Here is a 112402-nt window from a genome sequence, read left to right on the forward strand (position 1 = left end):
TCGCCGGCGCCGCCTTGATCGCGCGGGAAGCCGGTGCGGTGGTCACCACCGCCGACGGCGTCCCGTGGACGCCGTCGGCCGGCAGCTTCCTCGCCGCCGCACCGGCTCTGCACCCGCGGGTGCTCGAAATCCTGCGTCAGGCCGAGTAGCCGGGGATCGGGAACGGCGCCAGGAACTCGCGGATCTCCGCGGCGATCGTGTCCAGCGCCGCCTCCTCGGACGCGGCCGCGGCCGTCACCGTGCGGTCGATCCACTCCGCCACCTGGACCTGGTGCTCCGGCTTCAGCCCGCGGGTCGTGATCGCGGACGTGCCGAGCCGGATGCCGGACGGGTCGAACGGCTTGCGCGGGTCGAACGGGACCGTGTTGTAGTTCAGCTCGATGCCCGCGCGGTCGAGGGCCTGCGCCGCCGGCTTGCCCGCGACCGCCTTGTTCGTCAGGTCGATCAGGAGCAGGTGGTTGTCCGTGCCACCGGACACCAGGTCGTAGCCGCGCGCCAGCAGCGCGTCGGCCAGCGCCTTCGCGTTGGCGACGATCGCGTGCGCGTAGTCGGAGAACGAAGGCTGCTGCGCTTCACCGAGCGCGACGGCGATCGCCGCGGTCGTGTGGTTGTGCGGGCCGCCCTGCAGGCCGGGGAAGACGGCCTTGTCGACCGCCTTGGCGTGGTCGGCGTCGGACAGGATCATCGCGCCGCGCGGGCCGCGCAGGGTCTTGTGCGTGGTCGTCGTGATCACCTGCGCGTGCCCGACCGGCGACGGGTGCGCGCCGCCCGCGACCAGGCCGGCGATGTGCGCGATGTCCGCGACGAGCACCGCGTCCACCTCGGCGGCGATCTCGGCGAACACCGGGAAGTCGATCGTGCGCGGGATCGCCGTGCCGCCGGCGAAGATCAGCTTCGGCCGGTGCTGCCGGGCCAGGTCGCGCACCTGGTCGAGGTCGACCCGGCCGGTCTCCTTGGCGACGCCGTAGCGCACCGGGGTGAACCACTTGCCGGTCGCGGACACGCTCCAGCCGTGCGTGAGGTGGCCGCCGTCCGGCAGCGCCATGCCGAGCACGGTGTCACCCGGCTGCGCAAAAGCCAGGTACACGGCCAGGTTCGCCGGCGACCCGGAGTACGGCTGGACGTTCGCGTGGTCGGCGCCGAACACGGCCTTCGCCCGCTCGATCGCCAGCTGCTCGACCTGGTCGATGAACTGCTGGCCCTCGTAGTACCGCTTGCCCGCGTAGCCCTCGGAGTACTTGTTGGTGAGGACGGATCCGGTCGCCTCGAGCACGGCCTGCGAGACGTAGTTCTCCGAGGCGATCAGGCGGATCTTGTCGTGCTGGCGCTTCGCCTCGTCCTCGACGAGCCCGGCGATGGCGGGGTCGGCGGTGGCGAGCGCGTTCAGTGCTGGCTGGTGTGTCATGGCGTACTCCGGCTCTGGAGTGGCCTTCACCCAGGCGCGCGGTGCCGGCCTCGTCGTCGCTTCCCGGTGGTGCTCCACCTCGATGGCGCCAGTCGCTGCTGCGCGGTAAAGCGTAGTCCACGGCGCTCGAAGCGCGGTGCACTCAGCCGACGACCACTCCCATCGACCGGGCCGTGCCCGCGATCGTGCGCATCGCCGCCTCGACGTCGGACGTGTTGAGGTCCGGCAGCTTGCGCTCGGCGATCTCCCGCAGCTGCTCCCGCGTGAGCTTCCCCGCGACCTCGTGTCCCGGCCGCGCCGACCCCTTGTCGCCCAACGCCTTCTTGATGAGGAACGACGTCGGCGGCGTCTTGAGCCGGAGCGCGAACGAGCGGTCCTCGAACACCGAGACGACCACCGGCACGACGTCGCCGCGCTGCGCCGCCGTCGCCGAGTCGTAGGCCTTCTTGATCTCCACCAGGTTGACCCCGGTCTGCCCCAGCATCTTGCCGAGGTCGACGACCGGGGCGTTGCCCGCGCTGAGTTCCAGGGTGACCCGGTGGGTGAGTTTCTTCTTCGGAGCCATGCCCCGAAGCTAGAGTCTCCAGTTACTGGAGGGTCAAACCGGTTTCGTGCCAGCGCGGTGCCGCCGTGCCAGCTCCTGGTAGATCGCCGCGTTGTGCTCGACCCACATCCGCGCCGAGTCGGTCAGCGGGACGAACTTCTTCGCCGGGCTGCCCATCGCGATGACCTCCTCGGGCACCTCCGTCGCCGGCGTGACCGTCGCCCCGGCCGCGACCAGCGCCCGCGCGCCGATCTTCGCCTTGTCGAGCACCGTCGAGCCGTTGCCGATCAGCGCCTGCTCCCCGATCGTGCAGTCGTGCACCAGGCACTGGTGGCCCACGGTGACGTTCTTGCCGACCTCGCAGACGCCGTCGTTGACGTGGATCACCGAGTTGTCCTGGATGTTGGCGCCCTCCCGGATGACGATCCGGCCGAAGTCGGCCCGGATCACCGCGCCGAACCAGATCGAGGCGTCCTTCTCGACGACGACGTCGCCGATGAGGGTGGCGGTGGGCGCGATCCAGGCGTCCGGGTGGACCTGCGGGCTGAGCCCTTCGAACGAGAACAGAGGCATGCCCGCACCCTAAACCGCGCAGGCCGCCTTCCCCGGCCGAGCGGGGAAGGCGGCTGTTCGCGGGCCGCGGCCGGCTGCTGGGGGTCAGCCGGTGATCGCGGCGTTGATCAGGATGTCCACGGCCTGGTCGTTGCGCGTGGTCTGCGGGACGATCTGCGTGTCACGCGGGTAGAAGCCGGGGCTGCTGCCCTTCGGGTACATCTCGAAGGTGAAGCTCCAGATCTTGTGCGTCGCCCACATCCAGTCGTTGACGCTGCCGTCGGTGATGTAGAGGTCGCTGGACTGCTCCGGCGTGTAGCCGTTGGTCGCGGCCATCTGCTTGCCGAGCGTCTGGAACTTCTGCGCCTCGGCCGCGGTCAGGCCCGGCGCGGTGTCGGCGTAGGTGTAGCCGAAGGGCCACAGCACCAGCTCGGAGTAGGTGTGGAAGTCGATGTGCGTCTTGATCTGCTGGACGCCGCCGACCACCCGCGAGTTCACCCAGTTCGAGACGGCGCGCGTCTCGGGCGCGGAGAACGCCGCCGTGCCGCGGTAGGTTTCGCTGGACGTCGAGCCGGACGAGCCGCCGCAGCAGCCCCACTTGTAGCCCCAGTTGCGGTTGGGGTCGGTGCCGGGACCCTGGCGGTTCTTGCGCCAGCTGTGGAACGTGCCGCCGGAGATGTCGTACTCGGAGCCGTCCGGGTTGACGCTGGGGATGACCCAGACCTCGGTGCTGTCGACAAGTCGCTTGATCGCGGGATCGGTGGCGTACCCGCTGGTCAGCCGATCGACGATGTGCAGGCACATCTCGGTGGTGAGGTGCTCGCGCGCGTGCTGGTTGCAGGTGAAGAGCACCTCGGGCTCGTTCTCGTCGGTGGCGGCGTTGTCGCTGATCTTGATCAGCGAGAGCGCCCGGCCTTCGTACGAGGTGCCGGCGCTGCCGAGCTTCGTGAGCGACGGGTGGTTCGCGACGGCTTTCTGCAGCTCGGTCTGCGTTTCGGCGTAGGTGTGGTAGCCGGTGTAGCCGGCCGGGAAGTCCGCGGCAGCCGCCGCGCCCAGCGGCCGGTCGACCTTGCCGAGCGCCTTGACGGCGAAGCCCTGCGCGCGCAGCTGGGCGGCTTCGCCGGGCGTGGCGATGACCGTGGTCGTGCCGTTCGTGCTGTCGAGGATGTCGGCACCGGTCTTCGCGACCTCGGTGCGCTGCTGGGCCGTGCCGGCGCCGGCGATCTCGTAGACCTGCGGGCCGTCGGGCTGGGCGGCACCGGCCGTGCCGCCAACGGTGAGCACCAAGAGGACCGCCGCGGCCGCGGCCGTGCACGTTCGTGTGCGCATCACGTCTCCTGCTCTCGGGGGTTCCCTCGACCTTGGCGGGAGCCGGACGGAGGGCACAATCCGGAGCAGTACGGATCTATTGGCGGTTTCTACCCGTAGTTCGCGAAACAGAGCGCCTCGATGTCGGCACGCAGCGTGGCGAACGGCCGCGGGCGCACCCGCTGCTGGACGACCGTGCCCAGCAGGTAGGACAGCAACGCCCGGGCGCGGGCCCGCGGGTCGTCGACGTCGAGTGGGGCGAGGAGCTCGGCGAGCAGCTCGGTGAGCGAGGTCAGCATGACGTCGATGGCCTGCGGGTGCTGCGCCCGTCCGGCGGCGATCCAGTACTCGAACCAGAGGAAGGCGGCGTTCGGGTTCGCGGCGAAGACGCTCAGGTACTCCTCGAGGACGGCGAAGAGCCGCTCACGGGGTTCGTCGTGCTTCGCGGCGACCTCGCGCAGGCCGGCGGCGAAGGCGGTGATGTGCGCGGCCATCGCCCGATCGATGAGGACGTCGATGTCGGCGAAGTAGTAGTGGATCGCGCTCTTGGTGAGCGGGCCGGCGTCGGCGATGGCCCGGACGGTGCACCCGGCGAGCCCGTCGCGGGCGAGGACGACCCGCGCGGCTTCGACGATCTGTTCCTGCTTGGCCAGCTGGTTCGGCGAGAGCCGCTCGCTGCGGCCGGGGACTGCGCTCACGGTGATTCTCGTTACCTTCTTCCTGGACGCCGGACCCCAAACCCTAGGGCAGACGTCCTGTCGGCGGCTTTCGGGTGAAAAACCGGATTGGCCACCCCGGTCCGCGCAGCGGACAATGCCCGGCATGGTGATCTCAGGGGACAAGGGGCTCAGCCCGGCTGCGCGCAGCCAGCTGGAGAAGGAAATCGCGAACTTGCGCGCGCAGCGGGAAGCCCTCGCGCCGCAACCCGGCGAACAGGAACGCACCGGGGACGCGGCGGACCAGGCGGACGTGATCGACCGGGCCGAGGCCGCGGCCCGCCTCGACCGCCAGATCGCCGACCTCGCGGCCAAGATGGAACACGGCGGCTACGGCAACAGCCAGCTCCCGGACGGCACGGTCGTCACGCTGCGTTTCTCCGACGGAGACGAAGAGACGTTCCAGGTGGTGACGGTCCCGGGCGAGGACGCGGACGCGATCACCTCGGACAGCCCACTGGGCCTGGCCCTGGTCGGAGCATCGGCGGGCGACGAGATCACCTATCGAACCCCCCGCGGCGACGCCAAGGCCACGGTGGTGAAGCTGACCCCGCCGAAGTAGGTTCCGCCGCCGAAGGGCCCCCGCCCGGGGGCCCTTCGGACGGGTGGTTCCCCTCTCGTCTCGTGGAGAAATTCCAGGAGTACCTCAAGTTATGCTCGAAGCATGGCGGTCGATGAGCTAGCGGCTTCGTTGCTGTACCAGGTGACGGCCCTGGCCGGAGAGGTCGCCGGCCGCATGAACGACGGCCTGGAGCGGCTGGAGCTCACCGGGCCGACGGCGAACCTGCTGTGGATCCTCGACCCGGAGGCCGAGCCGCAGCCGCTGCGCAAGCTGGCCGTCCTCATGCGCTGCGACCCTTCCAACATCAGCCTGCTCAGCGCACAGCTGGAGGAACGCGGGCTCGCCGAGCGGCGCCCGCACCCGCGGGACGGCCGCGTCCGGACACTGGTGCTGACCGCCGAAGGCCGGAAGGTGCGCGAGCGGCTCCTCGCCGTCGTCGCCAGGCACTCCCCCTTCGCACACCTCGGCGACGAGGAACAGGTGCTCCTGCAGTCCCTGCTCGCGAAGGCGCTCGACGAAACTAGTTGAGCACTTCCTTGAGATTCTCATGTATCTTTCGGGCATGACGACTACGGCAAGACGGGTGCGGCTGACAGCCACGGGAGGTCCCGAGGTGCTCCGGGTGGAGGCCATGCCGGTGCCGGAACCGGGCCCCGGACAGATCTTGATCACCACGGAGGCCGCGGGCGTGGCGTTCCACGACATCTCGACCCGCAGAGGCCTGACCCCCGGCGCCCTCCCGGAGGTCCAGGGGTTCGACGTCGTCGGCCACGTCGCCCGCGTCGGCCCCGGCGTCACGGAGTTCACGGCAGGCCAGCGCGTCGGAGCCCTGATCGGCGACGGCGGATACGCAACGCACGTCCTGGCGCCGGTGCAGCGGACAGCACCGCTGCCGGAGGGACCGCCCGCCGAGAAGCTGGACGCGCTGATGCTCAACTACCTCACGGCGTGGCAGATGTTCCACCACGTGGCCAGGCCTTCAGCTGGTGAGGCCGTACTGGTGCTCGGAGCCGCCGGAGGAGTGGGATCGGCGTTGTCCCAGATAGCCAGAGCGGCAGGGGTGGAGGTCTACGGCACCTCAAGCCCGGGCCGACGCGGCAGGGTGCTTGCAGGCGGCGCCAGGTGGGTAGCGGACCAGTCCAAGGTACCCACCCCGGTCGCGGCGGTGTTCGACCCGGTGGGAGGCCCATCGCTGGCACGCTCCCGACGTGTCACGAAGCGGTCGGGAGTGGTGGTGTCGTACGGATTCAGTTTCGCCACCGGAGCCGGCTACTCCAAGGCCGGCGCCATGACGCGAACGGTCGGCGCACTCGTGCGGGCGAAGCTGACGCCGGGGCCACGGGTGGTGGTGCACACGGTGGCCCGCGCGGTCGATAAGGACCCGCTCGGCTTTCGGGCGGACATCGCTGCGCTGGTCGGGCAGCTGGCTGTCGGCGCTATCGCGCCTGAGGTTGTCACGCTGCCGCTGGAGCAGGCCGCGGAAGCGCATCGGCGGCTGGAAAACCGTGAGGTCGAAGGCAAACTGGTCCTGGTTCCCTGACCACCACCTGCACCTTGGGACTTTCTCCACCCTGCGGAGCCGTCTGGGGAATCGCCCCCAATTCATTACGAGCGGAATTCTCGCTGACGGCCCAGCCTTCACCTGGTACGGCACCCAGAAACGATCACCGAGTCGGCTACACATCGCCTCAGATCGAGCCACTTGACCAACCGATGATCATTTGTGGTCATCGCACCAGCCAGTTCGTATTTATTCCTCGAACACATAGCCATCGCCGGCGCGGACAGCCATAATCATGCGCCATGCAGCAGCGCGAGGAACCTGACTGGCAAGTGCGCCCTGGCACGAAGTCCAACACTGATCTACTCGGAAAATTGACGGACTGCGCCCCCAAGGACGGCAGCGGAGTGGTCCACTTGCTGGACACGTGGGCGCGGCTCTGCCGAATCGCTCCGGACCCGAACCGCGCAGTGGGCCACATCGCTCTGCACAATGGCCTGCCCTATGAACAAGTTGAGCATATGCGGCAAGCCAGGAATACTTGCGCTCATACGGTCGACGGATGGCCTTCGTCCGACCACCTCACACGAGCGTTCATGACTGCACATGCCCTGAGTGAGCTGACCCGTGATATCCGGTTGACGCCCGTGTCGACATCAGGGACAGGTCCGGCAAGAGACAGCGGTCGTTCCAAGCTCAGTCGCCTCCAAGGATTGACGGACAGTGCACCCAAAGAACCCCAAAAAGGCATGGGAGTGGTACGCGTGATGGATACCTGGGCGCGCCTTCTCCACCTCGCTCCGGACCCGAAACGCGCAGTCGGCCACGTCGTCGAAATAAGTGGCTTACGTTCTGACGACGTCCATCATCTGCGACAGGTTCGATATTGCTGTGCTCACCCAGACGACGGATGGCCTTCGTCCGACGACCTCATCCGAGCGTTCAGAACTGCATATACCCTGGGCGAGGTTACCCTCGGCCGTCGTCTCCGTTTGACGTAGATCGGGTCGCGTGCTTCACCCAGAGGCCGCAACACTGATGTGAGCGCCAGCTTGAATGCACGCATGAGCTCGCGCACGGCATCCTCGCCGGAGGCCACGGAGTGCAAGACACTGATCACTCCAGGTGAGAGCGGCTGAACCTCCCGCCGCCCAGGTCACTCACTCTGTCACCCACCGGACGAGTCAGGCCCCACCCGAGGTGTCTCGGATGGGGCCTGACCTGCGGAGCCGCCTAGGGGAATCGAACCCCTGACCTATTCATTACGAGTGAATCGCTCTGGCCGACTGAGCTAAGGCGGCGTGTCTCCGGCTTCCGCTGGCGACGGTAGCAAGTGTAGCGGAAGCTGTGCGCGTCACTTTCCGGGGGGACCGTCGTTAACGCCCTATGACGCCGGTCTCATCACCGGTCTACCCACTTGGAGGCTCTGGCACATGCGGCGAAGACTGCCCCGCTCGGCGGCGTTGCCGGCGGCTGCTGCGTTGCTCCTGCTCAGCGCGGCGCCTTCCTACGCCGACACCACCTACCCCACGACGCCGATTCCGCAGCCGGCGAATCCGGGGCAGGCGCCCATCTCCGCTCCCATCGGGCCGCAGCCCCTGGGGAAGGCCGTCGGGGATGCCGGGACCGCTCTCGGGATCATCCGGCTTCTGCCCAACGCCGTGCCGACCAAGACCATCCTGCCCGGGTTCGGGGACACGCTGCCCAAGCAGTCCGCGCTCGAGGCCGGGATGGGCCTCTCCAGCGCGTCGGCGAACTCGGATGCCTACCTGAGCTACGAGAAGGCGATCGCGCAGGCGTCTCCCTTCGGGCTGTCCGTCGGCGGGAACGCGCCGCAGACCCCCGGCAGCGTTGTGCAAACCGCCCTGCCGGACAACGCGCAGCCGATCAGCGGGGGCCTCAATGCGCCGTCGAATCCGCTGCTCAACCTGGGATTGCTCAACGGGAGCGCGCACGCTCGGTGGAGTGACTCGCTCGGCCCGTGCGTCGACACCATCGCCGATGCCAGCACGTCGGTGGCGAGCCTGTCGCTGCTGAACGTCGTGCCGTCGATGCCGAACCTCGGCCTCGATGCGCTGAAGCCGAAGCTCGACCCGGGCTCGCTCGCCAGCGGGTTCGACCTGACCAAGGGCCTGCAGAGCCTCGGCGGCCTGCTCCAGGGCGGCGGGCAGACCGCCAAGGACGGCACCGGCTCGCTGCTGAGCCTGCCGAACACGCTGTCCTCGCGGTCGCAGGTCAAGCTGGTCGACATTCCCGGCTCGAAGAACAAGGCCGTGCAGTCGACGTCGACGCTGCAGGCCGCGGACATCGAGATCCTCAAGGGCACGCCGCTGGCGCTGAGCATCAAGGTCGTCAGCCAGCCGACCCTCAAGGTGACCTCCACCGGCGACGCGAAGACGTCCAAGGTCGAGTACACCGCGCCGGTGCTGACCATCGCCGCCGGTGGGAAGACGCTCTACACGCTGGATGCCGCGCACCCCACCAAGGACATCCCGATCGGGCTGCCGCTGAAGGGGCTCAGCGACCAGTTCGGGCAGGTCGACGACATCCCGGTGGTCGGCGGCCTGGTCTCGACCCTCACCAAGGGCCTCCAACAGGTCGGCAACACCGCGGGCACCGTGCTCGACCTCGGCGTGCTGCGGCTGAGCATCGCCGGGCTCGACCAGAAGTCCGCGAACATGACCACGCCGTTCGCCGGGTACCAGCTGGGCGCGTCGGCGCGGATGTTCGACCTGCAGCTGCTGCCGACGACCAAGCTCAAGAGCCTGCTGCCCGACGACCAGGCGAAGAACCTGCCGTCGTCGCTGGCCCAGCTGTCGCTCGGCGAGCAGATCGCCCGGGCGTACGCGCCGACCGGCGGTGTCGTCTGCGGGACGACCACGTCGACGCCGCCGCCCGCGGGCGGGGAGGCGCCGAAGGGCCCGGTCAAGAACCTCGCCTACACCGGTGGCGCGTACGACACCGTGCCGCTGTTCTGGACCGGCACCGCGATGCTGCTGCTCGGCGTGGTCATGGTGGCCGCGATGCCGGGCGGACGGCGGCGCCCGCTGGCCGTGGCCGTCGAGGAGAAGCCGTTCAAGCCCTCGCCGCGTCCGCGCGAATGACCCGAGGGGTGTGAAGGAGCCCGCCAGGCGCGCCTGGCGGGCTCCTTCGTGTTCAGCCCTGGCGCAGCGTGGTGACCATCGCCTCGACGGCGATGCGCGGCTTCACGTTCAGCTCGATCGCCTCGCGGCACTCCAGCACCGCTTCGAGCCGGCGCAGCGTCGACTCGGTCGTCCACGACGCCGCCGCCTCGCGGATCTGGTCGGCGTGGTCCGGGTGGTTGAGGGTCGCGCCGGAGCGGGTCGCCGTCACCAGGACGTCGCGGTAGAAGCCGGCGAGGTCGACCAGCGCGAGGTCGAGCGTGTCGCGCTGGGTTCGGGTCGCGCGGGACTTCTGCTTCTTCTCCAGCTGCTTGACCGCGGCTTCGGCGGCTCGCTTCGCGCCGGCGACGCCCTTGCCGACGCCGTCGCCGCCCATCGCCGTCCGCAGCTCGTTGCGCTCGTCTTCGTCGCGGGCCTTGCTGGCCTCGCCCGCGTCCGCCTCGGCCGCGCTGATCAGCTGGTCGGCGCAGGTGAAGACGTCGCTCATCCGGCGGAGGCCGAGCGGGATCCGCAGCACGGTGGCCCGGCGCTGCCGCGCGGCCTCGTCGGTGGCGAGCCGTCGCGCGCGGCCGACGTGGCCGCCGCACACGGCAGCGGCCCAGTGCGCGCGCTCGGCGTCGACGTGGTCACGGCGCATCAGCACGTCCGCGATCGCCTCCGGCGGCGGCGTCCGGAGCGTCACCAGGCGGCAGCGCGAGCGGATCGTCACCGAGACGTCCTCGGGGTGGTCCGACGGCGCGCAGAGCAGGAAGACCGTGCGGTCCGGCGGCTCCTCGACGGCCTTCAGCAGCGCGTTCGACGCGCCTTCGGTGAGCCTGTCCGCGTCCTCGATGATCACGACCTGCCAGTTGCCGGTCGTCGGGCGGCGCGCGGCGGCCTGGACCAGCGCGCGCATCTCGGCGACCGAGATCGACAGGCCTTCCGGCACCACGAGCCGGACGTCGGCGTGCGTGCCCGCCATCGTCGTGTGGCAGCCGGGGCAGGCGTCGCAGCCGGTGCCGGTGCTGCACTGCAGGGCCGCGGCGAACGTCCGCGCGGCCACCGAACGGCCGGAGCCGGGCGGGCCGGTGAGCAGCCAGGCGTGCGTCATCGCGCCGGGCGGCGCCGGTTCGCCGGCGATGATCTTGGCGGCGGCCGAAGCGGCCGCGCTCAGCGTCTCGACCGCGGGTTCCTGGCCGACCAGCTGGTTCCAGACGCCGATGCGTTCGGTCGTCGTCACTTCGCCTCCACGCGAGGCTCTTCCGGCGTCTCGATGGGCAGGGTGTCCAGCGGGAGCGTCACCGGTTTCTCCGCCGTCGGCGCCAGCGCGGCCAGCCGTCCGACGAACACCGCGCGCAACGCGGTGCGGATGCGCTCGGCGACCTCGTCGTCGGTGCCGTCGGCGTCGATCACCAGGTAGCGATCCGGGTCCGCCGCCGCCATCTCGGAGAGCAGGTGCTGGACGCGCCACTGGTCGTTCATCGCGGCCGACCTGTCGCGCGGGGCGCCGTTCGGGGCGGAGTCGAGCAGGATGGTGAGGTCGGGGCGCAGCCGGCCGGTCGCCCAGTCGGCGAGGCCCTCGAGCTCGTCGCTGTCGAGCCCTGCGACGGCGGACAGGTGGGCCAGCGGCGAGTCGACGAACCGCTCCATGACGACCACCGAACCGGCGTCCAGCGCCGGCTGGACGTGCCGCTCGACGATGTCGGCCCGCACCGCGGCCGCGGCCAGCGCCTGGGCCCGCGCGCCGGTGAGCGAGGCGCCCGAGACGAGCGCGGTGAGCCGCTGGTCGTCGAGCGCCGGGTCCGCGGCGACGACGACCGGACGGGTGCCGCCGCGCATCCAGTCGGCGAGGTTGACGGCCTGGATGGCGGTGTTGATCGCGGTGGTGCCCTCGACGGCGATGAGGTAGCCGTTGACGCGCCGCGGCGTGCGGCGCAGCGCGTTGCGGAGGTCGGCGAGGATCGGCTCGGTGCGCTTGTCGTCCATCTGCCGGTAGGCGAAGAGGCCGGCGACCAGCGCGATCGCGGCGCCGCCGAGCATCACCGGGCGCGTGCCGTCGATGGTGAGCGGGCTGCCCCAGACGGTGATCGTGTTCCGGTGCACCGCGCCGACGAGCAGTGGCACGGTGACCGTGGTGCCGAACAGCACCAGCTTCATCATCAGCTGGTAGATCGCGTTGATCCGGCCGCGGATGGCGTCCTCGACGCGCGAGCCGATGATGGTCACGCCGGTGAGGAACGCGATGCCGGCGCAGACGCCGACCAGCACCACGGCGATCAGTGAGACGGTCAGATGCGGGGACAGCGCCACGAAGCCGAGCGAGATCGCGGCCGCGACGATCGAGAGGCCGAACAGCCGGTCGTGCGGGAGCCGGCGGGCGAGCTTGGGCGCGAAGACCATGCCGGTGGCGAGGCCGAGGAAGACGGCGAGGACGAGCAGGCTGAACGCGGAGTCACCGGCTCCCAAGCTGGAGGAGTACGGCTTGGCCGAGCCGATCACGGCGCCGCCGGCGACGAACGCGCCGAACGCACCCACCAGCAGCCCGCGCACGAGCGGCGTGCTGCGGATGAACCGGAAGCCGTCGGCGATCATCGCGCCGATGCCGAGCTTCTCCTCGTCGGCCGCCTTGACCTTCTGCTCCGGCAGCGCGTGGACGTTGCGCAGCGAGAGCTCGGGGATCCGGGTGGCGATGAGGATGGCGCTGGCCAGGTAGAGCAGGCCGGTGATGATGACGACCAGCTTCGCGATGTTGAGGCTCGGGTCGCCGGGGAACAGGTGGAACGTCGTGTTGACGCCGGTGATGACCGCGTTCGCGCCGGCGGCGGTGATGACGGCGAGGCCGTAGGTCATCACCATGCCGAGCTGGTTGGCCGTCTCGACCTGGTCGGGGCGGCGGAGCAGGTTGGGGACCGCGGCCTCTTTCGAGGGGATCCACATGCTCGACGCGCAGCCGACGAGGAAGTTGCCGGCGAGCAGCCACCAGGGCGCGCTGACGATCGCGATGGACAGCAGGAAGCCGCACCGCAGCAGGTCGGCGACGACCATCACCTTGCGGCGGTCGAACCGGTCGGCGAGCAGCCCGCCGACCGGGGCGAACAGCAGCCCCGGAGCCAGGCCGGTCAGGACGACGCCGACGAAGGCGAAGTTCTGCGCGAAGTAGTTGTCGGTCAGCTTCGTGGCCAGGCCGGTGAGGGCCAGGATGTTCAGCCAGTCGGCCACGCTGCACAGGTACGTGACGCCCCACAGGCGCCGGAACGGTTTGATCGCCAGCACCCGCCGGACCCGGTTGATCGTGGACGCCTCGGCGCCCGACGACGCACCCGGGCCGGCCCCGGGTACCGATCGCACGCCCTCGCTGATACGCCCACCCCACTAGTCACCGCGGTGCCGGACACCCGGGAGGGACCCGACCGTGAAGCCAGGGTAGCCCGATCGGCCCTTGGCACGCGGGACGGCCCCGTGGTGCGAGGCACGCGGTGACCGGCGGGGGAACGCTAGTCGAACAGCCCGGTGACGCTGCTGACCAGGCTCGACACCATCTCGATGGCGACGAATCCGAACACGATCAGCAGAGCGACGGCGAGCATGACCCCCGCCGCACTCGACGACGGCCGGTTGAACGCCGGCATGGACACCGAAGGCACCTTCGGCAGCCTGCGCCGCTTGACGGGCACGAGTTCGACGTCGTCCGCTTCGTCTTCGGCGAGCGGATCCTGCCGCACGGGCCGCATGATCTGCGGCGGCCGGGTCGGCCAGGTGCGCCGCCGGTTCCGCTGCCGCGGAAGCAGGCCAAGCGGCTGCCCCTGGTTCAGGGTGCCGGCCGGCGGAATGGCCTCCGGCGCCTTGACACCCTGGTCCTCGCGGAGCGTCTCCTCGACCATCCGGCGCACGGCCTCTTCGTCCGGCTTCACCGGCCCGGCCACCGGAATGGCGAGGGGCTCGTGGCCATTCGGAATGGCCGTGCGCGGCTCGGGCGACGCGGTGACCAGCCCGGATACCGGGTCCGCGAACATCTCGCCGGGTGCTTCGGACAGAGTGCCGTCGCGCTGAGTGAGCTCGGGGGCATTGAAGAAGGGAGCCTCACCGTTCGCGCTCATGGTGACCACCTCACTACTGAATGTCCTCGCCTTTCCAGGGTAGCGACGCTGGCGGATAACGCATCCGCCCAATGGCTCTGTCTCCAGTGGATGGTCGGTCACGCAGCGCAAGCCTGTGCCCGAACCACCTGAAGTGTCCAGCCCGCCGGTCACCGGGTCGACCGCTGATGGTGACAGATCGTAGTGAAACGGGTCACAGTCGCCGGTTGGGGGCGGTTGGCCAGGGGGTGGCCTTCGGGTGGCCAGTTTGCGGGTGGGGGCTCGGGGTACGGCTGAGGCGGGATGGAGGTTGGCCGGCTCCGCTTCGGCTGGCTTGGGCTGGTTCGGGCGGGAGCGGTTTCGAGTTGCGGCGGCTTGGTTGCGCTCTCGCCGCCGACCGGACTGGCGTTGGGAGTCCGCCGATCGATACGACGCCTCCGGACGCAGCGGCCGGCCGAAGCCGGTGCGCCGCGCCACGCGTTGGGGCGCCCGGCCGGACGTTGGGGCGCCGGAGGAGATTCCCCGCTCCCATCCGATCATCCCCCCGCCCCCCGCCCCCGCCCCCCTCCCCTTGGTCCAACCCTCGTTCCTCCCCCGCTCAGGGCATCTCCTCCTGCCCGAGGTCGATCATCTTGCGGCACCAGTCGCGCAGCATGCCTCGGCTGAACGGGCTCAGCACCAGCTGGCGGCGGCCGTCCCCTCGGTCCAGCGCCGCCAACGCGAAGCGGCCCAGGTCCGTGTCGACCAGGACGAAGCCGTGGTCCGGGAACTCTGCGCACAGGCCACCGAAGGCCAGCATGTCCAGGACCGCCGTTCCCGACCTCGGGCGGGCCAGGAGTTCTCGCATTGCTCCCACGTCGTCGTCCTGGCCGTCGTGGACCAGGCCGTCGTCGTCGACCGAGACCCAGATTGCCCGGGGCGATGCTCCGTACGGGACCTCCGGGAGCTCGGCCACCAGCATCTCCGGGAGCTCCTCGAAGTCGGCCAGGTGGATGGCCGTGCGGCCGGGCAGCGAGCCCATCATGAACGCCCGCTCGCCGTCGGCGTAGCAGCGGATGTCCGCCGTCTCCGGGCCGTCGTCGAACACGCCGCACAGGGCCGCACGGACCGAGCCGCGCAGCATCAGCGAGACCACCTCGAAGCCGAGTTCGTTCAGCTCGCCGTTCTCGCCGAACGGGGTGCCGTCGATCCACGCTGCCCACGCCATGTGCCGCTCGACCTCGGCCACCAGGTCGGCCGGGTCGTCCGACACCGGGCCGTGGACCAGGATGTCGTGGTCGCTGACGTCCGGGTTGTAGAGCCGGTCGACCGGCTCCCGGTCCGGCATCGCCGCCAGCACCGGGCCCGCGGCCAGCTCGAGCAGCTCCCTGGCCGCCGTGCGTTCAGCCATGGCGCCGCCTTTCCTCCGGTTCCGCCCCGGCGTCCGCCGACGCACGCGGGATGGGCACATCGCTGTTCAGCTCCGCCGCCGCAAGGATCGCCTCGCGCACCGTCAGGTCCTTCGAAGCCGCCGCGACCACCCTGTCCACGCCCTCTCCGGCCGTCTTCCGCACCTCCACCTGCTCAGGCATGGCTCTGCACCGCCTCGACGATCCACTGCTCCGCCGTGCTCCGCGAGGCCGGCCCCCAGGTGACCGTCCAGCGCCCGCTCCGGGCCACCGCGGCACTGAACTGGTACCGCCCGAGGTCGTTGTCCACCAGCCCGAACGCGCCGTGCGGGTACTCGGCCAGGATCGCGTTGCGCACCGCGAGGTCGACCAGCACCGTGCCCAGCCGCGGCCGGGCCGCGCACTCCCGGATCAGCTCCACGGCCCGCTCGCACCGCCGCGGGATCAGCCCGCGCTCGTCGGTCTCGATGCGCAGGTGCTCGCCCGGCCCCGGCGGCCGGTCGGGCAGCCCGTCGAACACCCAGCCCGGCAGCTCGCTGAGGAAGCCCGACCGCAGCCGCGCGCGGTTGCCCAGTTTGTGCAGCACCGTGGTGTAGTCCTCGTCGCCGAAGAACCGCACCTCCCACGGCTTGGCCCGGGCCGGGAAGACCCCGGTGACGACCCCGCGGATGAAGCCACCGCGCAGCGCCCGGTACAGCCCGACGGCCTCCGCGGTGACCTCGCCACCCGGGGCGAGGCCGATCGCGGCCATCCCGGCGACGAACCGCGTGTACTGCTCCACTTCGTCCGCGAGGCTCAGCTCGGACGAGCAGGGACGGCCCGGCAGCGGTCCGGTGTCCGCCAGCACCGGCGGGATCTCGAACTCGGGGTCGTAGAACTCCATCACCGAGGGCCGCTCCGGCACCTCGGCCGAGAGCGGGGCGATGACCTCGTCGATGACGTCGAAGACGGCGACTGCGTTGCTCACCCCTCGATTGAACACCCTGGCACCGACAATTTCTCGCACATATGTTCGAGAGGGTGACATCGGTCGTTAAGCGGTCGGCGAACGGCTCAGGCATGCTCCGGCACCCGCCCTTCGACGAACTCCGCGAGCCGCTCCACGGTTCCGGGCAGCCACCAGAGCCGGCGGTGGCCGCCCCTCGGTCTGCTCAGCGCCGCCAGGTGCCGTCCGCGGTCGTCGTCGACGAACGCCAGCACCTCCCACCGCGCGGGCGAGCCATCCCAAGCGATGTCGAACTGGACCGTGCCGTACCGCGGCCGCTGCAGGTCGGCCATCAGGTCGAGGACGAGACACTCCTGCCCGGGCTCGAGCACCCCGCGCTCGTCGGCATCGAGGCACAGCCCCTCGCCCGGCACCGGCGCCAGCGGAGGCAGCCGCGTCAACGCCAGCCGCAGCAGCTCGGCGACACCGCCCGGCGAAGGCCCGGACAGACGCAGCCCTTCCCCGGCGACGCCGAACGCCGACCGGTCGTCGAAGAACGCCGACGTCCACGGTTCACCGGACATCGCCACGGCCACGCCGCAGACTCCGCCGCTCCCGCGGAAGCCCTCGAGCGCCTCCATCAGGTCCGCGGCGGTGGAGGTGCCGGCGGCCGCCGCGCGGACCGGCTTCAGGATCTTGGTGGTCACCGCGTGCACGGTGCGTGGTGTTCTTGTCACGCGTCCATGGAACCCGGCACCACCGACATTTTCCCGAACATCCGTTCGAGGTGTCACCTGAAGGTGTGACGTCGAGGGCCTCCCACCTGCGGGAGGCCCTCGAACCGGCTTACTTGGCCTTCGTCGCGGTCGAGCTCGACCGCTTCGCCGTGGTCGCCTTCTTCGTCGTGCCCGCCTTGACCGTCTTCGCCGTGGTCGCCGCCGGCTTGCGCGCCGGCGCCTTCCGCTTCGGCGCCGGGCCCTTGGCCCGCTTCTCGGCCAGCAGCTCGGCCGCCCGCTCCGCGGTCAGCGACTCGATCTCGTCGCCCTTCCGCAGGGTCGCGTTGTACTCGCCGTCGGTCACGTACGGGCCGAACCGGCCGTCCTTGACCACCATCGGCTTGCCCGACACCGGGTCGTCGCCGAGCTCCTTGAGCGGCGGCTTCGCCGTGGCGGAGCGCCCACGCTGCTTCGGCTCCGAGTAGATCTTCAGCGCCTCTTCGAGCGTGATCGAGAAGAGCTGGTCCTCGGTCGAGAGCGAACGCGAGTCCGTGCCCTTCTTCAGGTACGGCCCGTAGCGCCCGTTCTGCGCGGTGATCTCGTCACCGGACTCCGGGTCCTTGCCGACCACGCGCGGCAGCGAAAGCAGCTTCAGCGCGTCGTCCAGCGTGATGGTCTCGATGTCCATCGACTTGAACAGCGAGCCCGTCCGCGGCTTCGGCGCCTTCGCCTTGAGCGCCTTCTTCTGCGCGGCCGTGGCGTCTTCGGGGATCTCGATCTCCGGCAGCACCTCGGTCACGTACGGCCCGAAGCGGCCTTCCTTCGCGACGATGTCGTGCCCGCTCACCGGGTCGGTGCCCAGCGTGCGGCCCTCCTGCGGGGTCGCGAACAGCTTCTCCGCGATCTCCTGCGTCAGCTCGTCCGGCGGCAGGTCCTCGGGCAGGTTCGCGCGCTGCGACTCGCCGTTGACCTCGCGCTCCAGGTACGGCCCGTAGCGCCCGACGCGGACCACGACCGTGTGCCCGTCGGCGTCGCTGAACAGCGGGATCGAGTTGATCTCCCGCGCGTCGATGTCCTCGACGCTGCCCTCGACCAGCTTCTTGAGCCCGCCCAGACGGCCGATCGAGCCGTCCACGCCCATGTCGCCGCCGAAGTAGAACTTCGACAGCCACTGCGCGCGCTGCTCGTCACCGGCCGCGATGCGGTCGAGCTCGTCCTCCATGCCGGCGGTGAAGTCGTAGTCGACCAGCCGCTCGAAGTGGCGTTCCATCAGGCCGATCACGGCGAACGCGACCCACGACGGAACGAGCGCGGAGCCCTTCTTCCAGACGTACCCGCGGTCCTGGATCGTCTTGATGATCGACGCGTACGTCGACGGGCGGCCGATGCCCAGCTCTTCCAGCTTGCTGACCAGGCTCGGCTCGGAGTACCGGGCCGGCGGCGACGTGGTGTGGCCGTCCGGGCTCAGCTCCGACGCGGTCAGCGCCTGGTCCTTCTCCAGCACCGGGAGGCGGCTCTGCTTGTCGTCGGCCTCGCCACCGGTCTCGGTGTCGACCGCTTCGACGTACGCCTTGAGGAAGCCCGCGAAGGTGATCGTGCGGCCCGAAGCGGCGAAGGTGCACTCCTCGCCCGAGGTCGCGTTGCCGACGATGCGGACGGACATCGTGGTGCCCTTGGCGTCCGCCATCTGCGACGCGATCGTGCGCTGCCAGATCATCTCGTAGAGCCGGAACTCGTCGGTGTCCAGCTCGCCCGCGACCTGGCCCGGCGTGCGGAAGACCTCGCCCGACGGCCGGATCGCCTCGTGGGCCTCCTGCGCGTTCTTGACCTTGCGCGTGTACTGGCGCGGCGTCGGCGAGACGTACTCCTTGCCGTACAGCTGCGTGGCCTGGCTGCGCGCGGCCGAGATCGCCGACTCCGACAGCGTCGTGGAGTCGGTACGCATATAAGTGATGTAGCCGTTCTCGTACAGCTTCTGCGCGATCCGCATGGTGCGCTCCGAGGTGAACCGCATCTTGCGGCCCGCCTCCTGCTGCAGCGTCGACGTCATGAAGGGCGCGTACGGCTTCCGCGTGTACGGCTTCTCCTCGACGCTCGAGACCTTGAAGTCACGCTGCTTCAGCGCTTCGGCCAGGCGCCGCGCGTCGGCTTCCGCGAGCACGCGGACCTCGTTGTTCGAAGCCTTGAGCTGCCCGTCCGAGCCGAAGTCGCGGCCGGTGGCCAGCCGCGCGCCGTCGACGGCGACCAGGCGCGCCGGGAAGTTCCGCGGCGAAGCCTCCTCGCCGGCGTCCATCGTCGCCGAGATGTCCCAGTACGACGCCGACGTGAAGCGCATCCGCTCGCGCTCGCGCTCGACCACGATCCGGGTCGCCACCGACTGCACGCGGCCCGCCGAGAGCTTCGGCATGACCTTCTTCCACAGCACCGGCGAGACCTCGTAGCCGTAGAGGCGGTCGAGGATGCGGCGGGTCTCCTGGGCGTCGACGAGGTCGGCGTCCAGCTCGCGGGTCGAGTCGGCGGCCGCGCGGATGGCCTGCTCGGTGACCTCGTGGAAGACCATCCGGCGGACCGGGACCTTCGGCTTGAGCGTCTCGAGGAGGTGCCACGCGATGGCCTCGCCCTCGCGGTCGGGGTCGGTGGCGAGGTAGAGCTCGTCGACGTCCTTCAGCAGCCCCTTGAGCTCGGTGACCTTGGACTTCTTGTCCGGGGTGACCACGTAGAGGGCCTTGAAGCCGTTGTCGACGTCGACGCCGAGCCGCGCCCACGCCTCGCCCTTGTACTGGGCGGGCACGTCGGCGGCACCACGCGGCAGGTCGCGGATGTGCCCGACGGAGGACTCGACGACGTAACCGCCGCCGAGGTAGGGCGCGATCTTGCGGGCCTTCGTCGGCGACTCGACGATGACCAGCCGCCGGTGCCCGGCGCCGTTGGCCGCCGCGGCTCCGTTCTTCTTGGTCCGTGCTCCTGCCACGCTGTCCTGCTCTCCGCTCATCTCGTCCCGCCGCCGCGGGACTGCACCACGTCCCTGCCAGGGCCCGTGTCCCGACCTGCCAGTGTGCACGCTGTTCCCGGCCGGACGGCGCGGAGGTGGCCCAACACGCCGCCGGTCCTGTGCCCAGCGCATCGCCGCTGACCTCGACGATGTTTCCCCAACGTACCTGCCACGTGATTTCGGCCACGTCCCGCGCAGCCTAGCGCGTGACCGTCCGGATACCCTCCGTTCGACGGTGGTGGGCTCAGGGATGTCACCGCTTCACTGGTTTCCCCGCCCAGCCGAAAGGACCTGCCATGACCCGACGCCTGCTCGGCGCCCTGTTCACCGCCGCGACCGCCACAGTATTGCTGGGGGCCACACCGGCGAACGCGGCCGCCGCGAACTTCGCCGGCACCGTGGCCCTGTCCAACTGCTCGGGGTCGGTGGTCAAGCCCGCCGCGACACCCGACACCGCGCCCGCGCTCGTCATGTCCAACGGGCACTGCCTCGAAACCGGTTTCCCCGGCCCGGGCGAGGTGATCACCAACCGGGCGTCCAGCCGGACGTTCACGTTGCTCACCGCCAGCGGCAGCAACAAGGCCACACTGCGCGCCAAGAAGATCGTGTACGGGACGATGACCGACACCGACGTGTCGCTCTACCAGCTCACCACCACCTACGCGCAGATCAAGTCGAGCTACGGCATCTCGCCGCTGGAGCTGTCGAACGCCCACCCGTCGGCCGGCGCGGCGATCGACGTCGTCTCGGGCTACTGGAAGCGCATCTACTCCTGCAACATCGACGGGTTCGTCTACCGCCTCAAGGAGGGCAGCTGGACCTGGAAGGACTCGATCCGCTACACGTCCGCCTGCCAGACCATCGGCGGTACCTCGGGCTCGCCGATCGTCTCCGGCGGCAAGGTCGTCGGCGTAAACAACACCGGCAACGAGGACGGCGAGCGTTGCACGGAGAACAACCCGTGCGAGGTAGACCAGGCCGGCAACGTCACCGTGCACTACAAGACGAACTACGGTCAGGAGACCTACGGCATTCCCGCCTGCCTGACCTCGGCGAACGAAATCGCGCTCACCCAGGCCGGCTGCACGCTGCCCCGGCCCTGACGCACCCGCCGCACCCGGTCAGGCCGTGCTCGTCGCGGCCTCCGGGTGCGGTTGTGGTTCCGCACCCGGCCACGCCGCTTCGGCGCCCGGCGGCGGCTCCCCGATCAGCTCCAGCAGCGCCTCCAGCCGGCGTTTTCCGGTGACTTTCACGGCCGGGACCTCGGCCTTCGGGCCGGTCAGCTTCGCCGCGACGCCCAACGGCGTCAGCGCTTCGACCAGCCGCTCGTGCATGCCGGGCGCGAGCGGGTCGACACCGAGCAGGTAGCCCTGCGTGCCGGGACGGCCACCGGCCAGCGCCCACATCCGCAGCATCGCCCCGCTCAGCCGGAAGCCGTCCGGCACCGCCTTGCCCGAGTCGTCCTCGACCGGCCCCGTGCAGCCCTCACGCAGCCACCGCAGCGCCAGCGGCAGCAGGTCGACCCGGAACGACGTGCGGACCTGCGGACGGCCGCAGTCGGCCTTCGAGACCTGGGCGTCCGCGCCCCGGCAGCGGAACTCGCGCGCCAGGACGTGTGCCCGCCACGGCTCCTCGACGACCACCGACAGCCGGGCGGCGGTGCGCCCGAACCCGGTGATCTGGCCGTGGCAGCACAACAGGCCGGCCAGGTCGCCCAGGCCCGGCCCGCTGGCCTCGGCGGAGAAGAGCGAGATCGTCCGATCCACCGCGCCATACTAGAACACAAGTTCGATTCGCGGCAGGTCTCGCGCGGATCTTCAGCCGGCAGGCTGATCCAGCCGGCCGCAGGCCGGCGCGCGCTGTTCCGCCGCGGCCAGTGCCGGGACGTCCTTGAGGCCCTTGAGGTAGTCGAGCGCGTCGATGCGGTCGAGGGTCGCCCTGGCCTGGCCGAGGGCTTCCTTCGTCGCCGAGGCGTTCCCGCGGGCGGCTTCGATGCGGTGGCGGGCGGTCTCGGCCTCCGCGCGGATGGCGGCGAACTGCCCGATCACGGCCTGGCGGCCGCCGTCCGCGGACGGCACCGGCGGCGAGCCGAGCGCGTGCAGCCCGGCCAGGCTCTCGTCGAGCCCGTCGACCACCGAAGAAAGAAGGTCACTGGACGTCCTGGACGCCTTCTGCGGCGTGCTGGGATCGACGGCGGGCAACGCCGCGAGCGCACGGACCAGGTGCGTCACCGCGTCGCAGTAGCCGCCCGCCCAGCTCGCCACCGGATCGGCCGGGGGCGCCGGCGTCGTCACCGGGAGATCCTGGTCCCGCGGCGGCGCCTGTACCTCGGCAGGCTGCCCGCACCCGGCGAGAGCCATGGCGACTGTCGTGGTGAGGGCGGCGAAAACGGTCAGCCGCACCCGCGTACCTCCTGCCCGACGACGTCCCGGCAGGGCCGACGGTACCGACTCGGTGGTGCTTCGCAAGTCGCCGGGCCTTTCTGGGACGGCCTGCCCGGGCCCGGCACGCGAAGCCGCGTGCCGGGCCCGGAACGTGTTCTCCGTCAGGCCGTGATCTCGGTCGGGGTGTCCGACAGGACCGTCCCCCGACGCTTCGACACCACGATCGCGGCCACGATCACGGCGACCGCGACCAGCGAGATGATGATGCGCACCGGGGTGTTGGCGCTGTCGCCGACCGTCAGCTGCACGATGGCGGGCGCGATCAGCACCGAAACCAGGTTCATCACCTTGATCAGCGGGTTGATCGCCGGGCCGGCGGTGTCCTTGAACGGGTCGCCCACGGTGTCACCGATGATGGTGGCTTCGTGCGCGTCCGAACCCTTGCCGCCGTGGTTGCCGTCTTCGACCAGCTTCTTGGCGTTGTCCCACGCGCCACCGGAGTTGGCGAGGAAGATCGCCATCAGGGTGCCGCAGGCGATCGCGCCGGCCAGGTAGCCGGCGAGCGCGCTGGTGCCCAGGCCGAAGCCGACCGCGATCGGGGCGAAGACCGCCAGCAGACCCGGCGTGGTCAGCTCGCGCAGCGAGTCGCGGGTGACGATGTCGACGACCTTGCCGTACTCGGGACGGGTGGTGCCCTCCATGATCCCCGGGATGTCGCGGAACTGGCGGCGCACTTCGTAGACGACCGCGCCGGCGGCCCGGGACACCGCGTTGACCGCGAGACCGGAGAACATGAACACGACGGCCGCACCGACGATCACGCCGACGAGGGTCGCCGGGGTCACGATGTTCGCGACGAAGCTGCCGCCGACGCCCACCGCCTTCGTGATCGCGTCCGAATAGGAGCCGAACAGCGCCGTCGCGGCGAGGACCGCCGTGGCGATCGCGATGCCCTTGGTGATCGCCTTCGTGGTGTTGCCGACCGCGTCGAGCTCGGTGAGGATCTGCGCGGCCTTCTCGTCGACGTCACCGGACATCTCGGCGATGCCCTGCGCGTTGTCCGAAACCGGGCCGAAGGTGTCCATCGCGACGATGACACCGACCGTGGTCAGCAGGCCGGTGCCGGCCAGCGCCACGGCGAACAGCGCGACGCCGCCGCCCAGCAGGTAGGCCCCGAAGACGGCCGCACCGATGACGAGCGCGGTGTACACAGCGGACTCGAAGCCGATCGAGATACCGGACAGGATGACCGTCGCCGCACCGGTTTCCGACGTCTGGCCGACGTCCTTGACCGGCTTGTACTCGGTGCCGGTGTAGTAGCCGGTCAGCTTCAGGATGACGGCCGCGAGCACGATGCCGATGATCACCGCGACGGTCGCGATGACCGCCGGGCTGCCCGAGTTCCCGGCGAACTCCGTACCGAACTCGGAGAAGCTGCCCGGCAGGTACACGAACGCCGCGATCGCCGACAGCACCGCGGAAATCACCGCGGAGATGTAGAAGGAGCGGTTGATCGTGACCAGGCCGCCCTCGCCCGCGCGCGCCTTGGTGATGTAGACGCCGATCACGGCGGTGATCACGCCGATGGCCGGCACGATCAGCGGGAAGATCAGGCCATGCACGCCGAAGGCGGTGCTGCCCAGGATCAGCGCGGCGACCAGCATGACGGCGTAGGACTCGAAGAGGTCCGCGGCCATGCCGGCGCAGTCACCGACGTTGTCGCCCACGTTGTCCGCGATGGTGGCGGCGTTGCGGGGGTCGTCCTCCGGGATGCCCTGCTCGACCTTGCCGACCAGGTCCGCACCGACGTCGGCGGCCTTGGTGAAGATACCGCCGCCGACACGCATGAACATCGCGATCAGCGCCGCGCCGAACCCGAAGCCCTCGAGCACCTTCGGGGCCTGCCCGGTGTAGACGAGCACGACGACCGCGGCACCGAACAGGCCGAGGCCGACGGTGATCATGCCGACGACGCCACCGGTGCGGAACGCGACGCGCATCGCCTTCTCGCGGCCGCCCTCCTCACGCGACGCGGCCGCGACGCGCAGGTTCGCCTGCGTCGCCAGCCACATGCCGAGGTAGCCGATCGCGAACGAGAACCCCGCGCCGACCAGGAAGAAGATCGAACGGCCGATCTTCTCGTTCCAGTCGTCCGCGGGGAGGATGAAGAGCAGGAGGAACACGACCACGCCGAAGATGGCGAGGGTGTTCCGCTGCCGCTTGAGGTACGCGGCCGCGCCTTCTTGCACCGCCTTGGCGATGTCCTGCATCTTGGCGGTGCCCTGGCCTGCGGCCAGCACCTCCTTGAGCAGGACGTAGCCGATGACGAGTGCGGCAAGCGCGACCACGGCGACTACACCGACAATCGTGTAGCCACCTCCGGTGAGCGAGAGATTCCCGCCCTCCGCGAGGAACTGCCGTGACATTCGTCCTCCAGGAGACGTCGCCGTGCGCCAGCGTCGACGGCAAGCCGAGGGTTCGACACGGCCGGCGCTGGCATGGACCCTGTACCGAGCGACACGCTAGCCGGGCAGCAATGCACGTCTCACATGACGCTCACCACAGAGGGTGTGGATTGCGGGAGTGTATTGGTATCGCAACCAGCGTCTTCACGCCGTCCCAGTGACGGTACAATCCGTTACCTTGTGAGCCTCCTCACTTGATCGATCACCCTTTCGCCGATCCGTTGCCGCAGCTGGGGACGGACGGAACTGTCGGACCCCTGTGCCAAGCTCGGCGGGTGGACGAATCACGTGGGCAACGGCTGCTGAGGCGGGTGACCGCCGGCACCCCGTCGCGCGAGCACCCGGTCACGCACGTCGCGGACCTGCCGGGGCGTGCCGCGCGCTACACAGAGTGGCCGTCGTGGGCGGATCCCGCGGTTGTCGCTGCGCTGCGTGACTGCGGCGTCTCCGCGCCCTGGGCGCACCAGGCGGAGGCGGCTTCGCACGCGTACGAAGGCCGGCATGTCGTGATTTCGACCGGGACGGCCTCGGGCAAGTCGCTCGCCTACCAGTTGCCGGTGCTGTCCCGGCTGGCCGCGGGCGAGAAGGCGAACGCGCTGTACCTGTCGCCGACGAAGGCGCTGGGTGCGGACCAGCTGCGTTCGGTGTCCTCTTTGGACGTGCCGGGGGTGCGGGCGGCGGCGTTCGACGGGGACACCCCGATGGCGGAGCGCGACTGGGTGCGTGCGCACGCGAACTGGGTGTTCACCAACCCGGACATGCTGCACCGCGGGATCCTCTCGGCACACGGCCGGTGGGCGACGTTCTTCCGCCGGCTCACCTGCGTGGTCGTCGACGAGTGCCACAGCTACCGCGGCGTCTTCGGCTCGCACGTCGCTCTGCTGCTTCGCCGGCTTCGGCGGGTGGCCGAGCACTACGGCGCTTCGCCCGTCTTCGTGCTGGCTTCGGCGACGACGGCTTCGCCTGCTTCGTTCGCTTCGCGGTTGACGGGCGTGCCCTGTGTTGCCGTGACGGAAGACGCTTCGCCGCGCGGCGCGCGGACGGTCGCGTTGTGGGAGCCGCCGCTGCTGGACGAACTGACCGGGGAAAACGGCGCACCGGTCCGGCGTTCGGCCGGGGCGGAGACGTCGCGGATCCTCGCCGACCTGGTGCTGGAGGGGGCGCGGTCGCTGGCGTTCATCCGGTCGCGGCGGGGCGCGGAGCTGGCGGCGCTGGGCGCTCGGCGCATTCTGTCCGAAGTGGACCCGGTTTTGGCGGAAACCGTTGCGGCGTATCGGTCCGGGTACCTGCCGGAAGAGCGTCGCGCGCTGGAGGCCGCGCTGTTGTCGGGCCGGTTGCTGGGGGTCGCGACGACGAACGCGCTGGAGCTCGGCGTCGACATCGCGGGTCTGGACGCGGTGGTGCTGGCCGGCTACCCGGGCACGCTGGCGTCGTTCTGGCAGCAGGCCGGCCGGGCCGGCCGTTCGGGCGATTCGGCGCTGGTGGTGTTCGTCGCGCGGGACGATCCGCTCGACACCTATCTGGTGCACCACCCGGAGGCGTTGCTTTCGCGGCCGGTGGAGACGGCGGTGCTCGACCCGGCGAACCCATATGTGCTGGCTCCGCAGCTCGCTTGCGCGGTGGCCGAGCTGCCGTTGACGCTGCCGGAGCTGGAGGTGTTCGGCGGCGCGGCGGCCCAGGAGGTGCTGGCCGAGCTGGCGGAGCAGAAACTGGTGCGGCGCCGGTCGAGCGGCTGGTACTGGACGTCACGCGACCGGCCGCACGCCGAGGTCGGCATCCGCGGCACCGGCGGGGAGCAGATCGCGGTGGTCGAATCGGACTCCGGCCGGATGCTCGGCACGGTCGACCCGGGGTCGGCGTGCTTCGCCGTGCACCCCGGCGCGGTGTACCTGCACCAGGGCTCGTCGTACGTCGTCGACGAGCTGGATCTGGACACCGGGCTGGCGCTGGTGCACGCGGAGAACCCGGACTGGACGACGACGCCGCGCGAGATCGTGGACATCTCGGTGCTGAGCACCCAGGAGAAGCAGGACTACGGCGGGGTGAGCGTCTGCCTCGGCGAGGTGGCCGTGACGTCGCAGGTGGTGGGGTATCTGAGGCGGCGGCCGTCGGGTGAGGTCATCGACCACACGCCGCTCGACCTGCCGGAGCAGAGCCTGCGGACGCGCGCGGTCTGGTACACGGTGTCCGGTGAGCTGCTCGGTTCCGCCGGCTCGGCTGGTACTGCCGGCTCGGCTGGTGCCGGTGACTCTGCTGGTTCCGCCAGCTCGGTCGGTTCCGCCGGCTCGGTCGGTTCCGCCGGCTCGGTCGGTTCCGCCGGCTCGGGTGGTTCCGATGGCGAGGTGGGGACCGGGGGCCATCGGGTGGGGACCGAATCTGCGGGGCCGGTGGGGACCGGGGAGGAGACCCAGGCGAACGGTCGGGGGCCCGTTCACGAGGGTGGCAGGGCACCGGGGGGTGCCGGATTGGTTCCGGCACGGGTCCCCGGTGCCCTGCATGCCGCCGAGCACGCGGCGATCGGCCTGCTACCGCTGTTCGCTACGTGCGACCGGTGGGACATCGGCGGGGTGAGTACCGCGTGGCACGAAGACACCGGGGAGGCGACGGTGTTCGTGCATGACGGGCATCCCGGGGGTGCGGGATTTGCCGAACGCGGTTATGCCGCGATTGTCCCGTGGCTGGCCGCAACGCGGGAGGCGATCGTCTCCTGCGAGTGCCCGACGGGATGCCCGTCCTGCGTCCAGTCGCCGAAGTGCGGGAACGGCAACGAGCCGCTGGACAAGGCGGGGGCAGTGGCTGTGCTGGGAACCGTGCTCGGGGCGTTGCGTCAACACGGCACCTAGAACGGCCACTTGGTGGTTCATGGAGTTGTGTCCTGCTCCGCCTCGGCCGGGCTGGGACCGGCCGTCGGCGGTGGTCGGGTTGTTTAGGCGGCGCTGGACTGGACCAGCTGCGGGGCGCGCTCGTCGGCCAGGGCCCGCACGAGGACGTCGTGCACCTCGGCGGCGTCCGGCAGCTGCCAGCCGCAGACCTCGGGCTTGACGCGCCAGTGCACGACACCGTGCTGGAACGGCGACGGCGGCAGCGGGATGTAGCTGTCCTTGCCGTGCCACTGGATCGCGGCGCGCTCGGCCAGCTCGGCCGGGATGCGCTCGGCGACGGTGGTCAGGAAGAGCCAGCGGCCGTTCGGCAGCGCGATGATGGGCGCGGGGTGGCCGATGGCGCGCAGGAGGCGGCAGGCGCGCTTGCCGATTTCGTCGTCGACCTCGATGGCGTCGAGCACGGTGCCGGTGGCGACGAGCAGGCTGTGGGTGCGGTCGGAGAACCAGGTGGCGACGTCGTGAGCGTGGGTGCCGCTCTGCTCGCGCCAGGAGTCAATGGCCGGAACCGGGCGCCGCCAGGTGAGGTCGTCGCCGTCGGTGAGCGGAGCGGGGTCGACGCCGGGGAGCACCGGCCAGCCGCGCCAAGCGAGGCCGATCGCCTCCGCCCGCAGTTCGATGCGGAAGGCACCGCGCCAGCTGTCCGGCCAATTCGCGTCCAACATTAGTGTTTCCTGCCTTCAAGTTCCGGTTCTCCGCGACCCGCTAGACCCTGTCGTGGTGTCGCACATCTCACTTAACGGCAAGTTGCACATTGCCCGGAACCCCCGCGCGACAACCGGTGGTTACGAGGCGATGAACGCCCAGTGATCCATACGGCCGGACCGAACCCCCGGGCGCGGATGGACGGCGAACGGCACCCGCACACGGACCGTTCGTCGCGGCAAAACCCCGGGATTCGCGGGCTGTCGGGCGCTGGTCCAGCGGGGTGGACGGGCTGGTTCGGCCCAGGTGAGCAGCTGATTCGACCGCTCGCCGTGCACCAACGACCGCTGCCCGTGACAATCAGCCGCTCATCGCCCGGCTGCGCGGATCAGCCGGTCATCGCCCCATACCGACCGGTCGGCGTCCGCCGGGCCGGACGGGTGGCCTGTCGCGGATGGGCGACAGTCCGGCGGGTGCTCGGCTGCGGTCTTGTGTCGCGAGATCGCGACAGTGCCGCTGAGTGAGACGCCTCGGCGAGCGACGGCAGGTGGCCTTCGCTCACTCGCGGCTCCGCGTTGGTCGGGTACCTCGACCTGCGGTCACGGCCTACCTTCGCGAGTCCGCGGCATCGCCCCGAGGTGAGGCACCTTGGCGGACCGGACGGGTGGTGCTGTCTCGGGTATGCGACAGCACCACCCGGTCGGGCGCCGGCGAGCGGTGGTCCTGTGTCGCGAGCACGCGACACCCGCCACCCGAAAGGCGGGCTTGGCGAGCGGCGGGTCCTGGGAGGCCATTCCCTGTGTCGCGGACTCGCGACAGTGCCGAGGTGATGTGGGCAAGAGGCTCATCCGCGCCGGCACGGGGCTGGCCCGCGCAACAGCGCTGAGAGAGCCGCCCTCAGCAGCGGCCGCCCCGGCCGGGGATGGCTTGCGATGGCCCACCATCCGCCTCGGTCGGGCCGAGCACCGCTGCCCGGTGCGGGCCAGGAGTGGCTCGGCATCGCCTGCGACCGGCCTCGGTTGTGCCTCAGCACCAGCTGCCCGGCGCGGCCGGAGGCTGGCTCGGCATCGCCTGCCACTGGCCTCGGTTGTGCCTCAGCACCGGCTGCCCGGCGCGGCCGGAGGCTGGCTCGGCATCGCCTGCGACCGGCCACGGTTGTGGCTGAGCAGCAGCTGGCTGGCGCGACCGGCGGGATGTCTTGCCGCGGTCGCCGGTTCGTGGGGTTGTGGGCGCCGGTGGGGCTCAGCCTTGGGGTGGGCGGACTGGGGTGTTTCCCAGGTCTGCCGTTGTGGCTGGGTGGGTTGGGCTGGTTGCCGGGCCTGCTCGGGCGTGGGCTGCCGGCTTTGGCCAGCCCGGCAGGGGTGGGGTGGGGGCCTCTACCTCCACCAGAGCGTCCAGGTTTTGCCAGCGGCATGTCACGAGCCTTACCGCCATGCGGTCGGCCACCCATCTTGCGCGCTCGCAGGCCCCGATCGGGCCTTCGCTTGCGTGGGAAGCCGCCGCCAGGGCGCCGAGGTCGGCTGCTGACTCTGCTCGGTGGCGGGCTGTTACTGCTGCTGCCAAGCACACTGCCAGCGTTGCCAGCACCGTCAGGGCCGTCACCGCCAAGGCCGTCCAGATTGTGGCGGCTCCTCGGTCTGAGTGTCCGCTAGCCATTCGTTGTCTCCGTGTCCGGCTCGGCTACTGCGTAGGCCGTTGCTGACAGGTGGATTGCCGGGAGGATCGTCGCCGGGTTGGCCGTTACTTTGGCTGTTATCTGGTCGCCGGTCTGGTTCACCGTCAGGTTTGCGCCTGGTGGGGCTATTGCGTGGACCGCGGCCGCTGCCTCGGTGGGTTGGCCTCTGGCCAGGAGGCGGGCTGCTTCGCGGGCCGCGTCCGTGCAGCGCAGCTGGCTTGTCAGGACCGCCATACCCGCCAGCAGCAGGACCACCACCACCGTCAGGCCGGCCAAGCCGAATGCTGCCTCGACCGTCACCGATCCTTCGTCCTTGTCTCTCACGACGGCACCGACAGAGCCTTCATGACCAAGCTCGTCAGCCACGAGACCACCGAGTCTCCGGTCAGCAGGGAATAGAGGACAGCGGCGAAGGCCGCGACGGCGACCGTCACGATGGCGTACTCGACCGTCGTGGAACCGTCGTCCGGGCGGGGGCGGCGGCGGAATGCTCGCATGGGTGCTTCCCTTCGATGGGTTCGTGGTCAGAAGAGGGGGCTGAGCCGGCCCGCGAGGCCGAGGACGACCGGCAATACGCCCAAGCAGAAGAAGGCCGGTAGGAAACACAGGCCCACCGGCAGGGCCAGCGCCACCCCGGCCCGCTCGGCGCGCTCCTCTGCCTCGGTCGCCAGCTCGTCGCGGAGACGTCCGGCCAGGTCGCCGGCCGCCGTGGCGAAGGCTGCGCCCGATCGGGATGTTCGGATCGCCGTGGCCGCCAGCTCGGTGAAACCGGGGAGGGCTCGCACCGGCGCCCATGCCTCGCCTGGACGGGAGCCCAGGGCGAGCAGGCCGGCCGTCGAGCTCAGCGCCGCCCTTGCCTCCGGGGGTGCGGTGACGGCCACGGCGTCCAGCGCCGAGGGGACCGGCAGGCCGGCCCGCAGGCAGGCGGCCAGGAGGTCGAGCGTTCCCGCCAGCCTCAGCTTGGTGGCGATGTCCGCGGCCGGTGGGCGTGGCCGTCGGGTGCGGCGGATTGCCCACCACCCGGTTGCCGTCACGATCGTGCCCGCCACCACCCCGGCGGCTCCGCCGGCCAGCACGGCTATCGAGACGCCGCCGACGGCCGCCGCGATGGGCGTCAGGGCGCGGTGGCCCTTGCGGACCGGCTTCGGACCGCCGGTCAGGCGGTTGAGACGCCGGGCGATGGTTTCGTCCGGCCAGGTCAGCAAGGCTCCGGCGAAGAACAGGAGCGCGATCGCGGTCACCGGATCCGCACCCGTCCGGTCAGGGCGCGGCACCAGGCCGTGCCCGCCCAGAGGAGGACGCACCCCGCCACCAGCAGCACCTGGCCCGGCGTGCTGCCGGTCAGCACGGGCAGCGGAGCCGCACCCATGGCCTGCCCGAGCAGGACGCAGAGCACCGGCAGGGCGGTGAGCACTGCCGCGCTCGCGCGTGGCCCCGCCAGCTTGGCGCGCATCCGGCGGGCGAACGCCAAGCCTGCTTCGGTGTCGCGGCGGGCCGCGTCGAGGACCTCGGCCATCGGGAGGCCGTGCCGCCGGCCCAGTGTCCACGCCGCGGCCAGACTCGGAAGGGCCGGTGACCGTAGCTCGGTGTCGAGCCGGGCCGCCGTCGCGAGAGCTCGGAGGTCGCCCGCCACGGCCGGGACCACCTCCGCGGCGGCTTCCGCCGCCGTGACCGGGTGGGCGCCGGCTCGGAGCTCGGCCACCATCGTGCGCAACGCCGTCGCGGTGTGTGCGGCCATCGCCAGCTCCGCGGTGGCGCGGCGGTGGGTGCGCCACTCCTGGCGCCATGCCAGCGTCAGCACGCCGGCGGCGATCGCGCCACCCGCTCCGGTGAGCAGGCTGGCGAGGACGGCCGGAAGCAGCCAGCGGGCGACGCGCCACACCTGGGGCATCCGGACAGCGGCCGGCGGCTCGATCATGCGCTGCAGCCGGTTCGGTGGCGCGGGCCAGCACGCCAGGGCCGCTCCCACGCACAGCGGGAACCACGGGGTGATCATCTCCGCCTCCTTCGATGACGTGGGAAAGCGTTCACCAGCAGGGAAATCCGCAGCAGCAAGAGACTCAGCACGCGATCGCCCCCGACCCCGGGAACAGGTGCCTGTCGACCGTCCAGCGGCCCGCGCGCCACACCGGCACGACCCGCGCCCGGCCGTGTTCGGCGCGGAGCACGCCGACCTCGGCGAGGCGGCGGCGGCCGCCTGGCTCACGCCGCATGTGCAGCACCACGCGGATCGCGGCGACGAGCTGGCTGTGCACGGCATCGCGGCCGAGGCCGCCGAGCGCGGCCAGCGCCTCGATGCGCGCGGGCACCTCGGCCGGGGAGTTGGCGTGGACGGTGCAGGCGCCGCCGTCGTGGCCGGTGTTCAGCGCGGTGAGCAGGGCACCGACCTCGGCGCCGCGGACCTCGCCGACCACCAGGCGGTCCGGGCGCATGCGCAGCGCCTGGCGCACGAGCTCGGGCAGGCCGACCGCGCCCGCACCCTCCACATTGGGCGGACGGGCGACGAGGCTGACGAACTGCGGATGCGCGGGCTGCAGTTCGCCGGCGTCTTCGACGCAGACGATCCGCTCGCCCGGGTCGACGGCGCCCAGCAGCGCGGCCAAGAGCGTGGTCTTGCCCGCGCCCGTGCCGCCGGTGACGAGAAAGGCCATCCGCCGCGAGACGACGCTGCGGAGGAGCTTGGCTCCGGCCTCGTCGAACGCGCCGAGTTCGCCGAGCGCGGTGAGGTCGTGCGTTGCCGGGCGCAGGACTCGGAGGGACAAGCAGGTGCCGGCCGCTGCGATCGGCGGGAGGACGGCGTGGACGCGGATGCGGCCGTGCGGACCCGTGCCGGGGAGCCAGCCGTCGACGAAGGGCTGGGCGTCGTCGAGGCGGCGTCCGGCCGCGAGGGCGAGACGCTGGGCCAAGCGGCGGACGGCTTCTTCGCCGCCGTCGAACCGGATGCCGGTGCGGACGAGACCCTGCGGGCCGTCCGTCCAGACCTCGGCCGGACCGGTGACGAGCACGTCGGTGGTCGCCGGATCGTCGAGGAGCGGGGCGAGCGGGCCGGCGCCGACGAACTCGTCGCGGGCCTGGCGAGCCGCGTCGAGCACCGCGTCGTGGCCGAGGGCGCCACCTGCTTCGGCGCGGACGGCGGTGGCGACGGCGACCGGATCGGCCTGGCGACGGTCGCCGGCCAGGCGGTTGCGGACGCGGTCCACGAAGTCGGTGGTCATGCGCCGGCCCGTCTTTCCATGGGGTTCGGGCTGACCGGCGGACGCTCACGCGACGCGGTGACGCGGGTGCCCGGCTGGAGAAGCGTCGAGAAGAACGCCGCGCTTTCGGGGTTTCGGCTCAAGAGGCTGAGCACCGTCGGCAGCAGCAGCTCCGACACCCGGGTCGGAGCGGTGGCCGGGCGGAGGTCGACGGCCGCGGGGGTCATCGGCCGGCCGCCTGGGCTTCGCGGCGGGCCGTTTGCAGGATGCCGGCCGCCGTCGTGGCCAACGGGCCTCGTGACTTCGCCGGGAATTCGGCGTTCTCCAGCGCTCGCGAGACGCCGCGCTCGCGGGGCATCGAGGCCATCAAGGGCGGGCCGACCAGCTCGGCCGCGCGAGCCGGATCCTTCGAATGTCCGCACGCCACCAAGCCGATGCGGGCCGTCAGCTTCGACAGCCGGTTCAGGACTTTCTTCGCCGCCAGACAGGCCTGGAACTCCAGCGGCACCATCAGCACCACCAGGTCGGCTCTCAGCACCACCTCCTCGGCCGCCTCGCCGAGGCTGCGCGGGAGGTCGCACACCACCGTGCGGCCCGCGCGGCGACCGGCGGTCAGGATCGCCGACAACGACTCGACGTCCGGGCCCTGCCCTTCGGGGCCGAAGGCGAGCACGGGGAGGTTGCCGCCGCGGTGGCTCCGCTGGGGCAGCGCCGCGGCCAGTGACGACACCGATGCCCGGCCGCTCAGCCGCACGTCCGGCGAGCGCGTGCCGGGCGCCTTTTCCAGGCCCAGCAACACATCCAGGCCGGCGCTGAGCGGATCGCAGTCCACCAGCAGCGCGCCACCCGGATCGCGGTCGGCCACCAGCGCCAGTGTCGCCGCGAACACCGACGCGCCCGCGCCACCCCGGCCGCCGACCACGCCGAGGACCAGACCGGGTTGCTCCGCCGGCGTCTCGACGACGTCGGCGAACGCGCCGGCCAACGCCGTCTCCTCGTCGGGCAGCGAAATCACGCGCTCGACGCCGCCGCGGAACGCGTGCTCCCACGTCGCCGGGCCCGGACTGCCCTTGCAGACCAGGAGGATCCCGCCGCGCCGAGGCAGGACCGGTGGGTGCCGCACGGCTTCCTCGTCGAGGACGACCAGTGGCGCACGAGCCCAGTGGCTGCTCGCCGCCGTCAGGTCCGGGGCGCGGTCGAGTTCGCAGCCCGCGACCGCGGCCACGCGCAGTATCTCGTCGAGCACGGTCTCGTCCTCGGCGATCACCAGCGGTCGTTCCCCCGTCATGTGTTCCTCCCCCGTCGTCGGTGCGGGCCGTGGGTGGCCCGGTTTCCACGGTCGCGGGCGGGGGCGGGGTGGCACAACGGGGCGGACGGGCAGCTGTGGACAACCGGGGTGTTGTGGACAACTGCCGCTCGTGAGACCACCGACGGCCGGTTCCGTCGGCGGAATGTGGCAGTATCGCGACTGTCCGTGACGCACCTGCGGCGGAAATGGGCACGAACATCCGCACTCGAAGATTGCCGCTCACCAAGCGAGCGACGATTAGCGCAGCGCAGGAGAATTGCCGAAGGTAAGCGGAAGGCAAAACGGCCGAAATCACCGATCCGGCCAAGGCAAAGCAAACCGGGAAAGAGACGAACGGGAGGTAAGAGGGCGGCCCCCGCCAGGGGGGAGGGACGGGGGCCGCCGTGGGTTCAGCCCCGGGGGGTCGGACTGAACCGGCCCGGTTGGACACCGGGCTCCCTCACTGTAACTCCGCCCGGCGCCGGTTCGCGCACCGGATGAGGCACACAGTTCGATAACGGCACAGCGCGCCCGAAGTGCCTGCCTGTCATGGATTTTCCGTCCGGCGCGACGCGCGCGTGGTGGATCAACGGGACGCGCTCCGATCAAGCTCCTATCCTGGGAGGGTGGCCGAACCGAGCAGCGCGCCGTCGCGCATCCGGAAGCCGGGCCCGGAGCACGCGGTGGCCGCGTTCTTCGACCTGGACAAGACGATCATCGCTTCGTCGAGCGCGCTGGCGTTCAGCAAGCCCCTCCTCAAAGAAGGATTGATCAACCGTCGCGCCGCGTTGCGAAGCGCGTACGCGCAGCTGGTGTTCTCGCTCGCGGGTGCCGACGAGAACAAAACGGAGCGGCTGCGCGCCGAGGTTTCCGCGCTGTGCGCCGGCTGGGACGTCGCCCAGGTTTCGGCGATCGTCCGCGAGACCCTGCACGACGTCGTCGACCCGCTCGTGTACGCGGAGGCGGCGGAGCTGATCGCGCGGCACCGCGAGGACGGGCACGACGTGATCGTGCTGTCGGCGACCGGCGAAGAGGTCGTGGCACCGGTGGCGGAGATGCTCGGGGCGACCCGGAGCGTCGCCACGCGGATGCAGATCGTCGACGGCCGCTACTCCGGCGAAGTCGACTTCTACTGCTACGGCGCCAACAAGGCCGTCGCCGCGAAGCAGCTCGCCGCCACGTACGGCTACGACCTCGCCGAGTGCTTCGCCTACACCGACTCGAGCACCGACATCCCGCTGCTCGAGGTCGTCGGGCACCCGCACGCGGTCAACCCGGACAAGCTCCTGCGGCGCGAGGCCCTCGAGCGCGGCTGGCCGATCCTGGCCTTCGACCGGCCGATGTCGCTGCGTACCCGGATCCCGACCCGGTCGGCCGGGATGGTGGCGCTCGGCGTCGGCGCGGTGGCCGCCGGAGCGACCTGGTACGGCCTCAACCGTCGCCGTCGGTCCCGATGACGGAGCACCAGCCACCCACACGGCCGCACAGCGGGCTCTTTGCTTGACCCAGCCCCGAATTGTCCGTCGCGCAGGGTGCCCGTGTCACCCGATCCAGCCTCTGTACCGGTGCACCCGTCCGCGCACTTGAAGTGACCGGGCTCACGGCGTAGAAAGTAGGTGCGGACGTTCGGTCGGCCAGGGAACAGGTAGAAGAGAAGCCTGTTCCACCCCGGCAAACCTCCGTGCGCGGACTCCGGGTACCCACGCGCAGCGCGCCGCGGGAGGCTCGTCGTCTAGGGACTGCGTAGTGGGACGCCACACGCCGAGTCCATGTAGGTACGACCAGAGTTGCACGCTTGGTCGCCCGAGAAGTTCGCGCTTGCAGGCGGCGCCCGTGGCTTCGGCCACGGGCGCCGCCTCGTCTATTTGGGGGGACGTTCCGGGCATCTCGTGTGACTGGCGAGGCCTCACGTGTGATTGGTGGGGCATCACCCGTGATTGGCGGGGCATCACGCGTGATTGGAGAGCCGACTCGCGTGATTGAAGGGTCGACACGCGTGACTGGGAGCGGGACTCGCGTGACTGGAGGCGGGACTCGCGTGATTGGGGGCGGGACTCGGGGTGCGGGGTTTGCTACCGATCCGGGTACGACTGGTGGGTTCGTGCGGTCGGTCGATGGACATCACCGGATTCGGTGAGTAGCTTCCCGATACTGGCGCCTCCAAGTGGATTTCTGACGTCCGACGGCGCCCGCTACTTTCTGGGAGGCTGGTCGTGACGACCCGAAATCGGAGGTTCCATGCGCTCGCCCTGCCCGTCGCGGGGGTGCTCGCCTTCACCGGTGTGGGTGTCTCGGCCGCGGCGAGCGCGCCGCGGGTGAGCGCGGACGCGCAGGCCGAGGCCGCCGCCACGCGGGCGCTGCGGGGGCTGACGCTGGAGCAGAAGGTCGGGCAGCTGTTCGTCACCTGGGTGAACGGCAAGACCGCCGACGAGGTCAACCCGAAGAACCAGACCGACTTCGGTGTCGACACGCCCGCGCAGGTCGTCCAGAAGTACCACCTCGGCGGGGTCATCTACTTCAACAACGACACGCGCGACAACTTCGACGACCCCGTGCAGGTGGCGAAGCTGTCCAACGGCCTCCAGAAAGCGGCCGTGACCAGCGGGGCGCACATCCCGCTGCAGATCGCCGCCGACCAGGAGGGCGGCACCGTCACGCGGATGGGCGCGCCGGCCACCGAGTTCCCGAACGCGATGGCCATCTCCGCCGGCCGGGACACCCGCCGCGCGACGCAGGCCGCCACCATCCTCGGCCGCGAGCTGCGCGCCGTCGGGATCAACCAGGACTTCGCGCCCGATTCGGACGTCAACTCCAACCCCGTCAACCCGGTCATCGGGGTCCGGTCCTTCTCCGGGCAGCCCGGCCTGGCCAGCGACTTCGTCACCGCGGAGGTCAAGGGCTTCCAGAAGTCCGTCGCGGCGACCTCGAAGCACTTCCCCGGCCACGGCGCCGCGCCGACCGACAGCCACACCGGGCTGCCCCGGATCGACAGCACCGAAGCGCAGTGGCGGGCCACCGACGTGCCGCCGTTCAAGGCCGCCATCAAGGCCGGCATCGACTCGATCATGACCGCGCACATCCAGTTCCCCAGCCTCGACCCGTCGCTCGAGCCCGCCACGCTGTCGAAGCCGATCGTCACCGACCGCCTGCGGAAGGAACTCGGCTACGACGGCGTCGTGATCACCGACGCCCTCGAGATGGAAGGCGTGCGCAAGCTGCACAGCGACGCCGAGATCCCGGTGCTCGCGCTCAAGGCGGGCGTCGACCAGCTGCTCATGCCGGTGCACCTCGAACTCGCGATCAACTCGGTGCTCGCCGCCGTCAAATCCGGTGACCTTCCGATGCAGCGGATCGACCAGAGCGTGCTGCGCGTGCTGAAGCTCAAGTTCAAGAGCGGCATCCTCTTCTCGCCGTTCGCCGACCCGGACCGGGTGATGAAGACGGTCGGCACGCCGTCGAACCTCGCCACCGCGCAGGACATCGCCGACCGCGGCATCACGGCCGTCGCGAACGACGCCGGTGTGCTGCCGCTCCGGCAGAAGCCCGCGACCGCGCTGGTCACCGGCTGGGGCGTCTCGACGACGGCCACCCTCGCGCAGAAGCTGACCGCCCACGGCACGGCCGCGACGGCGTACCAGACCGGCCAGGCCCCGACGGACGCCCAGGTCGCGCAGGCCGTCGCCAAGGCGCAGAGCGCCGACCTGGTCGTCGTGCTGACCAACAACATCGGCGGCTTCCCCCTGCAGACCAAGCTCCTGGACGCGCTGCAGGCCACCGGCAAGCCGGTGGTCGCGGTCGCCGCGCAGATCCCGTACGACGCCGGGTACCCGAGCGCCGTCAAGACGTGGCTGGCCACGTACGGCTACATCGGGCCGACCCTGGAGGCGCTGGCCAAGGTCATCCTCGGCGAGACCAAGCCGGTCGGGAAGCTGCCGGTCGACATCCCCGCGGGCACCGACGTGCACACCGTCAAGTACCCCTTCGGCCACGGACTGACCTGGTGACCCTGAACCGGCGCCACTTCCTCGGCGCGGGCGCGCTCGCCGTCCCGGTGCTGGCCGGCGGCTCCGCCGTGGCCGGAGCGCAACCCGAGGCCCAGGGGCGCCCGAACCGGGTCCTGACCGGCGCGGAGCTGCTGGCCGCGCAGGGCTGGCGGCCGCTGCAGGGGCGCAAGCTCGGCGTGCTGTCCAACCCGACCGGCGTGCTGCTGAACGGCGACCACATCGTCGACTCGATGGTGGCCGCCGGGGTGAAACCGGTGGCGGCCTTCGGCCCCGAGCACGGCTTCCGCGGCAGCGCGCAGGCCGGCGGGTCCGAGGGCGACTACACGGACCCGCGCACGGGCGTACCGGTCTATGACGCGTACGGCGTCGACGCGACGAAGCTCGCTTCGCTGTTCACCAAGGCCGGCGTGGACACGGTCGTCTTCGACATCGCCGACGTCGGCGCGCGCTTCTACACCTACATCTGGTCCCTCTACACAGCGATGGTGGCCGCGGCGCAGGTCAAAGCCGCCTTCGTCGTCCTCGACCGGCCGAACCCGCTCGGCGGCCGGGCCGCCGGCCCGGTGCTCGACCCGAAGTTCGCCTCCGGCATCGGGCGGCAGCCGATCGCCCAGCAGCACGGCATGACCGTCGGCGAACTCGCCCGCTTCTTCGCCGGCGAGTTCCTGCCGGAGGAAAACGTGCAGCTCGACGTCGTCCAGGTCCGCGGCTGGCAGCGCGACACACTCTTCGCGCAGACCGGGCTGAACTGGGTGCTGCCGAGCCCGAACATGCCGACGCCGGACACCGCGCTCGTCTACCCGGGCACCGGGATGTTCGAAGGCACGGTGTTTTCCGAGGGCCGCGGCACGACCCGGCCGTTCGAGATCATCGGCGCGCCGGGGCTCGACTGGCGCTGGCGCGAAAAGCTCGAAGACGAGCAGCTGCCCGGAGCGAAGTTCCGCGAGACCTACTTCGTCCCGACGTTCAGCAAGTTCGTCAACCAGACGTGCGGGGGCGTGCAGCTGTCCGTCAGCGACCCACGCGCGTTCGACGCGATCCGCACCGCCGTCGCCATGCTCGTCACGGCCAAGGCCCAGCACCCGGACGTGTTCGCCTGGCGGCCCGACAACTACATCGACAAGCTGTCCGGGTCCGACCGGCTCCGGACCATGGTCGACGCCGGCGCGGGCGTCGACGAGGTCACCGGCGCCTGGCGGGCCGAGCTGGCCGGGTTCGACCGCAGACGCCGCCACTACCTGCTCTACCGCTGAGGGGGAGACTCGTGCGTGCTAGGAAGGTGCTCGTCGCGGCCACCGGAGTGCTGGTCGCACTGACCACGTTGACCTCTGGAGCCAGCGCCATCACCAGCCACGATCCGGCGGCCGGCCGCTTCGACCGGCCGCAGCAGGGGTTCGCCCCGCCGTGGACGACGCTGCGCGACGGACGGCCGCAGGAGGTCAACCTCGACCCCGCGCCGATCAGGGCGGCCGAGGACTTCCTGGCCGGCTGGACCAGGCCGGACACCTCCGGGCACCCGCACTTCTCCGGGGCGGTCGGCCTGCTCGCGCACGACGGCGTGGTCGTGGACCGGTACGCCGTCGGCGCCGCCCTGCGGTACGCCGACGCGAAGGGCACCGAACTGCCCGCCGAGCAGCAGGTCCCGATGAAGAACGACACGATCTTCGACATGGCTTCGATCTCGAAGCTGTTCACCTCGATCGCGGTCATGCAGCTGGTCGAACGCGGTCAGCTCACCATCGACACCCCGGTGAGCCGCTTCTTCCCGGAGTTCGCCACCGGCGACAAGGCCGCCATCACGGTCAAGATGCTGCTCACCCACGTCTCCGGCTTCGACGCCGACCCGATCCCGTCGCTCTGGGCCGGCTACCCGGACATCCCATCGCGCCGGCAGGCCGTCCTCGACAGCCCGCTCAAGAACAAGCCGGGGACGACGTACCTCTACTCCGACATCAACCTGCTGACGCTCGGCTTCATCGTCGAAAAGCTGACCGGCCAGTCCCTCGACAAGGTCGTCCACGACCGGATCACCGCCCCGCTCGGCATGACCGACACCGGGTACAACCCGCCCGCGGCGAAGCTGGACCGGATCGCCGCGACCGAGTTCGAGGCGAACCCGCCGCGCGGGATGGTGCGCGGCAGCGTGCACGACGAGAACGCGTGGTCGCTCGGCGGGGTGGCCGGGCACGCCGGCGTGTTCAGCACGGCCGGCGACATGGCCACCCTCGCCCAGGCGATCGTCAACGGCGGCAGCTACCGCGGGCACCGGATCCTGCGGCAGGAGACCGTCCGGCAGTTGCTGACGAACTACAACCAGCAGTTCCCGGACGACGCGCACGGCCTCGGCTTCGAGCTCGACCAGCCCTGGTACATGGGCGCGCTGGCGTCGCCGGTCACCGCCGGGCACACCGGGTTCACCGGAACGACGCTGGTCATCGACCTCGAGTCGCGGTCGTTCGCGATCCTGCTGACCAACCGGGTGCACCCGAGCCGGAGCTGGGGCTCGATCAACACCGCCCGCCAGGTCTGGGCGACGTCGCTGGCCCGGGCCATGGCGGTGCGGCCGGTGGCCGGGAAGGACGCCTGGACGAGCACGCTGGGTAACGCCGCTGTCGCCACGCTCAGTACTCGGGCATTCACCACGCAAAGTGCCCAAGCCCGCGTCTCGTTCGCCGCTTTCGTGGACACCGAGGGCAGCGGAGATCCACTTCAGCTGCAGGCCAGCACCGACGGCGTTAACTGGCAACCGATCGCCCTATCGGTTTCGGGCCCGGGCGCACCCTCCGGAATCGTGACGTCGCTCTCCGGGCACGGACACCGTGCCTGGTGGAGGGCGGTGGGCACGCTGCCGCAGGCGGCGTCGCTGAGTCTCCGCTGGCGTTACAGCACCGACCCGAGTTACACGGGACGAGGTGTTTCGGTCGACGGTGTGAAAGTCACCGAGAGCGGCCGATCACTCCTCGACGGTGAACGAGACCCCGCTGTTTTCGCCGCGGACGGCTGGCAGTTGACCTCTCGGTGACGAACCGGTCGCCGAATGTCCACCACAAGCCCGAATTTACCGTCCTCTTGCCGCTTGCACCGCGACACTAAGTTGCCAAGTCGTTAGCTTGACCTCGTTAACAAGGTCGACCTGGTTGGCGACTTTCTGGTCAGTGATTAATCGCAAATCCAGATCCGCAGACACGGACGGGTTGCGATCCGACCGAAGGGTGTGGGTAGCCTTGTCGCAGATGCCAACGGTTAGTAACTTTCCGACGGTGAGTGATACCGAATCCGTAATCGGCACGGCACAGTCCGAGCCCGTATCGGTCCAGACGGCCGCACGGGACGCCGACTCCAGCCCGCTGGTGCGCATCCGGTCGCTGCTCCCCGGCCTGGCCCGCGCCGAACAGCGCGTGGCCAAGGTGGTGCTGGACGACCCCGCGTCCGTCGCGCGGCGCAGCATCACCGAGGTGGCCCTGGCCGCCAACACGAGCGAGACCACGGTGACCCGGTTCTGCAAGGCGGTGGGTGTCGGCGGCTACCCGCAGCTGCGCATCGCGCTGGCCGCGGACACCGCGCGCACCGAGGCGCGCACCACGCGCAACCTCGGCGGCGAGATCGGCCCGGAGGACGACCTGGCCGCCGTGATCGGCAAGGTCAGCTTCGCCGACGCCCGTGCCGTCGAGGAGACGGCCGACCAGCTCGAGGTCGCCACCCTCGAGCGGGTGATCGAGGTCGTCGCGAACGCCGGCCGCGTGGACGTCTACGGCGTGGGCGCCAGCGCGTTCGTCGCCGCCGACCTGCAGCAGAAGCTGCACCGCATCGGCCGCGTGTGCTTCGCGTGGTCGGACACGCACATCATGCTCACCTCGGCCGCGGTGCTGAGCCCCGGTGACGTCGCGATCGGCGTCTCGCACACCGGCGCGACCACCGACACCGTGGAGGCGCTGCGCGTGGCGCGGGAGCACGGCGCGATCACCATCGCCGTGACGAACTTCCCGCGCTCGCCGATCACCGAGGTCGCCGATCATGTTTTGACGACCGCGGCCCGGGAAACCACGTTCCGTTCAGGCGCCACGGCGAGCCGGATCGCCCAGCTCACCGTCATCGACTGCCTGTTCATCGGCGTCGCGCAGAGGCACATGGACGCGTCGGTCAGCGCGCTGGACGCGACCAGGGACGCCGTCGGATCGCACCGCTTGGGGGTCAGGCCGGACGGTCGTCGCCGTCCGCGGGAAACCGGCAAGTAATGACCGGAGAAAATGTGAGGCGCATGATGACCGTCCCCGTGCAGGCGGTGCACGTCGATTCGCCGACCGAGACCCGCAATCCCCGCACCCAGGACATCGACCTGATGTCCACCGCGGGGATCCTGGGCGCGATCAACGCCGAGGACCGCACGGTCCCCGGTGCCGTGGCCGCGGTGCTGCCCCAGGTGGCGCGCGCGGTGGACCACGCGGTGGACGCCCTGCGGGCCGGGGGCCGGGTGCACTACGTCGGCGCGGGCACGTCCGGGCGGCTGGCCACCCTGGACGCGGCCGAGCTGGTGCCGACGTTCAACGTGCCGGGCGACTGGTTCATCGCGCACCACGCCGGCGGCGAGCGCGCCCTGCGGCACGCCGTCGAAAACGCGGAGGACGACTCCGCGGCGGGAGCCGCCGAGATGGCCGCGATGGTGCAACCCGGTGACTTCGTGCTCGGGCTGACGGCGTCGGGCAGGACGCCGTACGTGCTGGGCGCGTTGCTGGCCGCGTCGCGTCAGGGCGCCCGGACCGGGCTGGTGTCGGGCAACCCGAAGGCCGCCAAGCCGGCGGGCGTCGACGTGCTCATCGCCGTCGACACCGGGCCGGAGGCGATCGCCGGGTCGACCCGGATGAAGGCGGGCACGGCGCAGAAGATGATCCTCACGTCGTTCTCGACGGCGACGATGATCAAGCTGGGCCGGACCTACTCCAACCTGATGGTCAGCATGCGGGCGACGAACGCGAAGCTGCGCGGCCGGACCATCCGGATCCTGCAGGAAGCCACCGGCATGACGATGGCGGACTGCTCGGACGCGCTCACCGAGGCCGGGGGCGACCTCAAGGTGGCGCTGGTGCACTTGCTGTCCGGTGAGGACGTCAAGAGCGCCGCGAAGGCTCTGCACGCGTCGGGCGGGCACGTGCGGAAGGCGCTGGACCTCGTGCGGGTGCGCGCGAGCTAGCTTCTTATCTGTTCACCTGTCTAATCTCTCAGATGAGAGGGAAGGCGGGTGGCATGGCGGGTACCACGGAGGACTCGCGGCGCGGGCTTTCGCGTCGCGAGTGGGTGTCGATCGGCGCGATGGCCGGCTTCGTCCTGCTGCTGAACGTCGTGGGCTGGGGCGTGCTCACGGCGTTCGTCGCACCGCACCACTACGCGCTGGGCGCGTCCGGCGTGTTCGGCATCGGCCTGGGTGTCACGGCGTTCACGCTCGGCATGCGGCACGCGTTCGACGCCGACCACATCGCCGCGATCGACAACACGACCCGCAAGCTGATGGCCGACGGGCAGCGGCCGCTGTCGGTCGGGTTCTGGTTCTCCCTCGGGCACTCCACGATCGTCTTCGCGCTGTGCCTGCTGCTGTCGCTGGGCGTCCGCGCGCTGGCCGGCCAGGTCGAGGACGACTCGTCGGCGTTGCACCAGGCCACCGGGGTGATCGGGACGTCGGTGTCCGGCGTGTTCCTGTACGTGATCGCCATCCTGAACCTGGTCGTGCTGGTCGGGATCCTGCGGGTCTTCCGGAGGATGCGCCGCGGCGACTTCGACGAAGCCGCGCTGGAGCACCAGCTGGACAACCGCGGGATGATGAACCGGCTGCTGCGCGGCGCGACGAAGGCCGTGCGCAAGCCGTGGCACATCTACCCGGTCGGGCTGCTGTTCGGGCTGGGCTTCGACACCGCGACCGAGGTCGGGCTGCTCGTGCTGGCCGCGGGCGCGGCGACGTTCGCCCTCCCCTGGTACGCGATCCTCGTGCTGCCGATCCTGTTCGCCGCCGGGATGACCCTGTTCGACACCGTGGACGGCTGCTTCATGAACTTCGCCTACGGCTGGGCGTTCGCCAAGCCGGTGCGCAAGATCTTCTACAACATCACAGTGACCGCGCTGTCGGTCGCGGTGGCGCTGCTCATCGGGACCATCGAGCTGGTGTCGATCCTCGCCGAAAAGCTGGACATCAGGTCCGGGCCGCTGGCCGCGATCGCCTCGGTGAACCTGGACTACGTCGGGTTCGGGATCGTCGGGCTGTTCATGCTGACCTGGATCGTCGCGCTGGCGGTGTGGCGGTTCGGGCGGATCGAAGAGAAGTGGTCGGCGAAGCTGTCCGGTTAGGAAGCCGCGTCCGAAATGGACTTCGCCTCGCGCGCACCCGCTTCGAACGCTTCGCAACAGAAGAGCAGCCACGCGCGCACGCCTTCCGGCGTCCCGGCCGCAAAGCCGTCCGCGGCCTCGAGATAACGCGGGACCCGGCGGAAGAACGCGACCTCCGGGACGCTCAGCGACTTCGGGTCCAGACCGGTCGCGACCATCGTCAGCCGGGCCGCCGCGCGGGCGACGACGCCGTCCGCGCTGCCGAACGGCTTGAGCGCCAGCAGTTCCCCGTGGACGACCGCCGTCAGGACCGGGCCGGGCACCGACGTCGCCCCGGTCACCAGCTGGGCCAGCAGCTCCAGGCGGCCGCCGCCGGACTGGGGACGGCCCAGCGCGTCCAGGTCGCCGACGAGGTCCGCCGCGGCGAGGACGTGCAGGCGCGCCAACGCCTGCAGCGGCGCGCGGCGCCACGTCGGCAGCAGCGACTCCAGCGTCTCCGCGACGCGCAGGGCACCCGCGAGGACCGGGTCGGCGACCGCGCCGTCCGCCGGGAGTTCCGGGTTGGCGCCCTCGATGCCGGCGGACGCGCGGGCCGCGCGGACCGACGCTTCCGCCGCCGTCGCCGCGCCGCCGCGGAGGTTGGCCGGCAGGCGGTGGACCGCGAACACCGCGTCCTGCGCCGACTTCGCCGCCGCCGCGACGCCCTCGAGGTCGAGGAGGGGCTTCAGCGGATCAGGCATCGAGCACCTGGCCTTCACGGGAGACCACGGGCGGCAGGACCGACCACGGGAAGTTGATCCAGCGGTCGGTGTGCCGCCAGACGTACTCGCACTTCACCGTCGAGTGCGGCTTCTCGTAGACGACGGCCGAGCGGACCTCGGCGACGTGCTCGAGGCAGAAGTCGCGGACCAGCTTGAGGGTGGCGCCGGTGTCGGCGACGTCGTCGGCGATCAGCACCTTCTTGCTCGTCAGGTCGACGACGTTCGGCACCGGCGGCAGCATCACGGGCAGGTCGAGGCGCTGGTCGACGCCGGTGTAGAACTCGACGTTCATCACGTGCAGGTTCTTCACGTCGAGCGCGTAGCCGAGGGCGCCGGCGACGAACAGGCCGCCGCGGGCGATGGACAGGATCAGGTCCGGCGCGAAGCCGTCTTCGGCAATGGTGTGAGCCAGTTCACGGCTCGCCGTGCCGAACAGCTCCCAGCTCAGCTCTTCCCGCTCTTCGGCCATCGAGCCCGCCCTTCCGTCGTGGTCCGCCGAGCATAGGCAACGCTGAAGTGGCCTGCGGAAATGCTCGGAAACTGGCTATCTTGGACTGCCATTGCCGGCGCCTATGGTGATCCGGTGAGCGACTGGAACACGCGGCCGACCCTGGCCGGCGAGCACGTCCGCCTCGAGCCGCTGGCGGCCGGGCACGCCAAGGGCCTGCTGGAGGCCGGCGCCGACCCGGGCATCTGGGCGTGGCTGAGCATCCGGCAGCCGGGGGATCTTCCGGCGGCGGAGCGGATGGTCGCCCACGCGCTCGCCGACCCCGCCCGCCGGGCGTTCGCGCAGATCGACGTCACCTCCGGCCGGGTCGCCGGCACGACGTCGTACTACCAGGTCGTCGAGCAGCACCGGATCCTGTCGATCGGGCACACCTGGATCGGCGCGGACTGGCAGCGCACCGGGCTGAACACCGAGGCGAAGCTGCTGTTGCTCCAGCACGCGTTCGAAACCCTTGGTGCGCAACGGGTTGCGTGGGAGACCGACATCCGCAACCTCCGCTCGCAACGCGCCATCGAACGGCTCGGCGCGCTTCGCGAGGGCGTCCTGCGCGCGCACCGGATCCGGCCGGACGGCTCGTCGCGCGACACGGTCCTCTACTCGATGCTGGCCCCGGAGTGGCCCGCCGCGAAGGCCCGCCTGAACGAACGCTTAGTCACCGCCGCTCGCCTGGCTCGGTGAAACGACAGGGCAACGTGGGTGCAACCTTTTACAAGGCGGACTAACGTCGCTAGCGTGCCGCTAGCCGTCATGTCGGCGCACTACAGGAGGCCTTGCAACCATGACCGAGCAGTCCCCCGCTCTGGACAACCTGCTCACCGAGAGCCGCACCTTCCCGCCCAGTGACGAATTCGCTGGCCAGGCCAACGCCAAGGCCGATCTCTACGCCGAGGCGGATGCCGATCGCGAAGCGTTCTGGGCGAAGCAGGCGGAGCGGCTGACGTGGGACACGAAGTGGACCACGGTACTGGACTGGACCAATGCGCCCTTCGCGAAGTGGTTCGTCGGCGGCAAGCTGAACGTCGCCTACAACTGCGTCGACCGGCACGTCGAGTCCGGCCACGGTGACCAGGTCGCGATCCACTGGGTCGGCGAGCCGGGCGACACCCGGGACATCACCTACGCCGAGCTGAAGACCGAGGTTTCCAAGGCCGCCAACGCACTCACGTCGCTGGGCGTCACCGCCGGCGACGTCGTGGCGATCCAGCTGCAGATGGTCCCCGAGGCCATCTTCGCGATGCTCGCGTGCGCGCGGATCGGCGCGCTGCACAGCGTGGTCTTCGGCGGCTTCTCCCCGACGGCGCTGCGGGCCCGCGTCGACGACGCCGCCGCGAAGCTCGTGATCACCTCCGACGGCCAGTTCCGCCGCGGCAAGGCCGCGCCGATGAAGGCCAACGTCGACGAAGCGCTCGAAGGCGCCGAGACCGTCGAGAAGGTCATCGTCGTGAAGCGCACCGGCGACCAGCTCGAGGGCGAGGTGCCCTGGACCGACGGCCGCGACCTCTGGTGGCACGAGCTCGTCGACGGACAGTCCGAAGAGCACACTCCCGAGGCCTTCGACAGCGAGCACCCGCTGTTCATCCTCTACACGTCCGGCACGACCGGGAAGCCGAAGGGCATCCTGCACACTTCGGGCGGCTACCTGACGCAGACCGCGTACACGCACCACAACGTCTTCGACCACAAGGCAGGCGAAGACGTCTACTGGTGCACCGCGGACATCGGCTGGATCACCGGCCACAGCTACATCGTCTACGGCCCGCTCGCGAACCGCGTCACGCAGGTCGTCTACGAAGGCACGCCGAACACCCCGCACGAGGGGCGGCACTGGGAGATCATCCAGAAGTACAAGGTCTCCATCTACTACACGGCCCCGACGCTGATCCGCACCTTCATGAAGTGGGGCGCGGAAATCCCCGAGAAGTACGACCTGTCGACGCTGCGCGTGCTGGGTTCGGTCGGCGAGCCGATCAACCCGGAGGCGTGGATCTGGTACCGCGAGAACATCGGCGCGGGCAAGGCCCCGATCGTCGACACGTGGTGGCAGACCGAGACCGGCGCGATCATGATCTCGCCGCTGCCGGGCGTCACGTCGACCAAGCCGGGCTCGGCGCAGAAGGCGCTGCCGGGCGTGTCCGCGAAGGTCGTCGACGACCAGGGCGCCGAGGTCGGGCACGGCGGTGGCGGGTACCTGGTGCTCGACAAGCCGTGGCCGTCGATGCTGCGCGGCATCTGGGGCGACGAGGAGCGCTACAAGGACACCTACTGGTCGCGGTTCAAGGACCAGGGCTTCTACTTCGCCGGCGACGGCGCGAAGTACGACAACGACGGTGACGTCTGGCTGCTCGGCCGCGTCGACGACGTGATGAACGTGTCCGGCCACCGCATCTCGACGACCGAGGTCGAGTCGGCGCTGGTCTCGCACCCGACGGTGGCCGAGGCCGCGGTCGTCGGCGCGACCGACCCGACGACCGGCCAGGGCATCGTGGCGTTCGTGATCCTGCGCGGCAACGCGGTCGACGGCGGCGAGGAGGCCATCCAGGCGCTGCGCAACCACGTCGCGAAGGAGATCGGGCCGATCGCGAAGCCGCGGCAGATCATGGTCGTGCCGGAGCTGCCGAAGACGCGTTCGGGCAAGATCATGCGCCGGCTGCTGCGGGACGTCGCGGAAAACCGGCAGGTCGGCGACGTCACCACGCTGGCCGACTCGTCGGTGATGGACCTGATCTCGTCGGGCCTGCAGTCGGGCAAGTCCGAGGAGTGAGCTAGCGTTCTCCCGTCAGAGCCCTTCCGGCTTCGCGCCGGGAGGGCTCTGTCATGACACCCCGTGTGGCACGAGTCGAACGCATGTTCTACGCTGTGCCGCGAACCACACCCACTTCCCGGGCAAGGAGACGACACGACGATGACCGTGGATGTCCTGACGCACGACGAGGAAACGGCCGAGGCCCCGGTTTCCGCTCCGGCTCCGGCTGCTTCGACCGGCCCGGCTTCGGAGGTTTCCGCCGACGAGGCGGCCGTCACCGAGTCCGCGTCCCCGGCCTCTTCCCCGGAGGCTCCGGCCGCCGAGGAGGAAGCCCCGAAGCCGAAGCGCGGCCGCCCGAAGGGCGCGGCGACGGCGTCGACGGCGAAGAAGACCCGCACGGTCGAGCTGATCCTGACGGTCACCGGCACCGCCGACGGCGAGTGGCAGGCCGAGCTGAAGAACGGCTCGAAGTGGGTCGCGAAGGGCCTGGAGATCCCGGCCGCGGCGGTCTCGCGCGCGGCGAAGGAGCTGCACTCCGACCTGTCCGGCCCGATCGACGAGGTGATCAACCAGGCCCGCGAGGCGCAGGCGGCGAAGGTCGCCGCGCTGGAGGCCGAGCTCGAGAAGGCCAAGCAGGCCCTCGCCGAGCTGGACGCCTGAGCTTCACTCCAGGAGACGCCCGGTCCGCTTCGCGCGGGCCGGGCGTTTCCGCTTTTTCAGGCGGTCGGTTCGCGTACCCGAAGGGTCGGCTCGCGTACCCGAAGGGTCGGCCTGCGTACCCGGAGGGTCGGTTCGCGCACCGGGAGGGTCGGCTCAGGCGATCGGTGGCCGGTTCGGCAGGGGTGACTTGAACTCCACCCACATCGCGTCCGTCAGTGCCTCGACGTGGTGGGCCACCCCGCGCGGGTGGACCACCGAATCACCCGGCTCGAGCACAGCCTCCACGCCGTCGACCGCTCCGCGCAGCCTGCCCGAAAGCACGTAGACGATCGAGTCGTGGTCGTGTGCGTGCGGGGGTGATGACACCCCCGCCGGGTAGTGGATCAAGTAGGCCAGTCCGCTCTCGGCCCGCTCCAGCTGCCGGAACCGGCCTTCGCCGCCGAGGAGGGGCAGGCCCTCCACCGTCACCAGCGGCTGCCACACTTGCTCTTCCATGCCGTCCATCATGACCCCGGACCGCTGAGAGTCCACACAGGACCACTTAGGTAAGGCAGCCGTTATTTAGGCGCACCTGACCGAAAGGGCAGCTCTCGCCACGGTTCCGCTTCCGTGTTTCACTGGTCCGGTGACCGAAACGATCGACGGTGACGCCGTGGAACACGCACACGAACCGCACGAGGGCGTGGGTGGGAAGCTCAACTGGCTGCGGGCCGGGGTGCTGGGGGCGAACGACGGCATCGTGTCCGTCGCCGGCATCGTCGTCGGCGTTGCCGGGGCCACCACGGAAAGCACCACGATTCTCACCGCCGGGATCGCCGGGCTCGTCGCCGGCGCGTTTTCCATGGCCGGTGGGGAATACGTCTCCGTCAGCACCCAGCGCGACACCGAACAGGCCCTGCTCCGGCTCGAGAAGCAGGAACTCAAGACGATGCCCGAAGCCGAGGAGCGCGAACTCGCCGGGATCTACGAGGAAAAGGGTCTCTCGCCGGAGCTGGCCACCCGGGTCGCCCGCGAGCTGACCGAAAAGGACGCCCTGCAGGCGCACGCGGAGGCCGAGCTCGGCATCGATCCCGACAACCTGACCAGCCCGTGGCAGGCCGCGTGGGCGTCGCTGCTCGCCTTCTCAGTCGGCGCGCTGCTGCCGATCCTGTCCATCGCCTGGGCCGGCGTCTCCCTGCGGGTCTGGGCGTGCGCGGCCGCGGTCGTCGTCGGCCTCACGCTGACCGGGTGGGTCAGCGCGAGGCTCGGCGACGCGAACGTGGGGCGCGCGATCCTCCGCAACGTCGGCGTCGGCGCCCTCACGATGGTGGTGACCTACTTCGTCGGGGTGATCTTCGGGGTCACCGTCGGCTAGCTAGTGCACGCCCTTCATCAGCTTGCGGATGAAGGGGATGCCCAGGAACAGCAGGATGCCGACACCGATCGCGACCAGGCCGACCGTGCTGAAGTACGGCGCTTCGTCGTCGACCGAGTAGTACTCGGCGAGCTTGCCGGACATCGCGGTGCCGAACGAGATCGACAGGAAGTTCAGCGCCACCATCTGCGTCCGGAACGCCTCCGGCGCGAGCTTCGTCGACAGCGACAGCCCCACCGGCGAGAGGCACAGCTCGGCGATCGTGAAGACGAACAGGATGCCGACCATCGCCAGGATCGGGCTCGCGTTCTTGCCGCTGCCCACCATCGGCAGGAACAGCAGGAACGCCGCGCCCATCAGCACCGTGCCGAGGACGAACTTCATCGGCGTCGACGGCTGCCGCTCGCCGAGCTTCGTCCACAGCGCCGCCAGCACCGGGGCGAAGACGATGATGAACACCGGGTTGATCGAGTTGACCCACGACACCGGCATCTCCCAGCCGAACAGGGTCCGGTTCAGCCGCTGGTCGGTGTAGGCCGCGACGACCGTGAACTGCTGCTGGTACAGCGAGAAGAACACCGCGCTGGCGATGAACATCGGGATGAAGGAGAACACCCGGCTGCGCTCGACACTCGTGATCTTGCCGCTGGTCAGGATGACCAGGAAGTAGACCACCGAGATCACGCCGACCACCCATACGACGACGTCGGCGAGGTTGCCCGGGTTGACGACACCGGTGACGACCAGCGTCACCACCGCCGCCACCAGCACGACGGCGGCGCCGATCGCCAGCGCGCGCCGGGACGCGGGCAGCGGGTTCGGCACCTCTTTCGCCTTGTCGCCGAGGTTCTTGCGGCCGAACGCGTACTGGGTCAGGCCCAGCGCCATGCCGATCGCGGCGAGGCCGAAGCCGAGGTGGAAGCCGACCTCGGTCTGCGCCAGCCCGGTCAGCAGCGGGCCGACGAAGCCGCCGAGGTTGACGCCCATGTAGAAGATCGTGAAGCCTGCGTCGCGCCGCTCGTCGCCTTCGGCGTAGAGCGTGCCGACGATCGCCGTCGCGTTGGACTTCAGCCCGCCGCTGCCGACCGCGACGCACACGAGGCCGACGCCGATGCCGGCCAGGCCCGGCAGCAGGGCCAGGCTGATGTGGCCGATCATGATGAGCACGGCGCTGTAGAACAACGTCCGTTCGGAGCCGAGGAGGCGGTCGGCCACCCACGCGCCGATGACGGCCGAGAGGTAGACCAGGCCGCCGTACGCGCCGACGATGCCGAGCGCGGACTCCTGCGCCAGGCCCAGACCGCCCTGTTCGACCTTGTAGTAGAGGTAGATCGGCAGGATGCCGAGCATCCCGTAGTAGGAGAACCGCTCCCACATCTCGACGCCGAAGAGGTTCGCCAGTCCTCGTGGGTGCCCGAAGAACCTCGTGTCCTGCTGGACCTCGGTGGAGGTGCTCACAACTCGTCTTCCTTTGTCCGGGGGGACTTCGTTGTCGATTCGCATGCTATGAGCCCGGCTGGTGACCCACCACCGGTACCCGGTGTGGCGGCGGTCATGACAATGCGTGACAAAGGGCTGTTAAAATGGCATCAAGGTGCGCCGGGAAGCCTGGTCGGCAACAGTGATCAGCGACCCCAGGAGCCGCCCCGATGACCCGCCCGTTCAGCGAATTCGCCCGGTACCTGCGCACCGAGACGACCGGCGGCCTGATCCTGCTGGGCGCGACGGCGGTCGCGCTGCTGTGGGCCAACTCGCCGCTGCGGGACAGCTACCACGCGCTGCGCGACTTCCGGCTCGGCCCGGAGTTCCTCCACCTGAACCTGACGATCGGCGACTGGGCGAAGGACGGCCTGCTCGCCCTGTTCTTCTTCGTCGCCGGGCTGGAGCTCAAGCGCGAGCTCGTCATCGGTGAGCTGTCCCGGTTCAAGCAGGCGATCCTGCCGGTCGTCGCCGCGGTCGGTGGGATGGCCGTGCCCGCGCTCGTCGCGCTGGCCGTGGGATGGGGGACGCCGGGGATCGAACGGGCCTGGGCGATCCCGGTCGCCACGGACATCGCGTTCGCGCTCGGCGTGCTCGCGCTGACGGCGTCGAACCTGCCCTCGAGCGCGCGGGTCTTCCTGCTTTCCCTGGCCGTGGTGGACGACCTCGGCGCGATCGTCGTCATCGCCGTGCTGTTCACGACGGGCTTCGACCTGGTCGCGGCGGCGGTCGCGGTCGCCGCGCTCGCCCTCTACGCGTTCCTGCAGCACCGCCGGGTGCGGACGCCGTGGCTGTACGTCCCGCTGGCGCTGGTCACCTGGGTCGCGGTGCACTCGGCCGGCATCCACGCCACGATCGCCGGCGTCGCGCTGGGCCTGCTCACCCGCGTCCGCGCCGACGATGGCGAGGCCGAGGCACCCGCGCTGCGGCTGGAACACCGGCTCCAGCCGTGGTCGGCCGCCGTCGCGGTGCCGGTGTTCGCGCTGTTCGCGGCCGGGATCTCGGTGAACGCCGACGCGCTCGGCGCGGTGTTCACGACGGCGTTGCCGCTCGCGGTGCTCGCCGGGCTGCTCGGCGGCAAGGTCGTCGGGATCCTCGGGGCCAGCCTGCTCGCCGTGAAGCTGCGTCTCGCGGAGAAGCCGCGCGGCATGGGCTGGCGGGACATGGCCGCGTTGTCGGTGCTCGGCGGGGTCGGGTTCACCGTGAGCCTGCTGATCGCGGAGTTGTCGCTGCCCGACGGGACGAGCGAACTGGCGAAGGCCGCGGTGCTGATCGCGTCGGCGATCGCGTCCCTGCTGGCGGCGGCGTTGCTACTCCGTCGTAGCAAGGTTCACGCGCGAATCTCCGACACACTGTGACTCCGCCGCGCCCGCACAAAGGACACATGGCACGATGACCCGGTGAGCAGCCCCAAGCACGAGCGAACCGGCCCCGACGGCGTGGGGGCCGTGCCTTACCTCCCGCTGTCCTCCGCTTCCGACGTCCCCGGCGACCAGTCGATCGGCCGTCTGGTCGGCGACGCGACCCAGCACATCTCCACCCTGGTCAGGGCCGAGATGGAGCTCGCGAAGTCCGAGCTGGTCGGCGAGGTGAAGAAGGGCCTCAAGGGAGCCGTCTTCTTCCTGATCGCGCTGACGGTCTTCCTGTACAGCACGTTCTTCCTGTTCTTCTTCGCGGCCGAGGGGCTGGCCGAGTGGGTGCGGTACCGCTGGATCGCGTTCGGCATCGTGTTCTTCCTGATGCTGGTCGTCGCCGGGGTGGCCGGGTTCCTCGGGTACCGCAAGGTGAAGAAGTTCAAGGCGCCGGAGCGGACCATCGCCAGCGTCAAGGAGACCGCCGCCGCGCTGAAGCCGCAGAAGGCGCCCGAAGCCGGCGTGACCACCACGCGCGACTGAGTTCGTTGCACGCGTCCCCCGACCCGTCGATCGTCCGGCTCGACGGCCCGTGGGTCCACCGCGACGTCTCCGCGAACGGCATCCGCCTGCACGTCGCCGAACTCGGCGACGGGCCGGTCGTGGTGCTGCTGCACGGGTTCGCCGAGTTCTGGTGGACCTGGCACCACCAGCTGCGCGCCCTGGCCGACGCCGGGTTCCGCGCGGTCGCCGTCGACCTGCGCGGCTACGGCGACTCCGACAAGCCGCCCCGCGGCTACGACGCCTGGACGCTCGCCGGTGACGTCGGCGGGCTGATCAAGTCGCTCGGGGCCCGCCGCGCCCACCTCGTCGGGCACGCCTGGGGCGGGATGCTCGCCTGGACGGTCGCGGCCCTGCACCCGCGGCTGGTCTCCTCGGTGACGGCGATCGGCGCGGCCCACCCGCTCGCGCTGCGCTCCGGCGCGGCCCGCCCGTGGCGCGGCCAGGGCCGGGCGACCGGGCACCTCTTCCGGTTCCAATTGCCGATGGCGCCGGAGAAGTGGCTGGTGAAGGCGGACGCGCAGGCCGTCGCGGACCTGTTCGCCGGCTGGGCCGGCCGGCGCTGGCGGTCCACTTCGGACTTCGACGGCAGCGTCGAGGCGTTCCGGCAGGCGATGCTCGTGCCCGGGGTCGCGCACAGCGCGCTCGAGTACTACCGGTGGGCGTTCCGCGCCCAGTTCCGCGGCGAAGGCCGCCGCTTCACCGACGCCGTCAGCACCCGGATCGCGGCGCCGACGCTGCAGCTGCACGGCGCCGAAGACACCTGCATCCTCCCCGAAACGGCGTTGTCGTCGACGCGCTGGGCCGGCCCGCACACCGAGCCGGAGATCTGGCCGGACGTCGGGCACTTCCCCCACCTCGAAGCACCCGACCGCACGTCGGCCGCCTTGGCCGGCTTCCTCAAGCAAGGCTGATGGCGTTCTTCGCCCGCTCGACCGACTCCTCCGACGCCGGCCCTTCGGGGTTCTCCGTCGCGAGCCCTTGGTTCAACGTGACGAACGGCCGCATCCGCGTCTCGTAAGCCGCGAAGGCGTCTTCGTACCCGGCACGGCCGAGCTCCTGCGCGAGGACGTACGCGCCGACCAACGCCAGGCTCGTCCCCTGGCCCGACAGCGCCGAGGCGCAGTAGCCGGCGTCCCCCACCAGCACCACCCGCCCGGCCGACCAGCGGTCCAGGTGGATCTGGGCCATCGCGTCGAAGTAGAAGACGTCCGCCGCCGCCATCGCTTCGAGCAGCTTCGGCACCTCCCAGCCGACCCCGGCGAGCCGCTCGGCGACCAGCCGCTTCTGCTCCGGCACGGTCAGCCGCGGCAGCGGTTCGGAGGCGAACCCGAGCGTGACGCGCAGCTCGGTGTTGTCCCGCACGGGGTACGCGACACCGCCGGTGTGCTCGTGGCGGAACCAGACCTGCCAGTCTTCGAGCCCCAGGAAGTTGGGCGCCGGGAAGATCGCCAGGTACTGGCCGAGGTGGCGGGTGAAGTCCTCCTCCGGTCCGAAGGCCAGCCGCCGCACCACCGAGTGCAGGCCATCGGCCCCGACGACCAGGTCGAACGTCCGGAAGCCACCGCGCTCGAACTCCACGCGCACGCCGTGCGCTTCTTCGGTCAGCGCCGTGATCGCGTCACCGTGGACGTACTCGACGCCGGGAGCGTCCAGCAGGATCGCGACGAGGTCGTCGCGGAGCACCTCGAAGTCGGCGCTGTCCAGCCGGCCGCTGGTGAAGGTGTGCTCTTCCGAGCGGAACAGCTCGGTCCCTTCGCCGTCGACCACTGACATCCCGCGCATCCGGGTGCGCAGTGCGCGCATCCGGTCGCCGAGCCCGAGCTCGTCGACGACGTCGAGCGCGACGCCGCGCACGTCGATCGCCTGGCCGCCGGTGCGCGGGCCGGGCGCCCGGTCCACCACGGTCACCGCCCAGCCCGCGCGGGCCAGGAACCGGGCCAGGGTGCCGCCGGCCACCCCGGCGCCGGAGATCAGGACGTTCTGCATGGTTTCCTCCAGGTTCGTACGCTTGTACGCTCCACTCTGGAGAGTCCGCAGCTGGACGGCTATTTCTGTACTAGTACAGATGGCCTTCTGTACTAAGTCAGGAGACCGCCGTGAAGTACCTCGCCATCGCCGACGAGCTGCGCGGCCGGATCGCCCGCGGGGAGCTGCCGCCGGGCGCGCGGGTGCCGTCCACCCGGCGGCTGGCGGCGGACCACGGCGTCGCGACGGCGACCGCGGCGAAGGCGCTGGAGCTGCTGGGCCAGGAGGGGGTCGTCCGCGCCGAGCCGCGGTCCGGCACGGTCGTCGCCGGCCGGGACCACCGCGGCGGCCGCCGCGGGCTCACCCGCGAGCAGCTCGTGCGGACCGCGATCACCATCGCCGACACCGAGGGCCTCGGCGCGCTGTCGATGCGCGGGGTCGCGGCCCGCCTCGGCGTCGCGGCGATGGCGCCGTACCGGTACGTGCGGAGCCGGGACGAACTGGTGCTGCTCATGGCCGACGCCGCGTTCGGCGAACGCGGCTACCCGGCGAAGCCTTCGGGCGACTGGCGTGACCGGCTGGCCCTCGGCGGCCGCACGCTCTGGTCGCTCTACCGGCGGCACCCGTGGCTGGCCCAGCTGGGCCCGATCACCCGGCCGCTGCCCCTGCGCAACCTCGCCACCCACGGCGAGTGGGCGCTGTCGGCGCTGGCCGAGCTGGGCGTGGACGCGGCGACGCTGTGCGACCTGCACGTCGTGTTCTTCAGCCACGTCCAGGGCCTGGCGATCCACCTGGAACGCGAGCAGAGCGCGCAGGCGTCGTCCGGGCTGACCGAGGACGGCTGGATGGACCACCAGAGCACCGCGGTCGCGGCCATGACGGCCGGGCACCCGACGTTCGCCAAGATGTTCGCCGAGCTCACCGAAACCGGCTACGACCTGGTGCTGGACGACATCTTCGAGTCCGGCATGCGCGCCCTGCTGGACGGCCTCGCGCTGCGGTACCGCCGCTAGGCGGCGCAGGAGCCGGTGGAGACGTTCGTCGTCTGTGTCGGCGCCGCGTCGACCTCGGCGCGCACCTGCTCCGCCGTCAGCGTGAAGCCGGTCTCCGGGTCCTCCACCGCGGCCCCGAAGACGACGCCGATGACCTTGCCGTCCGGGTTCACCATCGGGCCGCCCGAGTTGCCGCTGCGGATCTCGGCGCGGACGGTGAAGACGTCCCGCTGCACGGTGTTGGCCTCGTAGATGTCCGGGCCGCGCAGGTTGATCCGCCCGCGCACGCGCGCCGGCGTCGCCCGGTACGGGCCGTCGAGCGGGTAGCCGAGCACCACCGCGCTGTCGCCCGCCCGCGCCGTCTCCGGCGCGAACTGCAGCGGCTGGGCCCGCAGCCGCGGCACCGCGAGCACCGCGATGTCGACCTCCGGGTCGAAGTAGACGACGCGGGCCGGGTAGTCGCCCTGGGTCGTCTCGATGCCGACGGTGTCGGTGCCCGCCACGACGTGCGCGTTCGTCATCACCCGCTGCGGCGCGATCACGAACCCGCTGCCCTCCAGCGACCGCGAGCACGAGCTGGCCGTGCCGCGGATCTTGACCACGCTGCCGTGCAGCTGCTGGACGATGCCGCTGGTCTGCAGCGCGGGGTCCGGCGGCGAGGTGTCCGCCGTCGGCGCCTTCTGGAACGGGTCCACGATGGACGGGAAGCCGGACGCGTCGAGCAGCTTGCGCAACTGGCTCGGGAGGCCCTGCGCGGCCTCCGGCATCGCGTCGTTGACCTTGCCGAGGACCAGGGAGTTGTTGATCCCCTTGGGCAGCCAGGGCAGGGCGGACACCGTGGTCAGCGGCGTCGCGATCAGCCACGCCACCACGAGCACGACCATGGCCTGCACGATGGCGCCGAGGGTCTTGTCGACCCCGCGCAGCTTGTCCGGGTTGATCTTCTGCCGCAGCCGGCGGCCGACGTAGACACCGATCGCCTCGCCGAGCGCGACCAGGAACACCACGGTCGCGACCGCGATCGCGACCTTCCACACCTGGTCGTCGAAGAACGCGACCACCACCGGTGCGAGCTTGATCCCGGCGACCGCGCCGAGGATCACGCCGACGAGCGACGGCAGGGCGACGAGCACCCCCTGGTACGCGCCGGACACCGCCGCCAGCACCGCCAGCGACAGCACCAGCACATCGACCCAGTTCACGGTGTCACTCCCCGCTCAGCAGCCGCGCTCGGAACGCGGCCAGCGCTTGGTCGAGGTCCCGGACGTCGCCCGAGTCCCACTCGCGCTCCCAGCCTCCCAGGCCCAGGAGGACGGACAGCAACCCGGCGGTGAACCCCCAGACGAACAGGCCGCCGACCTCGAAGGCCGGCCCCTTCCAGGGCATCCCCTTCTTCTGCACGGTGAACCGGTTGGCCGGGTCGACCAGGTCGGCGATGGGCACGCGCGCGACCGACGCCGTCTCGGCCGGGTCGACCGCGTGCACCGGCGACGGCTCGGCCCAGTGCGCCAGCACCGGCGTCACCGCGAAGCCGGACACCGGGACGAACAGCTCCGGCAGCACCGCGACCGGCCGGACGCCGGACGGGACAACGCCGGTCTCTTCTTCGGCTTCGCGCAGCGCGGTGCCGATCGGGCCGCCGTCGCCCTCTTCGGCGCCGCCGCCGGGGAAGGCGACCTGGCCGGCGTGCGAGCCCAGCGTGTCGGCGCGGCGCTGGAGCAGGATGTCCGGCTCGCCGTCGGCTTCCCGCTCACCGAACAGGATGAGCACCGCGGCGGGCCGGGTGAAGGCGTCTTCGGGCGGGCTGAAGCGGGTGAACGTCTTCGAATCGACTTCGCCGCTCACCTTGACCAGCGGCCGGAGCCACTCGGGCACCGACTCGGGTTCGACCAGTGGTCCGATCACGATGCCCCCTCGACTGCCGCGCGCACCTGGTCAGTGTTCACGAAGGTGGGTGGATTCGCGATGAACCGGATGTCGCCGGTCGCGGTGACGAGGTAGGACGCCGGGAGTCTCGGCGGCACTTTCAGCGCGGTCCGGACCGGGCCGGTCTGCCCGTTGCCGTCGTACACCGACGGCAGGTGCACGCCCAGCTTGGCCAGCAGGTCGAGCCCGTCCTTCGCCGGGCTCTGCACCTGGACGCCGAGGACGCGGACCGCGCCCTGCTGCTTCGCGTATTCCTGGAGCACGGGCAGCTCGGTCCGGCACGGCTCGCACCACGAGGCCCACACGTTGACCAGCGCCGGAGCCCCGGCGAGGGCCTTCCCGACGTCGACGCTCCCGCCGTCGCCGAGGCAGTCCGCCGTGACGCCTTCGAGCTGTTTCACCGGCTGGGCCGCGCCCGCGGCCGGGCACGGCCGGAGCGCCGCCGCGGACCGGGCGGTCCCGAGGTCGCCGGACGGCTTCGCGGCCGAGTCGTCACCCCCGCGCGGCAGCAGCGCGACGATCAGCGCGACCGCCAGCACGGCGGCGGCGAGTGCCCACTTGGTGACTCTCGTCACCGGGGCGCCGCCATGGCCAGGATGTGGTCCTTTTCTTCGCCTTTGACCAGCTTCGCGGCCTCTTCGAACCCGGTCGGCCCGGTGCCGTACGACGGGCAGTCCTTGGCCAGCGGGCAGGCACCGCAGGCCGGCTTCTTGGCGTGGCAGACGCGGCGGCCGTGGAAGATCACCCGGTGGGAGAGCATCGTCCACTCCTTGCGGGGGATCAGCTCGCCGACCGCGTGCTCGACCTTGACCGGGTCCTCCTCCGCCGTCCAGCCCCAGCGCCGGACCAGCCTGCCGAAGTGGGTGTCGACGGTGATCCCCGGCACGTCGAAGGCGTTGCCGAGGACGACGTTGGCGGTCTTGCGGCCGACGCCGGGCAGGGTGACCAGGTCTTCGAGCCTGCCCGGCACCTCGCCGCCGAAGCGCTCGACGAGGGCGGCGCCGAGCCCCATCACGGAGTTCGCCTTCGCCCGGTAGAACCCGGTGCTCCGGAGGTACTCCTCCAGCTCGGTGCGGTCGGCACCGGCGTAGTCGGCGGCGGTCCGGTAGCGCTTGAACAGCGCGGGCGTGACGAGGTTCACCCGGACGTCGGTGGTCTGCGCGGACAGCACGACCGCGACCAGCAGTTCCAGTGGTGTGGTGAAGTCGAGCTCGCAGTGGGCGCCGGGATACACGTCGTCCAGGCAACGCTTCATCCGCCTTGCGCGTCTCACCAGAGCCAATCGGCTTTCACCAGCGCCCTCACGGGGGGCGTTCGTGGTGGCAGGTGGCACCCCGATAGCCTACGGGCGCCGTCGGACGAGCCGGTGACTGCACCGGTGGACGACCGACACGCCAGAGCACCACCTCGGCGCGTTTTCCGGCCGCCATGAGCGAGGATCTGGAGTAGATGCTTTTCATCGAGTGTTTCGGGGTCCGGTCATGACTGTCTGGTTCGTCATCCTGGTCCCATTGGTGATCATGTTCTTCGCGCTCTTCATGGAGCGGGTCGAGAGCAGGCTCAAGCACGTCGCGGTGCAGGAGAACGAGGTCGAAGAGTTCCTCGAGCAGGCGCAGCCCAACGAGGTCAGAGCGCTCTACGGGCACGGCATCGGCCGCGCGCTGGAGCTGTTCCGGCTGCGTAGGCTGGGCGGACGGGCAGCCAGGCTACGCGCGCGTCGCGTGCGGAGTTAGGCTCCACGTTCGAACGAGATCGTTTCCGCCGCTCGCGAGTCCGGCGGGCGATCTCGGGAGTACGCCCTAGACTGACGCGCAAGTGATCGGCGTCACGCTCCTCGAGCAACGGGGAGCGTGATCGTTTCTCGACGAGGAGGCACCCGAGGTGGACGAAACCCTGGCCCGTGCGGGCATATTCCAGGGTGTTGAGCCGGCAGCGGCGGAGGCGCTGGCCCAGACCTTGGAGTCCGTGGAGTTCCCCCGCGGCCATGTCATCTTCAACGAGGGTGAACCCGGCGACAAGCTCTACATCATCCAGTCCGGCAAGGTGAAGATCGGCCGCAAGTCCCCGGACGGCCGCGAGAACCTGCTGGGCATCTTCGGCCCGTCCGACATGTTCGGCGAGCTGTCCATCTTCGACCCCGGCCCCCGGACGTCGAGCGCGACCACGGTCACCGAGGTCCGCGCGGTCACCATGGACCGCCCGGCCCTGCGCCAGTGGATCTCGACCCGCCCCGAGATCGCCGAGCAGCTGCTGCGCGTGGTCGCGCGCCGCCTGCGCCGGACGAACAACATGGTCGCGGAACTGATCTTCACCGACGTCCCGGGCCGCGTGGCGCGGGCGCTGCTGCAGCTGGCGCAGCGCTTCGGCAGCCAGGAGGCGGGCCTGCTGCGGGTCACGCACGACCTGACGCAGGAAGAGATCGCCCAGTACGTCGGCGCCTCCCGCGAGACCGTCAACAAGGCGCTCGCCGACTTCGCCCACCGCGGCTGGCTGCGGCTCGAAGGCAAGAGCGTGCTGATCCTGGACCCGGAGCGGCTGGCCCGCCGGGCCCGCTGAGCCCTTAGCGAAAGAAGGCCCCTCGGCGAGCCGAGGGGCCTTCTTCTTGCCTGGCAACAACTGTGCCTTCGAACAACAAAGAGCCGGGCGCCACCCCCGACGTGGCGCACCGGCTCTTCGTTGTTTGCGCGGACCATCCCCCGACGATCCGCGCTCCCCGCCCTCCGGGCCAGGCCCCGACCCGTGTGCCGGAGGGAGCTGGGTTTTTCTGTGCTGTTGTTCAACCATCACGGCCCATACCCACGAATTCAAGGCCATTCACTCTCAAGGACGCCGTCTGAGCCGTTTCGTTGCAGGAGTCCACGGAGAATATCGTGAGTGTTACCTGATCGAGACCTGTCGCACCGGATACAAGATCCACCGCCAGTCTGCCGGTGACCAACCTGACCGTCAAATAACTGGTACCGACGTACCACTCTGCGGCATACTTGTACGCGTGTCCCACTCTGCCTCGAACCACGAAAGCCGCACCACCCTCGCCGACTACCGCACCGCGCTGACGACTCGCGCGGCCCGGTGGCCCGCCGTCGCGTCCGTGCTCGCCCGCCTGCCGATCGCCATGATCGGCATCTCGGCCCTGCTCTACGTCCAGCGTGAGACGGGTTCCTTCGCCACCGCCGGGCTCGTCTCGGCCGGTTCACTCGTCGGGGTGTCGGTCGGCGCGGTGGTGCAGGGCAGGCTGATCGACCGGTTCGGGCCGACGCGGCCGCTGCTCGTCGTCTCGCTGCTGCTGGCGCTGTCGATGAGCGCGCTGGTGGTGGCCATCGAGTCGCACGCTTCGACCGCCGTGCTGGTCGCGTTCGGCGCCCTCACCGGGCTGACCGAGCCGATGGTCGGATCGGCGTCGCGGGCGCTGTGGGGCAGGCTGCTGCCGCCGGGCGGGCCGCGCAACGCGGCGTTCTCGTACGAGGCGATCAGCATGGAGGTCTTCTTCATCCTCGGCCCCGGTGTGGCCGGGCTGCTGGTCATGGCGCCGTGGGCGGGCACCGGCCTGGTGCTGGGGGTCGCGCTGCAGTTCACCGGCGCGGTGCTGTTCGCGCTGAGCCCGGCCGTGCGGGCGTGGGGGCCCGCTTCGGGGTCCTCGGGCTCGCTGCTGGGCGCGCTGGCGAGCCCGGGCATGCGCACGCTGGCCATCGCGGCGCTGGGCTTCGGCGTGGTGATCGGGTTCGTCGAGGTCGCCGTACCGGCCGCGGCCACCGAAGCGGGTTCTCCTTCGGTGGGCGGGTTGCTGCTGTCGGCGTGGTCGCTGAGCTCGGTGGCGTTCGGCGTCGCCTACAGCCTGCGGCCGTGGCCGCGGCAGCTCGGCCTGCGGCTGCCGGTGCTGCTCGGCGGCTTCGGTGCACTGGTCGCGCTGCTCGCGTGGCCGTCTTCGCTGTGGGGCCTGGCGCTGATGATGCTGCTGGCCGGCGCGCTGATCACCCCGCAGTCGACGGCCCACTCGACGACGATCGAACTGGTGGCGCCGTCCGGGACCGCGGCGGAGGCGTTCGGCTGGGTGCTGACGGCGGTGACGCTGGGCCTGGCGGCCGGCCAGTCGATCAGCGGGTACGTCGTCGAGCACGCCGGCCCTGGCGCGGCGTTCCTGGCGGCGAGCGTGGCCGGGGTGGTGCTGGCGCTGGTCGTGTGGCTGCTGCGCGGCACGGTCCGGTCCGCCGCCGCTCCGGTCGAGCCGCGGTCGCTGGTCAACGCGTAGCTCCGCGGTTTTTGTCGGTACCCGCCGCTAGCTTGCGGGCATGGACCTCACCACGCCTGCCCACCGCCTCTCGGCGGCCGTCTCCGCCGCGTCACGCCTGCTGCCGGCCCGCACCGGGCTCCGCCTGCAGGCCGGCGCGGTGGGTTTGACGGTCGCCGGCGGCGCCGCGGACCTCGCGGTCCGGTTCGGCTGCCCGGCGACCACGCACGCGGAGGGGTCGGTGGTCGTCCCGGCCGCCCCGCTGGCGGAGACGCTGAAGGTGCTCGACGCAGAGCGGGTGCGCTTGGTCGTCGAGGGCACGCGCTTGGCGTTGCGGCTGGACAACGCCCGGTTCGCGCTGCCGCTGCTGCCTTCTTCCGGGTCGCTTCCGGACCCACCCGCACAGGTTTCCGAAGTGGCGGGAGAAGCGTTCGCGTCGGCGGTGCGGACGGTCGCGGGAACGGCGGCCAAGGACGACCCGCTCCCGCTGTTCACCGGCGTCCGCCTGCAGGCTGCCGGCAACGTCTTGACGTTGACGGCGTCGGACCGCTACCGGATGGCGGTGGCCCGGCTGCCGCTGCTCGCGCCGGGGTCGCTGGACGTGCTGGTCCCGGCGGCCCTGCTGACGGAGGCGGCCCGGCAGGCGCGCGGCCGGGTGGGCCTGCACGTCGCCGCGGGGCGGTTCGGGGTGAGCTGGGCGGAAGGTCTGGTCGCCACCGCGGTCCTGGACGCGGGCTTCCTGTCCGAGGAGTCGATCCCGTCGGGCGCGGTGGACACCACGGTGACCCTGGAGGCGGACGCCTTGGCGGCGGCGGTCCGCCGGGTGGGGGTGTACGCGGAGGACAGGCGGGTCCTGGCGCTGGAGGTCGGGGACGCGCAGGTCCGGCTGGCGAGCGCCCGGCAGGACACGGGCGAGGCGGAGGAAGTCCTGAAGGCGGACGTCGGCGGCGGCCGGACGTCACCGTCGTTCCAGGCCCGGTACCTGCTCGACGCGCTGGCGGCGTTCGCGGGCGAGCGGGTGGTGCTGTCGATCCAGCCGGGGATGCGGGCTTGCGTCCTGCGCGCGGCCGAGCCCGGGGAGGTGGCGCTGACGTACTACCTGATGCCGATGCTCAGCCGATGATCTCGGTCAGGTCCTGGAGGGCAACTCCGGCCGCCGGGCCGGCGGTGAACTGGCCGACGGTCATGGCGGCAGCGCCGAAGCGCTGCGCGTAGGCCTGCCGCAGGTGCGGTGACGAGCGGCCGAGTGCCCATTCCATGGTCGAGTTGCTGGTGCGCAGGAAGTCGATCGGCATGCGGCCGAGCACGTAGAGCTCCGCGCGGCGCTCATCGCCATCGAGGACCAGGCCGGCCAGGTCCGCGACGAGCATGCGTTTGCGCATGGCATCGCGGCCCTTCCACCGACCGGCCTTGAATTCCGCCAGCCGGAAGTTGGTCTCGAGGTCGAACTTCCGGCTGGGATCGTTCCCGGCGGCCAGCGAAGGACGGCGGACGATCCGCTCGCCGGGCTTGAGGATCTTCGGCAGCGCCCGGACGATCATCGCCGCGTGGATGAGGTCGTTGACCCGCCCGGCGTGCTCCCGGACCAGGAGCGCCGCCTCGAGCAGTTCGCCCGTCAGGCCGCCGTCGCGATCGGCGAGATCCTCGAGGCCGGCGTCGGTCAGCTCGGTTTCCAGCCGGCTGACCCGAGCGGTCAGGTCTTCGGCGGTCAAGAACGCGACCAGGTCGGCGAAGGCCTGCCCGAGGTCGCTCCCGACCGGCGTCGCGGGTTCGTGCGGAAGCGGGCTCGTCGGGAAGCCGAGGCGCCGGAGCTGGCGGATCGCATAGTGGGAGATGAAATCGGTCCGTGGAACGCCGAGCGCACGCTCGAAGATCTGCCGCGGCGGCCACCGCTGCTCGCCGATGGACACCCAGTGCGTGCGGATCTGCTCCGGCCCACCGCGGGCCGCCGCGCTCAGCACCTGGGCGCGGCTCAAGCGGTACGGCTCGCCGTTGAGTACGAAGTCGATCGCGTGCTGGTCGTCCACAGGCTCTGAGTCGCCCGCGCACCTCCACGCGCTACACCGTCCGCACAAAGGACGGGCCGCCTCCCGGAACGGGAAGCGGCCCGGCCACGCTCAGCCGGCCGAAGCTGCCTTGACCGCCGCCTCGACCTCGGCGAACGACGGGTTGACCATCGCCTTCGAACCCACGATCACCGTCGGCACCGTCTCGTTGCCGTTGGCCACCTCGCGCACCCGTGCCGCCGCGGCCGGGTCCTCCCAGATGTTGATCGCGCGGATGGTGAAGCCGCTCTTCGACAGCGGCCTCTCCAGGGCCGCGCAGAAGCCGCAGCCCGGCCTCCAGTAGAACTCGACCTCGACGTTGCTCATCCGTTCTCCTCCGACCGCAAGTAGTCCAGCTGCGCCTGCACGCTCCACTCGGCCGGCGCCCACAGCGCCCGGTCGACGTCGGCGTACACGACCTCGACGACCTGGCGCGGGGTGGCGTCCGGCCCGAGTGTCTTCAGGGCCGAACGCACCTGGTCGAGCCGCTGTTCCCGGTGGGCAAGGTACTCACGGGCGGTCGAGGGCAGATCGAGGAGCTCCGGGCCGTGCCCGGGCAGCCCGACCGTCCCGGCCGGGAGCTCGATCAGCTTCCGCAGCGACCGCAGGTAGTCACCGAGGTCGTGCAGCACCGTCGTGCCGCGGCCGAGGATCGTGTCGCCCGTCAGCACCTGGCCGTCGAGGACCAGGGACACCGAGTCGTCGGTGTGGCCGGGCGTGTGCAGGACGCGGAGGGAGAGCCCGCCCGCCGACAGCACCGAGCCGTCCACAAAGGACGGAGCACCGATGCACAGCGCGGGGTCGAACGCCCGCACCGGAGCGCCGACGCGCTCGGCGAACCACGGCGCGCCCTCGGCGTGGTCGGGGTGGTGGTGCGTCAGCACGATCAGCTCGACCGGCCCGACCGCGGCCAGCAGCTCGAGGTGCTCGAGGTCGCGGTAGCCCGGGTCGACGACCACGGCCGGGCTCGACGGCGTCGCCCGCAGCACCCAGCTGTTGGTGCCCTCCAGCGTCATCGACGACGGGTTGTTCTCCAGCAGCACCGAAGCCGTCTCGGACACCTGGCGCAGCACGCCGTAGGCGGGGGCGCTCATCGCGGCTCCAGGACGACTCGGACGTGGTCGTTCTCGCGGATCAGCGTCGGCGCGATCCGGACGATCTCGCGCGGCGCGTTCAGCACGTCGTCGGCGGTGGCGAACTCCGCCAGCTCGCTCAGCGTCAGCCACGTCGGCGGCATCAGCATCCGGCGGCCTTCGCGCGCGTCCGCGATGGCGTCTTCGGGACGCTGCCAGCCGGAGCTCGACGCCTCCGACGTCGCCCCGTCGGCTTCCTGGCCTTCGGGCAGCTTCGCCACGTAGAACCGGGTGTCGTAGCGACGCGGCTCCTGCTCGGGCGTGATCCAGTGCGCCCACGGGCGCAGGAGATCCGCGCGCAGCGTGAGGCCCGCGTCGGCGAGGAAGCCGGCCAGCGACACCTCCCGCGTTTCGAGGGCCTGGCGGGCCGCCGCGTACGGCGTGACGTCCGTCAGCACCTCGTCCGCGCCGCCCGCGAGCAGCACGCCGGACTCCTCGAACGTCTCGCGCACGGCCGCGCAGGTCAGCGCCCGCGCGAGCGCCTCGTCACAGCCGAACCGCGCGGCCCACCACGACGGCTCGGGACCGGCCCAGGCCACCGACGTGTCCGCGTCGCGCCGGTCGACCCCGCCGCCGGGGAACACGGTCATCCCGCCGGCGAACGGCATGCCCTTGACCCGGTGCTGCAGGAAGACCTCGACGCCGTCGGCGCCGTCCCGGACCAGGATGACGGTGGCCGCGTCCTTCGGCGTCGCCGGCGGGCCGTCGGCGTTCGCGCGGGTGGCCACCCCCGCGCCGACCGGGATGTCGAAGACAAACTCCTTTGGCTGCTCCACCCGGGCAACATACCTCCGGTACCCGACGTCCCGTCGCGCACTTGTGGCACGCCGGACACGGAAAAGGCGGCACCTCCCGGAGGGAAGTGCCGCCTTTCGTGAACGCCAGTCCTACGGAGCGGTCCAGCCGCGCTGGTCGCCGCCGGAGCGGGACGCGCCGTTGAGCCGCATCTTCGCCGCCTCGGCCCGCTCGCGCTCGGCCAGCTCGGCGTGCAGCTCGCGCAGCAGCGCCCGGTCGCGCTCGCTCAGGCTCGGGTCGTCGAGGTCCAGCGCCGGCAGCTCGACGACCTCGTGCATCGACGGCTTGCCCGCGGCGATCTCGCGGCCCTTCTCCGGGTCCTCGGCCAGCGCCTGCCGCAGCTGCGCCACCTCGGCCGGGGTCAGGTCGGCGGTGCGCTCGGCCCGGGTCTCCGACCGCGCCTTGCGGGGCGGCTCGGCGGCGGGCGGCGAGACGATCGGCACCACCGGGGCGACCGGCTCGGCCGGCGCCGTCGTGGTGCTGCTCGAACGCATGCTGTGCCTGCTGCCCGACTCCGCGACCGGCTCCGAGCTCACCGGGGCCGCGGCCGGCTTGACGGGCTCCGACCGGTACGACGACGAGCTCGACGTCGTGCTGCCGGTCACCCACGCCGGTGACGCGGCCGCCGAAGCGGCCTGGTGGTACTCGGAGTGCGCGACGCCGGGGCCGCTGACCTCGACGACCGAGTGGATCCCGGCCCGGCGCAACGCCGTGTCGACGCGGAACGCGACGGCGGGCGGGTTGCCGTCCGGCCCCAGCTCGACGAGCACCACGCGCTGCGGCAGCGCGCCCGGCACGCTGCCGGCCGGGGTGTTGCGCCACACCGCGTGCACCGAGCGGACGTCCGGCAGCACCTGCAGCGTGCGGTCGAGCGCCTCGGCGATGCCGAACTCCGGCGCGTTGTCGCCGGTGAACCGGTGCGTGTTGACCGGCTCGGTCTCGTCGACCAGCAGGTCGTTCGCCAGCGTCGCGTCCGAGCGGCTCATCTCGAGCACCAGCGCGAGCTCGCGCTGCTCGGCGGAGCTGACCGGGATCCGGCCCGCGATGAGCGTGCCGGTGGTCAGCTCGACCGCCTCGTCGATGTGGGCCCGGGCGATCAGCTCACGCGCTTCGGTGAGTGCGCTGTCGTCGATCCGGCCCGCCAGGGCCAGCAACAGGTTGTGCAGGCGCAGGGGCACCGAGAACCCGTCCATGGGCGGGCCGTCGTGGACCTCCACCATTGCCTTGCTCCCTCCCAGCTCGCTGGCGGGCGAGCGTTATGCGGCTACTAGCCGGGTCCCCGCCACGGCGCCCACGCAGACCAGCTCTGAGTCGGCCAGCGCGGCCCGGTGGTACCCCGGCAGGTCGAAGCGCGGCGGGATGACCTCGACGCTGGGCTCTTCGTCGCCCAGGACCCGCAGCACCCGCTGCAGTTCGCCGGTCAACCTCGGCAGCCCCGCCAGTGCGGTGATCAGCAGGACGCGCTTGGCGGTGCCCTGCCCGACCACACCGACGTGTCGCCAGCTCTGCCGCACTTCCCCCACGTCCGGGCGTCCTCGCAACGTTGCGTGGATCAACACGGACACGGAGTCGACCGAGTTAACCCATTCGGGCGCACTCGACGTGAATGTGTACCGGTTCTCGGTGACGTCGTCTACCCCCAGCGTCGAACTGACCTGGTGCCAGTCGGCGCCGTGCGGGATGAGACCGGCCACGAGCAGCCGGTACTCCGTTTGGTCGAGGTCGATCCTGTGCTTAAGCAAAGACCTCGGCAGGGTCCGCGCGAGGGTGCCCATGGCGCCTTCGCCGAGCCAGTCGCGGAACCGCCACAGCAGCTGGTCGGGCAGCCGCCCGGCCAGCCGGATCAGCAGCTCGTGGGTGGACTGCTCGATGTCCGGGTCCATCACTGCACCTCCACGATCAGTTCGACCTCCACCGGCGAGCCGATGGGCAGCTCCGCGACGCCGACGGCCGAGCGGGCGTGGATGCCCGCGTCGCCGAAGACCTCGCCGAGCAGTTCGGACGCGCCGTTGACGACCGCGGGCTGACCGGTGAAGCCCTCCGCGGAAGCCACGAAGCCGACAACCTTGACGATCCGCGCGACGTTGTCAATGCCGACCAGTGCGTGCACGGCCGCGAGCGCGTTGAGCGCCGACGTGCGGGCGTGGCCCTTCGCCTCTTCGGGGCTGATCTCCGCGCCGACCTTGCCGGTCGCGGCGAGCACGCCGTCGACGAAGGGCAGCTGGCCGGAGGTGTAGACGTGCTTCCCGCTCTGGACGGCGGGCACGTACGCGGCCAGCGGGGCCGCGACGCCGGGCAGCTCGATGCCGAGCTCCTTCAGCCGTTCGCTCCAGCTCACCGGGTCAGCCCTTCGCACGCTTCAGGTAGGCGACGTGCTGCTCGCCGGTCGGGTTCGGCAGCACGGTGACCAGCTCCCAGCCGTCCTCGCCCCACTGGTCGAGGATCTGCTTCGTCGCGTGGATCAGCAGAGGGACGGTGGCGTACTCCCACTTGGTGGCGCTCATGAACCGGGAGCGTAGCCAAGCGGGCAAGCGCCTCGTGGAGCGCCGCCGGATTAAGCCTCGCGACGCGCCGGACTGTGGCCCATCTCACGCCGACGCGCGACCGGCCGCGCGCCGCTAGCGTTGACGGGGTGGAGACGTGGCGGGTGCTCGCGACGGCGCTGCTCGCGGCGGCCGGGCTGCCGCTGGTGCTCGTCGTGATGGCGAAGGTGCGCGACCGGACGCAGAGCTCCGGTTCGGTCGCGCTCGGCGGGGTGATCACCTTCACCCTGCTCGCGGTGGTGGGCGTGCTCACCCTGACGGTGCTGCCCGGCGCTGTGAGCTGGGCACTCGTCGCGGCGGTGGCCGCTGCGGTCGGCGTCATGCTGCTGGCCAGTTGAGCGCTGAATTAGGGTGAAGAAGTGACCATTCCCCATGCCGGCTGGACCGACGAGCTCGCCAGGGCCCGGCTGCACTTCGTCACCGGCAAGGGCGGGACGGGCAAGACGACGCTCGCCGCCGCGCTCGGCCTCGCGCTCGCCCGCGAAGGCCGTCGCGTGCTGCTCATCGAGGTCGAGGGCCGTCAGGGCATCGCCCAGCTCTTCGACACCGAGCCGCTGCCCTACGCCGAGCAGCGCATCGCGTCGGTCCCGGGCGGTGGGGAGCTGCGCGCGCTGCACATCGACGTCGAAGCCGCGCTGCTCGAGTACTTCGAGATGTTCTACAACCTGGGCTTCGCCGGCCGGACGCTGCGGCGGATGGGCGCGATCGAGTTCGCGACCACGCTCGCGCCGGGCCTGCGGGACGTCCTGCTCACCGGGAAGATCAAGGAGTGCGTCGGCCGGACCGAGTCCGACGGGCGGCACACGTACGACGCCGTCGTCGTCGACTCGCCGCCGACCGGCCGGGTGGTCAAGTTCCTCGACGTCACCAAGGCGCTGACCGACCTCGCGAAGACCGGCCCGATCCGCGGCCAGGCCGAAGGCGTGGTGCGGCTGCTGCACTCGGGCCAGACCGCGGTGCACCTGGCCACGCTGCTGGAGGAGATGCCGGTCCGCGAGACCGTCGAGGCCGTGGCCGAGCTGGACGGCGCCGACCTGCGCCCGGGCGCGGTGCTGGTCAACCGGGTCCGGCCGCCGCGACTGCCCGCGCGGTCGGTGACCGCCGCCGCGGACGGCCGCGTCGACGCCTCCCGCGTCCGCGACGGGCTCGCCTCGGCCGGGCTGAAGCTGCCGGAGGACACGCTGGAGTCGCTGGTCGAGGAGACCGTCGAGCACGCCGTGCGGGTCGCCGCCGAGCAGCGGGCCCGCGAGCAGCTCGCCGAGGCCGACCTGCCGACGCTGGAGCTGCCGGACCTGACCGACGGCATCGACGTCGCCGCCCTCTACGACCTGGCCGAAGCCCTGACCGACCAGGGGGTGCGGTTGTGACCACCATCGACATCGACGCGCTGCTCGACGCCCCGGAGAGCCGCGTGATCGTCTGCTGCGGCTCCGGCGGCGTCGGCAAGACGACCACCGCCGCGGCGCTGGCCCTGCGCGCGGCCGAGCGCGGCCGCCAGACCGTGGTGCTGACCATCGACCCCGCACGACGGCTGGCACAGGCGCTCGGCCTGCGCGAACTCGGCAACCACCCGAAGCAGGTGCAGGTCGAGGGCTTCGAGCCCAAGGGCGAGCTCTGGGCGATGATGCTCGACATGCGCCGCACCTTCGACGACATGGTGCGCGTGCACGCCGGCCCGGAACGCGCCGAGCAGCTGCTCCAGAACCCCTTCTACCAGACGATTTCCACGTCGTTCTCCGGCACGCAGGAGTACATGGCGATGGAGAAGCTGGGCCAGCTCGCCGCCACCGGCGAGTGGGACCTGATCATCGTCGACACCCCGCCGAGCCGGTCCGCGCTGGACTTCCTCGACGCGCCGACACGGCTGTCGAGCGCGCTGGACGGCCGGATGATCCGCCTGCTCACCGCGCCGGCCAAGGCCGGCGGCTGGGGCCTGCGCAAGGTCGTCAACGCCGGGTTCTCGATGTTCGCCAAGGCCGTGTCGACGATCATCGGCGGCCAGCTGCTGACCGACGCCTCGGCCTTCATGCAGGCCTTCGACAGCATGTTCGGCGGCTTCCGCGAGCGCGCGCGCAAGACGGCGGAGCTGCTGCGCTCGTCCGGGACGTCGTTCCTGGTCGTGGCCGCGCCGGAGCCGGACGCGCTGCGCGAGGCGTCCTACTTCGTGGAGCGGCTGTCGGCCGAGTCGATGCCCCTGGCCGGGCTGATCGCGAACCGGACCCACCCGGTGCTCGCGAAGCTGTCCGGCGCGGAGGCGCTGGCGGCGGCCGAGAGCCTGCAGAACGCGCCGCTGGCCGAGGCCGTGCTGCGGCTGCACGCCGACCGCGTCCAGCTGGCCGCGCGCGAGGAACGCCTGCTGGCCCGGTTCACCAGGGCGCACCCGGAGGTGGCGCTGGCGAAGGTGCCCGCGCTGGCCGGCGACGTGCACGACCTCGGCGGCCTGCGCGACATCGGCTCGAAGCTCGCCGGCTGAGCGGCGCGGGCGGCGCGGCAGCAGGTCCGCGCCGCCCGCGGCCGGTCAGCCGACCTCGACGCGCTCCTGCGCGTCGCGCTTGGCCGCTTCGAGCAGGTCGGCCCAGCTCTCCACGTCCGGGCGGCGGCGCAGCAGTGCGCGCCGCTCGCGTTCGGTCATGCCACCCCAGACGCCGAAGTTGATCCGGCCGTCGAGCGCTTCGGCGAGGCATTCAGTGCGGACCGGGCAGCCCATGCAGACCGCTTTCGCGCGGTTCTGCTCCGCACCCCGGACGAACAGGCCGTCCGGATCGGCGTCCCGGCAGGACGCGTTGATTCGCCAGCTCGACTGGTTGGTTTCCATACCCCCAGCTCCCTACCCTGGTGATCGACGCACCAGCGGGGAAAGGCACTGCGCTCCTTGCCCCCGCGAGCGTGTCTCCCTCAGCTCACGTCGGTTACCCGGGCACCTCCCCGGTGCCGGTGCCGCCGTTCGGCCGACGCGAGCTCCCACCCGCGTTGATCCATCCGTCGGCTTTTCTTCGTGAGACGTTGACGGACTGTAGGGGCCCTCGGTTCCCCCCGTCGAGACCCAGAATGCCTTCCGTTACCAGTTGTCACCGAAGGGGGCCTGTTTTGTCACTGATTTCACACCTTCGGAGACACGGCGTCACCGGCGCCTGATCCGTTCCGGGTAGCCTGGCCCTCGTGCGAAAAGCGGATGGTTTGTTCAAGCTCATCGGCCTCTGTCTGCTCGCGGGGGTGCTCGTCGCCGGCATGCTCTTCCCGGTCGTGGGGGCCGCGGGCGTCATGTCGAACCAGGCCAGCGAGACGGTGGAGAAGACCTCCTCCGACCTCGCGGACATCCCGCCGCCGCTGGTGACGACGGTCACCGACAGCACCGGCAAGCCGATCGCGACCCTGTACGACCAGTACCGGCTGCCGATCACCGAGGACCAGATCAACGAGGCCATGAAGTGGGCGCTGGTCTCGGTCGAGGACAAGCGGTTCTACGAGCACCACGGCGTCGACTGGCAGGGCACGCTGCGCGCGGCCGTCAGCAACAGCACCGGCGCGGACACCCAGGGTGCCTCGACGCTGACCCAGCAGCTGACCAAGAACTACCTGATCAACGTCGTCTACCGGAACGACCCGATCGGCCAGAAGAAGGCCCAGGAGCAGTCGATCTCCCGGAAGCTGAAGGAAGCCCGGATCGCGATCAACCTCGAGACGAAGCTGACCAAGCAGCAGATCCTGGCCAACTACCTCAACATCGTCGAGTTCTCCCGCCAGATCTACGGCATCGGCGCGGCGGCGCACGCGTACTTCGACACCACCCCGGAGAAGCTCACCGTGCCGCAGGCCGCGCTGCTGGCCGGCCTGGTGAACAACCCGATCAACAACGACCCGTGGAAGCACGCGGACAAGGCCACCGCCCGCCGCAACCTGGTGCTCGACCGGATGGTCGACAACCGGAAGCTGGCGAAGGCCGACGCGGACCGCTTCAAGGCCGAGCCGCTCGGCGTGGTCCCGGACGGCCCGAAGAAGCCGCCGGCCAACTGCATCGGCGCCGGCCCGGAGTCCGGGTTCTTCTGCCAGTACGTCGAGGACTACCTGCTCAAGGCGAGCGGGATGACCAAGGACCAGCTCTACACCGGCGGCTACACGATCAAGAGCACGCTGGACGAGCGGGCCAACCACGAGGCGAAGGTCTCGGCGGAGGCGCAGGTCGACAAGACCCAGCCGTACGTCGCGAACACCCTCTCGCTGGTCCGGCCGGGCAAGAACCGGCACGAGGTCGTCGCGCTGGCGGCGAACCGGGACTACGGCCAGAACCAGGACGCGGGCCAGACGACGTACGCGCTGCCCACGGGTGTCTACAACACCGGTGGCGCGGGGTCGACGTACAAGATCTTCACCACCGCGGCGGCGCTGGACAAGGGTGTCGCCGGGATCTACACGCCGGTGCAGGTGCCGGACACCTACATTTCGCACGTGTACTCCGGTGGTGGCAACAACTGCCCGCCGACCGGGCCGCCGCTGCGCTCCCGCTGGTACTGCGTCGGCAACGCCGGTGACTACAGCCGCATCGCCGAGGGCGCGACCGTCCAGACCGCGCTGGCGACCTCGCCGAACACCACGTTCGTCGAGCTCGAAGACCGGCTCGGCAGCACGGCACCGGGTATCGACATGGCCAAGCGGCTCGGCATGCGCGACACGATGGCGAGCAACGTCGGCGGCGGAACGGTCGACCCGAAGGCGGACAAGCCCGAGAAGAGCCAGAGCCAGGCCGAGTACTACGGCCCCAAGGGCAGCTGGCCGGGCTTCGGCGCGTTCACCCTGGGCTTCAGCCCGCTGAGCGGCCTGGAACTGGGCAACGTGGCCGCGACCATCCTGTCCGGCGGCGTCTGGTGCCCGCCGACGCCGATCGCCGGGGTGACCGACCGCAACGGGAAACCGGTGCCGATCAAGGAAGCCGCGTGCGAGCAGGCGGTGCCCGAGGGCCTGGCGAACACCCTCGCCGTCGGGATGAGCAAGGACGACCAGCCGGGCGGCACCTCGGCCCGCGCGGCCGCGGACGTCGGCTGGGACCGCCCGATCATCGGCAAGACGGGCACCACGCAGGGCAACGTCTCGGCGACCTTCGTCGGTGGCACCCCGCAGCTGGCGGGCGCGGCGATGACGTTCAAGTTCGGCGGCGGGCAGGGCGGTATCTGCGACGCCGGCCCCGGCAACGTCCGGGTCTGCCCGAACGGCAACATCTTCGGTGGCAAGGCCCCGGCACGGACCTGGTTCGGCGCGATGAAGAACATCCTGGACGCCAGCCAGCCGCGGATGGAACTGCCGGGCCCGGACCCGAAGTACCTGGGCGGCGCCGCCCGCTAGGCACGACCGAGGACGAGCGGGGCGGGAGGGCGACCTCCCGCCCCGCTCGCGTTTCGATCAGCTGCTCCCCATGTCCACCAGGATCAACGAGTTCCACCACGCGTAGAGCTTGTCGAGGTCATCGTTCGTGGTGACCTTTGTGGACAGCAGGATGCCCGCCACCAGGTCCTTCTTCTCGGTCCACACCAGCTGGGCCGGATCGCCGAGGTAGCAGGTCAGGTACTCGCCCGGGACCGGGTTGCGGACCTCCGCGCGGTAGTACGTGCCCCAGATCTTGGGGTACTTGATGGGGCGGCACGCGCCTTGGGCGTCGTTGCGGGTGAGGCCCTGCGTCTTCACGATGTTCTGGAAGAACGCGTCCATCGCGGCGGCGTCGGCGAAGCGGAGGAACCGCGCGCCGGTCGGCTCCGCGAACCAGACGTTGCCGATCTTGACGTCACCGACCGTCGATCCGCCGCACTCGACCGCCGCGGCCGCTCCGGCGGGGGGCGCGGCGTCGACGCACGTGCGGTAGATCGGCGGCAGCGCGGCGTACAGCCGCTCGTCGTGCGGGGGCTTCGATGCCGAAGTGGACGGTGATTCAGCCGTCGTTTCCGTGGCCGGTGCCGGAGAATTGCTGGTCGTCGTGGGCCTGGTCGGGTCCGGCCCGGCCGTCTCGGTCGTCCGGTCCCGCGTCACGACGTAGGTGATCACCAGCGCCACCACGACGATCCCGGCCAGCGCGGCACACAGGGCGATCCAGCGGTTCCGCTGCGATTTCGGCGGCTGCACCGGCGGCGCGGCCGGGGTCCGGGGCGGCGGCACCGGGCCGGTGAACCGGGCCGGGTGCGGTGCCGTCGGGACCGGCATCGGCCGCGGCGGGGTGATCGGTGCCGGCTGCGGCACGTAGCCCGGCAACGTCTTCTGCCACGTCGGGATCGGCGGTGCCGGTGCGGTCACGGCCGCCCGGACGGCGTCGGCGAACGCCCCCGCCGTCGGGTACCGGTCCGCCGGGTTCTTCGCCATCCCGCGCGCCACCACGGCGTCCAGCGCCACCGGCAGGCCCGGGCGCGCCCGCGAAAGCACGGGCGGCGGCGCGGTCAGGTGCGCGCCCATCTGCGCGGCCGCGCCCTCCGCCGGGAACGGGCGGTGCCCGGTGAGGCACTCGAAGAACACGCACGCCAGCGCGTAGACGTCGACGAGACCGGTGATCGGGGCGTCGCCGAAGCGTTCCGGCGCCATGTAGTCGAGGGTGCCGATCACGTTGCCGGTGCCGGTGATCGACGTCCCTTCGGCGGTCATCGACCGCGCGATGCCGAAGTCCACGAGGTACACGAAGTCCGCGCCCGTCACGAGCACGTTCGACGGCTTGACGTCCCGGTGCACCAGGCCGTCGGCGTGGGCGGCGTCGAGCGCGCCCGCGACCTGGGCCACGATCGCGGCGGCCCGCACGGGGTCGAGCGGCCCGTCGGCCAGGAGCTCCTTGAGGTCGCGGCCCTCGACGAGCCGCATGTCGAGGTACAGCCGGCCGTCGATCTCGCCGTAGGCGTGGATCGGGATCACGTGCGGTTCCCGCAGCCGCGCGACGATCTGCGACTCGCGGCGGAACCGCGCGCGGAAGGCTTCGTCGGTGACGAAGGGCTCGGACAACAGCTTCAGCGCGACGACGCGGTCGTGCGCGGTGTCGTAGGCGCGGTGCACCTCGCCCATGCCGCCGCGGCCGAGCAGGCCTTCGATCCGGTACGGCCCGAACTGCTCCATCGTTCTCCCCAAGCCCCCCGGCCTGTTTCCCGTCTTCGGGCCGACGCAGATGTTAAGCGGCAGGTTCCCCGTAACGGCGGCGAAGTCATCCAACTGTTGAGCACGTATCCTGGGGATTGTGAGCACGCTCAGTAACACACGCACGTCGGGGGCGGCGGCGGCGCGCCTCGCGGCGGGGACGCTGGCGCTCGGCGCCGCGACGCTCGGTTACGCCGTCGGGATCGAACGGCGCCGCTGGACCCTCCGCACCGCCGAACTGCCGGTGCTGGCGCCCGGCTCGCGGCCGTTCACCATCCTGCACGTCTCGGACCTGCACATGCTGCCCGGGCACCACAGCAAGCAGCGCTGGGTCGCCGCGCTCGACGAGCTGAACCCGGACCTGGTCGTCAACACCGGCGACAACCTGTCGCACCGGACGGCCGTCCCGGCGGTGCTGCGCGCGCTGGGCCCGCTGCTCGACCGGCCCGGCGTGTTCGTCTTCGGCAGCAACGACTACTACGCGCCCAAGCCGAAGAACCCGGCCCGCTACCTGATGCCGCAGGGCAAGAAGAAGCGCATCCACGGCACCCAGCTCCCGTGGCGCGACCTGCGCGCGGCGTTCGTCGAGCACGGCTGGACCGACCTCACGCACGTCCGCCGCACGATCGACGTCGGCGGGCAGCGGGTGTTCGCGGCCGGCGTCGACGACCCGCACCTGCGCCGCGACCGCTACGCCGACATCGCGGGCCCGGCCGACAGCGGCGCGGCCGTCCGCCTCGGCGTCACGCACTCGCCGGAGCCGCGGGTCCTGGACACGTTCGCCACGGACGGTTACGACCTGGTCCTGGCCGGCCACACCCACGGCGGCCAGCTCCGGCTGCCGGGGTACGGCGCGATTGTCACCAACTGTGACCTGGATCGCAGCCGGGCTCGCGGTGCCTCGCGCTGGGGGGCGCACATGTGGCTGCACGTGTCGGCCGGTCTGGGGACGTCGCCGTGGGCGCCCGCTCGGTTCGCCTGCCCGCCGGAGGCCAGCCTGTTGACGCTGGTCCCGCGCGGATCGGGGTCGAACGAGCCGCGAAAGGCAGCCCCCCGCAAAGCCCGCGACAGCGTCCGCTAGACTTCTCCACGACCCGTTAAGCAGTACTTCGGGGTGTGGCGCAGCTTGGTAGCGTGCCTCGTTCGGGTCGAGGAGGTCGTGGGTTCGAATCCCGCCACCCCGACGAGAGCGCCGAGAGGGCCGGTGTGTTGGCGGAAAACGCCAACCATGCTGGCCCTCTCGGTGTTTTTTGGGGTCGAACCCCAAACCCCGCCGGGCGGCTTCGCCCCCGGACCCCCGCGCGTCCCGGCTATCGCGTTGCCGTCACCTCGACCCAGCACTGGCTGAAATCCCCGTCACCACCGCGGGTCCACACCCACGCCGAGCGGGCCGCGCTGGCCAGCTGGTCGCGGTCGCGGGCGAAGGCCGGGTCCGCGATCGCCGTGTCGAGGCGGGACTCCACGTACTTCGCCAGGTCCCGGTAACTCATGTCCTCGCGGTACTTCGCCCGCGACGCCACCTCCGTGAACCCCGCCCGCACGCACTCCTCCGCGATGTTCCGGCCGGCGAACGGGTTGCCGCCCGCCCGGCGGCGCAGGAGGTAGTGGCCTCTCAGCGCCGCGTCGACGTTCGCCGTCTTCGGGCGCAGCCTCGCCTTGCTCCAGTCCGATGTGGACAACGCGAGCTTCCCGCCGGGCCGGAGCACCCGGCGCAGCTCGGCCAACGCGTCGGCCGGAGAAGAGAGGTGCTCGAACAACGCGTGCGAGAAAGCCACGTCCACGCTGCCGGACGCGAACGGCAGGTCGTACGCCGACCCGACCACGAAGTCCACTGTGGACCTCCCGGCGCGGCGGGCCGCCTCGCGGGCGAGGACCACCTGGCCCGCGTCGCGGTCGACGCCCGTCACCCGGGACTCCGCGGCCAAGCCCAGCGTGATCGAGCCCGGACCGCAGCCGAGGTCGACCACCCACATGCCCGGCCGGAACAGGGGCTGGGCGAACGTCGCCCGCTCCGCCGCCGTGCGCGCGGACATCATCGAGACCGCGTCTGCACCGTAGCCCGGCGCGTAACCCTCCAGCACCCCGCACACAGTACGGCCAGAAGGTGGCAGGATCGAGGGGTGAGCACGCAGTCAGCCAACCAATATCCGCCCGCGGTGGTCCCGGACCGGCTGTTCGACGACGCCGAAGCCGAAGCCCGCTGGCGCGCCCGCTTCCACGCCCCGCGCATCTTCGCGCCCGAGTGGGCCCGCGACGCCCCGGAAGCCAACGTCTACGCCTCCAACGCCAGCGGAGTCTGGGAGGTCTACGCCTGGAACCGCGCGACGGACGAGCACCGCCGCGTCACCGATCGGCCCAACGGCACCCTGCACGCGAGCCCGTCCCCGGACGGCGAGTGGATCTGGTGGTTCGACGACACCGACGGTGACGAGTTCGGCTCCTGGGTGCGCGAGCCGTTCGCCGCGACCGAGGGCAGCAAGCCGGAGAAGGCGGTCCCGGACGTCCACGACGGCTACCAGGCCGGGCTCGAGATCGGCGCGAAGATCGTCGCGGTCGGCGTCTCGACCGACGACGGCAGCGAGCTGTTCGCCCGGATCGGCGGCGAGACGCGCCGCTTCTACAGCCACCCGGACGACGCCGGCATCGCCGCCCTGTCCCGCGACGAGACCCTGCTCGCGATCTCGCACTCCGAGCACGGCGACTCGCGCCACCCCGCGCTGCGGGTGCTCGCGACCGACGGGTTCGAGGCCGTCGCCGAGAAGTGGGACGGCGAAGGCAAGGGCCTGTCCGCGCTCGAGTTCTCGCCGCTGCCCGGTGACCAGCGGCTGCTGGTGGTGCACGAGCGCCGCGGCCGCGAGGAGCTGCTGGTCTGGGACGTCCGGGCGGACACCGAGACCGAAATCGAGCTGGACCTGCCCGGCGAGGTCGTCGCGGGCTGGTACCCGGACGCGCGCGCCCTGCTGGTCGTCCAGTTCCACGAGGGCCGCAATTCCTTGTACCGCTACGACCTCGACACGACCGAGCTGTCCACTCTGGACACACCGGCCGGCCGGATCGGCGAGGCGGGCGTCCGCCCCGACGGCACGGTCGAGTACTCGTGGTCCAGTGCCGCCGAGCCGGCCGCGGTGCGCGCGCGGACCACGGACGGCACGGACTCGATCCTGCTCGAGCCGCCGGGCGAGCGGGCGCCGGGTTCCGAGCCGGTGACCGACGCGTTCGTCGAAGGCGTCGGCGGCCGGATCCACGCGCTGGTCTCGCGGCCTTCCGGGGCACCGGATGGCCCGCTGCCGACGGTGTTCTCGCTGCACGGAGGCCCGCACGCGGCGGACGAGGACCGCTTCTCCGCCTACCGCGCGACCTGGCTCGACGCCGGGTTCGCCGTGGTCGAGGTCAACTACCGCGGCTCGACCGGCTACGGCTCGGCCTGGCGCGACGCCATCGAGGGCCGTCCCGGCCTGACCGAGCTCGAAGACGTCGCCGCGGTGCACGACTGGGCCGTCCAAACCGGACTGAGCGACCCGGCGAAGTGCGTCGTGAACGGCGCGTCGTGGGGCGGCTACCTGTCCCTGCTCGCGCTCGGCACCCAGCCGACGCGGTGGGCGGCGGGTGTCGCCGGGGTGCCGGTGGCGGACTACGTCGCCGCGTACGAGGACGAGATGGAGCAGCTGCGCTCGTTCGACCGCGGGATCTTCGGCGGCTCGCCGGAGGACGTGCCGGCGGTGTACCGCGAGTGCTCGCCGATCACCTACGTCGACGCCGTGACGGCGCCGGTGCTCGTGCTGGCCGGCGACAACGACCCGCGCTGCCCGATCCGCCAGATCGAGAACTACCTCGACCGGCTCGGCGGCCGCGACCTGCACCACGAGTTCTACCGCTACGACGCGGGCCACGGTTCGCTGGTGATCGCCGAGACGATCAAGCAAACGGCGATCGAGGTCCACTTCGCGCTGCGGGCCCTCGGCCTGCGCTGACCCGGGCACGCACTTCCACGGGGAAGCGGCTTCCCCGTGGAAGTGCGGCTCAGCGTTCGGAGTGCAGGACGCCGCCGGTCGCCCAGTGGTCGGCGCCGATCTCGACGAGCGTCACCTGGACGCCCTCGGGCTTGCCGCCGCAGGTGCGGATGAACGCGTCGGTCAGCTCCCGGACCAGGGCGCTCTTCTGGGCCGGGGTCCGGCCGGGGAACATGGCAACGCTGATCATCGGCATGGACGCAGCCTAGAGCCCCCGGTTCACCGTCTGAAGCTTGGTGACGGCGGCCGCGTCACCTTCGAAGCCGAGGTGGACGGCGTCCCGGCCGAAGACGAACAGCAGCAGGTCGACCGGTTCGCCGACGACGGTCACCGGATCGGGCCCGGTCTTGACGGCGGCTTCGCGGCCGTCCTTGGTGCGCAGCGTCACGCCGACGGGTGACTTCCGGAGGTTCAGCTTGGCGGCCTGCTTCGCCGACTTCCAGGCGGCGGCGTCCCGGACCGGGTCCGCGGGCCGCGGCTCCCAGCCGTCCTGCGCGCGCCGGACGTCCTCGTGGTGGACGAGGAACTCGGCGGTGTTCGTGAGTTCGTCGAGCGGGCCGATCGCGGTGGGCCAGAACTTCGACGGCCCCCGCCGCACCTGCTCGACCAGGGCCGTCCACGGCTTGGCGGCGTAGCGGTCCTGGACTTTCTGCGTGTACCCGGCCAGCGCGGGGACGACGATGCCCGGAGCGGCGTCCGCCCGGTGCTCCCGCACGACGAGGTGCGCGGCGAGATCGCGCGTGGTCCAGCCTTCGCACAACGTCGGCGCGTCGGGCCCGAGTTCATCGAAGAGCGCGCTCAGCGCCCGGCGTTCGTCAGCAGCGACACCCATGTGAGCGAGGTTACCCGCCGGTAGACGGCCTTGGCGACGGGAAGAGACGCCGGGCACGTGTCGTTGCTCCTGACGTGAGCCGACTCTTCAGCCCGATCACCGTCCGCGGCCTGACCCTGCCGAACCGCGCCTGGGTCTCGCCGATGTGCCAGTACTCCGCCACCGACGGCCTGCCCGGCGACTGGCACCTCGTCCACCTCGGCCAGTTCGCCGCCGGCGGCGCGGGCCTGGTGTTCACCGAGGCGACCGCGGTGACCCCCGAAGGCCGGATCAGCCCGCAGGACACCGGGATCTGGTCCGACGAGCAGGCCGAGGCGTGGCGCCGGATCGTCACCTTCGTCCACGGCCAGGACACCGCCATCGGCATGCAGCTCGCCCACGCCGGCCGCAAGGCCTCGACGCGGCGGCCGTGGGAAGGCGCCGGCAGCGTCCCGCCCGAAGAGGGCGGCTGGCCGAGCGTCGGAGCGGACGCCCAGCCCTTCGGCAGCTACGCTCCCGCGCGGCCGCTCAGCACCGACGAGGTCGCCGCGCTGCCGGAGGCCTTCGCGCGGGCGGCCCGCCGGGCCGTCGACGCCGGTTTCGACGTCCTCGAGCTGCACTTCGCGCACGGCTACCTGGTCCACCAGTTCCTGTCGCCGCTGTCGAACACCCGCACCGACCGCTACGGCGGCGACTTCGACGGCCGCACCCGGCTCGCCTTGGAGATCGCCGACGCGGTGCGCGCCACCACGGACGTCCCGCTGTTCGCCCGCCTCTCGGCCACGGACTGGACCGAGGGCGGCTGGACGGCCGACGACTCGGTCCGGCTGGCGAAGCTGCTGGCCGAGCGCGGGATCGACCTGATCGACGCCTCCTCGGGCGGCAACACCCCGCACCCGGACATCCCGGTCGGCCCGGGCTACCAGGTGCCGTTCGCCGAGCGCATCCGCACCGAGGCCGGCCTCCCGACCGGCGCGGTCGGCATGATCACCGACCCGCAGCAGGCGGAGGACATCATCGCGGGCGAGCAGGCCGACGCGGTGTTCCTCGCCCGAGCACTGCTGCGCGACCCGCACTGGCCGCTGCGCGCGGCGAACGCGCTCGGCGCGGACGTGCGGTGGCCCGACCAGTACGCCCGCGCCAAGTCCTGGCACTAGTGGTGGAACGCGGTCGCCTTCGCCGGATCCTTCGGGCGGCCGCCTTCCTCCGCCAGCTCCGGCAGCACCCGCCCCAGGTCCGCCAGCAGCAGGTCCGCCAGGTCGTGCGTGAAGCCGTTGCGGACCACGACGCGCAGCACCGCCAGGTCCGTCCGGTTCTCCGGGAACGTGTACGCCGGCACCAGCCAGCCGCGCTCGCGCAGCCGGCGGGACACGTCGAAGACGTCGAAACCCGCGTCCGGGTGGGTCGTGACCGCGAACACCGGTAGCTGGTCGCCCCGCGTCAGCAAGGAGAACGGCCCGAGGGCCTCGATGCCGGAAGACAGGTGCATCGCGACGTCCCGGGAAGCCTGCTGCACCGCGCGGAAACCTTCGCGGCCGAGCCGGACGAACGTGTAGTACTGGGCCGCGACCTCCGCGCCGGGGCGGGAGAAGTTCAACGCGAACGTCGGCATGTCGCCGCCGAGGTAGTTCACGTTGAACACCAGCTCGGACGGCAGCGCGGCCTTGTCGCGCCACAGCACCCAGCCGACGCCCGGGTACACCAGCCCGTACTTGTGGCCCGACGTGTTGATCGACGCCACCCGCGGCAGGCGGAAGTCCCACTCCAGGTCCGGGTCGAGGAACGGGGCGATCATCGCGCCCGACGCGCCGTCGACGTGCACCGGGATGTCCCACCCGGAACGGGACTGCAGCGTGTCCAGAGCCGCCGCGATCTCCGCGACCGGCTCGTAGCTGCCGTCGAACGTCGAGCCGAGGATCGCCACCACGCCGATCGTGTTCTCGTCGCAGCGGGCCACCGCCTCTTCGGCCGTGAGGTGGAAGCGGTCGCCGTCCATCGGGACCAGCCGGGGCTCGACCTCCCAGTACTCGCAGAACTTCTCCCAGCACACCTGGACGTTCGCGCCCATCACCAGGTTCGGCTTCCCGGTGCGGCCGAGCTTCGACCAGCGCCGCTTCAGCGCCATCCCGGCGAGCATGCAGGCCTCCGACGACCCGGTCGTCGAGCAGCCCATGACGTCCGTGGGGTCCGGTGCGTGCCACAGGTCGGCGAGGATGTTGACGCAGCGGCGCTCCAGCTCGGCCGTCTGCGGGTACTCGTCCTTGTCGATCATGTTCTTGTCGACGCACTCGGCCATCAGCTCGCGCGCCTGCGGCTCCATCCACGTCGTGACGAACGTGGCCAGGTTGAGCCGGGCGTTGCCGTCGAGCATCAGCTCGTCGCGCACCAGCTGCAGCGCGGTGTCCGGCGGCACCGGGTCGTCGCGCAGCTTGTCGTGCGGCATGACGAACGACGCCGCGAGCGCCGGGTTCGTCCCGGCGTAGAACGGGTTCGTCCCGGCCGCGCGGTCCGGGCTGTCGGCGTTCCCCTGATGCAAGACCATGCCACCGAACGTACTAACCCTGGCAACGCGAAAGGGGCCGCTCCGTCCGGAACGACCCCTTTGGCGGGAAAATCAGGCCTGCTGGGCCTGCCACATCCAGTGCGCCTCTTCCAGCGCCCGGGTGATCTCGATCAGCAGGTCCTGCGTCACGAGGTCGCTCTTGTCGGTCTCGTCGATGCGCTGGCGCAGCCGCTCGATGAGCGCGGCCAGGATGTCGACGATCGCGGCGACCGTGGACTCGACCGACTGCCAGTTGTCCGGGTACTCGGGCACGCCGGAGCTCTCGACGACGGTCTTGGCCTTGCCGTTCGGCGAGATGCCGATGGCGTTGGCGCGTTCGGCGACCTCGTCGACGTACTGGCGCGCGGTGTTCACCAGTTCGTCGAGCTGCAGGTGCGCGCTGCGGAAGTTCGACCCGACGACGTTCCAGTGCGCCTGCTTGGCGATGAGGGACAGGTCGACCAGGTCGACCAGCGTCGCCTGCAGGGCGTTGCCGGTGATCTCCTTGTCGGCCTCGGAAAGCGGGCTCTTGATCGGAGACTTGCTCATCTGCGGGTGATCCTTTCCTCGTACTGGTTCGGACCGGGGTGCCGGGTCAGACGGTGGCGGAGAGCGCGACCTCGATGTTGCCGCGGGTCGCGTTGGAGTACGGGCACACCTGGTGGGCCTGCTCGACCAGCTGGTCGGCCTGCGCCTGCTCGAGCCCCGGGAGGGAGACGTTCAGCGCGACGCCGAGGCCGAACCCGACCTCCTGCTTGAGCACGCTGACCTCGGCGGTCACGGTCGAGCCGGACAGCTGGACCTTGGCCTGGCGCGCGACCAGCTGCAGGGCGCTGTGGAAGCAGGCGGAGTAACCGGCGGCGAAGAGCTGCTCGGGGTTGGTCTTGTCCCCACCAGGGCCGCCCATCTCCTTCGGGATGGCCAGCGACTCGTCGATGACGCCGTCCGACGACGTCACTTCGCCGTTGCGGCCGTCGCCGCGCGCCGTTGCCACCGCGGTGTAGATCGCCTGACCCATGCTCAGCCTGCCTTCTGTCGCGGACGCTCCCCAACGAGCGTCTCACTGGGCACAACATCCCGCACCTGCGGAACGGTGCCCCCACATGGCAGGCATCACGTCGTTTTATTACCCGGCGGCCACCAGGCGAAACGTCATGCGTTGCGCGTCACCGCGAACTCGGCGACCTGCCGCCCGATCAGGCGAAGGGTGCGGACGCTCTTCTCGTCCGAAGCGCTGCCGCCCTCGTCGAACTTGGTCTCGGCCGAGTTGATCGAGCCGCCCAGCGGGGTGGCCCAGCCGCGCAGCGCGTGCGTGATCGTGCGGAGCTGTTCGAGCGTCGTCACCGCGGCCTGCCAGCCGTACGCGACGGCGGCGAGGCCGACCGCGCGGCCGTCGAGGTAGGGACGGCTGTCGTCCCGCAGGTCCTCGACGTAGTCCAGGGCGTTCTTGACCAGGCCGGACAGCGCGCCGTGGTAACCGGGCGAAACGACGATGAGCCCGTCCGCCTCCCGGATCGCCTCGACCAGCCGGGTGGCGCGCTCGTTGCGCTCCGGGACGCCGGCGTCGTAGAACGGGAGCACCAGCTCCGGGCCGTTGATCAGCCGGGTCCGGACGCCCGCCTCCGCGGCGCCGTCGAGCGCGATCCGCAGCGCGCGTTCGGACTGGGAGCCGTCGCGCAGAGAGCCGCCGATCCCGAGCACGTTGACCGTCCTGGCTGAAGTCACGTCTTCCAGGCTAACCCCTCTAGTTAACTGGAGGACCAGACTCTGGGACCGAGGCGCCGGTCACAGCTGGACCTGTTACCTACTGATTAGTAACGTCACCGTCAGCCCCGACGCTGATGGAGGAACCATGGCGATCCCGCTCCCGGTCCGCGCCCAGGCGGCCGCGTCCCAGCTCGCGTTCTGGCTGCCCACCCCGGTGCGGCGGGCGGTCGCCGGCCGGGCCGTCCACCTCGACGGCCAGGACCTCGCGCTCGACGCCCAGCTTCTCCTCCGGCTGCAGAGGATCGCTCGAGCCGAGCTCGTGCAGGGCTCGGTCGAGCGGTCGCGGGCCCTGCTCGACGCGGGCCGGCACCTGGTCAGCGGCCGGCCGATCGAGCCGGTCTCGGTGCGGGAGATCGCCGTGCCGACCCCGGACGGCGACGTTCCGGCGACGTTGTACACGCCGGTCGGGCTGCCGGAGAAGTCCCCGCTGCTGGTGTTCTTCCACGGCGGCGGCTGGGTGATCGGGACGCGGGCGAGCCACGACAACGCCGTCCGCTTCCTGGCCAAGCACGCCGGGGTACGGGTGCTGTCGATCGAGTACCGGCTGGCCCCGGAGTTCCCGTTCCCGGCGGCGACGGAGGACGCGCTGGCGGCGTTCGAGTACGCCGTGGCGAAGGCGAGCGACCTCGGCGCGGACCCGGCCCGCATCGCGGTGGGCGGTGACAGCGCGGGCGGCAACCTGGCGGCGGTGACGGCCCAGCAGGCGGTCCGCCGGGGTGGCCCGGCACCGGCCTTCCAGCTGCTGATCTACCCGGCGACGGACTTCGCGCGGCGCTACCGCTCGCAGGACCTGTTCGCCGAGAACCTGTTCCTGACCGACGTGCACATGAAGTGGTTCGAGGGGCACTACGTGCCCGAGGGCACGGACCTGACCGACCCGCGGCTGTCGCCGTTGCACGCGGAGGACCTGAGCGGCCTGCCGCCGGCGTTGGTGGTGACGGCGGGGTTCGACCCGTTGCGCGACGAGGGCGAGGCGTACGCGGAGAAGCTGCGCGAGGCGGGGGTCGACGTGGCGCTGCGGCGGCACGAGGACCTGATCCACGGGTTCATCAACTTCACCGGGGTGGGGACGCGGTTCCGGGAGGCGCTCGCGGAGACGGCGGGCGCGCTGCGGCAGGGTCTGTCCAAAGTGAACTGAAGGAGCCCGGGGCGCCGCCGGAGCCCGGCGCGGAGGAATGTCCGCGCCGGGCTCCGGGCCCCCGGTTTTCCTGCGGTGGTTACGAACCCGGTACGGGCAACGGCGGCACCGGCAGCGGCGGCACCGGCAGGCCGCCGAGCAACCCGCCCAGGATCCCGGTGACGGCGGCCAGCAGGGCCTTGACCAGGTCGCTGACGATCTTCAGCGGTCCCGGCAGGTCCGGCAGCGACGGGATCGGCAGCGGCAACGGCGGCAGCTGGCGCGCCTTCGCCGTCGGGTCGGCCAGCAGCCGGGTGGACTCGTCGGCGCGGCCCTTGGCCAGGCCGGCCAGCTGGCCGGTCTCGGTCTGGACCGTGTAGCGCTTGCCGGCCGCGATGTCCGCGAGCACCGGGCTCAGCCGACCCAGGTCGGTCCGCGTGGCACCGACGTCGCCCGCGTAGGCCACCTTGGTGAGGTCGTCACGCATCTGGAGCACCTGCGCGGCGAGGGCCTGGGTGCTGGAGGAACCCTTGCCCCCTCCCGGGCTCGCCGACGCGATCCCCGCCGTCGCCGCCACCAGCAGACTGCCGGCAGCCACCAGGGCGATGACTCGCCCGAACTTGGCTTTCATTCCCTACCTCCTGGCCTCGAGACCTGACGGGTTAAATCGATACCCCCCGTGTCGGAGATGGGCCACCCGATCACCGGTTCGGGAGGTTTAACACCCTTACGTGCCGGATTTGAATGTCCCGAACTGGCCCGCATTGGATTAACCGCGAAACCTTGCTCATCCCCCTGAAGATCATCCTGACCGATTCCGAGGATCACTGCTGGTAGCATCTGTCCACTATGGAACGTCCGGGTAACCCACACGAGTGTAAACAGTGATCATTTAGCTTCATCACTCCGGCGGACAGCGTGTCCCGACTGCTCCAGATGGGGCGTCCCCCACGCTCTCACCGCCACCCACACGGTTTCCCCCCGAGGTGGACGCGGGAATGCGAAATCAATTCCGGAATTCAGAGTGGCAGTCCCGCGTCCAGGTGGGCGACGGCCTGATCGATGACCTCGAGCGTGTCGGCCTCCGCGTCCGCTGCGGCGCCGAGCAACGCGGCCAGCACCACGCCGACCACCGCGCCCGCCCAGTTGCGGACCGCGAAGTCGTCCGCGGCCCGCCCGGTGCGCCGCGCGGCCAGCCCGGCCAGCAGGTCGATGCCCTCGGCGAACTTGTCCATCACCGCGCTGCGCAGCTCCGGCTCGCGGAACACCAGCGCCTGCCGCTGGCGCTCCCGCTCCCACTCGCCTTCGGGCAGCTGCTCGCGGATGAAGCCCATCGTCGCCCGCAGCGCGCCGATCGGGCTCAGCCCGGGGTCCTGCGCGGCGGCGGCCTCGATGAGCACCGGGTCGAACGGGTCGTAGAGCACGGTCGCTTCCTTCGTCGGGAAGTACCGGAAGAAGGTGCTGGGCGAGATCTCGGCCGCGGCCGCGATCTGGTCCACGGTCGTGGCGCTGTACCCCTGCTCGTGGAACAGCCGCAACGCGTGCCGCTGGATCGCGGCACGCGTCCTGGCCTTCTTGCGCTCTCGCAGTCCCGTGGGTTCAACCGGCGACGACGTCATGCTCCGATTCTCGCGGCTGCGCTCCCGCGGCCGCCCGTGCGGGCAGGAACACCGCCGCGAGCAGCGCCCCGGCGACGGCCAGGCCGGCGCACACCCACAGCGTCGCGGCCATCCCGTCGGTGAACGCGGCCCGCGCGGACGCGGCCAGCGAAGGCAGCCGGAGCTCCTCCGCGACGGCGACCGCACCGGACGCGCTGCCGCGCACGGCGTCGGCGACCGGCGCGGGCAGGCCCGTGACGTCGACGCCGTCGCGGTAGCCGCCGTTGAGCACGGTGCCCAGCACCGCGACGCCGACGGTGCCGCCGACCTGCCGCAACGCCTGGATCAGCGCCGACCCGGCCCCCGACCGGCCTTCGGTGAGCGCGCCCATCGCCATCGTCATCAGCGGCGGCAGCGTCGAGCCGGTGCCGAGGCCGATCACGAGCTCCCAGCCGACGGTGGCGCCGTACCCGCCCGACGGCGACGTCGTCGAACCCCAGGCCAGCCCGGCCGCGAGCAGCACGAACCCGCCCGCGACGACGACTCGCACGCCCAGCACGGCGACCAGCCGCTCGGCGCCCTTCGCCGCCACCAGCATCCCGCCGATCAGCGGCAGCAGCCGCACACCGGTCTGCAGCGCGTCGGCGCCCTGCACCGCCTGGAACAGCTGCGGCAGCACGAACAGCAGTCCCATCAGCGCGAAGGACGCCAAGGTGGCCAGCACCGCACCCCAGACGAACCGCGGCTCGCGGAACAGCGCGAGGTCGGTCAGCGGTTCGGGCACCCTGGTCTGCGCCCAGCAGAACACCGCCACGAGCGCGGTGCCCGTCGCGATCAGGCCGTAGGTCAGGGGATCGCCCCAGCCGTGCTCGCCGGCGTGGACGAACCCGTAGGTGAGCGCGAGCAGCCCGGCCGTCGAGAGCGCGATGCCCGCGAAGTCGATCCGGCTCCCGCCCGCACCCGGGGTCAGCGGCACCAGGAACAGCACCGCGACGACACCGACCGCGGTCAGCGGGACGTTGATCAGGAAGACCGAGCCCCACGCGAAGTGGTCGAGCAGCCAGCCGCCGAGCAGCGGCCCGAGCGGGATGCCGGCGAACATCGCCAGCACCCAGGTCGTGAGCGCCTTCGCCCGCTCCTCCGGCGGGAACAGGATGTTCAGCAGGGAGAGCGAGAGCGGGATGAGGAACGCGGCGGCGACGCCGAGCCCGGCGCGGGCGGCGATCAGCTCGCCCGGCGAACCGGCGCAGGCGCACCACAGCGAGGCCAGCCCGAACGCCGTGAGCGCGCCGAGCAGCAGTTTCTTCGGGCCGAACCGGTCGCCGAGCAGGCCAGCCGGCAGCAGCAGCGCGGCCAGCGCCAGCGTGTAGGCGTTGCCGAACCACTGCAGCTGCGTGGTCGTGGCGCCGAGGTCGACGGCCAGCGTCGGCACGGCGACGTTGAGCACGGTCAGGTCGAGCCCGATGGTCAGCAGGCTCACCGCGAGCGCACCGAGCGCCCACCACCTGCGTGGGTGCTGCTGAGTCATAGCGACCCCCAATTGATAGTAGCTACCAAGTGACAGTAGCTCTCATAATTTCCGGGCACCAGGGGTGCGGTGGCGGAAATAAGTTGCACGCGCGTACCACCTTGGGTTCTCATCGAAGACGTGCCTCTGCAGCCCTACCGCCGGGTGCTCTCCGTCCCCCGCGTTCCCTCGACGATGGCCCTGATGTTCCTGGCACGTCTGCCGATGACCATGAACGGCGTGCTGATGACGCTGTACATCGTCACCGTGCTCGGCCGGGGCTACGGCGCCGCCGGCCTGGTCGGCGGCTGCGTCACCCTCGGGATGGCGCTCGGTGCGCCGCTGCTCGGCCGCTGCTTCGACCGGTACGGGCTGCGCCCGGTCGTCGCGGTCTGCGGGATCGGCACCACGGTGTTCTGGATCGCCGCACCACACCTGCCGTTCGAAGCGCTCGCCGTGGTCGCGATCGCGGCCGGGATGCTCTCGGTGCCGGCCGGCTCACTGGCCCGGCAGGTGCTGGCCACGCTCGTGCCGATCGAGCAGCGCCGCGCGGCCTACTCGCTCGACACCATCTCGATCGAAGCGACGTTCATGATCGGCCCGGCCATCGGCATCGCGGCCATCACGACGTTCCCGCCGACGTGGACGCTGCCCGCGCTCGGCGTGCTCTTCGGCAGCACGGCGTTCCTGATCTGGCTGGTCGACCCGCCGATCCGCGAAGGCGCGGGCAAGGCCGAGGAGCTCGGGCCCCGGCCGCCGCTGCGGAGCTGGCTCACCGGACGGCTGGTGGGGACCCTGCTGATCGCCGGTGGCGCGCTGTTCGTGCTCGTCGGCACCGAGCTGGCGACCCTGGCCGCGCTGCGCGCGAACGGTGAGCTCGGCGTGACCGGGCTGGTCATCGCGGTGATGTGCACGGCGTCCATCACCGGCGGCATCGTGCACGGCGTCGTGAAGCGGTCGCTGCCGCAGGGCGTGCTGATGCTGCTGCTCGCGCTGCTGGTGATGCCCGTCGGCCTGGCGGACCACCCGTGGTGGCTGCTGACGCTGGCGCTGATCCCGACCAACCTGCTGTGCGCGCCGACACTGGCGGCCACGACCGAGACGGTCACCCACCTCGCCCCGGCGCAGGTCCGCGGCGAGGCGATGGGCCTGCAGGACGCGTTCACCCGGCTCGGCCTGGCGGTGGGCAGCCCGGTGGTCGGCTTCGCGATCGACCACTCGAACCCGGAGTGGGGTTTCGTGGCGGCCGGCCTCGGCGGCCTGGTGATCGCCGCGGCCGGCCTGCTGCGCCGCCGCACCCCGGCTCCCACCCCGGAGCCGGAGCTGGCCGAAAGCTGCCGCTAGACGAGTAATGCGTAAGGGCGGGTGGTGAACATCCGCACCTCTCGCGGGTGCTTCGTCGACGCGGACCGGCGGCCGGCAGCGCAAGAAGACCCCGACGTCGGACCCCCTTCGCGGCAGAGCTCTGCCGCGGCAGACGCTTCCAGATCGGCAGAAAAAATGTCCTCGCCGGACGGGCAGGCTCCGGGATGACCACGGGGAGCGCTTCCCTCTCACCTTCGCGGGTAACCCGCTGGGTGGTCATCCCGTCGCCTGAACGAGGCCTATCACTTTGAGCCGGGCCCGCAAGCTTGCGTCTTCACCCGCCTTCGCCCTGGGGTTGCGGGCCCGGCTCAAAGTGATTTGACGGCCTCAGGCGACGGGATGACCACCCTGCTCCTTGATTGAGGGCATCACCCGATCACTGACCGACTACGACCACTGACCGAGTTACGCACTACTCGTCTAGCCGGGGCCCACCCCAAGCGCCGAGTCGTCAGCTGCAGGCGGCGCGGAGGGCGTCGAGCTTCTTGACGTTGCGCTGCACCCACCGCGCCACCACGCCGGCGTCCTCGAAGCGTTCCTTCTGCACCTGGACGTACGAGTCGGCCATGCCGAGCAGCGCGTTCTTGACGTTCTGGTCCTGGACGTCACCCGCGAGCTCGCGCAGCCGCCGCTCCTTGTCCTCGGCGCGGGCCTTGAACTTCGCCGGGTCGACCAGCGGGTTCAGGTCCGCGAGCCCGAGGGCCTCGGTGCAGACACCCACCTTGTCGACGGTCTTCGACCCCTGGTCGACCGCGTTGCCGACCTCGGCGCACCCGCTCAGCAGCAAGCCCGCCGCGGCCAGCAACGCGGCCAGAGTTCCACCCCTCGTCATGGCGCCAAGGTACCGTCAGCCCTTGACGCAGACCACCTGCTTGAGGTGCGCCACGACCTCGACCAGGTCCGTCTGCGCACGGATCACCGTTTCGATGTCCTTGTACGCCGCCGGGATCTCGTCGACCACGCCCGAGTCCTTGCGGCACTCGACGCCCGCCGTCTGCGTCGCGAGGTCGTCGGCGGTGAACAGCTTCTTCGCCTTGGTCCGCGACATCCGGCGGCCGGCGCCGTGCGACGCCGACTGGAAGGACGAGTCGTTGCCCAGCCCGCGGACGATGTACGAACCGGTCCCCATGCTGCCCGGGATGATCCCGAGGTCACCCGATCCGGCGCGGATCGCGCCCTTCCGGGTGACGAGCAGCTCGACGCCGTCGTAGGTCTCCTCGGCGACGTAGTTGTGGTGGCACGAGATCGCGTCGTCGAACGTCACCTGCGGGAGCTCGTCGCGCACGGCCTGCTTGAGCAGCGCGACCATCGTGGCGCGGTTGCGCGCCGCGTAGTCCTGCGCCCAGAACAGGTCACGGCGGTAGGCCGCCATCTCCGGCGTGCCCGCGACGAACACCGCGAGGTCGCGATCGGGCAGGTCCGCGTTGTGCGGCAGCTTGCGCGCGACGGCCATGTGCCGCTCGGCCAGCTCCTTGCCGATGTTGCGCGAACCCGAGTGCAGCATCAGCCAGACCCGGCCTTCGTCGGCGCCACCCTGCTCGAGGCAGACCTCGATGAAGTGGTTCCCGCCGCCGAGGCTCCCGATCTGCCGCGCGGCCCGGTCGTGCAGCTCCTGGACGCCGGGGTGCAGCTCACCGAAGCCCTTCCAGAACGCGTCCCAGCCGCCGACACCGTGCACCTTGGCCGGGTTCACCGGCGTCCGGTGCATCCCGAAACCGACGGGAACGGCCTTCTCGATGCCCCGGCGCAGCTTGCCGAGGTCGTCGGGCAGGTCGCTCGCGGTGAGCGACGTCCGGACGGCGCTCATGCCGCACCCGATGTCGACGCCGACCGCGGCCGGCGAGACGGCGTCACGCATCGCGATGACGCTGCCGACGGTGGCGCCCTTGCCGTAGTGGACGTCGGGCATCACGGCGACGCCGTGCACCCACGGCAGGTTCGCGACGTTGTGCAGCTGCCGCATGGCCTGGTCTTCGACCGACGCGGGATCCGCCCACATCCGGATCGGGACGCGAGCCCCCTCGACAGCGGTGTACATGTTTCCTCCCCTGGAAAGCGTTTGGCGGTGCCCAGGATCCCCCGGGCACCGCCAAACGAAAAGCGATTATTCAGCTGTCCACTGTGGCCTACAGCTGCTGCGCCACCAGCTCCGCGATCTGCACGGCGTTGAGCGCCGCGCCCTTGCGCAGGTTGTCGTTCGAGATGAACAGCGCCAAGCCGCGGCCACCCTCGACGCCCTGGTCCACCCGGATGCGGCCGACGTAGCTCGGGTCGTTGCCCGCCGCCTGCAGCGGGGTCGGGATCTCCGACAGCTCGACCCCCGGCGCCTGCGCCAGCAGCTGCGTCGCGCGCTCGACCGGCAACGGCTGCGAGAACTCCGCGTTCACCGAGATCGAGTGCCCCGAGAACACCGGCACGCGCACGCAGGTGCACGAGACGCCGAGGCCCGGGATGCTCAGGATCTTGCGGCTCTCGTTGCGGAACTTCTTCTCCTCGTCCGTCTCCAGCTCGCCGTCGTCCACAATGGACCCGGCCATCGGGAGGACGTTGAACGCGATCGGGCGGACGTACTTCTCCGGCTTCGGGAACTCGATCGCCGCGCCGTCGTGGGTCAGCAGCGACGCGTGTTCCGCCGCGGCGCGGACTTGGCCCGCCAGCTCGTCGACGCCGGCCAGCCCGCTGCCGGACACCGCCTGGTACGTCGACGCGACCAGCCGGACCAGCCCGGCCTCGTCGTGCAGCGGCTTGAGCACCGGCATTGCGGCCATCGTGGTGCAGTTGGGGTTCGCGATGATCCCCTTGCGCGCTTCCTTGATCGCCTCGGGGTTGACCTCGCTGACGACCAGTGGCACGTCCGGGTCCATCCGGAACGCCGAGGAGTTGTCGATCACCGTGGCCCCGGCCGCGGCGAAGCGCGGCGCCTGCGCCTTCGACGTCGACCCGCCCGCGGAGAACAGCGCGATGTCCAAACCGGACAGATCCGCCGTCGAGGCGTCCTCGACCGTGATTTCCGTGTCACGCCAGGGAAGCTTCGAACCCGCCGAGCGCGCCGAAGCGAAGTAGCGCAGCTCGGCGACGGGGAACTCCCGCTCCGCCAGCAGCTTGCGCATCACCGCACCGACCTGGCCGGTCGCGCCGACCACCCCGACCCGCAACCCGTCCGCCATCAGCGACCACTCCCCGCGTAGACGACGGCTTCTTCGTCGCCGCCGAGTTCGAACGCCTCGTGGATCGCGCGCACGGCGTCGTCGAGCTGCGCGTCCCGGATCAGCACCGAGATGCGGATCTCCGAGGTGTTGATGATTTCGATGTTGACGCCGGCCTCGGCCAGCGCTTCGCAGAACGTCGCCGTGACACCCGGGTGCGAGCGCATCCCGGCGCCGACCAGCGACACCTTGCCGACGTGGTCGTCGTAGAGCACCGACTCGAAGCCGATCTCCGCCTTGACCTTCTCCAGTTCCTTGACGGCCTTGGCGCCGTTGGCCTTCGACAGCGTGAACGTGATGTCGGTGCGGCCGGAGACGGTGCTGGACACGTTCTGCAGCACCATGTCGATGTCGATCTCGGCATCGGCGATCACGCGGAAGATCCGGGCCGCGGCACCGGTGGTGTCCGGCACCCCGGTCACCGTGATCTTGGCTTCGGAGCGGTCGTGCGCCACACCGGTGATCAGGGCTTGTTCCACGGGGATCTCCTCGATAGAACCGGTCACCGTCGTGCCCGGCTTGTCACTGTAGGAAGAACGGACTCGGATCGGGACGCCGTAGCGGCGCGCGTACTCGACCGACCGCAGGTGCAGGATCTTCGACCCGCTCGCGGCGAGCTCGAGCATCTCTTCGTAGGTGACGGTGTCGAGCTTCTTCGCGTCCGGCACCACCCGCGGGTCGGCGGTGTACACACCGTCCACATCGGAGTAGATCTCGCAGACGTCGGCGTTCAGCGCGGCGGCCAGCGCGACGGCGGTGGTGTCCGACCCGCCGCGGCCCAGCGTGGTGATGTCCTTCGTGTCCTGCGCGACGCCCTGGAACCCGGCCACCAGCGCGATGTAGCCCTGGTCGAGGGCCTCGGTGACGCGGCTGGGCGTGACGTCGATGATGCGGGCGTTGCCGTGCACCGACGTCGTCACGACGCCGGCCTGCGAACCGGTGAACGACCAGGCCTCGGCGCCCTGGGCCGCGATCGCCATCGCGACCAGCGAGTTCGAGATGCGCTCACCCGCGGTGAGCAGCATGTCCATCTCCCGCTCCGGCGGCGCCGGGTTCACCTGCTGCGCCAGGTCGAGCAGCTCGTCGGTGGTGTCACCCATCGCCGAGCAGACGACGACGACGTCGTTGCCCGCCTTCTTCGTCGCGACGATCCGCTCCGCCACGCGCTTGATCCGGTCGGCACTTTCCAGCGACGATCCGCCGTACTTCTGGACCACGAGGGCCACGCCCGAACCTCCTCGCGGGCCGGGCGGCTCCTGGTGGGCACCGAGGAGCCCCCGCGTCCCATGATTTGAACTGGAGCCTACCGGGGCGCGGGCGGCCCGCCACCCTCTTGACGTGGGGCTCACTCGTCCCATGGGTGTCGGGGAAGTAAATCTTCCGCAACACCAACGAAATGCGCGGAGCCCTTCCGCCCGAGTGACGCACAGCACTCGTGGGTACGCTGTTGATCGTGCGAAAGCCTGCTGTGACGAGTGTCCCGATCGCAACCCTGATGGCGGAACGGTGGAGCCCGCGGGCCTACGACGAGTCAGCCGTCGTCACCCACGAGCAGGTACGCGCGCTGCTGGAAGCGGCCCGCTGGGCGCCGTCGTTCGGCAACACGCAGCCGGCCCGCTTCCTGGTGGGCGTCCGCGGCACGCCGTCGTTCGACGCGATCCTGGGGTCGTTGAACTCGGGCAACCAGGCCTGGGCGCGCCGGGCGAGCCTGCTGCTGGTCGGCGTCATGGTGACGACGAACGAGAAGGGCGAAGTCCCCTACGCGGAGTACGGGCTCGGGCTGGCGGCGGAGAACCTCGTCCTGCAGGCGGTCGAGCTGGACCTGGTCGCCCACCAGATGGCGGGCTTCTCCCCGGAAGCCGTGCGCGCGGCGTTCTCGCTCCCCGACGACGTCGTCCCCAAGGTCGCGATCGCGGTGGGGTCGGTGGCGTCGCCGGAGGTGCTCGAGGAGGACTGGCGGATCGAGCGGGAGAAGGCCGACCGGGCGCGGCTGCCGCTCGAGGAGTTCGCCTTCACCGACTCCTGGGGCAAGCCGGCGCTATGACGCCCCGCCCACCCGGCGGATGACCTTGGCCAAGATCCCGGACACGACCATCCAGAAGATCGCCGCGATGCCGTAGTTGACCAGCACGCGCAGCTTCTCGTCACTCGGCGTGAACAGGTCGCCGAAGCCGAGCGCGAGGCTGTCCGCCCAGGACTTGACGAACGACACGATTCCGTTGTCCGGGTTCGCCGAGCCGACCGTGAAGATCACGTGGATCACCAGGATGGCCGCGAAGACCAAGCCGACCCAGCGGACGATCGACGCCACCAGCGAAGCCGCCCTGCCCCCGGTGCGGCGCCAGTCGACGGCGGCGCGCCGGGAGACGCGCGTCTCCTCCGATGACGACTCTGCGTGCTCACCCATGCCCGCAGTTTCGCACGCCACCCAGCCGATTGCTACCCACAAGTAACCATCCGGGTAACAGTTCCGGCACGGCCCGGCTTCCCTCACCCGGCGTTCCGTGGTTATGGTGGGGGCCGTGGCGCGTGCTCTCCTGCTTCGCTGCCGCGACGGGGCCTGACCGGACCGGCTCCCCGTCGCGGGGCTTCGTGGTGCCGGTCGCACCCGTCGAGCTGGAGACACCCCAAATCCCATGAGCAAGATCCGCAAACCGTCGCGTCCCGCGCCCGCCGGCCAGCCCGCCTGGAACACCCAGCGCGGCACGTCCATGCCGGTGCACCGCTACCGCCCCTGGTACGACCTGGTCGAGAACATCGACCTGCCCGACCGCACCTGGCCCGAGAAGCGCATCGAGCGCGCGCCGCTGTGGTGCGCCGTCGACCTGCGTGACGGCAACCAGGCCCTGATCGACCCGATGTCGCCGGCGCGCAAGCGCAAGTTCTTCGACCTGCTGGTCCGCATGGGCTACAAGGAGATCGAGGTCGGCTTCCCGGCGGCGTCGCAGACGGACTTCGACTTCGTCCGCGAGATCATCGAAGACCACGCCATCCCGGACGACGTCAGCATCCAGGTGCTGACCCAGTGCCGTCCCGAGCTGATCGAGCGGACCTTCCAGTCGCTCGAAGGCGCGCCGCGCGCGATCGTCCACATCTACAACTCGACCTCGATCCTGCAGCGCCGCGTCGTCTTCCGCGAGGAGCGCGAAGGCATCAAGAAGATCGCGACGCAGGCCGCGGAAATGGTCGTCGAGCTGGCCGCGAAGCAGCCCGACACCGACTTCCGGTTCCAGTACTCGCCGGAGTCCTACACCGGCACCGAGCTGTCCTACGCGCTCGAGGTCTGCAACGCCGTCACCGAGATCTGGCAGCCGACGCCGGAGAAGCCGGTGATCCTGAACCTGCCGGCGACCGTCGAGATGGCGACGCCGAACGTCTACGCCGACTCGATCGAGTGGATGAGCCGGAACCTGGCCCGCCGCGACTCGGTGATCCTGTCGCTGCACCCGCACAACGACCGCGGCACCGGCATCGCCGCCGCCGAGCTGGGCTACCAGGCCGGCGCCGACCGGATCGAAGGCTGCCTGTTCGGCAACGGCGAGCGCACCGGCAACGTCGACCTGGTCGCGCTGGGCATGAACCTCTACAGCCAGGGCATCGACCCGCAGATCGACTTCTCCGACATGGACGAGATCAAGCGGACGGTCGAGTACTGCAACCAGCTGCCGGTCGGCGAGCGCTCGCCGTGGGGCGGCGACCTGGTCTTCACCGCCTTCTCGGGCAGCCACCAGGACGCGATCAACAAGGGCCTCGACGCGCTGAAGGACGCCGCCGACAAGGCGGGCGTACCGGTCGACGAGTACCCCTGGGAGGTCCCGTACCTGCCGATCGACCCCAAGGACGTCGGCCGCACGTACGAGGCCGTGATCCGGGTGAACTCGCAGTCCGGCAAGGGCGGCGTCGCCTACATCATGAAGGCCGAGCACCAGCTCGACCTGCCGCGTCGGCTGCAGATCGAGTTCTCGAAGGTCATCCAGCGCTACACCGACACCGAGGGCGGCGAGGTCGACCCGACGACGATGTACAACGCCTTCGCGGCCGAGTACCTGGAGCTGAAGACGCCGCTGGAGCTGGTCCGCCAGCACGTCCGCGACAACGGCGACGGCGAGTACGACATCACCGCGACCGTGCGCGTGGAGGGTGACGAGCACGAGGTCACCGGCCGCGGGAACGGCCCGATCGCGGCGTTCTTCGACGCGCTGTCGACGGTCGGGTACGACCTGCGCCTGCTGGACTACAGCGAGCACACGCTCTCGCCGGGCGACGACGCGCGCGCGGCGTCCTACATCGAGTGCGCGATCTCTGACCGCGTGTTCTGGGGCATCGGCATCGACCCGTCGATCGTCACCGCGTCGCTGCGCGCGGTCGTCTCGGCGGTGAACCGCGCCAACCGGTAGCCGGTGAAGGCCGAGCGGCTGGTCGCGCTGCTGTTCACGCTGCAACGGCGGCGCAGCGCGACCGCCGCCGAGCTCGCTGCCGAACTGGGCGTTTCGGAACGGACGATGCACCGCGACCTGGCCGCCCTGCGCGAAGCGGGTGTTCCGTTGTGGACCGAGCAGGGCCGGCACGGCGGCTTCCGGCTGGTCAACGGCTGGCGGGCCGGGCTCGACGGGCTGACCGCGCGCGAGGCCGTCGCGCTGTTCGCGCTCGGCGTGCCGGACGCGCTCGCCGGGCTGGGTCTCGACACCGCGGGCAGCGCGGCGCGGGCGAAGGTGTCCGCAGGCATGCCCGCGGAGCTGCGGGAACACGCCGCGCTGGTGGCCGGTCGGTTCCACCTGGACGCCCCGGGCTGGTTCGGCTCGCCGGACGAGCCGCCGTCGCTGGCGGCCGTGGCGCAGGCGGTGTGGTCGCAACGGCGGGTCTCGGTGACGTACCGGCGCCGGGACAAGGTGGCTTCGCGGGAGCTCGAACCGCTCGGGCTCGTGCTCAAGGCGGGTGTCTGGTACCTGGTCGCCCGGGTGGTGCCGGACGACGCGCTGCGCACCTACCGCGTCTCGCGGATCCTCTCGGTGGCCGAGCTCGACACCGCGTTCGAGCGGCCGCCGTCGTTCGATCTGGCCGACTGGTGGCGGGCGTCGTCGACGGCGTTCGAGCAGGTCGCGCGGCCGGTGCGGGTGCGCGCCCGGCTGAACCAGACCGCGGTGCGCGAGCTGCGCCGGGTCTTCGGCGGGGAGCACCTGGCGGACACGGTCGAGTCGCTGGGCCCACCGGACGACGACGGGTGGACCGAGGCCGAGCTCGCCCTGGAAGACGGCGAGATCGGCCTCGGCCAGCTGGTCGCGCTCAGCCCGGGCGTGGAGGTCGTGGAACCGGTGGAACTGCGGGCGGCCCTCGCCGCGATCGGCGCGGAGCTGGCCGCCCGCAACGCTCACCGGTAGCCGGTGGTGTCCGCGGGCTTTCCGGCGTCCGCCACCTCCGTCATGTACCGCCAAGCGTCCGGCCGGCTGCCGTCGACGTCGTCCACGCCGTACTCCTTCGCCAGCCGGCCGCTGTTCACCGTCTGCCCGGTCCACCGGTGCCGGTCCGGGTCCGCCGCCAGCGCCACCACCGTGCGCCCGCAGAACGTCGGCGTTTCCGAGATCGCGAAGTGCGGGACGCGCTCGCAGGCGTCACGCCAGTTCGCCTCGGTCACCCCGTAGATCTCGAGCATCGCCTCCGACCGCAGGTAGCCGGGGGTGAAGGCGACGGCGGTCGCGCCGTGCGAAGCCAGTTCCGCCGCCTCGCCGATCGCCAGCAGGTGCGCCGACGCCTTCGCCAGGTAGAAGGGCAGCGAAGTGCCTTCGCGGTACTTCGCGTTGTACTCGGCCGTGCCGTCGGTCAGCTCGACGACCAGCCCGCCGGGCCGGTCGATCAGCAGCGGGAGCAGGAAGTGGCTGGTGATCAGGTGCGCGTCGACGCCGAGGCGGATCATCCGCAGGCCGGCGGCCAGGTCGTGCTCCCACACCGGCTTGCCCCAGCCCAGGTGCTGGTCGCCGCCCCAGAGGCCGTCGACCAGGATGTCGAGGTGGTCGATCCGCTTGGCCAGCGCTTCGACCTCGGCCGGCACCAGGTGGTCGACGCGGATCGCCTCCGCCCGGCCACCCGCCCGTTCGACCAGCTCGGCGGTCTCTTCGATCGTCTCGGGACGGCCCACTTCGGACCGCTCGGTGCGCGTCGAGCGCCCGGTGACGTACACGAACGCGCCCGCGCGGCCCAGTTCGACCGCGATCGCCCGGCTCGCGCCACGCGTACCGCCTGCCACCAGTGCGACTTTTCCGGAAAGAGTGCTCATGCCGACCACGTTCGCGCCGAACCATGACAACTCCTGGCATGGTTTCCGAAGCTGTGGGCCGGCTGTCGGGTTGCTGTGAGTCCCAGGTGATCGGGAGTGCCGCGCCGCGGGCGGGTGGTTAATGGAGGTGTGGACGGATCGACGGCGGGACTGCTGGTGCTGTTCGTCGTCGCGCTCGTGCCGCTGCTGCCCACCGAGGTGACCATCCTCGGCATGGGGATCTCGGCGGCGCAGGGCGGGACGTCGCTGGCGCTGGTGATCGCCGTGGCGAGTGCCGGGTGCCTGGCGTCCGACCAGGCGCTCTACGCCCTCGGCCGGTTCGGTGGCCGGGCGGCGCTGGACCGGCTGAGCCGGCGGCGCAAGTTCGCCGCCGGCCTCGGCTGGCTCGACGGGCGGCTGCAGCGCCACCCCCGGCCGGTGCTGGTGGCCGCCCGCTGGCTGCCGTCGGGCGGGACGATCGGTGCGCTCCTCGCCGGATCGCTCCGGTGGCCGATGGCGGAGTTCTTCACCGCATCGGCCGTCGGCGTCACCCTCTGGACGTCGTACGTGGCCCTCCTCGGCTACGCCGGCGGCCGGGTGGTCACCGAACCCGGGATCAGCCTGCTGCTCTCCCTGGCCGTGGCCCTGGTCCTGGGTTCGGTGATCACCTACCGGGTGCGGCACAGCGTCAAATCGACTTGAGGGCCTCGAGGATCGCCGACGGCTCGGTCCGCGTGACGAAGTCCGGGTGGACGTCGACGAACCGGAGCACGCGGTCCCGATCGACCACGAGCACCGCCGGGTGGACCAGCTCCCAGGTGCCGTTGACCTGCTCGAGGTCGGTGCCCAGGGTCACCATCGCGTCCCGCACCGGCGCGGACACCGGGTAGCTCAGCCCGAGCCCCCGCGCGACCGTGCTTCCGGCGTCCGAAAGCACCGGGAACGCCAGGTCCGGCACCGGGGCGTCCGGCCGCTGCGGGCTGATCGCGGCCAGCCCCGCCCCGAAGTGCGCCAGCTCGGGCAGCAGTTCCTGCTGGTAGGTGCGCAGGGTCAGGTTGCAGTACGGGCACCACTGGCCGCGGTAGAAGACGAGTACCGCCGGCCCGTCGGCGACGAGTTCGCCGAGGCTCGTCGGCGTCCCGTCGGCTGCCGGCAGCGTGAAGTCCTCGATCTTGGCGCCCACCTCGGCGAAATCCGTGGCGCCCCGGCGCCGGTCCGCTTCGAGGATTTCGGCGATCTCCGGTGGCAGCGCGCTGCGGAGCTGGTGGTTGAGGCCGGCCAAGGCGTTGTCGAGCGTCATGGATCCCCCTAGCAGTTGTACTGATCGGTACAGTGGGCCGAACTGTACTATCCGGTACATGGAGGCGCAAGCAGCTTCGACCCCGCGCGGCAAGCGGACCCGCGACGCGATCGTCGACGCCGCGGCCGCGCTGATGTACGTCGACGGCGTGGCGGGTACGAGCGTCGACAAGGTGCTCGCCGCCAGCGGGGCCGGGAAATCGCAGATGTACCACTACTTCAAGAACAAGGAACAGCTGGTCGAGGCCGTGATCGACCGGTACCTGGAGCAGATCCTCGGCAACCAGCCGGCGATCTTCACGCTGGCTTCCTGGGCCGACCTCGAGACGTGGACCGAGCAGCTGCTGGACGTCCACCACCGCGCGGGCGGCCCGATCGCCTGCCCACTGGGCAACCTCGCGGGCGAAGTGGGCGACAACCCGAAGCTCGCACCACTGGTCGACCAGGCCTACCGGACATGGGAGTCCCACCTGGCCCGCGGGCTGACCACGTTGCAGGACAAGGGAGAGCTCGCCCCGGACGTCGACCCGGCGCGGCTGGCGCAGGCGGCGATGACGTCCGTCCACGGTGGACTGCTGCTGGCCCACATCCGGCACGACCTCACGGCACTGGAGGACGCGCTGGGGATCGCGCTCACCTACCTGCGAGGCTTCAAGCCGTGAGCTGGGCGATCTCCGCCCGCAGTTCGTCGATCACCTTGGCCACCGCCGGGCGCTGCAGCGCGCCGGTGCGGCACACCGCCTCCACCAGCCGCGCCGCGCGGATGCCGGCCAGCGGACGGCCGACCAAGCCGCTGCCGCGGCCCGTGTTCATCGTGTACCGCGGCAGCAGCGCGATGCCGTGGCCCGCCGCGACCAGGCGTTCGGTGATCCGGAAGTCGTTGATCCGCTGCACCACCACCGGCCGCACGCCGGTGCGGATGGTCAGGGAGCGCAGCACGTCGTCGACCGGGAAGCCGAAGTCGACGCTGATCCAGCGTTCGTCCGCCAGCTCGGCCAGCTCGACGCGGCGCCGGTTCGCCAGCCGGTGCCCGATCGGCAGCGCGACGTCGAGCGGCTCCCGCAGCAGCGGCACCACCTCGAGGCGGCCGGAGTCGAACGCCGGCGCGTGCTCGTCGCGGTGCGCCACGACGACGTCGTAGTCCGCGACCAGGCCGGGCACCTCCGGTGGCGTCATGTCGACATCCCGGACGTCGACCTCCAGCCCGTCGTACCCGGCGACGCGGGTCAGCAGCCCCGGCAGCAGCATCAGCCCGGCCGACTGGAAGATGGCGATCCGCACCCGCCCGCGCGGCGCGCTGCGGTAGGTGTCCAGTTCGGACTCGGCCCGTTCGAGCGCGGCGAGCACCTCGTCCGCCCGGGCGACCAGCGCACGGCCGGCATCGGTCAGCCGCAGCCCGCGCCCGGCCGGTTCGGTGAGTGGCAGGCCGACCTCGCCCTGCAGGGCGCGCAGCTGCTGCGAAACGGCGGACGGCGTGCAGTGCAGCGCCCGCGCGGCCGCCGTCACGCTCCCGCGGTCGGCGAACTCCCGCAGCGTGCGCAACCGGCCCAGATCCACGCCGTCACTGTACTTGAAGCACAGCTACAAGGTTCCTGCAGATAATCTCGCTGGTCCTTCACTGTGCGGCTTGTCAGAGTGGAGGCATGCCCGCTCGTGACCGTCTGCTCGCCGTGCTCGTCGCCGTCCTGTGGGGCCTGAACTTCCTGGCCATCCACGCCACCCTCGGCCAGTTCCCGCCGGTGTTCGCGGGCGCGCTGCGGTTCGCCGTGATCGCCGTGCCGACCATCCTGTTCGTGCCGTGGCCGAAGGTGAAGGTGCGGCACCTGCTCGGCTACGGCCTGGGGTTCGGCACCGGGCAGTTCGCGTTCCTGTTCATCGCGATGAACACCGGGATGCCGACCGGGCTCGCGTCGCTGGTCCTGCAGGCGTCGGCACCGTTCACGGTGCTGCTCGGCGCGGTGTTCCTGCGCGAACGCGTCACCCCGCACCAGCTGGCGGGCATCGCGCTGGCGGTGGCCGGGATGGCGGCGATCGCGTGGCAGCGGTCCGGGCACGCGGCGCTGCTTCCGATGGTGCTGACCCTGCTGGCCGCGCTGAGCTGGGCGTTCGGCAACCTGAGCACGCGCAAGGCCGAGCCGGACAACCCGCTGCACTTCACGCTGTGGATGTCGGTGGTGCCGCCGCTGCCGATGTTCGCGTTGTCCCTGGTCATGGAGGGCCCGGCGGCGCAGTGGCGTTCGCTGACGACGCTCGGGACGCCGACCGGTCTGACCGCGCTCGCGGGGCTGGCGTACGTCGTGCTGATCGGCACGGTGGTCGGATCGGGCCTGTGGACAACGCTGATGCGCCGCAACCCGGCCGGCGTGGTGTCGCCGTTTTCGCTGCTGGTGCCGGTGGTCGGCCTGACGGCGTCGTTCGTGTTCCTGGGCGAGAGGCCGACCTGGCTCGAGGTGGGCGCGGCCGCCGTCGTGATCGCCGGCGTCCTGCTCGGATCGCTGCGAACCGCGCCCAAGCGAGAACTCGCCGCGGTTTAGGCGGCGGTCTCTTCCTGCTGCGGGGTTTCGGCGTCACTCTTGTGCTCGCGGCCGAGCCGCTTCTTCATGATGATGAAGACAACGGCACCGATCACGACGGCCGCGAGCAGGCCGTATTTGGAGAAGTTGCCGAGCCACTTCTCGGCGGCCTCGCCGACGTAGTAGATGAGGGCGGTCGTGCCGCCGGCCCAGGCGATGCCGCCGAGCGCGTTGGCGATGAGGAACTTCGGGTAGTGCATGCGCAGCGACCCGGCGAGCGGGCCGGCGAGGATGCGCAGGAAAGCGATGAACCGGCCGAAGAACACGGCCCACATACCGCGTTTGTTGAAGATCCGTTCGGCGTTGGCGATATGCGTCGGCCCGAAGTGCTTCGGGAATTTCCGGCCCGCCCAGGCGAACAGCCGTTGCCCCCCGGTTTTCCCGATCAGATAGCCGATGCTGTCACCGACGATGGCCCCCGCACTGGCCACGACGCCGACCCAAAGCGGGCTCAGGGTGGGGTGGGTGACGGTGAGCAGGGCGGCGCTGACCAGCACGACTTCACCGGGAAGCGGGATGCCGAGGCTTTCGATCATGATCACCGCGCCGACGATCAGGTACACCGAAATCGGCGGGATCGCCTCCAGCCACTGGTCGATGTGCACAGCCCGTACCCCCTGGTACCACGTCGGGATTGGTGTTCGCTTTCCGAAGGGTACCGGGGGCGGTGCGCGCGGGGCGGCATCCTCAGGTATTGCCCGGGGTACGACTTTGGTCGGGTGCGGGGTTGCCTGCCGCCGTCCGAAGCCGCGGTGACCGCCCGCCCACCGCAGGCCGAAGCCACCGCGACCACCCACCCGGCCGCCGGCCAACGCTCCCGCGACCACCCACCTCGCCGCCGGCCGAAGGCCCTTCTCACCGGCGGCCAAATCACCCAACCGAGCACACCCCCCTGCCGAACCGATACGCAGCCCCCTCAGCGGCCGTCACGTCGTGTCAAGGCACGCTTTCCCGCCTTGACACGACGTGAGGGCCGTTGAACAATCCGGCGTTCGGCTCGGCTGGGGGCACCCGAGCGCTTATCCACCGGAGTTATCCACAACTCTCACTCCCTGTGGACAACTTCGGTGGATAACCCCCGATCGAGCGATCCGGACGGACCCGGCCGATAGACTGGACTTGGGCACGCCCCCAGGGAAGGGCGGGGAGCTGTCCGGGGGCGGGGCCGGCGGGTGGGTGGCCTGCGAGTGCGGTGTGTCCGCGGTGGTGGTTGTAGGTGTGCAGCCAGAGTGGCAGGTGTTCGTAGCGGCGGATCGGAGCCGAAGTGACCCGGTCCAGATGGGGGAGCCGGTAGCGGGTCAAGATCCGGTGCACCGTGGAGGGGTTCAGCCCGAGCAGGTAGGCGATGCGGGCCGGTCCCTCGCGGCGCAGGACCCGGACTTTGACTCGCCGCTCGGTCCGCGTCGGTGTCTGGTTCGGGCTGGTGCGGGGACGGCTGGACCGGTCCGCCATCCCGGCGTCACCGTGGTTGCGGTAACGGCAGGCCCACCGGGCGGCGGTGGAGACCGAGACCTCGAACCGCTCCGCAGCTCGTCGAAGTGGCCGGCCGTCCTCGACGATGCAGCGGGCCAGGCGGAGTCCGCCGGTCGGGGTCAGGGGTGCGTTGGCGTGGGACACGAGGGCCTCCGTTGCTCGGCGTAGACGTCGCAATCCACACCGAACCCGGAGGCCCTCTCTCACACCAAGACGATCCGATCACGTGTCACCACGACCGCAACCTCCCCGGGCAGTACAACCAGGGCACGCCCCCAGGGAAGGGCGGGGGCAGCGGCGAAATTCTGCCGGGCTGGGCGACCAAAGGTGGAAGGCCGACCAGCAGAAAGCCCGACTCGTGGCTGGCGCCACCCGGAACACCGATCAGGGCTTCAAATCCACAGCAGCCCGCAACGTCCCATCCATGTGGAACGGCGTCGAGTCGTGCACGTGCGTGATCAGCCACTCCCCACCCTCCCGCCGAAAACACACAGTCGACCGGAACCACAGCGAAAACCCCGCCGGCGCCCCCTTCGGCCTGGCCGAAAGCCGGTTCAACGCGTGGCAGTACGCGATATCTCCCCCGAGGAACACCTCCAAGTCCCGGATCTCGTACTCGATCGGCCCCTCGAACGTCTCGAACCAGGCCTCCCGCGCCTCGACGGAAATCACGTCAGCCCCACGCTGTGCCAACGGCGGTGCCAACGTGAACGCCACGACGTCCGGCGCGTAGTGGGAGCCCAACGTGGACGCGTCACGGGCCGCCATTGCCGCCTCACGCGCCGCCATCAGATCGCGGATCTGCTGCTCACTCATGCCATTCTCCTCAAGGTCGGTGGTTGCACAGTGGACGTAGACACCGACGGACGGATTTCGACAGGAGGCGGGAGACGAACGTGAAATACGTGGTCCTGATCTACGGCAACCCCGAGTCGCGCGCCGCGTGGGAGGGGATGACCGATGCGCAGCGGGCCGCCGGGCTCGCCTACTACCAGCAGCTCAACGACGATCTCGATGCCTCCGGCGAGCGGATCGTCTCCGAACGGCTCGCCTACCCCGAGCTGACCAAGCAGGTGGGCCGCACCGACGGCCCGTTCGCCGAGACCAAGGAGTTCCTCGCCGGGTTCTACCTGCTCGACTGCGAAAGCGAAGACCGCGCCCTCGAGATCGCCGCGAGGGTGCCGGAAGCCTCCTTCGGCAAGGTCGAAGTGCGGCCGGTGATGGGGCTGCACGGACCCGAGCTGTGACCGAACGCCTGTTCCGCGAGCTCGCTCCGCAGGTCCTCGCCGCGCTCGTCCGGCGGTACGGCGACTTCGACGCCTGCGAGGACGCCGTCCAGGAAGCCCTGCTCGCCGCCTCGCAACAGTGGCCGGTCGAGGGCGTTCCGGATCACCCGAAGGGGTGGCTGATCACCGCCGCGTCCCGGCGGCGGATCGAGCAGTGGCGCAGCGAGACCGCGCGGCGGCGGCGTGAGGAAGCCGTTGCCCGGAGCGAGCCGGCCGGGGGCGAGCCGGCCGGCGGGGTGGACGACACCCTGACCCTGCTGCTGCTCTGCTGCCACCCGGCCCTGAACCCGCCGTCGCGGGTCGCGCTCACCCTGCGGGCCGTCGGCGGGCTGACCACCGCCGAGATCGCACGGGCCTTCCTCGTCCCCGAGGCCACGATCGGCCAGCGGATCAGCCGCGCGAAACAGAAGCTGAAAGGCGAACCGCTCACGAACGACCAGCGCCCCGAGCGGCTGGCCGCCGTGCTGCAGGTGCTCTGCCTGATCTTCACCGAGGGCCACACCGCCAGTTCGGGTGACGCGCTGAGCCGCGTCGACCTGACGACCGAGGCCATCCGGCTGACCCGGCAGCTGCGCGCGGAACTCCCGGCCGACGGCGAGGTCGCCGGCCTGCTCGCCCTGATGCTGCTGACCGAGGCCCGGCGCCCGGCCCGCGTCGACACCGCCGGTGCCCTCGTCCCGCTGGCCGAACAGGACCGGACCCGCTGGAACCGGGCGTTCATCGACGAGGGCGTCGCGCTGATCACCACGGCCCTCGCGACCACCCCCGTCGGCCCGTACCAGCTGCAGGCGGCGATCGCCGCGGTCCACGACGAGGCCCCGACCGGCGAAGACACCGATTGGGCGCAGATCCTCACGCTGTACGACCTGCTGCGGGTCGTCGCGCCCGGGCCGATGGTGACGCTGAACCGTGTGGTGGCGTTCGCGCAGGTCCACGGCCCCGAAGCGGGGCTGGCGGAGCTGCGCGAGGCGGAAAAGCACCTCGCGCGGCACCACCGCGTCGACGCCATCCGCGCGCACCTGCTCGAAAGCACCGGCGACCTGGCCGGCGCCCGGGCGGCGTACCTGGCCGCCTCGCGGCGGACGCTCAGCCTGCCGGAACAGGCGTACCTGCAGTCCCGGGCCGCCGGTCTGGCGACATGAGAACGGCCGACCGGGACGAGGCCCGGTCGGCCGTCACTTCAGAGGATCTCGGCGGAGGTGCCGATGTCCGGCGGGCCGAGGTCGGGGTTGAGCGCCCCGGTCAGTTCCACCAGCTCCGGCTCCACCTCGTGCGGCTGGATGCGCCCGTCGCGGATGTCCTCCGCGTAGTGGCACGCCACCCGGTGCCCGCCGCCGATTTCGCGCAGCTGCGGCCGGTCGGTGTCGCACAGGCTCGCTTGCCGCCACGGGCAGCGCGTGTGGAAGCGGCAGCCCGACGGCGGGTTCGCCGGCGACGGCAGGTCGCCCGCCAGCAGGATCTGCTCGCGGGTGTCCTCGACCACCGGGTCCGGCACCGGGATGGCCGAAAGCAGCGCCCGCGTGTACGGGTGCAGCGGCTCCCGGTACAGCGAGTCCGCGTCGGTCTCCTCGACCAGCGCGCCCAGGTACATCACGCCGATGCGGTCGGAGATGTGGCGGACCACCGCGAGGTCGTGCGCGATCACCACGTACGTCAGGCCGAGCTGGTCCTGCAGGTCCTCCAGCAGGTTCACCACCTGGGCCTGCACCGAAACGTCCAATGCGGACACCGGCTCGTCGGCGACGATCAGGTCCGGCTCCACCGCCAGCGCCCGCGCGATGCCGATGCGCTGGCGCTGACCGCCCGAGAACTCGTGCGGGTACTTCCGCAGCGACGTCTCCGGGAGGCCGACCGCGGCCAGCAGCTGCCGCAGCCGCCGCTGGGTGGCTTCCTTGTCCTTGTCGAGGCCGTGCGCGTGCATGCCCTCGAGCAGGATGGACTCCACCGACTGGCGCGGGTCCAAACTGGACATCGGGTCCTGGAAGACCATCTGCATCCGGCGCCGGGCCTTCCGCAGTTCCTCGCCCTTGAGCTGGGCGACGTCGGTGCCGTCGAACTTCACGGAACCGGCGGTCGGCTCGTTGAGCCGCAGGATCGCCCGGCCCAAAGTGGACTTTCCGCAGCCGGATTCGCCCACCAGGCCGTAGGTTTCGCCGCGGCGGATGGCCAGGTCGACGCCGTCGACCGCGTACACGTGCCCGACCGTCCGGTCGATCACGACGCCGCGCTTGATCGGGAAGTGCACCTTGAGGTCGGTGACCTCGAGCAGCACGTCACCAGCAGGACGGGTCATCGGGTTCCTCCTCCCGCGGCGACCGCGGGCCGCACGGGGTTGTGACAGCGCAGCAGGCCGCCCTGGTCGGGCACCAGCTGCGGCTGGACCTCGCGGCAGACCGGCAGCGCGTTGGGGCAGCGCGGCGCGAACGCGCACCCGTGCTCCCACGGGATGTTGTCGGCCACCGAACCCCGGATGGGGATCAGCTTCTCGCCGCGGCCCGCGTCCAGGCGCGGGATCGAGGCGAGCAGGCCGTGCGTGTACGGGTGCCGCGGCTCGGCGAACAGCTGGTGCCGCTGCGCCCGCTCGACGATCTTGCCGCCGTAGAGCACGTTGACCTCGTCGCACAGCCCGGCGACCACGCCGAGGTCGTGCGTGATCATGATCAGCGCGGTACCGGTGTCCTGCACCAGTTCCCGCAGCAGCGCCAGGATCTGCGCCTGGATGGTGACGTCCAGCGCGGTGGTCGGCTCGTCGGCGATGAGCAGCCGCGGACGGCACGCCAGCGCGATCGCGATCAGCGCGCGCTGCCGCATCCCGCCGGAAAGCTGGTGCGGGTACTCGGAAAGCCGGCGCGACGGGTCGGGGATGCCGACCTTGTCGAGCAGGTCCACCGCTTCGACGGACGCCGCCTTGCGCGACATCCCGCGGTGGCGCTCCAGCACCTCGGTGATCTGCAGCCCGATCGGGATGACCGGGTTCAGCGAGGACAGCGGGTCCTGGAACACCATGCCGAGGTCGCGGCCCCGGCGGTCGCGCATGTCCCGGTCGGACAGCGCGAGCAGGTCGGTGCCCTCGAAGCGCACCGAACCGGAGACCTTGTTGCCGCGCTTGGCCAGCAGCCGCATGATCGCCAGGGACGTCACGGACTTGCCGCAGCCGGACTCGCCGACCAGGCCGACCGTCTGACCCGGCTCGACGTCGAAGCTGACGTTGTCCACGGCGGTGAAGGGCTGTTCGCCACGGCGGACGAACTGGACCGTGAGGTCACGGACTTCAAGGAGTGCCATCGGTTGTCACCGCCTGTTCTTCGGGTCGAGGGCTTCGCGGAGCGACTCGCCGAGCAGCGTGAACCCGAGCGCGACGATGATGATCGCGATGGCCGGGTAGTACGCGAGCTCGGGCCGGACGTCGAGGAACTGCCGGGCACCCTTGCTCAGCATGATGCCCCACTCCGCCCGGTTCGGGTCCGGATCGCCCAGGCCGAGGAACGACAGCGCCGCGGCCTCCAGGATGGCGGTGGCCAGGGTCAGCGTGGCCTGCACGATGACCGGGCCGAGCGAGTTCGGCAGCATGTGCCGGAACACGATCGCGCCGCGCTTCACGCCCAGCGACGTCGCCGCGAGGACGTGGTCGCTGCCGCGCTGCACCAGCATCGAACCGCGCAGCAGCCGCGCGAAGATCGGCACGCCGATCAGCGAGACGGCGAGGATCACCGTCCACTGGCTCGGCTTGGCGAACAGCGCCGCGACCGAGATCGCCAGCAGCAGCGACGGCACCGACAGCATGACGTCGACCAGTCGCATGAGGACGGTGTCGACCCAGCCGCCGAACGCACCGGCGAGCCCGCCGATGATGATGCCGAGGAGCACGCCGATCACCGTCGCCAGCACGCCGACGAGGAGGGTGTTCTGCGCGCCGACGATCAGCCGCGACAGTTCGTCGCGGCCGAAGTCGTCCACGCCGAGCGGGAAACCGGGCTGGCTGCCCGGGATGATCCCCTGGCCGAGCGCGACCTTGTCCTGCAGGTAGCGCTCGAACGGGTCCTTGGGCGCGATCAGCGGCGCGAACACCGCCAGCAGCACGAACAGGCCGGTGATCACGCCACCGGTGATGGCGACCGGGCTGCGCAGCATCCGCCGCAGCGCTTCGCGACCGAGGCTGTTGCCGCTCGCCGCGGCCAGCTTGTCGATCGGCTCTTTCTTCTTGTTCAGCAAAGTGTTCATCGCACACGCACCCTCGGGTCGATGATCCCGTACGAGACGTCGACCAGCATGTTCACCAGCACGTACACCAGCGCGCCGAACAGCAGCAGCGCCTGGAGCCGGGGGTAGTCACGCCGTTCGATGCCTTCGGCCAGCAGGAATCCGAGGCCGCGGAAGTTGAACACCCGCTCGGTCAGCACCGCGCCGCCGAGCAGCGCGCCGGTCTGCAGGCCGATGGTGGTGACCACCGGGAGCAGGCCGTTGCGCAGCACGTGCCGCCGCCGCACGACGGGCTGCGTGAGGCCCTTCGAGTTGGCGGTGCGGATGAAGTCCTCGTTGAGCACTTCGAGCACCGAAGCGCGGGTGATCCGGGTGATCACCGCGAGCGGGATGGTGGCGAGCGCGAACGCCGGGAGGATCAGGTGCTTGATCGCGTCCCAGACGGCGTCCCATTCGCTCGTCATGATGCCGTCGAGGACGGCGAAGTTGGTGATGGCGGTGGCGTCGAGCCCCGCGGTCTGCCGGCCCTGCGACGGCAGGCCCAGCGGCCCGGCGAGCAGGTCCTGCATCATGTAGCCGAGGAAGAACACCGGCACCGCGAC

The 112402-nt window shown here is 71.0% G+C and carries 110 protein-coding genes, 2 tRNA genes and 1 pseudogene (2 of these 113 cut by a window edge); 44 read left to right on the plus strand and 69 right to left on the minus strand.

The window, feature by feature from the left end; all coding sequences use genetic code 11:
* Positions 1 to 149 carry the 3' portion of an inositol monophosphatase family protein gene (locus ABZX11_RS04845; protein ID WP_354909970.1) on the plus strand. The gene continues 328 nt to the left of window position 1, outside the view, so only the last 149 of its 477 coding nucleotides appear in the window; its start codon lies beyond the left edge, outside the window; the stop codon is at positions 147 to 149.
* On the opposite strand, the gene glyA is transcribed toward ABZX11_RS04845, so the two are convergent.
* The 5 genes from glyA to ABZX11_RS04870 form a co-directional block, all read right to left on the minus strand.
* Entirely contained in the window at positions 137 to 1405 is a 1269-nt protein-coding gene (gene glyA, locus ABZX11_RS04850; RefSeq protein ID WP_354909973.1) for a serine hydroxymethyltransferase, read from the minus strand. The two genes, ABZX11_RS04845 and glyA, sit on opposite strands and share 13 nt — an antisense overlap.
* A gap of 142 nt (positions 1406 to 1547) precedes the next feature.
* Positions 1548 to 1970 carry a 50S ribosomal protein L11 gene (locus tag ABZX11_RS04855; RefSeq protein WP_354909976.1) on the minus strand — a complete coding sequence of 141 codons (423 nt, stop codon included), beginning with the start codon at positions 1968 to 1970 and terminating at the stop codon, positions 1548 to 1550.
* A 33-nt stretch (positions 1971 to 2003) separates the two neighbouring features.
* The gene (locus tag ABZX11_RS04860; RefSeq protein ID WP_176174334.1) at positions 2004 to 2522 is read right to left on the minus strand and encodes a gamma carbonic anhydrase family protein; all 519 of its coding nucleotides are present in this window, start codon (positions 2520 to 2522) and stop codon (positions 2004 to 2006) included.
* 84 nt (positions 2523 to 2606) lie between these two features.
* Positions 2607 to 3830: a M14 family metallopeptidase gene (locus tag ABZX11_RS04865; RefSeq protein ID WP_354909979.1), complete on the minus strand. Its 1224-nt coding sequence runs from the start codon at positions 3828 to 3830 to the stop codon at positions 2607 to 2609.
* 89 nt (positions 3831 to 3919) lie between these two features.
* Positions 3920 to 4507: a TetR family transcriptional regulator gene (locus tag ABZX11_RS04870; protein ID WP_013230483.1), complete on the minus strand. Its 588-nt coding sequence runs from the start codon at positions 4505 to 4507 to the stop codon at positions 3920 to 3922.
* Positions 4508 to 4631: 124 nt separating this feature from the next.
* On the opposite strand from ABZX11_RS04870, the gene ABZX11_RS04875 reads away from it, so the two are divergent.
* From ABZX11_RS04875 to ABZX11_RS04885, 3 genes are all read left to right on the plus strand, one after another.
* Entirely contained in the window at positions 4632 to 5087 is a 456-nt protein-coding gene (locus tag ABZX11_RS04875) for a GreA/GreB family elongation factor (protein WP_354909981.1), read from the plus strand.
* A 102-nt stretch (positions 5088 to 5189) separates the two neighbouring features.
* Positions 5190 to 5615, plus strand: a complete 426-nt coding sequence (locus ABZX11_RS04880) for a MarR family transcriptional regulator (protein WP_354909984.1) — start codon at positions 5190 to 5192, stop codon at positions 5613 to 5615.
* A 34-nt stretch (positions 5616 to 5649) separates the two neighbouring features.
* Entirely contained in the window at positions 5650 to 6627 is a 978-nt protein-coding gene (locus ABZX11_RS04885) for a zinc-binding dehydrogenase (RefSeq protein WP_354909987.1), read from the plus strand.
* A gap of 1188 nt (positions 6628 to 7815) precedes the next feature.
* Here the strand turns inward: ABZX11_RS04885 and ABZX11_RS04890 are convergent.
* Positions 7816 to 7889: transfer RNA gene (locus ABZX11_RS04890), tRNA-Thr, on the minus strand.
* A gap of 132 nt (positions 7890 to 8021) precedes the next feature.
* Between ABZX11_RS04890 and ABZX11_RS04895 the strand changes: the two genes are divergently transcribed.
* Positions 8022 to 9692, plus strand: a complete 1671-nt coding sequence (locus tag ABZX11_RS04895; protein WP_354909989.1) for a hypothetical protein — start codon at positions 8022 to 8024, stop codon at positions 9690 to 9692.
* A 52-nt stretch (positions 9693 to 9744) separates the two neighbouring features.
* On the opposite strand, the gene ABZX11_RS04900 is transcribed toward ABZX11_RS04895, so the two are convergent.
* The 8 genes from ABZX11_RS04900 to topA form a co-directional block, all read right to left on the minus strand.
* Positions 9745 to 10950, minus strand: coding sequence for a DNA polymerase III subunit delta' (locus ABZX11_RS04900; RefSeq protein WP_176174325.1), 1206 nt, complete (start codon positions 10948 to 10950; stop codon positions 9745 to 9747).
* On the minus strand, positions 10947 to 13058 hold the full coding sequence (locus tag ABZX11_RS04905; protein WP_354909992.1) for a dTMP kinase: 2112 nt from the start codon (positions 13056 to 13058) through the stop codon (positions 10947 to 10949). The genes ABZX11_RS04900 and ABZX11_RS04905 overlap by 4 nt, the downstream gene beginning before the upstream one ends.
* Positions 13059 to 13204: 146 nt before the next feature.
* Positions 13205 to 13807, minus strand: a complete 603-nt coding sequence (locus ABZX11_RS04910; RefSeq protein WP_354909994.1) for a hypothetical protein — start codon at positions 13805 to 13807, stop codon at positions 13205 to 13207.
* Between the two features lie 577 nt (positions 13808 to 14384).
* Positions 14385 to 15176, minus strand: coding sequence for a hypothetical protein (locus ABZX11_RS04915; RefSeq protein ID WP_176174322.1), 792 nt, complete (start codon positions 15174 to 15176; stop codon positions 14385 to 14387).
* Positions 15169 to 15357 (minus strand): hypothetical protein, encoded by a 189-nt coding sequence (locus tag ABZX11_RS04920; protein ID WP_176174321.1) that lies wholly within the window; start codon positions 15355 to 15357, stop codon positions 15169 to 15171. Before ABZX11_RS04920 ends, ABZX11_RS04915 begins: the two co-directional genes overlap by 8 nt.
* Positions 15350 to 16141 (minus strand): ESX secretion-associated protein EspG, encoded by a 792-nt coding sequence (locus ABZX11_RS04925; RefSeq protein WP_354909998.1) that lies wholly within the window; start codon positions 16139 to 16141, stop codon positions 15350 to 15352. The genes ABZX11_RS04920 and ABZX11_RS04925 overlap by 8 nt, the downstream gene beginning before the upstream one ends.
* An 86-nt stretch (positions 16142 to 16227) precedes the next feature.
* On the minus strand, positions 16228 to 16806 hold the full coding sequence (locus ABZX11_RS04930; protein WP_354910000.1) for a hypothetical protein: 579 nt from the start codon (positions 16804 to 16806) through the stop codon (positions 16228 to 16230).
* Positions 16807 to 16945: 139 nt separating this feature from the next.
* Positions 16946 to 19807: a type I DNA topoisomerase gene (topA, locus tag ABZX11_RS04935; RefSeq protein WP_176174319.1), complete on the minus strand. Its 2862-nt coding sequence runs from the start codon at positions 19805 to 19807 to the stop codon at positions 16946 to 16948.
* Between the two features lie 296 nt (positions 19808 to 20103).
* On the opposite strand from topA, the gene ABZX11_RS04940 reads away from it, so the two are divergent.
* A complete protein-coding gene (locus ABZX11_RS04940) occupies positions 20104 to 20910 on the plus strand; it encodes a serine protease (RefSeq protein WP_176174318.1) in 807 nt (268 codons plus the stop codon).
* 18 nt (positions 20911 to 20928) lie between these two features.
* Here ABZX11_RS04940 and ABZX11_RS04945 read toward each other — a convergent pair whose 3' ends face one another.
* The 3 genes from ABZX11_RS04945 to ABZX11_RS04955 form a co-directional block, all read right to left on the minus strand.
* The gene (locus tag ABZX11_RS04945) at positions 20929 to 21573 is read right to left on the minus strand and encodes a hypothetical protein (RefSeq protein WP_176174317.1); all 645 of its coding nucleotides are present in this window, start codon (positions 21571 to 21573) and stop codon (positions 20929 to 20931) included.
* Positions 21574 to 21624: 51 nt separating this feature from the next.
* Positions 21625 to 22209, minus strand: a complete 585-nt coding sequence (locus ABZX11_RS04950; RefSeq protein WP_254897083.1) for a hypothetical protein — start codon at positions 22207 to 22209, stop codon at positions 21625 to 21627.
* 143 nt (positions 22210 to 22352) lie between these two features.
* Positions 22353 to 24617: a sodium-translocating pyrophosphatase gene (locus tag ABZX11_RS04955; RefSeq protein WP_354910004.1), complete on the minus strand. Its 2265-nt coding sequence runs from the start codon at positions 24615 to 24617 to the stop codon at positions 22353 to 22355.
* 350 nt (positions 24618 to 24967) lie between these two features.
* Here ABZX11_RS04955 and ABZX11_RS04960 point away from each other — a divergent pair, with 350 nt between their 5' ends.
* Positions 24968 to 27499 carry a DEAD/DEAH box helicase gene (locus ABZX11_RS04960; RefSeq protein ID WP_354910448.1) on the plus strand — a complete coding sequence of 844 codons (2532 nt, stop codon included), beginning with the start codon at positions 24968 to 24970 and terminating at the stop codon, positions 27497 to 27499.
* A gap of 83 nt (positions 27500 to 27582) precedes the next feature.
* On the opposite strand, the gene ABZX11_RS04965 is transcribed toward ABZX11_RS04960, so the two are convergent.
* The 8 genes from ABZX11_RS04965 to ssd all read right to left on the minus strand — a co-directional run bounded on the left by ABZX11_RS04965 (position 27583) and on the right by ssd (position 34337).
* The gene (locus tag ABZX11_RS04965; RefSeq protein WP_176174315.1) at positions 27583 to 28200 is read right to left on the minus strand and encodes a bifunctional DNA primase/polymerase; all 618 of its coding nucleotides are present in this window, start codon (positions 28198 to 28200) and stop codon (positions 27583 to 27585) included.
* Between the two features lie 1222 nt (positions 28201 to 29422).
* Positions 29423 to 29836 (minus strand): Rv3654c family TadE-like protein, encoded by a 414-nt coding sequence (locus ABZX11_RS04970; protein WP_354910007.1) that lies wholly within the window; start codon positions 29834 to 29836, stop codon positions 29423 to 29425.
* Complete coding sequence (locus ABZX11_RS04975; protein ID WP_176178096.1) at positions 29829 to 30155, minus strand: TadE family type IV pilus minor pilin; 327 nt, start codon at positions 30153 to 30155, stop codon at positions 29829 to 29831. Before ABZX11_RS04975 ends, ABZX11_RS04970 begins: the two co-directional genes overlap by 8 nt.
* A gap of 20 nt (positions 30156 to 30175) precedes the next feature.
* Positions 30176 to 30352 (minus strand): DUF4244 domain-containing protein, encoded by a 177-nt coding sequence (locus ABZX11_RS04980; RefSeq protein ID WP_176174313.1) that lies wholly within the window; start codon positions 30350 to 30352, stop codon positions 30176 to 30178.
* Positions 30353 to 30379: 27 nt separating this feature from the next.
* Complete coding sequence (locus tag ABZX11_RS04985; protein ID WP_354910010.1) at positions 30380 to 31096, minus strand: type II secretion system F family protein; 717 nt, start codon at positions 31094 to 31096, stop codon at positions 30380 to 30382.
* Positions 31093 to 31851 carry a type II secretion system protein gene (locus tag ABZX11_RS04990; RefSeq protein WP_354910012.1) on the minus strand — a complete coding sequence of 253 codons (759 nt, stop codon included), beginning with the start codon at positions 31849 to 31851 and terminating at the stop codon, positions 31093 to 31095. Before ABZX11_RS04990 ends, ABZX11_RS04985 begins: the two co-directional genes overlap by 4 nt.
* A 64-nt stretch (positions 31852 to 31915) precedes the next feature.
* Positions 31916 to 33070 (minus strand): TadA family conjugal transfer-associated ATPase, encoded by a 1155-nt coding sequence (locus ABZX11_RS04995; RefSeq protein ID WP_354910014.1) that lies wholly within the window; start codon positions 33068 to 33070, stop codon positions 31916 to 31918.
* 202 nt (positions 33071 to 33272) lie between these two features.
* Complete coding sequence (ssd, locus tag ABZX11_RS05000) at positions 33273 to 34337, minus strand: septum site-determining protein Ssd (RefSeq protein ID WP_354910017.1); 1065 nt, start codon at positions 34335 to 34337, stop codon at positions 33273 to 33275.
* Between the two features lie 626 nt (positions 34338 to 34963).
* On the opposite strand from ssd, the gene ABZX11_RS05005 reads away from it, so the two are divergent.
* The 7 genes from ABZX11_RS05005 to ABZX11_RS05035 all read left to right on the plus strand — a co-directional run bounded on the left by ABZX11_RS05005 (position 34964) and on the right by ABZX11_RS05035 (position 44674).
* Positions 34964 to 35794, plus strand: a complete 831-nt coding sequence (locus ABZX11_RS05005) for an HAD family hydrolase (RefSeq protein ID WP_176174309.1) — start codon at positions 34964 to 34966, stop codon at positions 35792 to 35794.
* 807 nt (positions 35795 to 36601) lie between these two features.
* Positions 36602 to 38341, plus strand: a complete 1740-nt coding sequence (locus tag ABZX11_RS05010; RefSeq protein WP_354910452.1) for a glycoside hydrolase family 3 N-terminal domain-containing protein — start codon at positions 36602 to 36604, stop codon at positions 38339 to 38341.
* Positions 38338 to 39594 (plus strand): DUF1343 domain-containing protein, encoded by a 1257-nt coding sequence (locus ABZX11_RS05015; RefSeq protein ID WP_354910020.1) that lies wholly within the window; start codon positions 38338 to 38340, stop codon positions 39592 to 39594. Before ABZX11_RS05010 ends, ABZX11_RS05015 begins: the two co-directional genes overlap by 4 nt.
* A 47-nt stretch (positions 39595 to 39641) precedes the next feature.
* Positions 39642 to 41363, plus strand: a complete 1722-nt coding sequence (locus ABZX11_RS05020) for a serine hydrolase domain-containing protein (protein WP_354910454.1) — start codon at positions 39642 to 39644, stop codon at positions 41361 to 41363.
* A 238-nt stretch (positions 41364 to 41601) separates the two neighbouring features.
* Complete coding sequence (locus tag ABZX11_RS05025; protein ID WP_254897082.1) at positions 41602 to 42576, plus strand: MurR/RpiR family transcriptional regulator; 975 nt, start codon at positions 41602 to 41604, stop codon at positions 42574 to 42576.
* 23 nt (positions 42577 to 42599) lie between these two features.
* Positions 42600 to 43529, plus strand: coding sequence for an N-acetylmuramic acid 6-phosphate etherase (locus tag ABZX11_RS05030; RefSeq protein ID WP_176174307.1), 930 nt, complete (start codon positions 42600 to 42602; stop codon positions 43527 to 43529).
* A gap of 53 nt (positions 43530 to 43582) precedes the next feature.
* Positions 43583 to 44674, plus strand: coding sequence for a HoxN/HupN/NixA family nickel/cobalt transporter (locus tag ABZX11_RS05035; protein ID WP_354910024.1), 1092 nt, complete (start codon positions 43583 to 43585; stop codon positions 44672 to 44674).
* Here ABZX11_RS05035 and ABZX11_RS05040 read toward each other — a convergent pair.
* Positions 44671 to 45393, minus strand: coding sequence for an oxidoreductase (locus ABZX11_RS05040; RefSeq protein WP_354910026.1), 723 nt, complete (start codon positions 45391 to 45393; stop codon positions 44671 to 44673). The genes ABZX11_RS05035 and ABZX11_RS05040 overlap by 4 nt on opposite strands.
* Positions 45386 to 45883 (minus strand): phosphoribosyltransferase, encoded by a 498-nt coding sequence (locus ABZX11_RS05045; protein WP_176174304.1) that lies wholly within the window; start codon positions 45881 to 45883, stop codon positions 45386 to 45388. The genes ABZX11_RS05040 and ABZX11_RS05045 overlap by 8 nt, the downstream gene beginning before the upstream one ends.
* A gap of 114 nt (positions 45884 to 45997) precedes the next feature.
* On the opposite strand from ABZX11_RS05045, the gene ABZX11_RS05050 reads away from it, so the two are divergent.
* The 3 genes from ABZX11_RS05050 to ABZX11_RS05060 all read left to right on the plus strand — a co-directional run bounded on the left by ABZX11_RS05050 (position 45998) and on the right by ABZX11_RS05060 (position 49325).
* Positions 45998 to 46600: a GNAT family protein gene (locus ABZX11_RS05050; RefSeq protein WP_176174303.1), complete on the plus strand. Its 603-nt coding sequence runs from the start codon at positions 45998 to 46000 to the stop codon at positions 46598 to 46600.
* A 100-nt stretch (positions 46601 to 46700) separates the two neighbouring features.
* Positions 46701 to 48683: an acetate--CoA ligase gene (gene acs, locus ABZX11_RS05055; RefSeq protein ID WP_354910030.1), complete on the plus strand. Its 1983-nt coding sequence runs from the start codon at positions 46701 to 46703 to the stop codon at positions 48681 to 48683.
* A gap of 141 nt (positions 48684 to 48824) precedes the next feature.
* Positions 48825 to 49325, plus strand: a complete 501-nt coding sequence (locus ABZX11_RS05060) for a DUF6319 family protein (RefSeq protein WP_176174301.1) — start codon at positions 48825 to 48827, stop codon at positions 49323 to 49325.
* A 153-nt stretch (positions 49326 to 49478) separates the two neighbouring features.
* Here ABZX11_RS05060 and ABZX11_RS05065 read toward each other — a convergent pair whose 3' ends face one another.
* Positions 49479 to 49832, minus strand: a complete 354-nt coding sequence (locus ABZX11_RS05065; RefSeq protein WP_354910456.1) for a cupin domain-containing protein — start codon at positions 49830 to 49832, stop codon at positions 49479 to 49481.
* A gap of 118 nt (positions 49833 to 49950) precedes the next feature.
* Between ABZX11_RS05065 and ABZX11_RS05070 the strand changes: the two genes are divergently transcribed.
* Positions 49951 to 50679, plus strand: a complete 729-nt coding sequence (locus ABZX11_RS05070; protein ID WP_176174299.1) for a VIT family protein — start codon at positions 49951 to 49953, stop codon at positions 50677 to 50679.
* On the opposite strand, the gene ABZX11_RS05075 is transcribed toward ABZX11_RS05070, so the two are convergent.
* A complete protein-coding gene (locus ABZX11_RS05075; protein ID WP_354910034.1) occupies positions 50680 to 52137 on the minus strand; it encodes a peptide MFS transporter in 1458 nt (485 codons plus the stop codon).
* Positions 52138 to 52328: 191 nt separating this feature from the next.
* Here ABZX11_RS05075 and nhaA point away from each other — a divergent pair, with 191 nt between their 5' ends.
* From nhaA to ABZX11_RS05090, 3 genes are read left to right on the plus strand one after another with little or no spacing between them, the layout of a single operon-like run.
* A complete protein-coding gene (gene nhaA, locus ABZX11_RS05080) occupies positions 52329 to 53516 on the plus strand; it encodes a Na+/H+ antiporter NhaA (protein ID WP_354910037.1) in 1188 nt (395 codons plus the stop codon).
* A 42-nt stretch (positions 53517 to 53558) separates the two neighbouring features.
* Positions 53559 to 54053, plus strand: coding sequence for a phage holin family protein (locus tag ABZX11_RS05085; protein WP_176174296.1), 495 nt, complete (start codon positions 53559 to 53561; stop codon positions 54051 to 54053).
* Positions 54054 to 54058: 5 nt separating this feature from the next.
* On the plus strand, positions 54059 to 54985 hold the full coding sequence (locus tag ABZX11_RS05090; RefSeq protein ID WP_176174295.1) for an alpha/beta hydrolase: 927 nt from the start codon (positions 54059 to 54061) through the stop codon (positions 54983 to 54985).
* On the opposite strand, the gene ABZX11_RS05095 is transcribed toward ABZX11_RS05090, so the two are convergent.
* Positions 54972 to 56060, minus strand: coding sequence for an FAD-dependent monooxygenase (locus ABZX11_RS05095; RefSeq protein WP_354910040.1), 1089 nt, complete (start codon positions 56058 to 56060; stop codon positions 54972 to 54974). The genes ABZX11_RS05090 and ABZX11_RS05095 overlap by 14 nt on opposite strands.
* A gap of 110 nt (positions 56061 to 56170) precedes the next feature.
* On the opposite strand from ABZX11_RS05095, the gene ABZX11_RS05100 reads away from it, so the two are divergent.
* The gene (locus tag ABZX11_RS05100) at positions 56171 to 57052 is read left to right on the plus strand and encodes a GntR family transcriptional regulator (protein ID WP_176174293.1); all 882 of its coding nucleotides are present in this window, start codon (positions 56171 to 56173) and stop codon (positions 57050 to 57052) included.
* Here ABZX11_RS05100 and ABZX11_RS05105 read toward each other — a convergent pair.
* From ABZX11_RS05105 to nth, 4 genes are read right to left on the minus strand one after another with little or no spacing between them, the layout of a single operon-like run.
* Positions 57049 to 58233, minus strand: coding sequence for a MarP family serine protease (locus ABZX11_RS05105; protein WP_354910044.1), 1185 nt, complete (start codon positions 58231 to 58233; stop codon positions 57049 to 57051). The genes ABZX11_RS05100 and ABZX11_RS05105 overlap by 4 nt on opposite strands.
* Before the next feature lie 4 nt (positions 58234 to 58237).
* The gene (locus ABZX11_RS05110; protein ID WP_176174291.1) at positions 58238 to 58936 is read right to left on the minus strand and encodes a CoA pyrophosphatase; all 699 of its coding nucleotides are present in this window, start codon (positions 58934 to 58936) and stop codon (positions 58238 to 58240) included.
* Positions 58933 to 59532, minus strand: a complete 600-nt coding sequence (locus tag ABZX11_RS05115) for a TlpA disulfide reductase family protein (RefSeq protein ID WP_354910047.1) — start codon at positions 59530 to 59532, stop codon at positions 58933 to 58935. Before ABZX11_RS05115 ends, ABZX11_RS05110 begins: the two co-directional genes overlap by 4 nt.
* Positions 59529 to 60212: an endonuclease III gene (nth, locus tag ABZX11_RS05120; RefSeq protein ID WP_176174290.1), complete on the minus strand. Its 684-nt coding sequence runs from the start codon at positions 60210 to 60212 to the stop codon at positions 59529 to 59531. The genes ABZX11_RS05115 and nth overlap by 4 nt, the downstream gene beginning before the upstream one ends.
* Before the next feature lie 226 nt (positions 60213 to 60438).
* On the opposite strand from nth, the gene ABZX11_RS05125 reads away from it, so the two are divergent.
* The 4 genes from ABZX11_RS05125 to ABZX11_RS05140 all read left to right on the plus strand — a co-directional run bounded on the left by ABZX11_RS05125 (position 60439) and on the right by ABZX11_RS05140 (position 64308).
* Positions 60439 to 60690 carry a hypothetical protein gene (locus ABZX11_RS05125; RefSeq protein ID WP_013230551.1) on the plus strand — a complete coding sequence of 84 codons (252 nt, stop codon included), beginning with the start codon at positions 60439 to 60441 and terminating at the stop codon, positions 60688 to 60690.
* A gap of 148 nt (positions 60691 to 60838) precedes the next feature.
* Entirely contained in the window at positions 60839 to 61513 is a 675-nt protein-coding gene (locus ABZX11_RS05130) for a Crp/Fnr family transcriptional regulator (protein WP_003081747.1), read from the plus strand.
* A gap of 436 nt (positions 61514 to 61949) precedes the next feature.
* Positions 61950 to 63206, plus strand: coding sequence for an MFS transporter (locus tag ABZX11_RS05135; protein WP_354910050.1), 1257 nt, complete (start codon positions 61950 to 61952; stop codon positions 63204 to 63206).
* Between the two features lie 40 nt (positions 63207 to 63246).
* A complete protein-coding gene (locus ABZX11_RS05140; RefSeq protein ID WP_354910053.1) occupies positions 63247 to 64308 on the plus strand; it encodes a DNA polymerase III subunit beta in 1062 nt (353 codons plus the stop codon).
* Here the strand turns inward: ABZX11_RS05140 and ABZX11_RS05145 are convergent.
* From ABZX11_RS05145 to ABZX11_RS05180, 8 genes are all read right to left on the minus strand, one after another.
* Positions 64298 to 65212: a hypothetical protein gene (locus ABZX11_RS05145; protein ID WP_354910056.1), complete on the minus strand. Its 915-nt coding sequence runs from the start codon at positions 65210 to 65212 to the stop codon at positions 64298 to 64300. The genes ABZX11_RS05140 and ABZX11_RS05145 overlap by 11 nt on opposite strands.
* Before the next feature lie 90 nt (positions 65213 to 65302).
* Entirely contained in the window at positions 65303 to 65557 is a 255-nt protein-coding gene (locus ABZX11_RS05150; protein WP_176174286.1) for a glutaredoxin domain-containing protein, read from the minus strand.
* A complete protein-coding gene (locus tag ABZX11_RS05155) occupies positions 65554 to 66324 on the minus strand; it encodes an MBL fold metallo-hydrolase (RefSeq protein ID WP_354910060.1) in 771 nt (256 codons plus the stop codon). The genes ABZX11_RS05150 and ABZX11_RS05155 overlap by 4 nt, the downstream gene beginning before the upstream one ends.
* The gene (locus ABZX11_RS05160) at positions 66321 to 67139 is read right to left on the minus strand and encodes an NUDIX domain-containing protein (protein WP_176174284.1); all 819 of its coding nucleotides are present in this window, start codon (positions 67137 to 67139) and stop codon (positions 66321 to 66323) included. Before ABZX11_RS05160 ends, ABZX11_RS05155 begins: the two co-directional genes overlap by 4 nt.
* Positions 67140 to 67250: 111 nt before the next feature.
* Positions 67251 to 68378 carry a hypothetical protein gene (locus ABZX11_RS05165; protein ID WP_354910063.1) on the minus strand — a complete coding sequence of 376 codons (1128 nt, stop codon included), beginning with the start codon at positions 68376 to 68378 and terminating at the stop codon, positions 67251 to 67253.
* A 36-nt stretch (positions 68379 to 68414) separates the two neighbouring features.
* Positions 68415 to 69041: a hypothetical protein gene (locus ABZX11_RS05170; RefSeq protein WP_043789124.1), complete on the minus strand. Its 627-nt coding sequence runs from the start codon at positions 69039 to 69041 to the stop codon at positions 68415 to 68417.
* Positions 69041 to 69496: a RidA family protein gene (locus ABZX11_RS05175; protein ID WP_086840822.1), complete on the minus strand. Its 456-nt coding sequence runs from the start codon at positions 69494 to 69496 to the stop codon at positions 69041 to 69043. The genes ABZX11_RS05170 and ABZX11_RS05175 overlap by 1 nt, the downstream gene beginning before the upstream one ends.
* 4 nt (positions 69497 to 69500) lie before the next feature.
* Positions 69501 to 69662, minus strand: coding sequence for a DUF4177 domain-containing protein (locus ABZX11_RS05180; protein ID WP_176174282.1), 162 nt, complete (start codon positions 69660 to 69662; stop codon positions 69501 to 69503).
* 128 nt (positions 69663 to 69790) lie between these two features.
* Here ABZX11_RS05180 and ABZX11_RS05185 point away from each other — a divergent pair, with 128 nt between their 5' ends.
* The 3 genes from ABZX11_RS05185 to ABZX11_RS05195 are packed head-to-tail and all read left to right on the plus strand — an operon-like array spanning position 69791 to position 72174.
* On the plus strand, positions 69791 to 70039 hold the full coding sequence (locus ABZX11_RS05185; RefSeq protein WP_176174281.1) for a hypothetical protein: 249 nt from the start codon (positions 69791 to 69793) through the stop codon (positions 70037 to 70039).
* 21 nt (positions 70040 to 70060) lie between these two features.
* A complete protein-coding gene (locus ABZX11_RS05190; RefSeq protein ID WP_176174280.1) occupies positions 70061 to 71068 on the plus strand; it encodes an ArsA-related P-loop ATPase in 1008 nt (335 codons plus the stop codon).
* Positions 71065 to 72174: an ArsA family ATPase gene (locus ABZX11_RS05195; RefSeq protein ID WP_354910067.1), complete on the plus strand. Its 1110-nt coding sequence runs from the start codon at positions 71065 to 71067 to the stop codon at positions 72172 to 72174. The genes ABZX11_RS05190 and ABZX11_RS05195 overlap by 4 nt, the downstream gene beginning before the upstream one ends.
* Before the next feature lie 45 nt (positions 72175 to 72219).
* Here the strand turns inward: ABZX11_RS05195 and ABZX11_RS05200 are convergent, their stop codons facing one another.
* Positions 72220 to 72516, minus strand: a complete 297-nt coding sequence (locus ABZX11_RS05200) for a WhiB family transcriptional regulator (protein ID WP_176174278.1) — start codon at positions 72514 to 72516, stop codon at positions 72220 to 72222.
* A 344-nt stretch (positions 72517 to 72860) separates the two neighbouring features.
* On the opposite strand from ABZX11_RS05200, the gene ABZX11_RS05205 reads away from it, so the two are divergent.
* Positions 72861 to 75038: a transglycosylase domain-containing protein gene (locus tag ABZX11_RS05205; RefSeq protein ID WP_254897080.1), complete on the plus strand. Its 2178-nt coding sequence runs from the start codon at positions 72861 to 72863 to the stop codon at positions 75036 to 75038.
* A gap of 57 nt (positions 75039 to 75095) precedes the next feature.
* On the opposite strand, the gene ABZX11_RS05210 is transcribed toward ABZX11_RS05205, so the two are convergent.
* On the minus strand, positions 75096 to 76778 hold the full coding sequence (locus tag ABZX11_RS05210; protein WP_354910069.1) for a protein kinase: 1683 nt from the start codon (positions 76776 to 76778) through the stop codon (positions 75096 to 75098).
* A gap of 118 nt (positions 76779 to 76896) precedes the next feature.
* Between ABZX11_RS05210 and ABZX11_RS05215 the strand changes: the two genes are divergently transcribed.
* A complete protein-coding gene (locus tag ABZX11_RS05215; protein WP_354910072.1) occupies positions 76897 to 77877 on the plus strand; it encodes a metallophosphoesterase in 981 nt (326 codons plus the stop codon).
* A 29-nt stretch (positions 77878 to 77906) separates the two neighbouring features.
* A tRNA-Pro gene (locus ABZX11_RS05220) sits at positions 77907 to 77980 on the plus strand.
* 126 nt (positions 77981 to 78106) lie between these two features.
* On the opposite strand, the gene ABZX11_RS05225 is transcribed toward ABZX11_RS05220, so the two are convergent.
* Complete coding sequence (locus ABZX11_RS05225) at positions 78107 to 78877, minus strand: methyltransferase domain-containing protein (RefSeq protein WP_354910074.1); 771 nt, start codon at positions 78875 to 78877, stop codon at positions 78107 to 78109.
* 39 nt (positions 78878 to 78916) lie between these two features.
* On the opposite strand from ABZX11_RS05225, the gene ABZX11_RS05230 reads away from it, so the two are divergent.
* Positions 78917 to 80767: a prolyl oligopeptidase family serine peptidase gene (locus ABZX11_RS05230; RefSeq protein WP_354910076.1), complete on the plus strand. Its 1851-nt coding sequence runs from the start codon at positions 78917 to 78919 to the stop codon at positions 80765 to 80767.
* Between the two features lie 49 nt (positions 80768 to 80816).
* Here the strand turns inward: ABZX11_RS05230 and ABZX11_RS05235 are convergent, their stop codons facing one another.
* Positions 80817 to 81002, minus strand: a complete 186-nt coding sequence (locus tag ABZX11_RS05235; protein ID WP_176174273.1) for a tautomerase family protein — start codon at positions 81000 to 81002, stop codon at positions 80817 to 80819.
* Between the two features lie 9 nt (positions 81003 to 81011).
* Positions 81012 to 81638, minus strand: coding sequence for a TIGR03085 family metal-binding protein (locus ABZX11_RS05240; protein WP_176174272.1), 627 nt, complete (start codon positions 81636 to 81638; stop codon positions 81012 to 81014).
* A gap of 74 nt (positions 81639 to 81712) precedes the next feature.
* On the opposite strand from ABZX11_RS05240, the gene ABZX11_RS05245 reads away from it, so the two are divergent.
* The gene (locus ABZX11_RS05245; protein WP_354910080.1) at positions 81713 to 82774 is read left to right on the plus strand and encodes an NADH:flavin oxidoreductase/NADH oxidase; all 1062 of its coding nucleotides are present in this window, start codon (positions 81713 to 81715) and stop codon (positions 82772 to 82774) included.
* On the opposite strand, the gene ABZX11_RS05250 is transcribed toward ABZX11_RS05245, so the two are convergent.
* From ABZX11_RS05250 to ABZX11_RS05265, 4 genes are all read right to left on the minus strand, one after another.
* On the minus strand, positions 82771 to 84159 hold the full coding sequence (locus tag ABZX11_RS05250; protein WP_354910083.1) for a glutamate decarboxylase: 1389 nt from the start codon (positions 84157 to 84159) through the stop codon (positions 82771 to 82773). The two genes, ABZX11_RS05245 and ABZX11_RS05250, sit on opposite strands and share 4 nt — an antisense overlap.
* Before the next feature lie 72 nt (positions 84160 to 84231).
* Positions 84232 to 84708, minus strand: a complete 477-nt coding sequence (locus tag ABZX11_RS05255; RefSeq protein WP_176174268.1) for a DNA starvation/stationary phase protection protein — start codon at positions 84706 to 84708, stop codon at positions 84232 to 84234.
* 46 nt (positions 84709 to 84754) lie between these two features.
* The gene (locus ABZX11_RS05260; RefSeq protein ID WP_176174267.1) at positions 84755 to 85177 is read right to left on the minus strand and encodes an organic hydroperoxide resistance protein; all 423 of its coding nucleotides are present in this window, start codon (positions 85175 to 85177) and stop codon (positions 84755 to 84757) included.
* Positions 85178 to 85311: 134 nt separating this feature from the next.
* On the minus strand, positions 85312 to 85884 hold the full coding sequence (locus ABZX11_RS05265) for an NAD(P)H-dependent oxidoreductase (RefSeq protein ID WP_176174266.1): 573 nt from the start codon (positions 85882 to 85884) through the stop codon (positions 85312 to 85314).
* 127 nt (positions 85885 to 86011) lie between these two features.
* On the opposite strand from ABZX11_RS05265, the gene ABZX11_RS05270 reads away from it, so the two are divergent.
* A complete protein-coding gene (locus tag ABZX11_RS05270; protein ID WP_176174265.1) occupies positions 86012 to 87064 on the plus strand; it encodes an alpha/beta hydrolase in 1053 nt (350 codons plus the stop codon).
* A 79-nt stretch (positions 87065 to 87143) separates the two neighbouring features.
* Here ABZX11_RS05270 and ABZX11_RS05275 read toward each other — a convergent pair whose 3' ends face one another.
* From ABZX11_RS05275 to ABZX11_RS05285, 3 genes are all read right to left on the minus strand, one after another.
* Positions 87144 to 87674 carry a hypothetical protein gene (locus ABZX11_RS05275; protein WP_354910091.1) on the minus strand — a complete coding sequence of 177 codons (531 nt, stop codon included), beginning with the start codon at positions 87672 to 87674 and terminating at the stop codon, positions 87144 to 87146.
* A 388-nt stretch (positions 87675 to 88062) separates the two neighbouring features.
* The gene (locus ABZX11_RS05280) at positions 88063 to 88662 is read right to left on the minus strand and encodes a TetR family transcriptional regulator (RefSeq protein WP_354910094.1); all 600 of its coding nucleotides are present in this window, start codon (positions 88660 to 88662) and stop codon (positions 88063 to 88065) included.
* Positions 88643 to 90169, minus strand: a complete 1527-nt coding sequence (locus tag ABZX11_RS05285) for a DHA2 family efflux MFS transporter permease subunit (RefSeq protein WP_354910096.1) — start codon at positions 90167 to 90169, stop codon at positions 88643 to 88645. Before ABZX11_RS05285 ends, ABZX11_RS05280 begins: the two co-directional genes overlap by 20 nt.
* Before the next feature lie 183 nt (positions 90170 to 90352).
* On the opposite strand from ABZX11_RS05285, the gene ABZX11_RS05290 reads away from it, so the two are divergent.
* On the plus strand, positions 90353 to 91492 hold the full coding sequence (locus tag ABZX11_RS05290; protein WP_354910459.1) for an MFS transporter: 1140 nt from the start codon (positions 90353 to 90355) through the stop codon (positions 91490 to 91492).
* Between the two features lie 472 nt (positions 91493 to 91964).
* On the opposite strand, the gene ABZX11_RS05295 is transcribed toward ABZX11_RS05290, so the two are convergent.
* From ABZX11_RS05295 to ABZX11_RS05310, 4 genes are all read right to left on the minus strand, one after another.
* The gene (locus ABZX11_RS05295) at positions 91965 to 92345 is read right to left on the minus strand and encodes a hypothetical protein (RefSeq protein WP_176174261.1); all 381 of its coding nucleotides are present in this window, start codon (positions 92343 to 92345) and stop codon (positions 91965 to 91967) included.
* 15 nt (positions 92346 to 92360) lie between these two features.
* Positions 92361 to 93551, minus strand: a complete 1191-nt coding sequence (locus tag ABZX11_RS05300) for an RtcB family protein (protein ID WP_354910098.1) — start codon at positions 93549 to 93551, stop codon at positions 92361 to 92363.
* Between the two features lie 88 nt (positions 93552 to 93639).
* Positions 93640 to 94680 carry an aspartate-semialdehyde dehydrogenase gene (locus tag ABZX11_RS05305; protein ID WP_354910100.1) on the minus strand — a complete coding sequence of 347 codons (1041 nt, stop codon included), beginning with the start codon at positions 94678 to 94680 and terminating at the stop codon, positions 93640 to 93642.
* Complete coding sequence (locus tag ABZX11_RS05310; RefSeq protein ID WP_176174258.1) at positions 94680 to 95945, minus strand: aspartate kinase; 1266 nt, start codon at positions 95943 to 95945, stop codon at positions 94680 to 94682. Before ABZX11_RS05310 ends, ABZX11_RS05305 begins: the two co-directional genes overlap by 1 nt.
* Positions 95946 to 96172: 227 nt before the next feature.
* Here ABZX11_RS05310 and ABZX11_RS05315 point away from each other — a divergent pair, with 227 nt between their 5' ends.
* A complete protein-coding gene (locus ABZX11_RS05315; protein WP_254897079.1) occupies positions 96173 to 96763 on the plus strand; it encodes a nitroreductase family protein in 591 nt (196 codons plus the stop codon).
* On the opposite strand, the gene ABZX11_RS05320 is transcribed toward ABZX11_RS05315, so the two are convergent.
* Positions 96758 to 97126, minus strand: a complete 369-nt coding sequence (locus ABZX11_RS05320) for a hypothetical protein (protein ID WP_354910104.1) — start codon at positions 97124 to 97126, stop codon at positions 96758 to 96760. The genes ABZX11_RS05315 and ABZX11_RS05320 overlap by 6 nt on opposite strands.
* A 229-nt stretch (positions 97127 to 97355) precedes the next feature.
* On the opposite strand from ABZX11_RS05320, the gene leuA reads away from it, so the two are divergent.
* Positions 97356 to 99116, plus strand: a complete 1761-nt coding sequence (gene leuA, locus ABZX11_RS05325; protein WP_354910107.1) for a 2-isopropylmalate synthase — start codon at positions 97356 to 97358, stop codon at positions 99114 to 99116.
* 3 nt (positions 99117 to 99119) lie between these two features.
* Positions 99120 to 100097: a WYL domain-containing protein gene (locus ABZX11_RS05330; protein WP_354910110.1), complete on the plus strand. Its 978-nt coding sequence runs from the start codon at positions 99120 to 99122 to the stop codon at positions 100095 to 100097.
* Here the strand turns inward: ABZX11_RS05330 and ABZX11_RS05335 are convergent.
* A complete protein-coding gene (locus tag ABZX11_RS05335; protein WP_354910113.1) occupies positions 100088 to 100990 on the minus strand; it encodes an SDR family oxidoreductase in 903 nt (300 codons plus the stop codon). The genes ABZX11_RS05330 and ABZX11_RS05335 overlap by 10 nt on opposite strands.
* 129 nt (positions 100991 to 101119) lie before the next feature.
* On the opposite strand from ABZX11_RS05335, the gene ABZX11_RS05340 reads away from it, so the two are divergent.
* Positions 101120 to 101671, plus strand: coding sequence for a VTT domain-containing protein (locus ABZX11_RS05340; protein WP_176174253.1), 552 nt, complete (start codon positions 101120 to 101122; stop codon positions 101669 to 101671).
* Here the strand turns inward: ABZX11_RS05340 and ABZX11_RS05345 are convergent.
* Entirely contained in the window at positions 101658 to 102269 is a 612-nt protein-coding gene (locus ABZX11_RS05345; RefSeq protein WP_354910115.1) for a peroxiredoxin-like family protein, read from the minus strand. The genes ABZX11_RS05340 and ABZX11_RS05345 overlap by 14 nt on opposite strands.
* 58 nt (positions 102270 to 102327) lie before the next feature.
* Here ABZX11_RS05345 and ABZX11_RS05350 point away from each other — a divergent pair, with 58 nt between their 5' ends.
* Positions 102328 to 102930, plus strand: coding sequence for a TetR/AcrR family transcriptional regulator (locus ABZX11_RS05350; RefSeq protein ID WP_354910118.1), 603 nt, complete (start codon positions 102328 to 102330; stop codon positions 102928 to 102930).
* Here the strand turns inward: ABZX11_RS05350 and ABZX11_RS05355 are convergent.
* Positions 102920 to 103825: a LysR family transcriptional regulator gene (locus ABZX11_RS05355; protein WP_354910121.1), complete on the minus strand. Its 906-nt coding sequence runs from the start codon at positions 103823 to 103825 to the stop codon at positions 102920 to 102922. The genes ABZX11_RS05350 and ABZX11_RS05355 overlap by 11 nt on opposite strands.
* A gap of 86 nt (positions 103826 to 103911) precedes the next feature.
* On the opposite strand from ABZX11_RS05355, the gene ABZX11_RS05360 reads away from it, so the two are divergent.
* Complete coding sequence (locus tag ABZX11_RS05360) at positions 103912 to 104802, plus strand: EamA family transporter (protein WP_176174249.1); 891 nt, start codon at positions 103912 to 103914, stop codon at positions 104800 to 104802.
* Here ABZX11_RS05360 and ABZX11_RS05365 read toward each other — a convergent pair.
* The 3 genes and pseudogenes from ABZX11_RS05365 to ABZX11_RS05375 all read right to left on the minus strand — a co-directional run bounded on the left by ABZX11_RS05365 (position 104799) and on the right by ABZX11_RS05375 (position 107130).
* Positions 104799 to 105446, minus strand: a complete 648-nt coding sequence (locus ABZX11_RS05365) for a DedA family protein (RefSeq protein WP_176174248.1) — start codon at positions 105444 to 105446, stop codon at positions 104799 to 104801. The two genes, ABZX11_RS05360 and ABZX11_RS05365, sit on opposite strands and share 4 nt — an antisense overlap.
* 634 nt (positions 105447 to 106080) lie before the next feature.
* Positions 106081 to 106458: pseudogene (locus tag ABZX11_RS05370) on the minus strand (leucine zipper domain-containing protein); the annotation flags it as partial.
* Positions 106459 to 106698: 240 nt separating this feature from the next.
* Entirely contained in the window at positions 106699 to 107130 is a 432-nt protein-coding gene (locus ABZX11_RS05375) for a nuclear transport factor 2 family protein (RefSeq protein WP_354910125.1), read from the minus strand.
* Positions 107131 to 107210: 80 nt separating this feature from the next.
* Here ABZX11_RS05375 and ABZX11_RS05380 point away from each other — a divergent pair, with 80 nt between their 5' ends.
* The gene (locus ABZX11_RS05380) at positions 107211 to 107561 is read left to right on the plus strand and encodes a YciI family protein (RefSeq protein ID WP_176174246.1); all 351 of its coding nucleotides are present in this window, start codon (positions 107211 to 107213) and stop codon (positions 107559 to 107561) included.
* The gene (locus ABZX11_RS05385; protein WP_354910128.1) at positions 107558 to 108742 is read left to right on the plus strand and encodes a DUF6596 domain-containing protein; all 1185 of its coding nucleotides are present in this window, start codon (positions 107558 to 107560) and stop codon (positions 108740 to 108742) included. Before ABZX11_RS05380 ends, ABZX11_RS05385 begins: the two co-directional genes overlap by 4 nt.
* Positions 108743 to 108780: 38 nt before the next feature.
* Here ABZX11_RS05385 and ABZX11_RS05390 read toward each other — a convergent pair whose 3' ends face one another.
* The 4 genes in view from ABZX11_RS05390 to ABZX11_RS05405 are tightly spaced (at most 6 nt apart) and all read right to left on the minus strand, a layout consistent with a single transcriptional unit that may run on beyond the window.
* Positions 108781 to 109893: an oligopeptide/dipeptide ABC transporter ATP-binding protein gene (locus ABZX11_RS05390; protein WP_176174244.1), complete on the minus strand. Its 1113-nt coding sequence runs from the start codon at positions 109891 to 109893 to the stop codon at positions 108781 to 108783.
* Positions 109890 to 110885, minus strand: coding sequence for an ABC transporter ATP-binding protein (locus ABZX11_RS05395; RefSeq protein ID WP_354910131.1), 996 nt, complete (start codon positions 110883 to 110885; stop codon positions 109890 to 109892). The genes ABZX11_RS05390 and ABZX11_RS05395 overlap by 4 nt, the downstream gene beginning before the upstream one ends.
* A gap of 6 nt (positions 110886 to 110891) precedes the next feature.
* A complete protein-coding gene (locus ABZX11_RS05400) occupies positions 110892 to 111821 on the minus strand; it encodes an ABC transporter permease (RefSeq protein WP_176174242.1) in 930 nt (309 codons plus the stop codon).
* On the minus strand, positions 111818 to 112402 hold the 3' portion of the coding sequence (locus ABZX11_RS05405; RefSeq protein WP_176174241.1) for an ABC transporter permease. 417 nt of this gene lie beyond the right edge of the window; only the last 585 of its 1002 coding nucleotides appear in the window; the start codon falls outside the window, past its right edge — the gene reads right to left on this strand; the stop codon is at positions 111818 to 111820. The genes ABZX11_RS05400 and ABZX11_RS05405 overlap by 4 nt, the downstream gene beginning before the upstream one ends.

The sequence above is a fragment of the Amycolatopsis sp. NPDC004169 genome (assembly GCF_040610315.1).
Lineage (GTDB): Bacteria > Actinomycetota > Actinomycetes > Mycobacteriales > Pseudonocardiaceae > Amycolatopsis.

Coding starts and splice junctions, on each gene's coding strand:
- glyA (WP_354909973.1), bottom strand. CDS start 1,405: ATGACACACCAGCCAGCACTGAACGCGCTCGCCACCGCCGACCCCGCC.
- ABZX11_RS04855 (WP_354909976.1), bottom strand. CDS start 1,970: ATGGCTCCGAAGAAGAAACTCACCCACCGGGTCACCCTGGAACTCAGC.
- ABZX11_RS04860 (WP_176174334.1), bottom strand. CDS start 2,522: ATGCCTCTGTTCTCGTTCGAAGGGCTCAGCCCGCAGGTCCACCCGGAC.
- ABZX11_RS04865 (WP_354909979.1), bottom strand. CDS start 3,830: ATGCGCACACGAACGTGCACGGCCGCGGCCGCGGCGGTCCTCTTGGTG.
- ABZX11_RS04875 (WP_354909981.1), top strand. CDS start 4,632: ATGGTGATCTCAGGGGACAAGGGGCTCAGCCCGGCTGCGCGCAGCCAG.
- ABZX11_RS04880 (WP_354909984.1), top strand. CDS start 5,190: ATGGCGGTCGATGAGCTAGCGGCTTCGTTGCTGTACCAGGTGACGGCC.
- ABZX11_RS04885 (WP_354909987.1), top strand. CDS start 5,650: ATGACGACTACGGCAAGACGGGTGCGGCTGACAGCCACGGGAGGTCCC.
- ABZX11_RS04895 (WP_354909989.1), top strand. CDS start 8,022: ATGCGGCGAAGACTGCCCCGCTCGGCGGCGTTGCCGGCGGCTGCTGCG.
- ABZX11_RS04910 (WP_354909994.1), bottom strand. CDS start 13,807: ATGAGCGCGAACGGTGAGGCTCCCTTCTTCAATGCCCCCGAGCTCACT.
- ABZX11_RS04915 (WP_176174322.1), bottom strand. CDS start 15,176: ATGGCTGAACGCACGGCGGCCAGGGAGCTGCTCGAGCTGGCCGCGGGC.
- ABZX11_RS04920 (WP_176174321.1), bottom strand. CDS start 15,357: ATGCCTGAGCAGGTGGAGGTGCGGAAGACGGCCGGAGAGGGCGTGGAC.
- topA (WP_176174319.1), bottom strand. CDS start 19,807: ATGAGCGGAGAGCAGGACAGCGTGGCAGGAGCACGGACCAAGAAGAAC.
- ABZX11_RS04940 (WP_176174318.1), top strand. CDS start 20,104: ATGACCCGACGCCTGCTCGGCGCCCTGTTCACCGCCGCGACCGCCACA.
- ABZX11_RS04955 (WP_354910004.1), bottom strand. CDS start 24,617: ATGTCACGGCAGTTCCTCGCGGAGGGCGGGAATCTCTCGCTCACCGGA.
- ABZX11_RS04965 (WP_176174315.1), bottom strand. CDS start 28,200: ATGTTGGACGCGAATTGGCCGGACAGCTGGCGCGGTGCCTTCCGCATC.
- ABZX11_RS04970 (WP_354910007.1), bottom strand. CDS start 29,836: ATGGCTAGCGGACACTCAGACCGAGGAGCCGCCACAATCTGGACGGCC.
- ABZX11_RS04980 (WP_176174313.1), bottom strand. CDS start 30,352: ATGCGAGCATTCCGCCGCCGCCCCCGCCCGGACGACGGTTCCACGACG.
- ABZX11_RS04990 (WP_354910012.1), bottom strand. CDS start 31,851: ATGATCACCCCGTGGTTCCCGCTGTGCGTGGGAGCGGCCCTGGCGTGC.
- ABZX11_RS04995 (WP_354910014.1), bottom strand. CDS start 33,070: ATGACCACCGACTTCGTGGACCGCGTCCGCAACCGCCTGGCCGGCGAC.
- ssd (WP_354910017.1), bottom strand. CDS start 34,337: ATGACGGGGGAACGACCGCTGGTGATCGCCGAGGACGAGACCGTGCTC.
- ABZX11_RS05030 (WP_176174307.1), top strand. CDS start 42,600: ATGATGACCGTCCCCGTGCAGGCGGTGCACGTCGATTCGCCGACCGAG.
- ABZX11_RS05035 (WP_354910024.1), top strand. CDS start 43,583: ATGGCGGGTACCACGGAGGACTCGCGGCGCGGGCTTTCGCGTCGCGAG.
- ABZX11_RS05040 (WP_354910026.1), bottom strand. CDS start 45,393: ATGCCTGATCCGCTGAAGCCCCTCCTCGACCTCGAGGGCGTCGCGGCG.
- ABZX11_RS05045 (WP_176174304.1), bottom strand. CDS start 45,883: ATGGCCGAAGAGCGGGAAGAGCTGAGCTGGGAGCTGTTCGGCACGGCG.
- acs (WP_354910030.1), top strand. CDS start 46,701: ATGACCGAGCAGTCCCCCGCTCTGGACAACCTGCTCACCGAGAGCCGC.
- ABZX11_RS05060 (WP_176174301.1), top strand. CDS start 48,825: ATGACCGTGGATGTCCTGACGCACGACGAGGAAACGGCCGAGGCCCCG.
- ABZX11_RS05065 (WP_354910456.1), bottom strand. CDS start 49,832: ATGATGGACGGCATGGAAGAGCAAGTGTGGCAGCCGCTGGTGACGGTG.
- nhaA (WP_354910037.1), top strand. CDS start 52,329: ATGACCCGCCCGTTCAGCGAATTCGCCCGGTACCTGCGCACCGAGACG.
- ABZX11_RS05095 (WP_354910040.1), bottom strand. CDS start 56,060: ATGCAGAACGTCCTGATCTCCGGCGCCGGGGTGGCCGGCGGCACCCTG.
- nth (WP_176174290.1), bottom strand. CDS start 60,212: ATGAAGCGTTGCCTGGACGACGTGTATCCCGGCGCCCACTGCGAGCTC.
- ABZX11_RS05125 (WP_013230551.1), top strand. CDS start 60,439: ATGACTGTCTGGTTCGTCATCCTGGTCCCATTGGTGATCATGTTCTTC.
- ABZX11_RS05140 (WP_354910053.1), top strand. CDS start 63,247: ATGGACCTCACCACGCCTGCCCACCGCCTCTCGGCGGCCGTCTCCGCC.
- ABZX11_RS05150 (WP_176174286.1), bottom strand. CDS start 65,557: ATGAGCAACGTCGAGGTCGAGTTCTACTGGAGGCCGGGCTGCGGCTTC.
- ABZX11_RS05155 (WP_354910060.1), bottom strand. CDS start 66,324: ATGAGCGCCCCCGCCTACGGCGTGCTGCGCCAGGTGTCCGAGACGGCT.
- ABZX11_RS05165 (WP_354910063.1), bottom strand. CDS start 68,378: ATGGTGGAGGTCCACGACGGCCCGCCCATGGACGGGTTCTCGGTGCCC.
- ABZX11_RS05170 (WP_043789124.1), bottom strand. CDS start 69,041: ATGGACCCGGACATCGAGCAGTCCACCCACGAGCTGCTGATCCGGCTG.
- ABZX11_RS05180 (WP_176174282.1), bottom strand. CDS start 69,662: ATGAGCGCCACCAAGTGGGAGTACGCCACCGTCCCTCTGCTGATCCAC.
- ABZX11_RS05200 (WP_176174278.1), bottom strand. CDS start 72,516: ATGGAAACCAACCAGTCGAGCTGGCGAATCAACGCGTCCTGCCGGGAC.
- ABZX11_RS05210 (WP_354910069.1), bottom strand. CDS start 76,778: ATGGAGCAGTTCGGGCCGTACCGGATCGAAGGCCTGCTCGGCCGCGGC.
- ABZX11_RS05235 (WP_176174273.1), bottom strand. CDS start 81,002: ATGCCGATGATCAGCGTTGCCATGTTCCCCGGCCGGACCCCGGCCCAG.
- ABZX11_RS05240 (WP_176174272.1), bottom strand. CDS start 81,638: ATGGGTGTCGCTGCTGACGAACGCCGGGCGCTGAGCGCGCTCTTCGAT.
- ABZX11_RS05250 (WP_354910083.1), bottom strand. CDS start 84,159: ATGGTCTTGCATCAGGGGAACGCCGACAGCCCGGACCGCGCGGCCGGG.
- ABZX11_RS05255 (WP_176174268.1), bottom strand. CDS start 84,708: ATGAGCAAGTCTCCGATCAAGAGCCCGCTTTCCGAGGCCGACAAGGAG.
- ABZX11_RS05260 (WP_176174267.1), bottom strand. CDS start 85,177: ATGGGTCAGGCGATCTACACCGCGGTGGCAACGGCGCGCGGCGACGGC.
- ABZX11_RS05270 (WP_176174265.1), top strand. CDS start 86,012: ATGGCGATCCCGCTCCCGGTCCGCGCCCAGGCGGCCGCGTCCCAGCTC.
- ABZX11_RS05275 (WP_354910091.1), bottom strand. CDS start 87,674: ATGAAAGCCAAGTTCGGGCGAGTCATCGCCCTGGTGGCTGCCGGCAGT.
- ABZX11_RS05280 (WP_354910094.1), bottom strand. CDS start 88,662: ATGACGTCGTCGCCGGTTGAACCCACGGGACTGCGAGAGCGCAAGAAG.
- ABZX11_RS05285 (WP_354910096.1), bottom strand. CDS start 90,169: ATGACTCAGCAGCACCCACGCAGGTGGTGGGCGCTCGGTGCGCTCGCG.
- ABZX11_RS05290 (WP_354910459.1), top strand. CDS start 90,353: ATGTTCCTGGCACGTCTGCCGATGACCATGAACGGCGTGCTGATGACG.
- ABZX11_RS05295 (WP_176174261.1), bottom strand. CDS start 92,345: ATGACGAGGGGTGGAACTCTGGCCGCGTTGCTGGCCGCGGCGGGCTTG.
- ABZX11_RS05300 (WP_354910098.1), bottom strand. CDS start 93,551: ATGTACACCGCTGTCGAGGGGGCTCGCGTCCCGATCCGGATGTGGGCG.
- ABZX11_RS05305 (WP_354910100.1), bottom strand. CDS start 94,680: ATGGCGGACGGGTTGCGGGTCGGGGTGGTCGGCGCGACCGGCCAGGTC.
- ABZX11_RS05320 (WP_354910104.1), bottom strand. CDS start 97,126: ATGGGTGAGCACGCAGAGTCGTCATCGGAGGAGACGCGCGTCTCCCGG.
- leuA (WP_354910107.1), top strand. CDS start 97,356: ATGAGCAAGATCCGCAAACCGTCGCGTCCCGCGCCCGCCGGCCAGCCC.
- ABZX11_RS05335 (WP_354910113.1), bottom strand. CDS start 100,990: ATGAGCACTCTTTCCGGAAAAGTCGCACTGGTGGCAGGCGGTACGCGT.
- ABZX11_RS05345 (WP_354910115.1), bottom strand. CDS start 102,269: ATGACGCTCGACAACGCCTTGGCCGGCCTCAACCACCAGCTCCGCAGC.
- ABZX11_RS05350 (WP_354910118.1), top strand. CDS start 102,328: ATGGAGGCGCAAGCAGCTTCGACCCCGCGCGGCAAGCGGACCCGCGAC.
- ABZX11_RS05360 (WP_176174249.1), top strand. CDS start 103,912: ATGCCCGCTCGTGACCGTCTGCTCGCCGTGCTCGTCGCCGTCCTGTGG.
- ABZX11_RS05375 (WP_354910125.1), bottom strand. CDS start 107,130: ATGAGTGAGCAGCAGATCCGCGATCTGATGGCGGCGCGTGAGGCGGCA.
- ABZX11_RS05390 (WP_176174244.1), bottom strand. CDS start 109,893: ATGACCCGTCCTGCTGGTGACGTGCTGCTCGAGGTCACCGACCTCAAG.
- ABZX11_RS05395 (WP_354910131.1), bottom strand. CDS start 110,885: ATGGCACTCCTTGAAGTCCGTGACCTCACGGTCCAGTTCGTCCGCCGT.
- ABZX11_RS05400 (WP_176174242.1), bottom strand. CDS start 111,821: ATGAACACTTTGCTGAACAAGAAGAAAGAGCCGATCGACAAGCTGGCC.